This is a genomic window from Oceanospirillum multiglobuliferum, from assembly GCF_900167095.1.
GTDB classification, from domain to species: domain Bacteria; phylum Pseudomonadota; class Gammaproteobacteria; order Pseudomonadales; family Halomonadaceae; genus Oceanospirillum; species Oceanospirillum multiglobuliferum.
The window spans coordinates 115,344-230,686 of record NZ_FUXG01000002.1 but is presented as its reverse complement, the minus strand read 5'-3'; the positions used below and the strand labels follow the sequence as shown (position 1 = coordinate 230,686).

Here is a 115,343-nt window from a genome sequence, read left to right as displayed (position 1 = left end):
ACCGATGTCGTTGATGCCAACAACCACTTAATAGGAGCCTTCAGTAAAAAGTTGGGGGAGACATCCGTACCAATTACCAGTTGGTGGTACGCGGTAAACTCACCATCCGATAATAAACTAATTTGAGCATCCGTTTCAGCCGTCATCTGCCGCCAAATCGCAGCATACTGTTGATTCAAGTCCGTTTGCGCCGCCAATAAGGCCCAGCTTTTATTTTTCGCAGGCTCATATAACCAATGCCCCTCACCATCAACCAAGCGAATCTGAGCACCTGTTTCTGAGTCAGACGACAAGTGTGTCAACATACGCTCGGCTCGATAGTTCAGCACCAAAATACCCCAGCGATCACCTTTATGATTGAACAGCGGCGTGATCACTCGCATGACGGGCTTATACGGCTCTTCTATCTGATTAAACTCCACATTCAGATCAATGGGCGAGATATAGACCTGCCCCATATTCAAGGCTTGAGTCTGCTGAAAGTAATAACGATCAGCCTTATTTTGAAGTACTGCACGGTCAACCGTTTCTGGTTCACCTTGGTTAAAGTTGATGCGCACAACTTCCTGACCAGACAGGTCAATCAAACGCATCTGATCATAAATTTGGCGATAAAAGACAAAGTCCTCAAACTGCTGCTCAAGCAACATACGAGTAGGCTGAGACGGTTGATTGATAAAATCGTTGAGGAGTTTGAGGTGAGATAGGGTGGCAATATCGGATTGTAATACAGAAAAATCAGAAGCGATCAGAGCCGATATGGTTTCCAGCCGCCCTTGCTCATCAGATTGCAACTGCTGAATACGACTTTGATAGTCGTTCTCTAAAAAATAGGTAAAGGCGGCGACTAGAATCACAAATAGAACAGTAAACAGGCGCAAACCGATCAGAATAGCCAAACGCCGCGACTCTTGATCATCAAACTCTTGTATTTGAAATCCCAGCTTATGGCCTGTGTCCACAATTCAGCACCTTGATTACGGATAACTCGAAGAAATGTTCTCTCCCCAATATAGATAGCACCCTAGACTTCTGCCACTAGGGTAAACCCGAGGTTTTCTAGAAAAGGGAGACGATGAATTTAAAACGATACAATCGTTTGATTTAAAAGACTTTTTATCTGTTGTTTTTTTGTAGCAAACTGTTAAATCAAACAGTGCCAATCTAAATTCTGTTCGAGATGAACCTCTCGCCTCATCGCAGACAAGCAATAAGGCTAACCACAGTGATCGTCAAAATGATGACAAAACCGCTCAAATTCCATTGCGGAACTTCAAGCGGCTTTTAGGTAAGAAAATAGCTGAGCTGAATTTAGCGGTGAATCTGACTAACCCGATGGAAGATATGGCTGTCACAACGATGGCAGCGCTCTAACGCTTTGGTTTCAGTTAAACAGATAATTTTTCCACAATGGGTACAAGATAGAGTACCTGCGGTTGCCACTTCTCCCTCAAGATAAGTCGCCACATCACTTTCTAACTTTTGTTGTAGCTCAAGCTGATCAATGCGGGTTTTATCTGCCACCGACTGCAATGCCCGTACTAGAGACAACTCCAGAGTAGAAAGGTCAATATTCAGCCAATCGCCCAAACCACGACTACCTGTACTGACATACTCACCTAGATGCTGAAGATCACGTAATAACCAAGTACTCAACAAAGCCGCCTCATCTTTGGTGAGACGCTCTAGTTCATGTTCAAACTCAACCGCATCGCGCACTTCATTCTGAAGGGTTTCTAGGGTGTTAATTTCAATATCCGCTAAACGTTGCTCTATACGGGATAAAGCGCTGTCGTAATGGCGGGTCAGTTTATCTTGCGAGTTGCTGTCATGAGATTGATCCGACATAACCCCTCCGGTTAGCAATTGATGAATAAGGATTTATATGAGTATTCACCAATGCGTGCAGGCTGTCATCTGTTGTCTACATCTTGTGTACTGAATCATAAAAAGAAGTGTACTAAATCATCTAAGGTACAAATTAAATGCCTGCGCCATAACGCTTAGAGCACTACCTGTTAGGCGCGGTCTGAGGTAAACTTGCTGGCTTTCACTAATCCTGATGTTTTGATGGGTTTAGCGCCATTTAAGCCTAATTAACAAGCGGTATTGGCCTCCACATCTAATCATTTTTCATCTGGTCTCCCAGAATTGGCAAGGTAATCTAGCAGCGATGGACGAACAGTACTCACCCCGTAAAATTGAACAAGAAGCGCAATCTTTTTGGGATAAAAATCAGTCATTTAAAGCCGTAGAAGACAGCTCACGCGAGAAGTTCTACTGCCTATCAATGTTCCCATACCCAAGTGGCCGACTGCATATGGGTCACGTGCGTAACTACACCATCGGTGATGTGCTGTCTCGTTACCAGCGTATGCAAGGCAAAAACGTACTACAACCTATGGGTTGGGACGCTTTCGGCCTACCTGCTGAAAACGCAGCGATCAAAAATAACGTACCACCCGCCAAGTGGACTTATGAAAATATCGACTACATGCGTGACCAGCTTAAGCAGTTGGGTTTTGCTTATGACTGGAGCCGTGAGATCGCCACTTGCCACCCAGAATATTATCGTTGGGAGCAGTGGTTCTTCACCCGTTTGTTTGAAAAAGGTTTGGTTTACAAAAAGACCTCGGCGGTGAACTGGTGTCCAAATGACATGACCGTTCTAGCCAACGAGCAAGTGATTGACGGCTGCTGCTGGCGCTGTGACACGGCTGTTGAACGTCGTGAAATTCCACAGTGGTTCCTGAAAATCACCGACTATGCGGAACAGTTGATCGACGATCTGGACAAAGTAGATTGGCCTGAGCAGGTGAAAACCATGCAACGCAACTGGATTGGCAAATCCCGTGGTGTTGAGCTGCACTTTGGCCTGAAAGATCGCACCGAAACCCTAGAAGTGTTTACCACTCGTCCAGACACCTTGATGGGTGTGACTTATGTTGCCGTAGCGGCACAGCACCCACTGTCATTAGAAGCCGCACAGAGTAATCCTGAACTCGCTGCTTTTGTTGAAGAGTGCAAACACGTCAAAGTGGCAGAAGCCGATATGGCGACCATGGAGAAGAAGGGCATGGCGACGGGCTTCACCGCGCTGCACCCGCTGACTGGTCGTGAAGTGCCTGTAATGGTCGCTAACTTCGTCTTGATGGATTATGGCTCAGGTGCCGTGATGGCCGTTCCGGGTCATGACCAACGTGACTGGGAATTTGCAACCAAGTACAACCTAGCGATTGAACAAGTGATTGAAGCCGTTGACGGCACAGAGATCGACCTAAGCCAAGCCGCTTACACCGAAAAAGGCCGCTTAGTGAACTCTGGCGAGTTTAACGGCCTTGAGTTTGACGCCGCATTTGATGCCATCGCAGGCAAGTTAGAAGCTGATGGCAAAGGCAAAATCACCATCAACTATCGCTTGCGCGATTGGGGTGTATCACGTCAACGCTATTGGGGTGCGCCAATCCCAATGATCAGCTGCCCATGCTGTGGCGATGTGGCGGTGCCTGAAGATCAACTGCCTGTTGTGCTACCAGAAAACGTCGAGTTTGACGGCGTAGGCTCACCGATCAAGAAGATGCCAGAGTTCTACGAAACCACTTGCCCGAAATGTGGTGGCGCAGCAACCCGTGAAACCGATACCTTCGACACCTTTATGGAGTCTTCATGGTATTACGCCCGTTACGCTTGCCGTAACCAAAACGAGGCGATGTTAGATGGCGAAGCCAACTACTGGGCACCTGTTAACCACTACATCGGTGGTATTGAACACGCCATTCTGCACCTGCTGTACAGCCGCTTCTATCACAAGCTGTTACGTGATGAAGGCTTAGTGAACTCTGACGAACCGTTCCAACGCTTGCTGACACAAGGCATGGTGCTGAAAGACGGTTCTAAGATGTCAAAATCGAAGGGCAACACCATTGACCCACAAGAACTGATCCAGAAATACGGCGCTGATACTGTACGTCTGTTTATCATGTTCGCAGCACCGCCAGAGCAATCTCTGGAGTGGTCTGACTCGGGCGTAGAAGGGGCAAACCGCTTCCTGAAACGTCTGTGGAAAATGGTACAAAGCCATGTCGATGCAGGCCCAACCGTGGCGTTGGATGTTGCCGCACTGGATGACAAACAGAAAGAACTGCGTCGTAAAACCCATGAAACCATCGCCAAAATCAGCGATGACATGAATCGCCGCCTAACCTTCAACACCGCCATTGCTGCCGTAATGGAGCTGAGCAACGCCATCACTAAAGTCAATGACAGCAGTGAGCAGATGCGCGCCGTTCAGCACGAAGCGATTGAAGCTTGCGTATTGATGTTGTCGCCTATGGTGCCACACATCACTCACACCTTATGGCAGATGTTGGGTCATAACGATGCCGTGATTGATGCAGGTTGGCCAACCTTAGATGAAAGCGCACTTACCCGTGACACCATTCAAATGGTGGTACAGGTAAACGGCAAAGTACGTAGCAAAATCGAAGTGGCAGCCGATGCCGCTAAAGAAGCGATTGAGCAACAAGCACTAAGCGATAGCAAAGTAGCCAACTTCCTTGAAGGTGTAACCGTTCGCAAAGTGATTGTTGTACCGGGCAAACTGGTCAGCATTGTCGCTAACTAATTTACCATCTGAATAAATAAGACCCTAGGTTGCGCTAGGGTCTTGTTATTCTACCCTTCAGTTAGTCTCCGACCCTAAGGTGGTTTAAATGTTGGCCTCTCCTCTGAAGTTCTTTTCAGTTTTCCTAACCTTGGTATTAGTTGCAGGCTGCGGCTTTCAACTACGTGGTTCAGCAGGTTTTCCAGCTGAGTTAACGCCCCTGTATATCACAGAGCAAAACTCCATATTAAAACAGAGTTTAGTCACCCAGTTTACACAGGCAGAGATTGAACTGAGTCCAAGCCGAGAAGCTGCGCGTTGGCAACTGTGGCTCTCTAATGTGCGCCATAACAAACAGCAAACCACTTACAGCTCAGGTGCGATCAGTTACGAATTACAGGCTGAAGTCGACTACCAGCTCCTGACCGCTTCAGGTCAAGCCGTTAATACACAGCAAACTTTACGTGCTGTTAAAATCTATAACAGCAGCGACAACCTGTTTAGCGAAGAAAGCGATATCAACAAGTTACGTATGGAGATGGAACGGGATCTAGCCAGCCGTATCAGTCGCCAAATTGGACGAGTCACACTCCCCGCTACTCAGACCCCATAATTCAGGCACAATCATTCATGAAAATCTTTGCTGACAAACTGTCTGATCACCTGAAAGGCAAGCTAAAGCCCATCTTTTTTGTTTCGGGTGACGAACCCTTGCAGATGCGAGAAGCTTGCGACCAAATTCGAGCCGCTGTGCGTAAAATGGGCGCAGAAGAACGAGAGGTTTATCAGGTTGATAACAGCTTCAACTGGGGGGTATTGCACGATGCCAGCGCCAGCATGAGCCTGTTTGCCAGTCACAAATTGATTGAGTTACACCTACCCTCAGGCAAACCGGGGCAAGAGGGCAGCCAAGCCCTGCAAGCTTATGCCAAACAGATTTCAGACGACAAAGGCCACAGCGACAACACCCTGTTGATAATCTCTGGCAAACTGGAAAGCTCTGCGGCCAATAGCAAATGGTTTAAAGCCTTAGATGCAGTCGGCATCTACCTGCCAATCTGGCCGATTGATGCTAGCCGACTAAACGGCTGGATCAGTCATCGACTACGGCAAGCAGGCTTTCACGCCACACCAGAGGCGATCAGCTTATTGGCCTCTCGGGTTGAAGGTAACCTACTGGCCTGCGACCAAGAGATTCAAAAGTTACGACTGATTTACCCTGAACAGAATCAACTAGACGAAAACGCAATCTTAAACGCCGTACAAGACAGCGCCCGCTTTGATGTATTTGCCTTAACCGACGCCATGTTATTAGGCGATGCCGTGCGTACCAGCAAAATTCTGACCGGATTAAAAGGCGAAGGCATAGAACCACCGATTATTCTTTGGGGCATCACCCGAGAACTGCGCCAACTGATCACCCTGAAACACCGAGTCGACCAAGGCCAATCATTTGAGCGCCTATGCAAAGACCTGAGAATTTGGGACAAACGCAAACCCATCTACCAGCGCGCCATGCAGCAACATAGCCTACGAGAACTGCAACAACTGATACTACAAGCCGAACAGGTGGATCGCCGGATTAAAGGACTCGACAGCAAAGCGCTTAAAAACAGCGTATGGCCGCTGTTGAGCCAACTGTGCTTAAGTTTTAGCGGGTTAGAACCGATTAAAAAAACGCGTTGATTAGGGGTTATTCAGAGAACAAATCGTTAGAAATGTCGAAGACTTCTCTGTAGTTGTAGCCGTATGCTTAAATCGAGTCATCACCGCCTTCTGCGTTTCAAAACCCGATCAGATCATCGTTTGGGAGGTTTTTTTACAGTCTGAACGCCCCAATAAGAGGCAATAAAAGAGCTGGCGAAAATGAGCGACGAATTAGCAAAAGCCAGCTCTTTTTTGTCCTTTTAATTGGCTTGTTATGGTGTCATTACACTGTAAAGCCATATTTCATTTCCCTCTCTTTGAAAGCTGAAATACCACCTTCTAGAATTTCGCATACATGTTGTCGAATCCCTTTACTTTTAAGTGTACTTGATTGGTTACCACCTTCAAACGAACACTCTAAGCTTCCACTACAATATTCAAATTTAAATTCTTCATTTTCTATATTTGCTTGCTGTCCTGCTTGATTAGCTACGATTACACATTCTGAATCAGCCGCAACAACAAGGTTAGCATTATGAGTAACCATAATTATTTGCCTCTTAACTTTTCTGAGGCGAATAAACTCATTTAACTGGTCATAGATCGTTCGGTTATCCAGATTATCTTCTGGTTGATCTATTAGTATTGGATGCGATGAATTACTTAGGTGCAGTATTAAGTTAAGCAATACAAGCCCGCGCTTACCTGGCGACATACGAACTATGTCATCATTTTTATATTGAACAATAAAGTTAACATAAAAACAGTTGGAATAAAGCTTTTTAACAACATCAATATCTGCGACACCTTTCCTAACAGATGGTATTTCTTTTTTGGAATTAAATTTATTGTGAACGGCAATTACTTTATTTGAATGTTGTTCAATATCGAAATTAAAATCGCCACTTGAATTTACAAGATCCCCAAGAAGAGCTTGCATATTTCCTCTTCTATCAAAATAACCAACAAACTCATTGAATTTATCTACATCAAATGCAACTTCAGCAGAAATGTTAATATCTTCTTCAAATTGATAATCTGGTTTAGCAATTTCGATTATATAGTTTTTATAATGACTAATAAGGTCATCATACATTTTTTTTAGTTCAATTTTAAATTCTACACCCTGCTTTTCAATTGCAGCTTTCTTTTGCTCAATTTCTTCGATATTCCGAAGTTTTTCCTGTTCTAATTTTAAAGTTTTGCTTGCTAACGCTAAAGACTCTTTATCTGTAACCTTTTTTAATAGTGGCCTTAGAGCTTCATCAATTGTATTTATTTCTTCTTTTATATTAACTATTTTTGGTGGTATTGATTTACTTCTATTTAAAACAAAATCATTAAAATTATGTACAGCTTCTCTGAGCCTATTATCTAAAGAACCAAGCAATGAGCTTAAATATGTAGAATCATTTGGCATATCCACATCAGAAAAAATATTGTCTTTGAAGCTCGAGAATAGACTATTGCAGTGCTGCTTTGATGATAAAACAACCTGATCACTACATACAATTACTTTGTTGAATAAGTTTAATCGGTTCTCAAGAGACGATTTTCTACTCGTTAATTTTTTATAATCAGATTCTTCCGTTTCAGTAAAACCTGACTTTTCTCTGAGGACAGCAATATGTTCTTTTAGCCTAGCTATCTCTCCCTCAACTGCTGGTTTAGTACCATAAGCTTCGGAGTCTTTGCTTAATGTAGAGTATTTGCTACGCAACTCAAACAAGGTGTCAATTTTACTAACAAGTTCTTTATTAGCAGATGCAATTTTCTTTTCCTGTGATTCACCAAATTCTTTAAAGCCATCATTTTGATTAAGAATATCTTTTACAAGAGTATTTAATTGGCTTTTGCCGTCCTCTTCAGCTAAATGGTTAATATATAACTGAGGTATATATGTAATTGGTTTGGAATCATCTGGGTTGGCTAAAGTGCTAATTTCTCCATTTGACCATTCGACTTCAAAATTTACACCGTGTAAATCACTGTATGATGATGACTTTGATAATCGTACTTTTCGTTCAACCTCTACAGGATTTATAGACTTAGCGATGTGATATAGAAGAAGTGATTTACCTGATGACTTTCCGCCAATTATTGTATTTAAGTCAGGGTTTAATACCTGCCACTCTTCACTAAATAATTTTTTCTGACTTTGATCAATAAATCTAACCCTATTGATCGTTTGGTAACTACTTTTTTGCTGAGGATTTAATTCTTGAATGGCAACTCTTGAGCCAGGGTCGTAAATAACACTTTTCAACCCTTCAAAAGTAACATCAGCTTTAATCCATGTATTTCTATTTTCCGCAGGTTTAAATAGTTCATCTTTAGAATGCGCATCTGACCCCCAAAGGCAAGGTTTAATCGAACCAAACTCGGCTATAAAAGATTCTTTATTCTTTCCGCCAAGAAGAAATGCTCTAGTCTTAGAATTTGATGAAAATATAAAATGCGCTTGCTTAATTAGATTTTTCCGTAAATTGTGACCCTGAGAATTCCAGCTAACATCACTTAGGTCTTCATCACAAGGTAAACCCAGTAAATACTTATCTTTAAAATTTGAATTTCCATTTAGAATGTCAACAAGGTTATTTTCATCTACTGACGCATTTAACATTCCGACAAATAATTCGCTTCCACTACTAGAAAATGGCGGATGTTCAACAATTAATCTTCTGCCTAACTCTTTTAAATTTGATTCAGTTAGTGGTCTTTTTTCTACTGAAGAGCCTGTTGATGCATTAAAACAAACTTGGATTTGAGATATAAAATCACTTTCAATCTTTTCGATAGGTATATCGTCGGATAAGATCACGTGATAATTAACTTTCCTATTCCAAGATAAATCCTTTTCTTTCCCTAAAACCAACTTGGTAATTCTAAATTCAATATTAGGAAAAACTTTTATTTTTTTTATTGACTCTAGCTCCTCAGAATTAAAAAGGCTACTTAATTTGGATGGGTTGTCGAGATATTTCGTTCTTAAAATCTTGTAGCCTTCAGGCAAGTAATAATCGGTTACGCCAATTGCACTAATATCATTCTCGATTGCTTTCTTAAATAATGTAACAACGTAATTATCCCAGTCATCACCAAATTCATTTTTTAGTACTGAAGCAGGTGTATGGACATGTAAGTCCCATTTTCGCCACTCAGAACCCCTAGGATAAATTTGCATTATTAACTCCATTTAAAATTAAAACTTCAGACTAAAAAAAGATTCAAGTGTACGCAAATGTACGAAAACACCATAACATTTTTAATATCAGGCATGCTCATTTCGTCGATTTCAATATACCGACCTAAAAACAAAGAAGTGTTTGATTAGAAAGGAAAAATCCATTTTCTGATCTGACCGCTTCCCTGCTAAACACGCATGTGCGTTATCTCGCTCTTTATATTGAGAGCAGCCGTGCGCCTGTTACTTGCGCTACGGTTTCCGTAATTCATTGATTTTGCAGTCTATCCCAAAGTGGGTTAACCCGTAAACCGCGCATTAAATCTGACAAAGTGAGCATAATTTTCTGCACAATTGGCTGCTGTCATCAGCGTAACTTTTTACCCTCCATACTCTCTAGCACTTATTAATGGCTCAAAAAAAACGCCAAACTGATTAAGGTACTACTCAGTTTGGCGCATTTTTTAATACTGGCATTACAGAAGGCTTATTTTGCCTCGGCAATCGCTTCAGCAACTTGTACCGCTTCTAGCTCTAAACCTTCTAGGTTCACTGTCCAGTTAGGGCCGATCAATACGCCATCTTTATCTAATTCTGGCAGCCAGTCTTGTACAAAATCTTCAATGTTGACTAAGCCAACTTGATAATCTGCCCACTCGTCAATGCAGTGTGCTAGGGCGTCTTCTTTGTCTGACCAGAATGGCATCACTTCGGCGTCAGCAAACTCTTGCGAGTCAACAACCACCCAGCCTTCATCTGATTCAAGGCTCCAAAGTTCACCATTAAACTTAACTTCTTCAATAAACAGGGCGTAGTTATCTTGAACGTTATCGGTTAAGCGTGTCATGTTGAGGTCACCACAGTAAAAATTCAGCGTTAAGCCAGCTTGGCTTTGATCAATAGTTAGCGGCAAGATTAGCACGCATTGGCTGTAAACACATGAACTTGCGCGATTTTATTCTCAATCTAAAATTTAATCGCAAGCCAATCATAGTGCAAGGCTGGCTCAGTCAACTCAGCTGTGGTTTCATACGCTGCTTTCTTGATAGTTGCCACCGACCTGAGATGATTTGAGATCTTTTATGCCCCATCAAATTGCTGCCCAAAACTTGATTTGCCCACTAGACCAGCTGCCACTCTCTCAGGTGAACAATAGTCTGTGTTGCCCCAGTGGGCATACCTTTGATCTAGCCAAACAGGGCTATGTGAATTTGCTGCCTGTGCAAAAAAAGCGTTCAAAAGATCCCGGTGACAGTAAAGAGATGGTGCTGGCACGACAGCGCTATTTAGATGCGGGCATTTATCAGCCAATCTCTGAACGTTTGAACCAAATCTGTCAGCAGATCCTAGCCGATAGTATTGAGCCTTGTGTGATCGACGCAGGCTGTGGCGAGGGTTATTACCTGAACCGTTTAGCCAGTATTCCGGCCTTGGCATCAGCCAATTTAATTGGTTTAGATATTTCCAAGTGGGCGGTGCAAGCAGCCAGTAAGCGTAATAAAAAAATCACTTGGTTAGTGGGAACCAATGCGCAAATTCCTGTGCAGCCAAACTCGGTTGATCTAATTGTTTGTACGTTTGGCTTTTATGATTTTGCACGTTTTAAACCGCTGTTAAAAGCCAATGGTATGGTGTTGTTGGTTGAGTCTGGCGAGGAACATCTGATTGAGCTGCGCGAGCTGATTTACCCAGAGGTGCAGCGTTCAAATGTGCCAGACTTGGCCGCAGCCTACGCTGAAGGTTTTGAGTTAGTCGATCAACAGTCTATTCAGTTCAAACCCAATACGCTGAATCATGAACAGGTGACGGATCTGTTAGTGATGACGCCACATCTGTATCGCGCCAGCTTTGAAGGCAAGCAAAAGGCAGCCGCTTTAACGGAACTGTCTGTCACCGCTGATGTGGTTTATCGTTTGTTGAAAATAAAGCCAAAAGCTTAAATTTCTCTTTACTAACACGGCAAAGCTTTTCCATTGGAAAGGCAATGCCGTGTAATATATCTTTACAATACTGCTTTCATAGAAAATAAAACCTATACAAAACAATAGGTTAAAACAAATAAAAGAGTTGGCATTTCATTTGCAGAGTGGTCTTCAGAAGCGGAAAGCGGAGAAGATCATCATGATTGGACAAATATTAAAAAATGCCTACGGCAATTTTACTGGCACCCATCAACTGTCGGTTAAAAATGTTGATGAACATCAGTCTGAATCACCTAAGCATGAGCAGCAAAATTTATCGCAAAATTTTAGCAGCAGCGAACAGGTTAAAATATCTTCAGCAGCACAAAGCCTAAACGAAAATAATGATGCTTTGAGCTCTGACTGGAAAGGCGTTAAGACTCTAGCTACGCGTTTGCGTACAACATTAGACGCAATATTTTTAGCCTCAGGGGTTGATACTTCAACACCGATTAAGATCAGTGTTGACCCTAGCTCAGGTAAACTGCGTGTAGGAAACCACCCTGATAAAGCGCGCATTGAATCATTGCTGAATGAACGTGCCGATGTGGGCAAACAGATTTTCTCTGTCAGTTCGGTGGCTAATTACAGCTACCAAACTGACAAGTTACAGCAGGTTCAGGAAAGTACTTCGCTGAACAGCTCTCTACCTAATAATGGTATTGGTGGTGAAGTTAATACGCAGTCTATGGCGAAGGTAAGCTCTGCTCTGCGGCAGTATAAGCAAGCCGCGCAGGAAGATCGTCTCAATCTGATTTACGACAATACCAACGGTATTAGTTTTGAGATGAACAATCGTCTGCTCAAGATTATGGGTTAGGACTATTCCGAACCCTACAAGATAAAACACCTCAGTTAGATCGGTCTTGTCCCTCGCTTCTTCAGCCGATCAGATCTAATTGAGGTAATCTATAAAAGACACCTTTGAGTGTCTTTTATGCTTCTAAGCTGCCAATCTTCAGAACAAGTCAACTAACGCGGATACAGCGGTTGCAATTGAGCGCTAGACGACTGAACGCTAGGGCTTAACTGCTTTAACGCTTGTAACAGCCGATAACCTTGCCACTGCTCAGGATTAGCTTGAGCACCATACAGCTGGCTTTGTAGTTCAATCAGTGCCTGATCAAACTCCACTGAGGTTTCTATTTTCTGAACCTGCTGCCAACGTAACCAAGCTTGCCATGCCTGTTGTGCTTGATGTTGCTGGCACAGATTTAACAGTTCGTTTTGATGCTGCCGCCATAGGGTTTCATATTCTGCGCTGCTTTGGTTATCAAACGGTATTTTGGTGCGGCCATGAGCATGTGTTTTTTGGGCAGACTGAGTCGATATTAATTGCGCCAACTGTTGACGTTGTCGCCAAAACAAAACCGCTAATACAAGCACTATAATGCTCGTGCTTAAACTGAATAGCTGCCAAGGTAAAAGATTGGCACTTTCACGTACAATCTGAACCTGAGGCTTGTTTGCTGATCTGTTCGGCTTGGCCTCTGCTGGCGCTACGCTGTTAGGGTTGGCTTGAATCTCAATGGTCATCTCATCTAAACGCGCTAGCTCCATGCGCTGTGTGTTGGTATTCCACCAAGGAATCTCAATTGCAGGCAACGTTACTCGCCCCGCTTGGGTCGGTATCAGTGCAATGTTCACACTACGCTGGCTGCTAAAGCCTTGTGCACTGTTAGTATCCTGCTGCTGTGCAGGCTCTGGGTACTGTTTTAGATTTTGTAGATTACCAAGTTCAATAGGCGGCAGCTGCGCTGCGGTTAAGCCCTTAGCTTCAATCAGTAGTTGTCGGGTAATGGGTGTACCTACTTGCCATTGGCTGTAGTCACCACTCCACTTTTGTGAAAGTTTGATTGATGTTGCAGGTAGCCAATGCGGCTGTTGTGCAAACTCGTCAGGAATAGGCAAAACCTGCACGCGATGCTCGGGGCTTTGAATCCGAATCTGCTTTAATGAGCCTAATGAATAGTTACGGCTATTCTGCCGTACCCTACCACTGAAAGTTTGTGCTGGAATAATCAGCTCACCGCTGCGTTGCGGATAAATCGCAAACTGCCATTCAGCCACACTGTAAGTGCGCCCGTTTAATTGGCTCTCGTAGTCTCTACGATTCCCCAGAGGTAACAACAAATCGTCAGGTAGGGCTAAATCCGTTAAGCCATGATCAGAGATAGAGGTCGCATAATACAAACGCAAAGTGTAAATCAGCTGCTGCTGTACGTAGATTGGGCCTTGTTGATCAATTTCACTGTGTAGAAAAACATCTGCACTTTGCAGGCTGTTACGCGGCGCTTTTTGCACCTCAATTGTAATTGGCTGACTGGTTTGCTTGTCGAGTACTAGAGCCGGAATAATTAACGTACCGGTTCGTTTTGGTAGCAGGGTGATTTCCCACATTTTTTCTGAACGATTTTGTCCGTTAATAATTTGGATATTGGTGCGCGCCTGCTGGGCTAACACTTCAAAATCAGTGTGTAGAGGATCAAGATTTGGGCTGTCAAATAAACTCAATACATCCGTTTTGATCGATAGCGTTAAGGTTTCATTTTCACTTAACCGACTGCGGTCAACGCTGACCTCAAAGCTGTCTGCTTGAACAGTAGCACTCAGTAAGCCTAGGCTTAACACCAGTAATAGCAATAGGCTAGTCCACAAATAGTGCGACCTTTTAATGGGCGTTACCACGGTGATCTTCCTTCTGACAATGGGCTATCTCGTAAACTGGACTGATATTCAAATTTGCGTTTTAGCAAACCGCTTGGGTCATCCGGTACTCGGCGCAGCCATTGCTCCAAAGCACGCTGTTCTTCGCTTTTGTTTTCAGGCTCGCCTTCTGTTTGAGCTGATTCTGTAGGCTGCTGAGTGTCGGGCGCAGGCTGTTCATCTGGCGCTGTTTGCTCCGGCTGATCAGAGGCTTGTTCAGTTTGCGCTTTATTCTGCGAAGCTTGCTGCGGAGAGTCCTGCTCTGACTGAGCTTGATTTTGTTTGGACTGATCTTGTTGTCCAGCCTGATTTTTAGGCTGCATTGGGCTTTGCTGATCTTGCCCATTCTGATTTTGCTGATTCTGATCCGCATCGTTTGTGGCGTTTTGTTTGCCCTGATCTTGGTTTTGTTCTTGATTCTGGCTCTGCTGTTGATCCTGTGGATTATCTTGCGCTTGCTGCTTTTGCTGTTCTTCTAATAACTGCTGCACAATCTTCTGGTTATGCTCAGCATCTGCAAATTCTGGCTGTAAATCTAAGGCTTGCTGGTAGGCTGCCAGTGCGTCCTGATATTGCCCCGCACGCGCCAAAGCATTACCACGATTGTAATGGGCGTCTGCGCTTTGCTCCTTAGCAAAGGCTTGAGCCGCTTGCTCATATTCACCCAAACGGTAATAAGCACTGCCTTGCCAAAGCGGTTGCTGTAATTGCTCGCTGGCCTCTTGGTAGCGCTGTTCAGCAAATGCTTTTTCTCCTGCCTGCTGTTTTTCTTCAACCGGATTGCCACTAAATGGCCAACTCAAGGCATGCGCTTTTGGGCTGTAAACCAAGGGGAAGGATATAAATGTGCACAAGAATAAACTCAATAACCAGCCTCTACGAAATACCAAGGCCGCTAATGGCAACACTGGTAACAAAAACCAATGCCCCTGCTCAATCCAGAGTGGTATTTTCGCATCTTGCTCTATTAGCTCACTGCCAATGGTAGAGCCTGCCAATAGTCGTTCAATATCTCTATCCGTTAAGCTCATTTTTTGTAAGTCAGCCCCTGTGCTGTCTGCAAGTTGCTGTAATGAATTCAGGTCTAATTTACTGATAATCACGTTGCCTGAATCATCTTTAGCAAAGCTGTTATTGGGTAGTGGAATTGGCGCTCCGTCTAAACTACCTACGGCAAGGATCTTTAATGAAAACTTTTGATTCAATAACTTAGGAATCGCTTTTAACGCTTGCTGATCTATTCCGTCACTGATCAATAAAATACGACCTTTATTGATACCTGCATTACGGAATAGAGCCAATGCTTGCTGAATGCCACTCTCTGCCGCGCTACCCAGCTTAGGCATCATTAAAGGATCAAGAGCAGGCAACAAACTACTAATAGTGGCACTGTCTTGGGTTAAAGGCGTCACAGTATGAGCATCACCAGCGTAAACAACTAGGGCGGTTAAGCCTTCTTGGCGCTGCTGTAATAGATCACTAATTTTCTGTTTACTGCGAGTGATGCGGTTGGGTTGGGTGTCTGCCGCTAACATAGACAGAGAGAGGTCTTGCACAATCACCAAGGCATCTTGCTGGGCAAACACAGGGCGTGATTGCTGGCTCCAGCTTGGCCCCGCAACGGCAAATACTGTTAAGCTCAGTGCAATCATTGTCCAGAGTAAATTATTAGATTGCTGCTGAGGTGCAAGCAATAGTTGCTGCTGAAGATCAGCCCGCATTAACTGCTGCCAAGGGTTGCGTATGCGACGCACTCGAAAGTACAGCCATAGCAGAAACAGCAACACAGGTAAACACCACAGTAGTGCTGGTCGAACGAAATGAAAGCTGTTGATAATATCCATATCAGATCAGTTGAATCATGATAATAAACGCCGTATTGGCTTTTTAATTAGGCTCCAGACCAAGCTGGTCATCACTAGAAGTAATGCACTCAACAAAGGCCAATGCAATAAACTGTGCCTTGGTCGAAATACTTGGCTTTGCTGTTCGATTGGTTCAAGGCGATCAAGTTCCTGATAGATAGCACTTAGCTCCTCGGTGCTTCTGGCACGAAAATAACTACCACCTGTATTACTTGCGATGGTGCGTAAGCTGTATTCATCTAGATCTTGAGAGGGGTTCACACGTCGGGTCATACCGAACAGGCTTTCCACTTCCATAGATTCAGCACCAATACCAATGGTATAAATTTTTACTTTAGCGCCAGCTGCTAGCTGAGAAGCTTGTATTGGATCAATACTGCCGGCGGTATTGGCACCATCGGTCAGCAAGATCAAAATACGCCCCTCTTCCGGCTGGGCTTTTAAGCGCTTAATACCCAAGCCAATCGCGTCACCAATCGCTGTATTTTCACCCGCCATACGCAGTTGAATTTCGCTTAATTGTGCCGCCACTGTGTTGCGATCATGAGTTAAGGGGACGTGTAGGTAAGCTTGTGTTCCAAAAACAACTAAACCTAAGCGGTCGCCTTCTCGTTTAAGCACAAAGTTAGAAACAATCTCTTTTACTGCGGTGAGGCGATCAACTGACTGCTGTTTTAGTGTCATATCAGGAATTTGCATGCTACCAGACAGATCCACAGCTAAGAGAAGGTCGCGGCCTTTATTTGGAATAGGTACAGCATCACCAACCCACTGAGGATGGCTGGTTGCTGTCAGCAATAACAACCAAAGCAGGCAGATCAAGGCGAGTCGACCTGTTGATAAGCCTACAGACTGATCTTTGTTGGTTGTACGGTATTGTGCCAGCCACGACACTTTCAGCTGCACTTGTTGAGCCGGCACTTCAGGCAGGAAACGATAGATCAGCCAAGGCAGCGGTAATAACAAAAATACCCAAGGCCAAACAAAGTCGAGTTGGCTGATCAGAGTTGCCGCTTGATCCACTGTTCTACAGCCTCTGTCAGCTCAGGTTCATTGATATCGTCAGGCATCTCTTCATAGGCTTGAATTAAAGACTGCCCAATGCCATCACTGAAAACCGTGGTTCGACCACTACGATCTAAAAAAGTAAGCCAAGCGGAACCCGATAAGGGGGCAACCTCTTCACGATCATAGTGCACCATTGCCATACGGCGCAGTAGCATGTTCAGTTCATTTAAAAAACGTTGGCGCTGTTGATGCTCTTGAAAACGTCTGCGCATCTGCTCTAGCTCATTTAAGGCATAACGGCGATTACGTGTTCGAAGATAGTAGCGACGACCCAAAAACAGCAGCAGGAGTATCAATACAACACTGGCGCTAATAATCCAAAAAGGCGTCAACGCAGGTGTCCAGCCCGCATCAGGTGCAGGCACGTGAATGTCTTTTAATTGATCTATCAGGTTTTGCGCGGTGCTCATTAACGGGGCTCCTACTGCGCGTTATCTATCGGGCATCGAGCTAAAAGATGCAAAGCTAACATATTGTATTTCAATAAGTTTAAATTTTTCATTTATTATGCAACGTGAAAAAGCGCTTCAGTTTGTCAGCCACATGCTCAGTTGTCGAGAGCTGGATGTAATAGCCTCCAACTTGAAGCAGCATTTCTTCTAGCCCCTGTTGACGTTGGTCAAAAAGTAGCTGGTATCGCTGCCGATCACTTTTATCATGTCCATCAAAAAATACCGTCTGTGAGAGAGCTTGTCCCCCAACTAGATAACAAGGGCTATTAGGTAGCTGATATTCTAATGGATCAGAAATATGAATAGCGAGAAGCTGATGATTAGAGGCTAATCGACGCAAGAGCGCTTTACCTGCAAGATCTAAACTCCAGAAATCACTGATAATCACCAATAAGTTGCCATGCCCTTTTTGGGCAGCCACCAACTGTAGCATTTGATTCATCCTACCTGCCTCTGAACGACCTTCAGGCTGAACAAGCATTGGGGCAAACTGGCAAAGTTGTTGAAATAGTGGCAATAGACCTTGCTGACGTGCTTTAGGCCGAATGAGTTGGTGTTGCGTACCATTAAAAACCAAGCCACCGCAGCGATCACCTTGACGTACAATCGCCCAGCCTAAAGTGGCTGCTAAGTGTGCGGCTTGCTCGGCCTTACTACGCTGGCTACCAAATAACATGCTGGCAGATAGGTCAACCACTAGCTGTACGGGGCGCTCTTTTTCCTCCATAAACACTTTGGTATGTGGGCGCTGCGTTCTAGCCGTTACTTTCCAGTCCATCAAACGAATGTCATCACCCGCTTGATAGTTACGGATTTCACTCAGTTCCATACCTCTTCCCTGACGAGTGGATCGATGCTGCCCTGCCAACATGGAGCGAGAAGGCATCCTCAAATTAGCACCAATACCGCTACTCTGCTTTTGACAGGCCAATAGCTGCGCTAAGTTAAGCTCAGGTAAGAAAACCGTATCAGAGCCCACCACTGTAGGCTGCTGCATTACAGTCTTTAACTTCAGAACCTGTGCAAGTGGTCGCAGAATCTGCTTAAGTGCCAACATAGTTAACTCACAGGCACCACGTTAATCAGATGGCTAATCACTTGGTCCGCATTAAAACCCGCTGCCTCTGCTTCATAATTTAAAATTAAACGATGGCGAAACACATCTGGCGCTAAGTCTTGTACATCTTCAGGGGTCACAAAGTCGCGACCAGCCAACCAAGCTTTTGCTCTAGCGCAGCGATCTAAAGCCAAAGTGGCGCGTGGGCTTACGCCATATTCAATCCAGCGCGCAAGATCTTGGTCATAGAGATCTGGGCGGCGGGTGGCGTCAACTAAATGCACAATGTATTGTTCAATGCTCTCAGCCATATAAAGATTCAGCACTTCTTGTCTAGCACTGATAATGTCACTTTGGCTAACCGCCCGCACAATCTCATTTGAGCTTTGGCTTTGCAGTTGAAACTTTTGCTCCTCTCGGATCAAACGCAGAATTTTCAGCTCTGCCTCAGCATTCGGGTAATGAATACAAACATGTAGTAAAAAGCGATCAAGCTGGGCTTCTGGTAGAGGATAAGTTCCCTCTTGCTCAATGGGGTTTTGTGTTGCCATCACCAAAAATGTATCAGGTAATGGATAGCTGGTATTACCAACTGTGACTTGACGCTCAGCCATTGCCTCTAACAACGCCGCTTGCACTTTTGCGGGTGCGCGGTTGATCTCATCCGCCAACACGAAATGATTAAAGACAGGGCCAGCTTGAAAGCTAAAGCAGTTGTGTTCTGGCTGATAAATATCCGTACCTGTAATGTCGGCAGGCAATAGATCTGGGGTGAACTGGATGCGTTGAAAATCTCCCTCCAAACGATCAGCCAGAGTTTTAATCGCTTTGGTTTTAGCTAAGCCGGGCGGGCCTTCTACCAATAAATGCCCGTCAGCTAAAAGTGTAATTAATAAACGGTTAAGCAAACTTTCTTGGCCGATAATATGTTGCTGTAGCTGTTGATTTAACGTCTGAAAGATTTCACGAACACTCATGTCATTCCTTGGTTTTCAGTCAATGGCTAAAGCCGTCGCAATTTAAATTACAGGGCACTTTTGCGATTACAGGTAAAAACTATCTATAGGCAGCCTTGATCTAGCCGATAAAAAAAGCGTTAGTATAGTCATAACCTGAAGCGCCTGACTATATGTCATGAGCCAGCAGATCTAAGGCCAATAATATTTGTTTCACATCTGACCTTTAGAATGCGACTCAGGTTATAAGCATAATTTCGGGTGCTATGCTTTTTTGTAATAGGGTTCACACTGCCTAGTCATTTTGTACTATGTTTTCATCAAAGCTGATTGAAAAGAAAAACAAAAATAGTTTTTCACCCGATTGACGATTTCCAGCCCCCCAGAGGTGAGCGATGATGTATCCAGCCAGTGAAGGTCATAAAAAATTCCTCAGCCAGTTAGAGGAGCAGCTCGCAACAAAGTTTCCCGAAGACCAAGTTCAAACACTAACCCGTTTTGCCAATATTTATTATGCATCAGCCTCATTAGAGGAGCTTTCTGAGCGCCGTCCAGATGACCTGTATGCCGCAACGGTTTCCACTTGGCGCTTCCTACAGAAATTTGATGCTACAGCACCCAAAGTTCGAGTTTATAACCCCGATTTTGAGCAAGATGGTTGGCAGTCAACCCACACTGTCATCGAGATTCTACAACGTGACATGCCATTTTTAGTGGACTCGATACGTGTTGAGTTAAAAAACCGAGACATTACCGTACACTCTATTCATAACACCGTATTGAATTTTGTGCGTGATGAACAGCATCAAGTGCAACAATTCTCTAGCCGCAACGATCAGTTCTCAGATGAGTTAAATGCAGCGGCTGAGTCTTTGATGTATATCGAGGTCGACCGCCACACGGCAAAAGCTGAGCTTGATGCACTAAGAGATGCGATGATTGGCGTGCTACGTGAAGTCGACACAGCCGTAGCCGATTTTGATCTAATGCGAAATAAGTCTAGTGCGCTATGCGAAGCACTGGCACAAAGCCGTCCGCCTCATCTAGGTGAAGCTGATCTTACCGAAGCAGTTGATTTCTTACGCTGGTTGAATGACGAGCACTTCACTTACTTAGGCTATGACGAATACGATGTTGTAGAAGAAAATGGCAAACGTATTCTCAAGCAAGTAAAAGGCGCAGAGCTGGGTATTCTGAAACTCGACGACCCACGCTATCGCGCACAATCCCGTGATGGTATGGCGTTAGATGCGCGCCAATTGGTATTGATCCCTGAGCTTCTCAGCTTTGCCAAAGCGTCTGAGCATGCCCGAGTGCACCGCCCTGCCTATCCTGACTACATCACTATTAAACGCTTTAATGCTGAAGGCATTTTAGTGGGTGAAAGCCGTTTCTTAGGCTTATTCACAGCTTCAGTTTATAACGAAAGTCCACGTCGTATGCCTATCCTGCGTAAGAAGATTAACGCAGTGGTTGAGGCATCAGGTTTAGATCCAAATGGCCACAGCGGCAAACATCTTGTTCAGATCTTGGAAGTGTTTCCCCGCGATGAACTGATTCAAACAGATACCTACGAACTGACAGAAACCGTTTTGGGTATTCTGAATATTCGTGAGCGCCGTCGTGTACGTTTGTTTATTCGCAAAGACAGCTTCGGTAAGTTTTTCTCTTGTTTGGTTTATATGCCTCGGGATATTTACTGCACAGAGCTACGCCATAAAGTGCGCGAAGTGTTATGGGAAGAATTAAATGCCACTGGCTTAGAGTTTCATACTTATTTCTCTGAGTCGACGTTAGCACGCACACAATACTTGTTACGCTTCAAAGGTGATGACGCCCCTAAATTTGATGTTAAAGCCATCGAAAAACGGGTTATGGCCATTGCACGTTCTTGGAGTGATGACCTTTACTCAGCTCTGATTGAAGGTTACGGCGAAGAGAAAGCTAACCACTATTGGGCGCTGTACCGTGACGCCTTCCCTGGCAGCTACAGTGATGATTTCAACTCACGCATTGCAGTACTCGACATCGGTTATATTGATCAGATCAACGATCAGCAAAATGTGACCATGAGCTTTTACCGTCATCTTGAGGCTGATAGTCAGCATATCCAGTTCAAATTGTTCCATGCCGATGAGCCATTACCGCTATCCGACATTATTCCTGTACTGGAAAACCTAGGCATGCGCGTTGTGGGTGAGCACCCTTACGAAATTGATCGCAGTGATGGTCGTACTATTTGGATTCACGACTTCTCTTTGCAGCCAGCAGCACAGCAAGAAGTGAATTTGGCGCAGATCAAAGAAGCGCTACAAGATGCCTTCCGCCATATCTGGGCAGGTAATGCAGAAAACGATACCTTTAACCGCTTAGTGCTGACTACGGGTCTACCTTGGCGCCAGGTCAGTGTGTTGCGCGCTTACGCCCGTTACATGAAGCAGATCCGCTTTAACTTTGGTCAGGAATATATTGCCGCCACCTTAGGCAATCACCCTGCTATTGCACGCCAACTGGTTGCGCTATTCGAGCTGCGCTTCAACCCAGAAGTGCAATACGACAAAGAAGCGGCAAAAACACTACGTGCCGAGATTATTGAGGCGCTAGATCAAGTACAGAGCTTGAACGAAGACCTTATTCTACGTCGTTATCTAGACTTGATTCGCGCTACCCTGCGAACCAACTTCTATCAAACTGATGCCAGCGGTGAGATCAAGAGTTATATCTCTTTCAAACTGAACACCAAGAAAATTCCAGACGTACCACTGCCGCGCCCGATGTTTGAAATTTTTGTTTACTCACCTCGTGTCGAAGGCGTACACCTACGTGGTGGCAAAGTTGCACGTGGTGGCTTGCGCTGGTCTGATCGTCACGAAGACTTCCGTACAGAAGTCTTGGGCTTAGTGAAAGCACAGCAGGTGAAAAACTCTGTCATCGTGCCAGTTGGTGCGAAAGGTGGTTTTGTCTGCAAACGCTCACCTGAAGGCGGTGATCGTGACGCGATTCTGCAAGAAGGCATCGCTTGCTACAAAATCTTTATCAATGCCCTGCTTGATATCACCGACAATTTGGTAGGTGGCGAAGTTGTACCACCGAAAAATGTTGTGCGCCATGATGAGGATGACCCTTATCTGGTAGTTGCAGCAGATAAAGGCACTGCAACCTTCTCTGATATTGCCAATAGCATTTCTCTTGAACATGGTTTCTGGCTAAAAGATGCGTTTGCCTCTGGTGGCGCAAATGGCTATGACCACAAGAAAATGGGCATTACCGCCCGTGGTGCGTGGGTGTCTGTACAGCGCCACTTCCGCGAGTTGGGCCATAACGTACAAAACCAAGATTTCACCGTAGTGGGTATTGGTGATATGGCGGGTGATGTGTTTGGTAACGGTATGCTGCTATCTGAACATATTCAGTTGGTGGCCGCCTTTAACCACATGCATATCTTTATTGATCCAAATCCTGCATCTGCGGCTAGTTTTAAAGAGCGCCGTCGTTTGTTTGATCTGCCACGCTCAAGCTGGGCAGATTACAATGCAAACTTGATCTCTCCAGGAGGTGGCGTGTTTTTACGCTCAGCTAAGTTTATTGTAATTAGCCCAGAGATGAAGGCTCGCTTTGCAATCAAAGAAGACCGCATGGCACCAACCGATCTGATCACTGCAATTCTGAAAGCACCTGTTGATCTAATTTGGAACGGCGGTATCGGTACTTATGCTAAATCTAGCCTAGAAACTCATGCCGATGCGGGTGACAAAGCCAACGATGCACTGCGTATCAATGGTGTACAAGTGGGGGCTAAAGTAATTGGCGAGGGCGGAAACCTTGGTTTCACCCAACGTGCACGTATTGAGTACGGTTTGAACGGCGGCCTAGTTAATACTGACTTTATTGATAATGCTGGCGGTGTGAACTGCTCGGATCATGAAGTGAATATTAAAATTCTTTTGGATGAAATTGTCAGCCAAGGAGACATGACCGCTAAGCAACGTAATGAATTGCTAGAGGCGATGACAGAGGAAGTAGGTGCGCTGGTACTCCGTAACAACTACACCCAGTCACAAGCGTTAAGTTTAGCAAAACTGACCGCTAAAGATGGTATTGGCCAGTTCCGCCGCTTTATCAACGCATTAGAAAGCGAAGGCAAACTAAACCGTGAATTGGAATTTATTCCAAGTGACGAAGCTTTGTTAGAGCGCTTCAACCAAGGCCAAGGTTTAACAGGCTCTGAGTTATCAGTGCTGATCTCTTATGCTAAAGCCGATCTAAAGCAACGTTTACTTGCATCGAACGTACCTGACGATACCTTTATTGAAAAAGAGATGGAGCGCGCATTCCCATCAGTGCTGATGCAGAAATTTAAACCTGCAATGTACAATCACCGCCTAAAACGAGAAATCGTTTCAACCCAATTGGCTAATGACTTGGTAGATCATGGTGGCATTGCCTTTATCCACCGCTTGATCGACTCTTCTGGTGCGGAAGCAGCTGAAATTGCACGCGCTTATGTAGTGGCACGTGAAGTTTTTGGTTTGAATCAGCTGTGGCAACGCATTGAGGCTTTAGACTATCAGGTTTCAAGTGAAACCCAGTACGACATGATGCTAGATCTGATGCGTTTGATTCGTCGTGCAACCCGCTGGTTCTTACGTCCACATCTGGCCAATATGGCAGTATCTGATGTGATAGCTTTATACGAACCAAAAGTGCGTATGTTGAGTGAGACCATTGGCGAACGTTTACGTGGTGCACAGTTGGAAAGCTGGAGCAAGCGTCGCGCAACACTAGTTGAGCAAGGTGTGCCTGAAGCACTGGCCGACCAAGTGGCAGCTACATCGGGCTTGTATTCACTATTAGGCGTTGTTGAAGCAGAGCGTGTGACCGGTGAGAAACTTCAGCGTGTAGCTGAGGTCTACTTTGAACTGGGGCATCAGCTTGATTTACAATGGGTTAGCCAGCAGATTACCAAACTGCAAGTACACGACAGCTGGGAAGCGTTGGCTCGGGAAACCTTCCGTGATGACCTTGATTGGCAGAGCCGTGCTCTGGCGATTAGCGTGATCCAGATGGAGGACGGTGTCAAAGAAGTTGAAGAGCGTGTCTCTCAATGGATGGCGCGCCATCAGCATCAAGTGAAACGCTGGCAGAAAATTTTGGCCGAAATCAGCTCTGGCAGCAAAGCTGGCTTCCCAATCTTCTCAGTGGCAATGCGTGAATTGTTTGACTTAGCACAGGTACAATTGGAGGCCTAAACGTCTATGCAGGAATATGTTTTTTCAATCAGCGTCAGTGCGGAAGAATATATGTCCTATTACAGCGGTCAGGTTAGAAACGTGATCGTGCATGACACATACGGCAGGCGGGTACAATTACCCGCCAACGTGTTTCGCCCTTTCGTCACTCACAATGGTATACATGGCCGCTTTAGAGTGACCGTTGGGGATAATCACAAGCTTCAAGGGATTGAGCGAATAGTTTAAGTCTAAATACTTCAGTAATAGAGCGGTCTAAGCCAATGCGCCTAGACTGCTCACTTCAAAAACCTCTACTTCATCAAAGCCTAATTGATTTAAAGACTGATAGAGCTGAGAGCCAAGCGTAACCTCTGCGGTTAACAACGCTTTATGCTGTGCTTTATGCTTCTGAAGTGTTGCACTGGATAGCAACTCTTCCACTCGGCGAGCAATTGCAGAGCCAGAGTCGACCCAAGTGATAGGCCGTGGAGAGATCTGCTCAAGCTCTGCTTTTAATAATGGAAAGTGTGTACAGCCTAAAACGATAGTATCAATGCTGGAAACTTGGAACAGTGGCTGAACCGCTTGTAAAAGTCGGTCTAAATCGACAGCGCGACCCGCCAACTTATCTTCTGCCAATTTCACCACTTCCGTTGTACCTAATCGACTGACCTGACAATGTTCGGCATGGTTTGTAATTAACTGATCAGTATAACTGCGAGTTACTGTACCGGGAGTGGCTAGCAAACCGATATGTTTAGTTTTAGACAAATAAGCGGCAGGTTTAATTGCAGGCACAACCCCTACCACCGGAATATTAAGTGCAGCTCGCAGTGCTGGCAGCACCACTGTGCTAGCGGTATTGCAGCCTAAAACCATCAGTTGAATAGGGTAGCGATGCACCAGTGCTAATGCCAAAGCCACTACTCGCTCTACCAGCCAAGATTCACTTTTGTCACCATAAGGAAATGCCGCATTATCAGCCAAATACAACACCGAACGCTCAGGACTAAGGCGCTGAATCTCTTGCACAATAGACAGGCCGCCTACTCCAGAGTCCATCACTAAAATAGGCGTATTTAAAGGTTGGTCTGAGCTATTCATCCGCAGGGCTTATATCTGATATGACGGTTGGGGAAATAGCTCAGAGTTTAACACAGCCGCTAATAAAAACGCCTACCTGTCAGCTCAATTAAAGCGTATAGGCTAGTCGTCGTGGTCTTGCTTGTCTTCATGGTCAGTATCATGATCTTGTTCTGAATCATGGCGGCCATCTTTGTCTAGATCGTCATGATAACCATCACGGTCTTTATCGTCGTCATGATGACCATCCTTATCTAGGTCATCATCGTGATAGCCGTTGCGGTCTTTATCATCATCGAAATAGCGATTAGCCCCTATAATATTGCTTGGGTTGCTATCATTCACATCATCAATTAAACCATCTCGGTCGTCATCTTTGACACCTGCCGACACGCTATAATCTTTGTCATAATGGTTATGGATGCCATCATGATCATGATCTGCGGGGTCTTGTGTTTGCCCCGTATATTGATACCCGCCATGATCAAGGTCATTATAATCTTCAATGCCATCGCTATCAGCATCAGTATGCAGTAATGGGTTTATGGCTTCACTGTAATCATCTAATACAATAGGTGCATCGAGCACGCCATCTTGGTCTTGATCTAAGTTTGCAGATTCGGCACGGCTCATCGGTAAAGGGATATGACCAAGGCTTACTTGATTATTAACCCCCATCATCAAACGTGTACGCAAAGTACCTGTGTTATCTCGAAAGCCAATGGGTGTAACCACTTCATCTGCCGTACCCTTATTAGTTGTCATCACCAAACGGTAGCCCACGCCTGCGGGTAAATTCAAAGTAAAAGGGTGGCGACCATCTTCTGTATGAGTGGACTCTACAGCGTAATAAGAGCCGTTATCACCAAAGGCTTCAATTAAAGTGCCGGGTACTGTGCCTGTAATGCTTGCTGCTGTACTCATGGTGCTGGGTGAGTGGCTGCTTTCTGTGTTCTCGCTTGTAGAGCCACTAGAACCTCCTGAACCACAGGCCGACAGCATTAAAGCAGAGCTGAGCAGACTGAGCGCAAATAGTGTTTTATAAGCTTTGGATTGAGCTTTCATGGACATGACCTCCTGTACAATTGAGTGTTCAGAGTAACCAAGAAAACTTAACTCAAGCTTAAAGCCTTTACTTATCTAGCCTGTAATACCCTAAGCCGTGAACTGGATCACAGTTTGACTAAGGCGACTCAATCAGAGACTAAAATTAAGCCTCGCTTAAGTTTAAGCCTGCATCATGTGAGCTTATTACCACAACTTGACGCCTGCACGGAGCTGATCATGTTTACAAGCCGCACCTTATCTTTACGTTTCAAACTCTATGGTTTGGTCGCAGTATTAATGGCCTTTTTACTTTTAACCGGTGGTGTCGTGTTACAAAGTCAGAAACAGATGGCCTCAGATTTAGAACAGGTCACCTTATTCGGTCACCTGCAAAACCAGCTTGGAATTATTGATCATAAAGTGATGGATAGCCGTGTGCATATTGGCCAAGCGCGTTTAAGTGATCAGGCACAGCACTGGCAAAAAGAAGCAAAAACAGTTCACGAAAACAATCAAGCAATTGAAAAAAGCTTACAAAATATGGCCCAGTTACTGAGTCAGATTGCACTGACAGAAAGTGTTGATCATGGGGAGCTTTCAAATCAATATCAGCGTTATCAACAAGCTTTACAGCACTTCATTACCAGCACTTTTATCCCCAGTATCAACGCGTTAGAGGCAGGTAATATCATACAGGTAGACCAACTGTGGCAAGGCGGTAACAAAGGTTATGCTGCAAGCTACGTACCTGTAAAAGAACAAGCTAAAATTTTAACTCAAGAGGTACGTCAAGCCTTAGATAATAGCAGCGAGCACGCCCAACTCAGCCAAGCACAACACCAACAATTATTGATTTCTTGTTTATCATTAGCATTGATTTTAGGCCTGTTATTGGCACGGCTTATTGTACGCCAAATTACGCAACCGTTGCGCCAAGTACAACTGTGGCTATCAGCGATCACAGCGGGAGATTTATCCAGCCATTACGACACTGAACAGCCTAAAATTAGCGAGTTATTGGCGATGTTCTCCAGTATTAAACAAATGCAAACAGGCTTGGCACATCTGCTACAGGGAATGCAGCAAGCTGGGCATACTTCAGCAGCAGCTTGCCAACAATTAGAGCAACAAGCGTTAGGCTTTTCACAGCGCCAAAATAGCCAAGATCAAGAGGTGCAGCGCACACAACAGGAGATGCAACAATTGACACAGGCCGTGGATAAAAACCAAACTCAGCTTACCGCCGCCAATGATTTATTAAGCAATAGCACCGCCTTAATGGCAGAAAGCCGTATGGCACTGTTATCCAATCAAACGCAAATTCAGTTGATGGTCAGCTCGGTGCACAATGCTCGCGAAAAGCTCACGCACTTTAATAGTACGACGGCAGATATTAGCCAAGTAGTAGAGATTATCAACGCGATTTCAGAGCAGACCAATCTATTGGCTTTGAATGCAGCTATTGAAGCAGCAAGAGCAGGAGAACATGGTAGGGGCTTTGCAGTTGTGGCAGATGAGGTGCGCGCCTTAGCCTCAAGAACTCAAGACAACACCAGTAATATCAGTCGATTAATTGGTAATTTAACAGAGGCAAACCACGCAACCTCAGACTCTATCTTTCAAGCCCATGAACAAGTTGCCGCCATTGAAAGTGCTCAACAGCAGTCTGAACAGTTAATGCAACAAGTCGAACATCTTATTGGACAAGTTAAACAAGAGATCAACATCATTGCCAAAGATGCTCAAGCCCAAGCGAACTTGGCTTATCAAACCGAGCATCGTATGCAAAAGCTAAGTCTGTTGTCTGATGATAATAGCCATGAAACAGAGCGCCTAAAAAGTGCGACTTTTGATCTCAGCGCAGTATCAAAGCAGCTGTTACAAAAAGTGAGTATTTTTAAGCTTTCATCCTGACCCTTACCAGCGCTGATGCTGTTTAAAGTAGTCCACTAGGTAGTCTACAAAAGCAACAATGCGAGTTGCTAAAAACTGCCGCTGCTGATAGACCGCATACACATTAAAATCATGTCCGGGGTACTGTTGCAATATCTGTTGCAAGCGCCCCTCTTTTACAAAAGGCGCCGCTATAAAATCAGGCTGCTGGATAATACCAAGCCCTTGAGCCGCAGCCTCACACAATGCCCGACCATTATTTGCAGCCATCGACCAGTGAATACGTACACGCTGCTTACCACCATCTGGTTCATTAAATACCCAGTAATTTCGATCCTGGGCAAGATTGGTATACAACAGACAACGGTGCTGCTGTAAGTCTGCGGGTAACTGCGGACTGCCATTTTCAGCAAGATAACTGGGGGCAGCATATATGCCACCTGTGCAATGAGTCAGCTTACGCGCTACCATGCTAGAGTCGGCTAAGTGAGCAATGCGAATCGCAACATCAAACTTATCTGCAATTAAGTTGCGTTGCCGGTCGTCTAAATCAAGTTCTATACGCACCAAAGGATATTGCTGCTGAAACTGTTTGATGGGTTCAATTAAGTGCAACAAAGTAAAGTCCATAGGTGCAGTAATACGTAATACCCCTCTAGGCTCTTGACCTTGCTGTGAAACGGAGGACTCTAACTCATCTAGTTCAGCCAATAGATTGCAGCAACGGTTGTAATAGTATAAGCCTTCATCGGTAGGGTTTACTCGGCGGGTAGTACGATTGAGCAATCTAATACCCAGCTCTTTTTCTAATGCCGCAATATGCTTACTCACCATTGCCGTAGAAATGCCTAAGTCACGCCCTGTTGCGGCAAAGCTCTCTTGCTCAACAACTCGACAATAAACGCGCATTGCGGTGTATTTATCCATCTTCAACCTTTCCCATATGCCTCTAAAAATAACAAGCATCACTGCATGCAAAAGCATGGCTTTTCATTAAAGCGGATAACAAGCAAAAGATTGTTTACTAAAAAGAAATAGTGAATGCCATTTAACGCTCATTATCATAGTAATTTTTTTAGCCTACAATGCTCTCATGTAATTTGCTCAGACAGAGCATAGCGCTTAATTTAGGATTACCACTATGATGAAGTCTTTTCTAACTCCTGCTTTACTTTCAACGGCTCTACTTTCTGGCAGCGTATTCGCCGCAGACTACAAAGTGGACCCTGCACACACTGCGGTTCTTTTTAAGATCAATCACTTAGGCTTTAGTGAAACTGTTGCTCGCTTTAATACCATTGAGGGTAATTACAGCTACGATGCGGCAAATCCAACTGCCTCGAAAATCGTAGTTAAAATTGACAGCAACAGTCTAGACAGTAATCACGCCGCCCGTGATAAGCACATCAAAGGCCCTGACTTTTTAGATGTGAAGCAGTATCCAGAGATCACTTTCAAGTCAACCGGCTATAAAGGCAGTGCAACAGAAGGCACTTTAAGCGGTGAGTTTACACTCCATGGTGTAACTAAAAACATTGATCTAAACATCGTTAAAATCGGTGAAGGCAAAGACCCTTGGGGCAACTACCGTAGCGGCTTCAACGGTACTGTCACCATCAAACGCTCAGAGTTTGGTGTTGATCAGATGCTAGGTGGCATCGGTGATGATGTAACAGTTGAGTTATTTGTTGAAGGCATCCGTCAGTAATAACTGATAGGTTTTTATCTTCAAAAAGGTTTTCGTTATGTATGGTGAAGAAACTTCACCTTTAGCGATGCTGCTGCCAGTTGCGGTGTACCCGTTACTGGCAGCAATCGTTTTAGGCTTAGTGATTTATAAGTTAGACGGCGCAGGTTATAAGAAAGCCGTATTTTGGGCGGCACCAGTGCTCATTTGGTTGGCTTGGTTAACGGCTGCACAAGGAATTCACACCCGCTGGCAATTTCCGCCTCGTCAGGCGTTAGACTGGTTCCTATTAATGACGTTAGTGCCTGTACTGGCAACCCGACTGCCCAAAAACATTCGTATGAGTGGTTTTGGTATCAGCTCAATGTTGGCATTTGCGCTAGTCGCACAGCCACTAGTAGGCCGGATGAGTACGATTGATCTTTTTACTCATCTAGTAGGCTGGTTACTATTGCTAGGTGTCGCCATATTGGCCTCAGATCAACAGAAGAATAGCTTTCGCTTTCCCGCCAGTTTACTGACGATGATCATTCTGTCTGCCATTGTGATTGGTATTAGCAGCTCATTGGCTTTGGCTCAAATGACAGGAGCGGTCGCAGCAGTACTAGGCGGTCTATGGCTACTAGCCCGAGTGATTAGGCTGCCTGATGACTTAATGCTGGCCTGTACTCAGGGTGCCATGGCGCTGTGGATATTGGTGTTGGCTTATGCCCACTACTATGCGGATGTGAATATCTATGCTTTGGTGATTTTGGCATTACCGCTATTAAAAGCTTGGCCTGAACTAACTTCGACTGATGGGAAGGTCGAGTGGAAAGCACTTATACCAACGGTATTGATCAGTGCTAGTACGGGCCTTATGGCCTTGTGGATGGTGTGGCCAGCGCAATCGCTATTCTAATCAAACGGCCTAAGCTGATGTTGTTTTAAGATGCGACTTTCTGCCTCATGCGTCAACAGGCCACATTTTCAGAAAAATTATGGTGACATATAATTTAGCCTGAATTAACAGCGAGATCAGCGTGTGTCCTCTCCACTCTATTGATATAAAAAATAGAGTGGGCACGCTGATTTTTTTTACTTACGAATTGGTCGATACAAAATAAATAGTACCCAAGCATTATCCGTAACACTTTGTTATCGAAAAACAGTCCAACCTCTTCATTTGTAAACAAAAATAGAGTTCATTTTGTTTTTGTAATATCCCATATACAGCTTAGAGCATTAAGCCTAATATCAACATCAGGCCACAAGCCTACCGATGTCCTAAAGACATCCCCCCCTTTGTTCAGCCAAGGCTAAGCCACCCATATCAGGGATGGATAGTAGGTGAGATTATGAGAGCGGACTATATCAATCCAATTCTGCACTCCATTATGGATACGCTAACTAGAATTACTCATTGCGTACCCTGCCCAGGAAAAATCAAGGTCAAAAAGCATGAGCTTTCCCAAGGTATTGTTACTGGGTTGGTTAATTTGCAAATTAATGAGGAGTTTGGCTCTATCGCGCTAAGCTTCAGCCAAGATCTGATTCTAAATATTGCCTCTGAACAGCAACATCAAGTGCAGCATAAAATCGATCACAGTATGTTGAATATGGCGGGTCGTATTACTCATATGGCATGCCAAGGTGCTAGAGAGTACTTAAGTCAACATAGCGATATTTTTATGTTGTCAAATCCTAAGGTGTTTCTAGGTTTCAGACAAAAAATTCACCATTGCTGCCATCAACCTAAATTGATGGTGCAGTTTGAAACTCCGGCGGGTATTTGTTTTTCTGAGTTTAGTTTTGCACAGATGGGAGAGGTCATATTAAGCCGCCACTGAACAGCAATATTCAAGAAGCGACTTAACAAATATCAGTTAGCGATTAGTATTATCGCCACAGAAAGGGTTGCTGTTACGCTCGCGTCCAAAACTGGACTTTGGTCCATGGCCGGGAATGAAAACTACATCATCGCCTAACGGAAACAGTTTCTCTCGAATAGAGCGAATCAGCGTTGCGTGGTCACCTTTAGGAAAGTCTGTTCGGCCTATCGAACCTTGAAACAGCACATCACCCACCAACGCTAGCGCACTGTCCTTATGGTAAAAAACCACATGACCCGGTGTATGACCAGGACAATGTAAAACCTCTAGCTGATGTTCACCCACTTGAACTGTATCACCATCTTGTAACCAACGGTTTGGTGTAAATACTTCACAAGGAGGAAACCCAAACATTTGGCTTTGCTGGGCTAACCCTTCCAACCAAAAACCATCCTCTTGATGCGGCCCTTCAATCTCAACACCAGCACGCTTAGCCAGTTCTGAAGTTGCACCAGCGTGATCAATGTGCCCATGAGTCAATAAAATCTTCGTAAGTGTTAGTGCATGCTCTTCTATTTTTGCCAAGATACGATCGATATCTCCACCGGGATCAACCACCGCAGCTTGTTTGGTTTTGTCGCACCACAGCAAAGTGCAATTTTGTTGGAAGGCAGTGACTGGAATGATTTCATAACGCATTTGATTTGGCTCCCTATCAAGAGCGCAAAAGCCTAATAGCTCTAGCTTTAGCTTGCAAGCCAAGATAAAAATAATGTTTTATGTTTAATTCATCACAATAAATACATTTTTAACTGACATTTTGTTGGCAACTTTTCCAACATAGAGTAGTCTGAAAGTGAGAGAAGAATTTGATGAATAGGTTTTAAGGGGAATCCCATGGCAGTAGAACTCATGATTTCTGTATTATTGACTACAGTGGTAGCTGCCGCGATGTGGGTGGGTTTTCAGCAAATGAAGCCACAACAGCAAGCCATTCGCATTAAGGCACAATATCGTAAAAAGGATCGCTGGGACAACCCTGATCCACGTTAAGTTTCAGCTACACTCTGTTATTTTATGCTTGTTCTACCCTTAGTTTAAGCCAGACGGTTGTCTGGCTTTTTTTGTTATCGCTTAAAACAAAAAATCCCTGCCTAAATTAAGGCAGGGATCTCTCTAGCTAGCGCACTGAAAAAATATCTTAACGTGCAATACTCTGCATGATCTGCTTCACGTTATTAATCAGGTTGTCAGAGGCTTCTTTCGTTCTTATAGAAGCTTCAGAAGCCGCAGCATTCACAGAGTCCAAATTGTTACGAATCTCTTCAGATGCTGCACTCTGCTCTGTTGCAGCCGCCGCAATCATCTGACTCATATCAGTAATAGACTGCATAGTGCTACTGATCGCATCTAGTGTTTCACCCGCAACTTGTGCTTGCTCAACGCAGTCATTAGCACTGTCTTGGCTAGACTTCATGACACGAACCACTTCTTTGGTTTCTTTCTTCAAGCGCTCAAGCGTGCCATAGATCTCGCTAGTAGAGTCCTGTGTACGCTGAGCCAGTGCGCGCACTTCATCAGCAACTACTGCGAAACCTCGGCCTTGCTCACCTGCACGCGCTGCCTCAATAGCTGCATTCAGTGCAAGTAAGTTTGTTTGATCTGCGATCTCTGTAATCACACTGATAGCAGATGAAATATCGTCAGTAGCTTGGTGCAAGCTTTCAACCTGAATAGCCGCATTTTCAATAGCGGAAGCCAAAATATTAATAGCTGTTGCCGTATCACTTACTACCGTCTTGCCTTGCTGAGCTAGCTCGTTAGCTTGATGCGTAGCATCAGATGCGTTATTGGCATTATTGGCGACATCTTCAATCGCACCTGACAATTGCCCAATCACTGTACCAATTTGCTCAACCTCAGCGGCTTGACGATTAATCGCTTCAGAAGCATGGTTTGCAATCCGAGTGGTCTCATCGCCTAATGCATACAGTTCTTTAGCAGAGTGAGAGATGCGCGTGGTCATCGCATTCACATTAGCTTCACGCATGATTGCCGCTAAATAAAGCTGGCCAGCCTCAGCGGTACAGTTACCATACATCTCCATTAAAACTGGACTGTCGATATAGTTTTTCGCACGCCCTGCCGCTAGTTTTAATGGTTTTAAGAAAAAGCTTACCATCATAATGGCCAATACAGCGGTCGCAGCCGATATACCAAGGCTCACCATTGGAGATAGGCCAAGAACCCATGCGCCTAATGTCGGAGTAAATGCAGAAAGTAGTACCAGCAATGGCATACTGGTGCTCAGATTCACATCGTAAAGACTGAAGCGCTTTCCGCCTTTATTAACCCGAGCATAAATCTCTTCAGCTCGACGCACTTGATTCTTTTTAGGTGTAGACCGTACTGATTGGTAACCAATGACATGACCATTTTCAATAATTGGGGTTACAAAAGCATTTACCCAATAGTAATCGCCATTTTTACAACGGTTTTTAACAATGCCCATCCAAGGCTTACCCTGCTTTAGGGTTTTCCACATATCTTCAAAAACGGGAGGTGGTACATCAGGGTGACGTACCATATTATGTGCTTTGCCCATCAAGTCTTCACGGGTAAAACCAGATATCTCAACAAAAGCATCATTAACATAAGTGATCTGCCCTTTTAGATCGGTTGTTGAAACCAAAGGCACATCTTTAGGAAAAGTACGCTCTACCTGTGTAATGGGCAGGTTTTTTCTCATAGTCAAAACATCCTGTTGCGTATCAAAAGAGGGGTAGACTCTGTATTTGGCAATCTAAAAAGATCGTGCAGCCACAAATGGCAATCAGCGTCTTACAAGTTAAATTCTATTATTTTTTGTAATGTTTTATATGGTGTACTAGTTTATTGTCTCTGTTAACAAAAGCAATTTTTTTCCACGCAAGCCATAAAATAGTCCTTTTTGGCTAAAAAATACCGTTTGCTGTGTTATGCTGACGACCTTATTTAGCTCAAAATAGTTTATTTATACGAGGCGAGCCATGCAAATTCAAGACAATGCTGTTGTATCTATTCATTACACACTGACTAACGATGCTGGCGAAACCATCGACAGTTCATCAGGTGCAGAACCATTAGTTTACCTGCACGGTGCGGCTAACATCATACCTGGCTTAGAAGACGCTTTAGTAAGTAAGGCTGCTGGCGATAAACTAACTGTACGTATCGCCCCAGAAGATGGCTATGGCGAGCATGTACCTGATTTAGTACAAGAAGTACCAAGCGAAATGTTCCAAGGCGTTGAAGAGGTTCAAGTTGGCATGGAGTTTCATGCTGAATCTAACACTGGCCAGCCAATCGCAGTAACTGTAACTAAAGTTGAAAATGGCATGGTAACTATTGATGCAAACCACCCGTTAGCGGGTGTAACACTTAACTTTGATGTTGAAGTAGTTGATGTGCGCGAAGCAAGCGCTGAAGAGCTAGATCATGGCCATGTTCATGGTGCAGGTGGTCATCACCACTAAGCTTTGGCCTTAGCTTTAGCTACAGATTGGCGAGGCATGACTGTAGCAATAAGTGGTCAATAAGCGGATAAAAATAGCCCGGACATCTTAGATGCTCGGGCTATTTGATTTTATGCTAATGCTTTATTCACAACCTCAAATAAGTCTTTAGAAAGTTTAGCTTGTGCAATACGTTGAAGTTCAGCCTGCATCAAACCCTGACGCTTCAGATCTAACTTCTGCCAACGCGCCAATGGCGTAATCAAACGTGACGCGATTTGTGGATTCATTTTATCCAGCGCCAACACTACATCTGCTAGAAAGCGATAACTATGGCCGTCAATACTGTGGAAATTAACCCGGTTTTGGTTGCAGTATGTGCCGACTAAAGCACGTACCTTATTAGGGTTTTTTAGGCTAAAAGCGGAGTGTTCCATTAGGGCTTTTACACGCGCTAATGCATCAGGTTGTGGGCGAGAGGCTTGTACAGCAAACCACTGATCCATCACTAACGCATCTTGCTGCCAATCTGACTCAAACTTTTTCAGTGCTGCATCTGCTTTATCATCCTGCTTCGAGTGAACCAATTGTACCAGTGCAGCTTGCACATCGGTCATATTGTCAGCTTGGTTGAACTGTTGCCATGCTTGGTCAACCACTTCTGGCGCTTCTAAACTCATCAAGTAAGCTAGGCAAGTATTCTTCAAACGACGCTTACCAATATCTTCGGCTACAGGACGATAGTTGCCTTCAAGTAGATTGGCCTGTAGGCATTGCTTTAACTCGACTTGTAAGCCTTGGGCAAGAGTTTTGCGTGCGATATTACGACAAGCGTGAATGGCTTCAATAGGCACCACTTCATATTGTTCTGCCAGATAAGCTTCACTTGGCAACACAAGCATCTCGGCCAAAATTGCAGGTGATAAGGAGCTATTTAACAAACTACGGAAAGCTTCAACTAGCGCCGTATCTAGTATGGGCATCAACCCTGAATTAAACGCTGTAATCATTGACTTCAAAGCATCAATAGCCAAACGCTGACCCGCATCCCAACGATTAAAGCCATCACTGTCGTGCTGCATTAAATGTAACAGCTGCGCTTGGTTATAAGAGAAGTTCACTTTAACTGGCGCAGAGAAACCTCGCAGTAGAGAGGGCGTTGGCTGCTCAATGACATTTTCAAAGACAAAAGTTTGCGTAGCTTCCCGCAGGTGAAGCACTCGGCACTGATCACCTTGAGCACCTGACGCTTCACCCTCAGATAAGTGCAAAGCCATATCCTGCCCAGCTTGATTCAACAATCCTAACTTGACTGGAATATGTAGCGGCTGCTTATCTTTTTGCCCCTGAGTCGCTGGTGTATGTTGTTTGAACGTTAACAGATACTGCTGCTTTTCTGCGTTATATTGATCCGTAATTTGCAGCTCTGGAGTACCTGCTTGACTATACCAACGCATAAACTGAGTGAAGTCGATATCTGAAACTTCTGCCATTGCGGCCACAAAATCATCTACTGTGACAGCCTGACCGTCGTGGCGTGCAAAATAAAGGTCACAGCCTTTACGAAACAGCGCTTCACCCAGTAAGTTAGCAATCATACGCACTACTTCTGAGCCTTTCTCATAAATGGTTAAGGTGTAGAAGTTAGAAATCTCAATAAATTGCTCTGGGCGTACAGGGTGAGCAGTGGGGCCCGCATCTTCTGCAAACTGTGCTGTGCGCAGCATGGCCACATCTTCAATCCTTTTAACGGCTGCATCATTCATGTCCGCTGAGAAGCATTGATCACGATAAACCGTGAAACCCTCTTTCAGTGATAACTGAAACCAATCTCGACAGGTCACACGATTCCCTGACCAGTTGTGAAAATACTCATGAGCCACCACCCCTTCAATACGCTGAAAAGCGGCATCTGTGGCCGTATCAGAGCGGGCTAAAACACAGGATGAGTTGAAAATATTCAGCCCTTTGTTCTCCATTGCTCCCATGTTGAAATCATTCACGGCGACAATCATATAGATATCGAGATCATATTCACGGCCATAAACTTCTTCGTCCCACTTCATCGCTGCTTTTAGCGAAGCCATTGCGTGATCACACTTGGTTAAATTTTCTGGCTCGACCCAAATCTCTAAAACGACCTCTCGACCCGATGAAGTCACAAACCGATCTTCTACTACTTGTAAATCACCTGCCACCAACGCAAACAGATAGGCGGGCTTACGGAAAGGATCTTGCCAAGTCACAAAGTGGCGGTTGTTATCTAAATCACCGCGCTTTACAGAGTTACCATTAGAGAGCAGCACAGGATATTCAGATTTATCTGCAATCACCGTTGTGGTGAAAGCTGCCATTACATCTGGCCGGTCGGGGTAATAAGTGATTTTACGAAAGCCTTCAGCCTCACATTGTGTACAAAACATAGTGTTAGAACGGTACAGACCTTCTAACGAGGTGTTGTTAGCCGGATCAATTTCAACCTCAGAAGTTAATACAAACTGATCAGGCACAGTGTTTATCGTCAATAGCTCGTCGCTGACTTGATATTGAGCTGTGGTCAAAACAACGCCATCAATAGCAAGGCTGATCAGTTTTAAGTCTGAACCATGCAACTGCAAAGGTAGAGAGGCCTCACGTTCGGCATTACGCTGAAACTGAATATTGGCGAATACACGCGTTTGATTTGGGTAAAGATCAAAAGTCAGCTCCACCCCCTGAACCAAAAATGCAGGCGCAAGATAATCTTTAAGATAGATAACCGAGTTTGAAGTAGATTGAGTCATAATTCACTCTTAGTGTCTGGACGCTGGTGAAGGTAGATCTTGTTATCCGTTGCAGTAACATCTTATCGTTCAAATAGTTTCTAATCAGCCAGCTACAAATCAAAACTGCCGAGTAGGAGGCGGTTACAGGCTAACCGGATCAATAGGCTATGCATTAGACTACAAGTTACAAAAATACATCATAAAAATGTGTTCTGTAGCAAAATAAACAAATACTCTCGAATAAATGCTGGAAACAAGCTGCACTGAGCAGATTTTTTATTCTACTATGTGATTAATGTGCCAGCAGTAAGCTGAACCTAAAAAAGCTTAGCTTTTAGCCAGTTGGCGAAGGTACAGTTTAATTGGAATCTATAATTATAATCAGACGATGGTAATGGATTAGCGTCACTGAATTGCCGATAAAAAAGGCCGCCAATCGCTATGCCAAAACAAGATCAGAGCAAGCCTCATTACTCCAGCCAAAAGCTAGCGCTTAAAGTTGCGTTGACCTATACCTTGTTTTCACTGTTGTGGATCTACTTCTCTGATCGTGCTTTAGAACATCTTGTCAGCAATACCGAAACACTCTCATTACTGCAAACCTATAAGGGCTGGTTGTTCGTTTCAATTACTGGTTTGATGATATTCGTTCTGATACAGCAGGGCTTGAAAAAACAGCATCGCATTCAAGATAATCTTGACCGCCACGCTGACCACCTTCAACAAATATTACACTCCGTTAGTCACCAAATTATTCAGTATGATCCCAATGGACAGATCTTATTTGCGAACCAAGCCGCACATGAAGGTTATCATTATTTAAATAAACCATTCCCAACACAGCTATCTGAGCTATGCCCTACACCTCAAGGCTTGGAGCTGCTTCTATTAGAACCTTTCCAGTCAGTCCAACAGCAGCAACTTAATGGCTCACTGCAGCTGCAACAGTTGAATGCCCATGGAGAAATTTTTATTGCTCAAATTGACTGGACTGCCATCGTCAATGAGCATGGTTTTTTGGAAAGCGTGATTACTGCAATTGAAGATGTCAGTGAACAACAAAAACATCAAGAGCAACTAGATCAAGCCGCACTGGTATTTAATGTCGCCACTGAAGGTTACATGATTACCGATGCACAGGGGAAAATTCTCAGTGTAAATCCAGCTTTTACACAGCTCACGGGCTATAGCAGTGAGCAAGCCGTTGGACAAACGCCTAAACTGCTAAACTCAGGTTTACACGAGCCAGAGTTTTATACCGCTCTTTGGGAACAAATCAGTCGCATAGGACAGTGGCAAGGCGAGATTATTAATCGAAAACAAAATGGTGAGATTCAGCATGTTTGGCAAAAAATCTATGCCTTGCAAGATCCTAATAATAATACCAAACGCTATATTGCGACGATGTATGAAATTAATGAGCTAAAACATCAATCTTCTGCGGGGCAAGATAGCTTAACTCAACTTCCCAACTTGCCGCAGTTTAGAGATCGTTTGAACAGCCTAATTCCAGATTCAACGAAACAACATGAAAAATTCTGTCTCGCATATATCGACATTGATAACTTCCAAAATATCAACGACAGTCTTGGTCACGAAAGCGGTGATATTTTGGTGCAGCAAGTGGCGCAACGTTTAGCTACATTGATAGCACCAGACGACTTACTGGCTCGACAAGGAGGTGACGAGTTTATTTTATTAGGCCGCAAACTAGATCATCGCCGAACCAATCTAGTTTTTGCAGATAGCTTGTTAGAAATGTTCAAAGAACCTTTCGTGATTGATGGGCAGCGATTATTTATTACTGCAAGTATAGGGTTATGTTGCTTCCCTGAGGATGGTGCATGTGCCAACACTCTACTTCGCAATGCTGACACTGCACTTTATCGAGCGAAGGATACGGGTAAAAATAACTATCAATTCTATACTGCTCAGCTCACCAGCAATGCCATTCAAAAAATGGAAATTGAAACAGACCTACGCCGTGCTGTCAGCGAGTCGCTAGAAGAGTTTATAGTGTTCTACCAACCCCAAATTGAACTTGATAGCGGCAAAATTGCAGGTGCAGAAGCATTGGTACGCTGGCAGATAAGCCCAGAGCGTAGAATTCCCCCTGATCATTTTATCCCCGCAGCAGAAAACACTGGACTGATTATCCCCCTTGGAAAACAGATCCTAAGGCAGTCCTGCCTCGACTTCCTTTGTTGGCACCAAAAAGGGTTAGGTTTGTCACGTATCAGCGTGAATGTGTCCATGATACAGCTGCTACGCAGCCCATTCTTAGAGGATGTATTGCAAGTATTGGCTGAGACAAAAATGCCTGCACATTGCTTGGAGCTAGAAGTAACAGAAAGCGCACTAATGAAAGAAAATGAGCAAGTCGCTAGCGTACTAAAACAGCTTCAAGACTTAGGTATACAGATTGCCATTGATGATTTTGGAACAGGTTACTCATCCCTAGGTCGATTACAAAACCTACCTATTGATCGTCTAAAAATTGACCGCAGTTTTATGCCCAAAAATGCACAATCAATCAGTGATCAAGCACTGATTACCTCTGTAATTTCTTTAGCTAACAACCTTAACTTAGAAGTCATTGCCGAAGGCGTTGAAACAGAATATCAAGCAGAGCTGCTAACCAAAAATCATTGCCAATTAGCGCAAGGTTATCTCTACAGTCCGCCTATCCCCAGTCATGAATTTGTCAAATGGGTCGAACAGTATAACCAGGCCGTTATGCTATAAAGCTGCTACTTGCCGCCGTTACTTTCGGCGGCAGTGCAAATTAAAGCTTCTATTCAATACGCTAACTCAACTTCGTAGGCATTAAATTTACGAATGTTAAGTACACCCGTATCCAAAATTAAATACTGCCCCTTAATACCTTGCAATACCCCTGTAATTTCAGGTGTTTTGTCTAAGCTAAGCGCGCTGACTTTTGTAGGGTAATGCTCAATAGGATATTGAAATACGAAAGGTTGTGCGTCAGGCAATGGATGAATTGCATCAATGCCAAAGCGCTGTTGCAGTGCCAACAAAGGCTCAGCACAGGCTGTTAGTAAGCGGTCTCGCTCACTTAACAGATCAATTGGCTCTGCCTCTTTTCTTAACATTGTCCGCCAATCAGTACGATCCGAGACATGATTGCGCAACAGATCCTCTACCAAGCCAGATTGTAAGCGTGAACTTACTCTTAAGATTGGTAGCGCGCTACTTGCACCTTGGTCAATCCAACGCGTAGGCACTTGAGTTTCACGAGTGATTCCTACTTTCAAGCCTGAGGAGTTTGCTAGATAAACAATATGATCCTGAAAGCAAAACTGCTCGCCCCACTCAGGCTCACGACAAGTACCAGCACTATAATGGCATTTCTCAGGACTCATGATGCAGAGATCACAACAAGCTAGCTTTTTAAAACAAGGGTAACAAAAACCTTGTGAATAGCTTTTTTTAGTCTTTTTGCCACAATGTGTACAAAAAATTTTGCCATGAAAGCGTAAAGTAACTTGCTGGCCAACAAGATCGTTCAGCAATACAGTCTCATCACTCAGGCTCAAGCGATACTCGACAGGCACAGCATCTTGTACCGACATTTTATGAAGTAAACCTGTCAGCACAGTCATGCTGTCTTCTCCTAGAAATACTGTTAAGAAACGCTTTATTGATCAGTGCATGATTTTAATAATATCGGTGTGTTCTTTATCACTTTCACACTGATCTTCCATAAAGCCTACCCTGTCAGCAGCTGGTAGATTGTGTTGAATCTCAAAACGAATGACAGCTTCCATACATAATTCAACCTGCTCTTCCGTCAAACGTACACCATTTGGCCACTTTCTAAGTTCAACCGCTTGGCGCAGATTGCTATAGATATCAGGTGTCATATTTTGAATCAGATCTTGTAGTGTCATAACCACTCCGAGGACAATACTTGAGTATTAAAGTAGGTATCGCAGAAAGCTGAATTATAAAGCCTGATCAGCTTTTGCCCAGCATTAACCGATTATTTCAGAGCGATAGCCTATATTCGACGAGAGTTAGGCCGCCCTTCACCAAATATTTTCAATGCTATCCATGCCCATAAACTACCTGCTATCAACCCGCCAATATGTGCAGCATTGGCAACGTTACCTAATCCGAGTACTGCGCTACCACCTAGCCAACAAAAAACTAACCAAATCATCAACGCAATAAATACGCCTTTACGTACGAAAAACAGAGGGGTACGTGCAAACTTATCCCAAAACCAGCAATAGCCCAGCAAGCCATATACCACACCTGACAAGCCGCCAAACAGGACATCTCCCATCATATATTGAGAGAGATTAGCAACAAGCCCCGACACTAAAACGACCACCAACAGTTTTTTACTACATTGTTCTGTTTCAATTAAGCGGCCAAGCTCCCAGATCCATAAACAGTTAAAGGCAAGGTGTAGCCAACCAAAATGTAAAAACATGGGGCTGAGTAAACGCCATAGCTCACCTTGTTGTAAGACCGTGCTCAGATCACCATGAATAAGCTGAGAGCCTTGTAACACAACAGGCACAATGGTAAGCATAGAAAGCAGCTGATCGCTAGACAGCAAAAATATTGCAGCCGTGATTAACGTGCTGACCATGATCAACAGCAAGCTGAAAGGCCATTGCCTAAACCCCATCTCAATCTGCTTACCAATACTGGCTCTTGGCTTAATGTTTATCGTATGGGTAAGTTGCCCTTGCTGCCAATCACGCAGTAGTTGCAGTAGTTCAGGAAAATAAGCGGGATCAGCCAGCCAAATCTCTTGGTGGCCATTATGTTCATTAATGCGGTGACCAATACGCCTAGCCCAAAGCTCTTGGCTCAACTCAGAAAGGTCTTGCTCAAGAGGCACCTCTAGTACTTTTATCATCTACTCTATTCTCACAATAACAAGTGACTAGAAAATAAAAATCCGGCAGCACTGGGATATGCTGCCGGATCAACTCGCTGGAGTAACCATCCTGTCACTCACCTTATTTTTAGCACAGGCTTTGAGGATAACCATAGTCTTTAGTGTGCGGCCATTTATCAAAGTTCCAAGGGGCAGCGACAAAACTTTACAAAATGTAAGGCTTAGTACTCATCTCGCTCCACTGACACCCAGATAAAATTGCCCGCATCTAACTGCGTTTCACCACTGTAGCGATAACAGACTAACTTGCCGTACTTCACTGCGCTGTAATCGAGGCATGCAATATTAGGCGTCACTAACGCAGGGACACCTTCACACCAATAATGACCGATAAAGATAGGGCGTTCCTGCTTACCATAATAGTGCAGATTGGCCTTCTCTTCTGAGCTTAAAAGACGATCCTCAAGATCACCGGGTAAATTATCTGGCTGAAAAACTACATCACCATAAGTCTGTGGATTTTCTGCCCAAAAGTGTGTTCTAAAAGTGCGACGAGTGAAGCCATCACCGCTGTGAATTTCAACGCCCTCTGGCAGCCTCATATGAGAGCCACGGGTTAGTTGCTCCATCAAAGTAAAGCCAAAACTACCCTGCTGCACAGACTCAAGCAACAGCTCATCGGTTAAGCTATTTTGCCCGTACTGCTGTTGTAGCTGTCGGATAAGACCAAGATTCCAAGTAGCGTGAACAACTCGAAACTGCTCATGCTCCAAAAAGAGAGGTAAAGTTTTAAACCAATCTAAGTATTTCGCCCACTCATCTGGATAATACTCAAACTGCTCCAAAGTTTCTTTAATCAAGCGGTTATGCCGTGGTGTATGGGCACGTAAAAACTCACTTCCAAATCCCTCTGGGGCACGGGTACAGTAGGTTAATGCATTATGTTCATGATTACCCATAATCATAACTGCGTGACCAGCTTCGACCATACGATATACCAAGCGCAAAGACTCACGAATGCGCGGGCCTCGATCGACAATATCGCCTAAAAAAATCACCTTGCGTTCAGGATGCTGCCAAATACCATCAATCTCACGATAGTCTAGCAAAACCAATAAACGTTCTAATGTGTGGGCGCAGCCATGAACATCACCTATAAGATCATAACCCGCAGCAGGCGGGATATTATGAGCTAAGGCCGAATCTGGATCAGTCTCCAAAACTACTACTCCAGCCCAGTTTAGTTCGACAAATTTCGTAGAAGTTATGATCTACAGGATGGATCAAGCGTAGCTTATAAGGACGCTTTTTCACATATAACACATCACCAGGCTTGGTCACCAAATGTGTCTGCCCATCACAGCTGACATGAGGATAAGCGTCATTGTCTTCAGCGATGATAATTTTCACCTCACTGTTGCCATCTACCACAATGGGACGACTACTTAAGGTATGAGGGAACATTGGTACTAAAACAATAGCATCAAGCTTAGGATGCATAATAGGGCCACCACCAGACAAAGCATAAGCGGTGGAACCCGTAGGTGTAGACACAATCAAACCATCAGAGCGTTGATTGTAGACATACTGTCCTTCAATATAGAGATCAAACTCAATCATACGTGCAGATTTACCAGGGTGCAGCACCACATCATTCAAGCCCACCGCATTGCCTACGGGCTCTCCATTTCGATAAACCTCTGCATCTAGCATAAAGCGAGTTTCGCTGATGAACTGGCCATCCAAAACTTCACCTACACGCTTTTCAATCTCATCAGGTGATATATCGGTTAAAAAACCCAAGCGCCCACGGTTTACACCCAATACAGGCGTGTTGTACTTGGCGATCGCACGGGCAGCTCCCAATAAACTCCCATCACCACCAACCACAATCACTAAATCACTGATCTCACCTATTAACTTACTACTGGCCTCTTGCAAGCCATGACCAGGTAACACCTCCCCTATCTGCTCTTCGATGATGATATGTAGGTTGCGCTCTTGCAGGAAACGGATTAAACGCTTCATGGTATCAACCACTTTCACGCTACCCATGCGGCCAATCAGGCCAATATTTTTAAATTGTTCCATCGATTGTCTTATCATCTTTGCGAAAGTAGGGAGTAACTAAACGTCACATTTGTAACATGACGTTAGCTGATTATATTCAGAGGTTCAATACGACTATTAGGGCTGTTTTAAACACTATAGTTATAGCTAAATTTAGTTCTGTGTCATTGCTAATTTACCCGCCAGAGCAATCAGCGCCACCCCTGTTACTCGTTCTATCCAGTGGCTGATACGGCGAAAAAAACTACGCACTTGTTGGCGAGATAAAAATAACGCAAGACCTACAAACCAAAAGCCAGTCGCTAAAGTCATCCATAAACCGTAAATACCCTGCATCCATATAGGGGTTGTAGGACTGATTACAACAGAAAATAGCGAAACAAAAAACAGCGTTGCCTTAGCATTTAGGACATTGGTTAGAAAGCCTAAGCGCCATGCCTGCCAAATAGACTGCTCGTACTCTACATCTGATAGGTTTTGCTCTTCTGTGCTTGCGGGCTTTGCTTTCAAGCATTGCCAGCCCACCCATAATAGATAAACAGCACCTAATACCTTTAATACCGTAAATGCCGTGGTTGATTGTGCGATTAACAAGCCTAACCCAAGTAAAGAGTAGGTCACATGTACCAAAATACCGCTACCTATACCTATGCCTGTCCAAACACCAATACGAGGTCCTGCACAGAGACTTTGACGTAGAATGACAGCAAAATCAGGCCCAGGGCTAGCTACCGCGAGAAAATGTATAATGACAACTGTTAAAAACTCTGGCCAATATTGTAATAGCGTAGTCATAGCAAACTCCTTTATCTGCTAGCTTAATGCCCTGTATAAATATTTTGGATTTATAACGTAATCAGCCAGCATAATGCTGGCTGAAACTGGCAATCCATTAAGGAAATATATATTACCAACGAGTGCCGACACCAATGCTAATAGCATTCATATCATTACTGGCCGTTGCAATATATTTAATAAAATCAGCATTCAAATAAACATCACGCCAAACAGTAAGCTCAGCACCAACACCGTAAGAGATGCTGGATAAGCTAGAGCGTGCTTTTGTTGTTATCGTTGCACCAGTAGCATCTATCGTTGAGCTTGTTACATCAAATTGTGCAGCGGAATAACCCAAAAGACCTTTAATCTGCAAATTTCCCATCGGCATTACTGCTTTGGCAAACAAGCCTAAGTTGTACTTCATTGACGCATTGCCATCACTACCACCAAAAGCAAATTGGGCTTCTGCAGATAAGAACTCATCAAAACGTTGCCCAAAATTGAATCTTGTCGCAGTGCCTGAAGATGAGGTGCTGGAGTAATTCCAGTTCATCATATCAATACCCGCATAAGCATAAGAGTCTTGGTAGATATTCACACGGGGCATGTTATCGCGCATTTGGCGATAAGCGGGTGCGGCTTCGGATGGCATAGATGCCAATACAGTTACTGCGGCTAGAGCGCTTACAATTAGACGCTGCTTCATCAGTCAGTCAACCTCTGTTTTATTTAATACGTCCCTGACAGGCACAACCTGCCCTAAATTTTTGCTAGATTAACATATTTATCGAGCAGGTAACCCTCTGCTTAAGCGTTAAGCGTGTTTTTTATTAAGCAATAGCTGCTCATAAATACACTATTTAGAAAGAATGGTTAGACAAGAAATATTGTGAGCGGGAGATTAAGCGTTACTAGAGAAACTATTTTAGACATAAAAAAAGCCGCTTAAGTAAGCGGCTTTTTAAATATGGTGGCTACGGCGGGACTTGAACCTGCGACCCCAGCATTATGAGTGCTGTGCTCTAACCAACTGAGCTACGTAGCCTTAAACTGGCGCGTATTATGTCGATTGATACGCTAAGTGTCAAGAAAATATCTTTAAAATTAACAAGATAACTTCTGACGCATCTGTCCACCAAAGTAAGTGGCTTGAGATGAAAAAAGCAGTCATGACGACTGCTTTTTTGAATATGGTGGCTACGGCGGGACTTGAACCTGCGACCCCAGCATTATGAGTGCTGTGCTCTAACCAACTGAGCTACGTAGCCAATTTCGGATGCAAATTATACTGAAACCCACATCCGATGCAACTCTTATTTTAATGTAAACGTTGAGAGTTACACATTAAAGCGGAAGTGAACCACGTCGCCATCTTGAACAATGTAGTCTTTACCTTCTAATCGCCACTTACCAGCCTCTTTTGCACCAGCTTCGCCTTTATATTCGATAAAGTTATCATAGCTGACCACTTCTGCACGAATAAAACCACGCTGGAAGTCTGTGTGGATCACACCTGCCGCTTCTGGTGCAGTTGCACCCACTTTAACCGTCCAGGCACGTACTTCTTTCACGCCTGCGGTAAAGTAAGTCTGTAAACCCAACAAACCGTAACCTGCACGAATCACTCGATCTAGACCCGGCTCTTCCATACCCAAATCAGCGAGGAACATCTCACGCTCTTCATCATCAAGCTCAGAGATCTCAGATTCCAGTTTGTTGCACACCGGAACAACAATTGCGCCTTCTGCTGCGGCAATCGCACGCACGACATCAAGGTGTGGATTATTCTCAAAGCCATCTTCATCGACGTTGGCAATATACATGGTAGGCTTCAACGTCAGGAAGTTAAATGAACGCATCTGCTTACGATCATCGTCACTCAAACCGAAACTACGCAAAGGTTGACCCTCTGCAAGATGAGGCTGAATCTTTTCTAAGATCGCCTTTTGAGCCGCAGCTTCTTTGTCACCACCTTTGGCAATTTTGGTTAAGCGATGGATCGCTTTTTCCACAGAGTCCAAATCGGCTAACGCCAGCTCCATATTGATGATTTCGATATCGGCAGCTGGATCAACTTGGTTAGCCACGTGAATGATGTTCTCATTTTCAAAACAACGTACCACATGCGCAATCGCATCAGTTTCACGGATGTTGGCCAGAAACTTATTGCCTAAGCCCTCACCTTTTGATGCACCTGCAACCAAGCCCGCGATATCCACAAACTCCATTGTCGTCGGCAAGATACGCTCTGGATTAACAATCGCAGCCAGTTTATCCAAACGCGGGTCAGGCATTGGCACAACACCAGTGTTTGGCTCAATGGTACAGAAAGGGAAGTTCTCGGCATCGATACCGGATTTAGTTAAAGCATTGAACAGGGTCGATTTACCTACGTTAGGTAGGCCGACAATACCGCAGTTGAAACCCATGAGAGATGATCCTGATTGCGTGAGTGAACCGGCAACAGGTCAGTTATGATCAGGCCGGTTTGAAGCTGTGTAATCGATTCATAGCTGGAGCCCATTGGCCTTTAACTGCATCAGGTAAGGCTCTAATCGCCTCATCGATACAATCATTCAGCGCCTGCTGCTCAGCTTTAGGTGCACGACCTAACACATATCCGGTAACTTTATCACTACTGCCCGGATGGCCGATTCCAAGCCGTAAACGGTTGAAACCTTTTTCATTGCCAAGTTTGCTGATGATATCCCTTAGCCCGTTATGGCCGCCATGACCACCGCCATGCTTGAAACGTGCGGTTCCCGTAGGAATGTCCATCTCATCGTGAGCCACTAGAATGGCAGAGGCAGGAATCTTAAAGAAATTGCTGACAGCAACTGTTGCTTGTCCGCTCAGATTCATAAAAGTGGTGGGAATCAACAAATGAAGGTCATGACCTTCAAAGCGGGCTTTGGCATATAGCCCATGATATTTGTTATCGGGGCGCAGGGAGACACCGCAGTGCCTCGCCAACGCCTCGACAAACCAAGCACCAGCATTGTGTCGGGTCTGTTCATATTCAGCACCAGGATTACCTAGGCCAACAATGAGCTGTATACCTTCCGTCATGCCAGAACCTGAGCGGGATTACTCCGCGCTAGCCTCTTCAGCTGCAGCACCTTTTGGCGCAACAACAGAAACAACGCCAGTATCGTGATCTGCGCCTTTAGTAAGAGCAACGATCTCTGCGCCTGCTGGTAGTTTCAGATCAGACAGGTGAACTGTTTGACCTTTAGTCATCGCTGTCATATCAACAGTGATAAACGCTGGCAACTGGCTTGGCAGTGCACGTACTTCAACTTCTGACAGGTGGTGCTGGATCACGCCGCCGCCAGTTTTAACGCCTTTGCAGTTCGCTTCATTAGTGAAGTGAATTGGTACATGAACAACCACTTTGCAGCTTTCGTCAACGCGCTGGAAATCAGCGTGCATTACGATAGGCTTGTACGGGTGGCGTTGCAGAGCTTTCAGGATCACCTGCTCTTTCTCACCGCCTTCCACATTCAGCTCAAGAATATGAGTGTAGAATGCTTCATTTTCCAGTTTCACCAGTAGCTCACGCTGTTCTAGCGTGATAGAAACTGGAGCTTTGCCCAAGCCGTAAACGATAGCTGGAGTTGTACCTTCCAGACGACGTAGGCGGCGGCTCGCACCTTTCCCCAAGTCGCTGCGAACTACAGCGTTTAAAGTGAAATCTGTCATAGGACTTTCCTCGGTTTTACTATAAGAAAACGCTAACCCCCGCGACCAGAGGTTAGCGCTCGGTTTAAAACAGTTAATTTCAGCGGAACATCGCGCTGATAGATTCTTCGTTGCTGACGCGACGTACCGCTTCAGCCAACAAACCAGACAAAGTCAACTGACGGATCTTGCCACACTTCAGTGCAGCATCACTCAGTGGAACTGTATCGGTAATAATTAATTCATCAAGAACAGAATTGCGCAAGTTATCAATAGCGGCACCCGACAAAACAGGGTGTGTTGCATAGGCCACAACTCGCTTAGCGCCATGTTCTTTCAATGCGGCAGCAGCTTTACATAAAGTGCCCGCTGTATCGACCATGTCATCAACCAGCACACAGGTACGATCCTGAACATCACCAATGATATGCATTACTTGTGCTTCATTAGCCTGCGGACGACGCTTGTCAATAATAGCCAGATCAGCATCGTTAAGCTGTTTAGCGATAGCTCGCGCACGCACTACACCACCCACGTCTGGAGAGACTACGATCAAGTTTTCGTAGCACTGACGTTCGATATCATCTAGCAGAATTGGCGAGCCGTAAACGTTATCTACCGGCACATCAAAGAAGCCTTGAATCTGATCAGCATGCAAGTCAACAGTCAACACACGGTCAACGCCTACAGCAACGATCATGTCAGCGATCACTTTTGCACTGATAGGAACACGGGCAGAACGTACGCGACGATCTTGACGGGCATAACCAAAGTAAGGAATTACTGCGGTAATACGCTGTGCAGAAGCACGACGCAACGCATCCACCATCAGGATCAGTTCCATCAAGTTGTCATTGGTTGGCACACAAGTCGACTGAATCACGAAAACGTCTTTACCGCGCACGTTTTCATTGATTTCTACGGCAATCTCGCCGTCGCTGAATTGTCCAACAGTGGCATCACCCAGACGAATGTCCAGACAATCAACAACTTTTCGGGCTAACTGGGGGTTTGCATTCCCCGTAAACACCATTAACTTTGACACGAGCAACTACCTTTGGATTCAGTCTGACGGGAGTAAGCGGACGTTCTGTAGAAATATGGCTGGGGTACTAGGATTCGAACCTAGGAATGCCGATACCAAAAACCGGTGCCTTACCACTTGGCGATACCCCAACAGTCAAAAGATCAGTTTTAATTACGGCGCGCTGAAAAGCGTGATTTCAGCAAGCGTCTTATGTAATGGGGAGGTATTTTTCCCTTGAGCCACAAAGCCGTGCCAGTGATTCGGCAACTGATGATAGACGGCGTTAGCCTGATCAACATCATCAAATCCTGCGAATACGCAAGCGCCTGTTCCTGTCATCTGTGCCGGTGCAAACCGACTCAGCCAGATAATTGCCTCATCAACCTCTTTATAGAGACTTCGAGCAATTGCCTCGCAATCGTTGTGGCCACCCTGATCAAGTGCGCGCGTAATTGTCATGATTTCGGTATCTCTTGTCAATTCTGGGTGACAAAAAATTTCCTGTGTTGAGATATGGCACGTAGGAGTGATGACCAAAAACCAACGTTCTTTTAGCTCAATTGGTGTTAACCGCTCGCCCACACCTTCAGCCCAAGCTGCAAAACCATGTACAAAAACAGGTACATCCGCGCCAAGACTCAAGCCAATATCAGCCAGTTGATCGATAGATAAACCAAGAGACCACAAATGATTTAGTGCCAATAAAGTGGTTGCAGCATTAGAGCTACCACCACCTAAACCGCCACCCATTGGGATTTTCTTATCTAAGCGGATATCTACACCTGAAGGTAACTCAATGTTTTTAAAGGCTAAAAGTTTACGTATAGCTTTAACAACGAGATTGTCTTCAGTCGGCAAATCAGCAATTGAGCTAACCAGCTTAATCTGCTGACTGTCATTGAGCTGAAAATGTAGGCTGTCGCAGTAATCTAAAAACTGAAACTGAGATTGCAGCAAGTGATAACCATCTGTACGGCGACCTACGATATGAAGCATCAAATTTAATTTAGCTGGCGCAGGCAGCATGAGCGATATTTGGCCGTCAGAAAACTGTCGATTGAAAGAAGCGGTTGTCATGTTAAAGAAAAATCTTAATTGAAAGGTTTATCTGAATGAACTGAGCTGTGCAAAATCAGGCTCTAGCTGCCACTGGTTGATTACTAATGTAAGCTGTAAATCACCTTTGCTAATTTTCATCCGGCCGGGCAACATTGGCTTAAGCGCCTCATGGTAACGGTCATAGCGAATCTCCCAGCCATCTTGTATCAATTGTGCCAGTTGCTGCTGCTCATTTAGGTTCGATTGATAAGGCAACAACGGTGCAGGCAAAGTACGTACCCAATAAAAAAGATGGCTCAGCGGTAGATTCCAACCAAAATAATCATGCAACAGCTGCTCTGGTGTACTAGCTTGATAGGCTCCCTTTTCTGGCAGCAGTAATTGAACTTGATAAGGATCGCCTTGAATTGTAGCCCCAGATTGACCAAAAGGGCCGCTTAGAATGATACGATACTGTTGTCCATTTTGCTGCCATAGTAGATTGGCACTATCGGAGCTATCTGCTGTTTTAACACGAATTTTACCATTCATTTGCCAATGGGTTAATTTGGTACGCTCGTCATTATGGCGCTGCATATAGCTCTCACCTGTTGGCTTTAGCACCTCTGTTGATGCACAGCCCCCCAGTAATAACAGCATCAATATCAGCAAAAAAACCAAGGATCTGAGTAAAAATACACTAGAGATCATGCTCATTAGGGGATTACCTTTAGTACTTTATCTTGAGGGATAGAGTTCTCTGGTACAGCACTTTTATTGGTATTATTTAACGCTGGAAAGCGGTTCAGTAAGTCAATCACCAAGTCATGATCAGGAAATAGCTGTAAAGCTTCCTGCAACAAAAGTTGCGCTTTCTCCTTTTGCTCCATCACCCAATACACTTCAATTAGATGGGTCGCAATCTCTGCATCTTGCATCTGCCCATAAGCTTGGCTTAAATAATCAACAGCCAGCTCATACTCTTTTAAACGATAGTGCGCCCAACCCAGACTATCCATAATTGCAGGGTCCCCTGGCTTTAAAGCAAAAGCCTTTTTAATTAACTCTAAGGCTTCAGAATAGCGTTCACTGTAGTCAGTTAAGGTATAACCTAGGGTGTTCAATACGGTTGCGTTGTTTGGGTCTTGCTCCAGAACTTTACGCAGGTCTTGTTCCATTAAAGCAATCCGCCCTTGTCGAAACGCAATCATAGCGCGCTGATAAAGCAGTTCATCGCTCTGCGTACTCATTTCAAGCGCCTCTGACAACAATTCATAAGCCTCTTGGTTTCGATCAAGACTCTGCAAAACTTCGCTTTCTAACAGGTAGAGTTGATCTGCCAGCTCAGGTTGTGCAAGACGGATCTGCGCCAAATGCACCCGTGCATCTTCAATCCTACCTGCTTCAATTTGCAAACGAGTCGCGCGAGCATGTGCTTGTAAAAACTCTTCGCCACCTTTCACCTCTTGATAATGAAATATAGCGCCATCAACATCATTATCTTGTTCGTGAATTCGCCCTAAATAGAAATGAGCCTGATCTACTTGCTGTTGATTGGCAATGAGCTTTTCGAACTCTTTTTCTGCTTGAGCATTTAGGCCGTTTTCCATCATCACCAAGGCTAGTGAAAGCATCATTTGCCCATCTTGCGGGTGTTTTTCTGATAGATTGGCAAAAATATTTTGCGCTTCATCTAAGCGCTCTACCTTCACATAACTACGTGCTAGTGCCAGCTGGATACGCAAACTATTTGGCAGCGCTTTATCTGCAGCCTGCAAAACCAATATGCCTGCATCAATACCTTTTGTTTGAGTTTGCAGGCCTGCTTTTAAGATTAGAGTTTGTTCTTGCTTCGGGTTTATCTTTAAAGCCGCATCAATTTCTACCTCAGCTTCAACAAGACGTTTTGCAAAAATATGTAGCTGAGCAATGGCCGTTAAAATATCAACATTTTCTTTTGCTTGTGTTTTTAACTCATTAAGATTTAGCAACAGCTCCTCATGCACAGCACTATCACTGTGTTGGCTCTGTGCAACCAAATAAGCAAAGTGCGTTTGCTCATTCAGGGCAAATAGTGCCGACTGATGCTCAAAAGCTTCTAGTGACTCACCCTGTTGAATCAATAGTGTTGAACTAAGCCGATGCGCTTCAACGCTGCTAGGGTCCATATCGCTCCAAAGCTCTGCCGCATCTAGCGCGGCTTGAGTGTCTCGCAGATATTGAGCAATATAAGTGGCACGCTGTGCCAACGCTGGATGTTCTAAACGACTGGCCTGTTCTAGGTATAACTGAAGAGCAAGGTCAACTCGATTGCGCTGCCCCGCTATCTCTGCCGCGATTAACTCGCTGACCCCTTCAGCATCAAGACCTGATAATGGCTGCGCATTTTCATGTTCATCCGATTGCTGATGTACAACCTGCGTGCTCAAGACAGAGGGTGAAGAGGCTTTCTGCTGAGTCAAAGTCTGACATCCCGTCAGAAGTAACAAACAACCCGCGAGAGGGTATAAAAAAACACGCATGAATATTTCCTGAAAACAAACCATCGATTGTAAGATCGACTTTATCACGACCATTAAGTTTCAATATACACTACTGGTTACTAGGTTTGTTAACACATGCCTGTGTATTATTTATATCTTTCAAGTAAAAGGCCGAAGTTAGTTTAGATAGCTTACAACCTGCTCTTGGTCAAATGGCCAGCCTAAGTCTTCAATAGCCCCTTCTTTTAACAGTACAGGGATACGGATGCCGTATTGCTCCACCAGCGAGGCTTCCTCACTAATTTCAACTAAGGTTAATTGCCACTTAGTATCTGACAATAACGGCTGCACAATTGCCAACGCCATTTCGCATAAATGGCAACCATCTGTGGTGAATAGATAAAGTTTCTTTGTCATTTTGAGGTCTTAAACTTTAGAAGTTAATGAGACATTCCATTTTATAGGTAGATTGGATGCCACCGTCCTTGGCGGCACATCTCAGTCAATTTTTAGTCAAAATAACGAATTTCAAAGCAGTGATGGATGCGCTGATTACGCGCAAAATCCGTTGGAATGGACTCTTTCGAAATATCATCCACGTCATACTGCTCTAAAATGCCTTCGTCCATTTTGAAGCTGCGCAAATTGTTCGAGAAAATCAGTACTCCGCCCGGACTCAACACCCGCATGGCATGACGAATCATCCGCGCATGGTCTCGCTGCACATCAAAAACACCTTCCATGCGTTTTGAGTTTGAGAAGGTCGGCGGGTCCATAAAGATCAGGTCAAACAGGCGATCATTGTCTGCCAACCACTGCGTACAATCGGCCTGAATAAACTCATGCTGTGGCCCGGCACAACCGTTCAGCTTCATATTTTGCTGTGCCCAGTTCAGATAGGTCTTCGACATATCCACACTGACTGTACTGCGCGCGCCGCCAACTGCGGCATGAACCGAGGCTGTTCCGGTATAGCAGAACAAATTCAGCACCCGTTTGTCTTTAGACTGCTCGCCGATATAACTGCGAATCGGGCGGTGATCTAAGAACAGGCCTGTGTCTAAATAATCATCAAGATTGACCAAAATCTTACAAGGCCCCTCTTGTACCGTTAGCATCTGCTCTTTACGGTTCAGCTTTTCATATTGCGATGTACCCGCCTGACGCTTACGCTGCTTCAAGTGAATATTGCTGGGCTTCATGTCAAAAACCGCAGGCAGTACTTGAATCACGTCCATTAGACGACGCTCTGCCTTGCTGCTGTCAATGGTTTTAGGCGGCGCATATTCTTGTACATGCAAATGATCACCGTAGACATCAACAGCAACAGAGTATTCAGGAATATCTGCATCATATGCACGGTAGCACTGCACGCCACTTTTCTTCAGCCACTTTTTCAGCTGTTTCAAATTCTTGCGCAAGCGATTGGCGAACATCACCGCACCTTCGCTCCAGTCAGACTCATCGTAAATTAAGTCTTCTGTGCTTTGCAGCGGCTTAGCCACTTTTTCGGGGCTATCATCACCCGTCTCACGCACCACCTGAGGCAGTACTTTGAAGAGTAATAGCTTACAAGGTAACGCACCGTTGAACATGGCGTATTGCTTATGGCTACGCATCCCCATTTTGTGGCACAGGTCTGGGTTGCCTGTGAACACTGAAACTTGCCAATCAGGAAATGCTTCTTTCAAACGTTCACCCAAATGACGATACAGGTGAATTAACGAAGGCATATCACTGATACGCTCACCATAGGGAGGGTTAGTAGCCACCAATCCTGCCTCTAAGACACCGGCATGGGTAGGCTGAGCAAAATAAGCCAACTCTTTCTTGGTCACGTGAATCGTTTTATCCAGACCTGCTCGGCGGATATTTTTGCGAGCAGCATCTAGTGCTTTATTGCTGACATCATAGCCATAGATCAGGCCCTGCCAACGTTTTCGGCCTAAGCCTGCTCGAATATCCGCTTCTTTTTCCACCTCTTGCCAGAGGTCGAAATCATGTTGTTTCCATGTAAAAAAGCCAAAGTGACTACGGTTGAGCCCCGGAGCTTGGTCCATAGCAATCAGCGCGGCTTCAATCAATAAGGTGCCAGAACCACACATTGGGTCCAATAAAGGCGCACCTTTTTTAGCCAACTCAGGCCAACCACTGCGAATCAAAATAGCGGCGGCCAAGTTCTCTTTCAGTGGCGCTAAACCGCCATCTAAACGATATCCCCGCTGATGTAAGCTGTTACCAGAAAGATCCAGACAGATGACCACCTCGCCATGGTGTAAGCGCACATTCACCCGCATGGATGGACGCTCTTTATCCACAGAATGACGGAACCCAGTACGATCCTTCAGTTGATCCACAATCGCATCTTTTACGCGTTGGGCCGCAAAGTGCGTGTTACGGATTTCGCGATTCGTACCAGAGAAATCAACCGTCAGGGTTCCACCGGATTGCATATGCTCATCCCAGTTCACCTGTTGAATGGTGTCATATAATTCATCAGCGGTTTCTGCAGCACCTTGATGCAGACGTAACAGCACACGGTTTGCCAAACGTGACCACAAACAAAGTTTGTAAGCGGTCTCTAAAGTGGCATGACAAGAAACGCCTGCCACACTTTCTTTTACCGATTCTGCACCTAATTGTTCACATTCTTGTGCTAGCAGCCCTTCCAAACTCTTTGGACAGGTTAAAAACAATTCTAGTAATGCCATGATTTCTCAACCAAAATAATCAAAATGCTGCTCATGAGCACTTTGTTTTATTCCTTAACCATCTAACAGGCTGCGGAATTATGAAAAAAAGGTTATCGACAAAGTGTAACAATTCATCTACAACTTAACTGTTGCCTTTTGATTCTGCAAATGGCTAACTCAAACAATGATGAATTCATCCAGATTAAACCGAACCATTTCTTAAACCTTAACCGACTAAGCAAAAATTGACGCAATTTAATCCGTTTTAGTGAAAGCCACACATCAGACCGGAGATAAAATAAACCTGATGTCTAGGTTTTCTGCCATAGGAAATAACTCAACTAAAGGATGGTTGAACTGATCAAGCCATGTTAACAGGCACCCAGTTTGGCCCCAGAAATAGCTACGAGGCGTTACTCTATGAGAAAACAAAAACGTGACCCAGCCCAAAAAGCTTTCGTACGTGGTTATCAAGCAGGCGTGAGTGGTAAGTCCCGCGACCTGTGCCCCAATCAAGATGTCGACACCCGTCAGTACTGGATGAGCGGGTGGCGAGAAGGTCGGTCTGATTCATGGTCAGGCATGACGGGTGTGGCCGGCATTCACAAGAATCCTACTGTGATGACGTAGCGTCTCAACACTCCGTTGATGAGCCGATAAAACAATACAGCGTTTTACTGGCTCTGCGCTCCAAATACTTAAGGCTCACATGTTGTGAGCCTTTCTATTTTCTGAGCCTTGCCTTACTGACGACGCGCTTGCAAGGCTGCAATTGCCTCTGCCGCATCTTTAATTAAAGCAGGCCCTTCATAAATAAAGCCTGTATAAACCTGCACGAGACTGGCACCCGCTTCAATTTTTTCACAAGCAGCTTGTGCGCTATCAATGCCACCCACACCAATAATGGGCAGATCGCCCTCAAGGCTGTCAGCCAATAACCGAATCACGTGGGTCGACTTCTCACGAACAGGCTTACCACTTAAACCACCAGCTTCATCTGCATGTGCCAAACCCTGTACCGCAGCACGTTCCAGTGTGGTGTTGGTTGCAATCACGGCATCCATTTTCTGATTGCGAATATTACCCGCAACCAAACGCACTTCATCATCACTCATATCTGGTGCAATTTTAATCGCAATTGGCACATAACGCTGATGAAGATCCGATAAGCGGGTCTGCTCGGTCTTTAACGCACGCAGCAAAGACTCAAGGGTTTCACCAAATTGAAGGTTTCGCAAACCGGGCGTATTCGGCGATGAGATATTCACGGTGATGTAATCGGCATGTTCATAGACAGCCTTTAGACAGTACAGATAATCTTGCTCAGCATCTTCAACAGAGGTGCTCAGATTTTTACCGACATTGATCCCCAAAACACCTGAGTAACGACGCTGCTTCACCTGCTCAACAAGGTGATGCACCCCTTTGTTGTTAAAGCCCATGCGGTTAATAATCGCGCCTTTCTCCGGAATTCGAAAAATGCGAGGCTTAGGGTTACCCGGCTGCGCTTTAGGGGTTACGGTACCCACCTCAACAAAGCCAAAACCCAACGCACCCATTGCGTCTAAGTGATCCGCATTTTTATCTAAACCTGCTGCCAAACCTACGGCATTAGGAAAGCGAATCCCCATCACTTCAACGGGAGCCTGCACCATTTTATTGGTCAAAAGAGGCAATACCCCCAAACGCTCTGCCGCGCTGAGACCATCTAAGGCCAGCTCATGAGCGGTTTCGCCGGAGAAGCGAAAAAGAAGATTTCGGGCAAGACTGTACATAGGTGCGCGCTCCCTGATGCCGAAGAGGCCAAAACTGCTGTTCTTTGAGAATTAAACGACGCAGCAGTATACCCGATTAAGGCGTTTCATACACGCTATTGACTATTGTTGGCCGGATAACAATTGCTCAAATTCTGCGGCAGTTATTGGTTTACTGCAGAGGTAGCCCTGATACTGGTCACAATGCTTCAGCGCTAAAAATGCCAGCTGCGCGTCAGTCTCTACGCCCTCTGCCAAAACCTCAAACCCCAATGTGTGCCCCATACCAATAATGGCGGAAACAATCTCCATGCCTTCATGGTTATACGGAATATCATCAATGAAGCTTTTATCAATCTTCAACACGTCGATTGGGAAACGTTTGAGATAGGCAAAAGAGGAGTAACCTGTGCCAAAATCATCAATAGCCAAGCGAATACCCAGCCCCTTAATTTTTTCTAACAGTAGCACCACCTCATGCTCATGCATCATCAACGCACTTTCTGTCAGCTCCAACTCTAAATATTCAGCGGGATACTGTGTCGCGGTGAGAATATCGACCAAGTCTTGATACAAATGTGGCTCTTTCAGCTGACGCGCAGATAAATTGACAGCCAAACTAATCGGCGCAAACCCCTGATCAAGCCAAGCTTTACCTTGCTGACAGGTCATCTCTAGAATTTGCCGCCCTAGCGCAATAATCTGACCATTTTGCTCACATTGATCGATAAAGTGCACAGGAGACAATAAGCCCTGCTCTGGATCAAGCCAGCGTACAAGGGCTTCAGCCCCTGTCAGCTTAGCGCTTTTAATATCGATTTGAGGCTGAAAATAAACCTGTAGTTCATGCCGTCTCAGCGCCCTGTGCATCCGAGTTTCCAGCTCAGCCCGATAACGGGCTTCCTGTGTCAAGGTTTCAGAGAAATAGCAGAACCGAGAGCGACCATCCGCTTTGGCTTGATAGAGCGCTGCATCAGTATGTTGCAGCAGTTGATTAGCGGAGTGACCATTTTGTGGTGACAAACTGATACCAATACTGGCACCAATGGTCACCGTGACATTATTGGAAAGAGACCAAGGCTTATTGAGCAGACGGATAATTTGCGATGCCAAACTCGACAAATACTCCACACTATCGACCTCATCGACCAGCAAAGCAAACTCATCGCCACCCAGTCGAGCCAAAGTATCGATATCGCTCAATTCGGTATCCAAGACACGTGCGACTCGATTGAGCAGCTCATCCCCAACCACATGCCCATAGCTGTCGTTCACATCTTTAAAACGATCCAAATCGATCAACAACAGCGCCACTTGCTTTTTGTTTTTCTGCGCATTTCTGATCGCATGATCCAGACGCAACATCAAGGTCTTTCGATTTGCCAATCCCGTGAGCGGGTCGTGATAGTCTAAAAAAGCTAACTTATCTTCAGACGCCTTTTGCTTCGATAGATCCGCAAAAATACCCACATAATGACTGATTTCGCCCTCAGAGTTTTTCACCACACTGATATTCAGAAGCTCAGGATAGGTCGTACCATCCACACGCTTATTAATAACTTCACCCTGCCAGTGACCGTCACAGATGATTCGACGCCACATCTCTTCATAAAAACTTTTAGGGTGTAATCCCGACTGTAATAAAGACGCCGACTGTCCAATCACCTCTTCAGCGTTATATCCTGTCATAACACTGAAGGCATGATTAACCCGTTGAATTTTATAGTCAGCCCCGACAATCATTACCGCTTCGTTGGTATTTTCAAATACAGTCGCCGAAAGTTTCAAATACGCTTCTGCGGCCAGTTTATCGGTAATATTGCGGCAGAAAACGAAAAAACGCCCCCCCTGCTCAGGCCAGTAAGTGACATTCACTTCAACATCAAAAGGCACGCCCGATTTTGTATGATGACGTGATATAAAGTTAGCCTGACCGACTTTTTTGATACTAGCGATACGCGTCAGAGTGTCGGTCTCAGTTTCTAAATTGTCGATGTCAAAAATGCGCATACTCAGCAGTTCTTCACGACTGAAACCCGACATATCACAATAGGCTTGATTCACATCTAAAATGTTGCCGTTAGTGTCCGTCATCCAAAAACCATCTAACGCTGTACTGATAACACCTTGGTAAATAGCCGCGTTATTTCGTAGGGCCCGCTCTGCTGCAAGGCGCTCACTCTGATCTCGCGCAATTGCAATATTGATCACTCGATCACTCAAGTGCAGTTGACTGACCTTGACCTCAACAGGAATCAACGCTCCACTCTTATGTCGATGCTGACTTTGAACCAAGGCAAAGCCTTGCTTTCGAATTTGCTGATTGATAACGCTGAAAATATTGGATGTCAGCGCCGCCGTAGAAAGTTCAGGCAGCTTCATCTTCAGCAACTCTTCTCGGCTGTACCCTAACTGCGCACAACTTTGCTGGTTCACATCCAAAATATCGCCTGTCTCAGCATCAATGACATAGATGCTGTCACTGATCTGAAACATCAAACTGCGCAACAGCTTTTGCTCATCAAACTGTCGAATGTGGTTTGAAATCTCTTCGATTTGCCGCTCTTTGAATGCAAGCTCTGCTTCTAAATACTCCACATAAGCACGCTGCATTGAACGTAAAATATCGTGATGCGTGATAATCCCTTTAATCTGCGATTGCTCCTCAACCACAAAGCGACGCACCTTTTTCTGCTCCATCAAAAAAGCAGCATCACGTACAGACAGATCGCCGACCACAGACAATACTGGGCTGTGCATCACTTCTCGCAGTAGCAGTTGTTGTGGTTGCGCTTGCTGGGCAGCCAGATAAACAATGTCTCGTTCGGTTAAAATCCCGATCGCACGCTGCGCTTCTGTCACCACCACACAGCTGATACGTTGCTGACGCATCAAACATAACGCATCTTGTAGATTACAATTTGGCCCCAATTGCTGCACACAGGTGCTCATCACCTCTTTCACCAATGGAGCAATCTGCATCGGGACAGATGTCATATGGTGGATCAACTCGTCCTCACTGATCACACCCAAAAAATTCTTCTGCTCATCTAGCAGCACCAAATGACGCAGTTGGCGCTCAGTCATCAGCCGCAACGCTTGCTGACAAGACTCATGAGCCAGTACCGTCACAAGCGCGTTACTACATACCGATTGCACTTTGGCTTGCAATAAACTTGCATCCTGTGCAAATAGCGCGACCACATCTTGTTCCGTTAAAATACCGACAGGATGATGATTCTGATCCAGAATAACGACACTGCTGCTGCCTAATTGATACATTTTGGCAATGACATCAACAACAGTCTCATCTGAGAGGGCGGTTAGGCTCGTTGATGGAACTAATGTACTCAAGGGTAAGTGGTGCATATCAGGTCGTCTGCCAGAGCTCAATAAATTATGCATTGTAAATACATATATGAAAAATGTAACCTCAAACTATAGCGCCAGATCATGATTATGGTTTTTCACCCTATAATTTTAGTCCGATCTGGTATAGTCAAAACGTTGCGTTTATGTTGATCCAAGATAATCCTCTCATTTCAGCCACAGGTTCTCTATGCCAGCATTTAAGAAGCTCTTGCGTCGCCTGATACGTCCGCTTGGTGGGCTCGCCATCATGACACTTTTTATTTTTCATGCCTCTGGCTATTGGTCGATCAGCTTCATTAACCGTTTAGAACAGATCGCATATGATTTGAGAATCAATTTAACCTTACCCAAAACAGGCGACCCTCAGGTCTTAATCATTGATATCGATGAAGCCAGCTTGCGTGAAATTGGGCAATACCCTTGGCCAAGAGAATACGTGGCAGAGTTGCTCTATATCTTATTTGCAGAGTATGAAATCAGTACGTTGGGATTCGATATTGTATTTGCAGAGCCTGATCGACGAGGGGCAACAGAAGCGCTGGAGAAAATGCTAGAACAGCGTCCAGAGTTAGCACCCACTTTAAGACCTTTGATGGCAGAGATGGATGGCGATAAACAGCTGGCGGAAATACTGGCACAAACCTCCGCTATCACTGGTTTTTACTTAGATAGAGAGTCTGAAGAAAAAGTACCTTCTGTTGGTAACTTGCCTAAACCACTAGAATTAATTAGCCGTATACCACCTAGCTATTTTCCTATCCCTCAAGCCAAGCGTTTTTCTGGCAATCAACCCATTTTACAAAACAATGCCATAAGCGGTGGTTTTTTTGACAACCCATTGGTTGATGCTGACGGTGTGTTCCGCAGAGTGCCAATGATGCAAGAGTATAAAGGTCAGTACTATCAATCCTTATCATTAGGTGTCATTAGAAGTGTATTGGGTATGCCTCCAGTTGAGCTGATCATTAGCGGTGATGAGAGCAACCCAATTCTAGAGGGGTTAAATGTAGGTGGCTTTAAAATACCAGTGGATAACCAATCTGGAGTATTAGTGCCTTATTATGGTGGCAGAGGTACTTTTGAATATGTCTCCGTTATCGACGTATTCCGACAAACCGTACCTAAAGAGAAACTACAAGGTGCTATTGTGTTGCTTGGCGCAAGTGCTCCAGGCCTGCTAGACCTTAGAACAACTCCTGTACAAAGTGTTTATCCAGGAGTAGAGGTTCACGCCAATCTAATCGCAGGTATTCTGCATCAATCCTTTAAGCAGCAACCAACCTATACTGTCGGGGCAGAACTGCTTTTACTTTTATTTTTAGGTCTATTGCTAACCTTTAGTCTATCCCGTTTATCACCAATGCTTATTTTGGTCGTATCAACTATTGTTGTGGCCGGAGTTTGGTATGGAAACATGTTACTTTGGATCGACTATCAGTGGGTATTCCCTTTAGCCTCTCCATTATTAATGGTGATACTGATTGTAGGCTATCAACTGGCTTACGGTTACTTGGTTGAATCAAAGGGCAAGCGAGAATTGTCCAAATTATTTGGCCAATATATTCCACCTGAGTTAGTGGACGAAATGAATATAGACCCTAGCAGCATCACATTGGAGGGTGAAAGTCGTGACATGACCGTTCTGTTCTCAGATGTACGTGGCTTTACCACCATTTCAGAAGGGTTAAATCCAGAGGAACTCACCCGCTTAATGAATGCGTTTCTCACCCCTATGACTGGTGTTATTCATGATTATCGCGGCACCATCGACAAATACATGGGGGATGCGATCATGGCCTTCTGGGGTGCCCCTCTGAAAGATGAACAGCATGCCAGTCACGCCGTTAAAGCGGCGTTAAAGATGGTACAAGTGATGCACGAATTAGGGCCTGAGTTTAAAAAGCGAGGTTGGCCAGAGCTGAAAATAGGGGTCGGACTCAACACCGGCATGATGAATGTTGGCAACATGGGATCTGAGTTCCGTATGGCCTATACCGTACTGGGTGACGCCGTTAACCTTGGCTCACGTCTTGAGGGACTAACTAAACAGTATGGCGTTGATCTTATGGTCAGTGAAACCACCGCTGATGCAGCGCCAGAATACCTGTACCGTCAGCTTGATCTGGTACGGGTAAAAGGTAAGCATGAACCCGTCGCAATCTTTGAGCCGATAGGGCTGAAAACAGAAATTGACGAGAAACTAGAAGATAAAGTCTCCCTATTTCATACCGCGCTGGAGCATTTTAGAAAACAAGAGTGGGGCCACGCCGAGCGCCTGCTTGACGCTTTGAAATCAGATGAAGACCATCTGCTATACAGTGTTTACCTTGAGCGAATTCAGCTATATCGAGACACACCGCCCGGTGATAATTGGGACGGTGTGTTTACGCATACTAGTAAATAACATTAAGGTGGAGACGTCTGTGATAGAGAATGGGTAATTTGTTGTAGCAGTGCTGCACCATTGATGGAGCCGCTAGGTACATACAAGTTGTATTGACTAATAATGCCTTCAGCATCTGAGCCAACAAACAGACCATTTAAACTCCCCCCTCCAACAACGGAGCTTTCTTGCTCCACTGACAAAGCAATACCAGAACTTTCTAAGAATTCAGATATACCACCACCTCCAATTGCAGTATAGGTATTGCCATTTAAAGTCAAATCAAGCATTGCAGCTAAAGATTGCCCACTAAAGTCAACTTCAATACCAAATTTGTTCAGCGTTCCAACATATGAGCCATTATTATTCAATAACGTCGGAGCTGTACCACCTGCAAAAAGATAGTTGCTGACACCTACTTTATTAATGACAGTATCGAGTGAAGTTGGATTAGATGCATAGATATAATGCAACGCCTGAACATCATTATAAGGTGAGATATTTGTATCAAAGCTATTATTGCCACTAGAAGCCCAACGCCCCCAGTTTACTTCAGCAACATTATTCCCTGTCATACTTTTAACTGTATTCTGCCCATCATCTGTAGTGAAGTCTCCTATGTTAGCTGCAACTTGAGTTGATTGCGTAACAGCTATTCCACTAGTAGATAATGTATACGATGAGCTATTTTTGACGTGAGTTGCTAGCTCTTCTCGTACAGTTATCCAGTTATTATCTTCCCTAAAGCTCATAAGAGTTGAGTCTGTTGCAGATTTCAAGTGAAAGTCATTGTTACTATTGCCTGACTTTAGCGCGTGGGCTGAAACACTTACTCCTTGACCATCTGTTATTTGCACTGAAGCTAGACCAACCAAGTCCATACCTTTGACATCTTTAGCGCTGGGGTAGCTTAATACATCCCCTGCGAATGCTACGACACCTTCTGCGGCTATCTTTGAGTTTTGTTCAGAAGAAAGAGAGATATCACCAATAAAGAACTGCCCTGAACTTCCTCCCCATAATGCATGCCATGTACCGTTAACAATATCATAGTTCATTGGGCTACTATCATTGCCTGCAATATCTTGAGCTGAATATTCAACAGTACCGTATAAGTTAATATCAATAGGCTCATGCATAGATAGACCTGACAAATTACCCTCAGCACCAAGCGTCCACTGTTCTAGGCCATCACTAGAGTTCATGCTGAGCGACATTCCTAGCACACCTGACGCAAAGTCTAAGCCTAAGTGAGTCAAGCTATTATCGAGTAAAAGCTCCCCGCCTGATTTACTAAAGATCAATCCTCCCACAAGCGTATAGTCTACGCGCTGACTAACTAGTAATTTTGAGTCGATACTAGGCGTGTTAAGGTTCTCAATCATGCTATAGAAAAGGGGGCTATCTGTATCAACACCATCATGACGGCTGTAAGTAGACCAAAAACCCCAGCGCATGATGTCATAGCTATCAGAGTATGAGAAAGACTGAGCCGTGCTAGGTGATAAATTTTTATAAGTTAAAGAGTTATTATTTGCAGCAGTCGGGAGGCTAACAGCATACAAGCCTCCATCGTAGTTGAAAGCTGTAACCACATCTGAACCCGCTTCCAATAAGCGACTACCGTTAGAGCTTAGCTGAATAATAAAGTCCTCTTCTTTTAAAGAAGGGGTTATGACAGTATCTACAGCAGAGTCAGAAAACACATACAAGCCACTCAATTTATCTGATTGGGATTGATTATTAAGAGAGAATTGCCCCCATAACATATCAGCTTGTCCACCTGAAAACTGTCCTAAAGCAAGGCCTGTAGCAGTTTCCGAAGTATTTTTTTGTATATTGGAGAATGTGCCACTGAGTGCAAAATTACCCGACTGAAGTTCATTTATTCCACCCGCACCATAGGCAGCCCAACTACTTTGGCTAAACTGGCTAGAAAGATTTAGCCCTACTTTCTGATTGCCAAAATCAATATTCAGACTCCCTGATAGACCGCCTAGCTCTCCAGCTTTATTACTTGCAGACCCATTAACTTGTCTAAAGTTATATATACCTTGGCGATTAGAAACAACAGAACTGTCAGTTAGACTGTCGGTGTAAATAAACTGAATAGGAGTTGTCTGTGAGCTAAGTGCTTGGTCATTAACTCGGTTCCAGCCTTGCTGCCAGCTACCCCAAGTGACAAGTGCACTTCCTCCAGAAATACTTTGTTGCGTCGTGTTTTCCGCTATCCATTGCTCTTGCGTTGTACCATTGACCAAGCCTAAAAGTAAGCCGTCTTTTTGCCACCTTTGAAAAGCACTCAAATTACTACTACTGTGGTTATCTAGCACATGCCCATATGCGGTATCAGATACTTGACTAAGGTCTGCAAGGTAGTTATGTAGCTTTGCATCACTAAAAGCATAAACTCCGTTTAATTGATCACTATTACTTGAAAGGTAGAAGCGCCCCCATACACTGTCTGCACTGTTACCTGAGAACTGCCCAATAGCGCTACCTGTAACCGATTCAGTAGAGGTTATTTGAGCGGTGTTCGTGCGTTTCCCCTCCAACGCAACCCCCCCTGACTGCAGGCTATTTAAACTCCCCTTGCCTGATGCACTCCAAGTTATCCCATTCATTTGGCTTGAAAGACTTAAGTCTGCTTGCTGATTACTAAAGTCAATGCTCAGACTACCTTGTACATTACCAAAGGTTCCTGCATTATCAGAGCTAGTCCCATCAACCTGATTAAAGTTGTAAAGACCTCCTCGAGCAGTCACTAATGACGCATCAGTCAAGCTATCCGCATATATATAATGAAGGGGAGTTTGCTTTGGTATGAGCTCTTTTGTGTCGAAAATAGACCAACCTTCTTTCCAACTACCCCAAGTAATTGTTGAGCTATTAACAGCTAAACTTTGCTGGGTTGCTTTGTTGGTAACCCATTGGGCTCCAGATGAATTTTCGACTATACCTAGTAGTAGATTATCAGCGCTCCATATTTGATAGTTACTGAAGCTACCTAGATGCTTTCCTTCTAACAAATATCCAGTAATCGTTCGGTCATCTTTTTTAAGGCCAGATAAATATCCATCTAAGTTGAAGTCACTAAATGCATATACGCCATTAAGTTGATCTGTATTGCTGGTTAATCGGAAGTGCCCCCAAAGAGTATCTAAGTTTGCACCAGAGAAATGTCCAAGTATTAGTCCAGAGGCATCCTCTGAAGAGTCATTTTGGTTATTTTTACGTTGCCCTATTAGCCCAAACTGACCAGCCTGCAAGCTACTAATTGGCCCCTTTCCAGATGCAGTCCAAGTATCATTGCCAATGTTGCTTAAAATATCTAAATCTGCGCTATGTGCACTAAAGTCAATATTAACATTGCCAGAAAGATCTCCAAGCTCTGCGATACTATTAGAAGCAATACCGTCAATATGACTGGAACTATAAGTACCTAAACGATTCGTAATAATTGAGTTATCACTTAAGCTATCGGCGTATATATATTGTATAGGAGTGAGGTGCTGAGTCAGTACTTGGTCGTTAATACGATTCCAACCTTGCAGCCAACTTCCCCAAACGACCCTACTTTCTCCCGAGGGCACTATTTTCTGAGTTGTAACTTTGGTGACTTTCTGCTCTTGAGATGTTCTGTTAACAGCGCCCAAAAGCATGTTATCACTCTGCCACAAATCATAGTCATCTAGGCTACTTACCGACGGTCCTTCTAGCAAGTAGCCTAGTTTTGAACCAGCTAGAGTTAGATCAGCTAGATAGTCAATTAGCTTTGGATTACTGAAGGCATATACACCACTTAGATAGTCGGTCGGACTTGTTAAGCTAAAATGCCCCCATAGACTATTTAAATTTTCACCTGAGAATTGGCCAAGGACTTTGCCTGATGCAGCCTCAGTAGTGCTGTCCTGTATGCTAGTACGTAGCCCAGATATTGAGAACTCCCCCAACTGTAAGCTGGCAATACTGCCCCTTCCGGCCGCACTCCAGCTACTCTGGCTAAATTTGCTCACAAACTCTAAATGCGCTTCCTTAGTGCTAAAATCTACTGTTAAGTCACCGGATAAGGTACTGATCTCACTGAGGCTATTACTAACGGAGCTGTCTATATTATTAAAGAGATAGGTACCTTGCCTATCTTTAAGTACAGCACTATCGCTTAAGTTGTCAGCATATATATAGTGAAGAGGCGTGGCTTGCGGCAATAAGTCTTGGCCATCAAATGTACTCCAGCCTGTTTGCCAGTGCCCCCACGTTACGGTTGCACCACCTGCTAAAAGGCCTTTTTCAACAGCACTATCAGCAAGAAGCTGTCCTTGATTAGCTTTATGAACTAAAGCCACAAGTTGTCCATTTTCCTGCCAGAGTTGATAGTTACTTAATACGTCACTGTTTTTATCGCTTTGTATATAGCCAACAATATTGTTACTGTTCTCGCTGAAACCACTGAGAAAGTTAATAGTGCTCTGATCACGATTAGTCGATGTACTAGTACCAGAAAATGATAGACTGTTATCCAGCGTAAAGAGATCAAGAGAGCCTGTGAAGCTCTCAGCATTGTCACCTGTGAACATTCCTTTCCATACACCACCAGCGCTATACTTTTTCTGGTCGGTATAGTCGAGGTAATAACCACTTAATACTAAGCCGCTGGTATTTAGATCTGATATATTGCCTGTTCCTTTAAATGACCATTCCCCCCCATTCTCTGAAGAAGCTTTTGCCACTTGTCGACCTGCTTCAGGCTTAAAGAATAAAGACAGGCTGTAGTTCACAATACCGCTATCAAAATCAATAGCCAGTGCGGCTTCACTACTATCACTTAGGTTCTGACCAGAAAAGCTAGGCTTAGTTGAGTAGTTATATCTTCCTTTAGGTTTGCTGACTTCAATTGGATCCTTAGGTGCTTCTCCATCAATCACACCTGGATCTTGACCGTTTGTGGTATCAGGCGTTTTATTTTCAATATCTTTAACGGTATTGTCGACAACAGAAAATGTTGGCTCGTGATAGCTGACCTCAACAGGTTCCTCTATATCATTAATACGCCAGCTTTCTTGCATGTCCGGCGGTAAACTATAATTTACAACACTAGGTTCAGAGCGCTCTTTAGCTTTCGGCTTTGCATTTAAACTAGTTGAGTCTGGCGTGGTATTTCCACTACGAACATCCTCAGGTGGTACTTGACGGGGATTGGCCTCACCTTCATCACTTATTGAGCCTTCACCTCCAGTATCAGCGAGAGGGTCCTCATTTGGGTCATTGAAAAACTTTGGTGGATTATTAATCAGTGTAGGTAGCTGTTGGCTATTCGTTGCAAAAGCAACCTGATTTGAGCTGACAAACTGCACTCCTGCTTGGGTTTGAATATAACCTCGACCAGAGTTAATTCTTAAATACGCACCATTGACTGAACCCGCACGGCTTTTCTGTGGTAAGTAGTAAAGTTCTAAGTCAGTTCCTCTGATACCTATAGTTGCGACAGGCGTTCTAAGCTTGAAGCTCTCTTTTTTTGTTTTACCTATTACACCTGTAATTGAGCGAATACCACCCTTCAAAAGTGATGCTTGCGCAGTATCGTTTTCCTTCTGCTCAAAACGATATTCATCAAGCCTTATAACGCTTGATGGACGAATTGCTAAGTAGCCGCTATCGATCATTTTCAACTGCATGCTACTGGCTGCTTCAGAAACTATTTTATCACCCTCAAAGACGGAAGCGCCTCTCTCCGCCAGCCTACTTTCACCCGATGCGCTAATGATATTTACTTTACCGTGAACAAATAAAATTTTGCCTGCTTCACCGGCCCACGCAAAACCACTAAAAACGATGAGTAACAATGGAATTTGGTATATTTTTCTGGCATCTATAGCGATTTTAGAAATCATAGTAGTCACTAATAGTTCAATGTTAAACATTTCTGTTATTGATAAACGTAATCTGCTCGCAGAAAAATCTCACTCTTTTCACTATCATAAAGCGCAATATTCGAGTCAGTATCACTTCGACTGATTCTTGTACTTAGAGAAAATGACTTGTTGACGCTCCAAGTATAGCCTAATGCATAACTTAACTGCTGTTCTGTGCGCGTTTTCTCAAAAATACTATTTTCTTTCGCATATCGGCTATCTGACCAGGAGACGCTCGTACTAAAAGAGTGTTGCTGATTGTAAATAAACTGCAATCCAACTCTGCTGCCGAAAAGAGACTTATCACCTTCTGGGCGCGAGCTAACAGCTTTATCTTGGCCTGCATAAAAATTACCCTGCAGTACAACAGGACGATACTGCCCCCAAATATAGCTACCACTAACCCCTACTGTACTTAACACTCCGTTATTGCTACTAGACTCTAAGTATTGTTGGTCCGCTAAGAATAGATAGCCACCCACTAGGGTTCTTGGATTGAGAGAGTAACTATAGCTGCTCTGTAAGCTAAGTATCTTATTGTTTAGAGTTGAGCCTCGCCATACATAACTCAGCCCCAGCTCACTATTGATACTATGGCTATCTTTTACCCAAAGAGAGCCTATTGCCAACTCAATGTTTCTGGATGAGAACTCATTATACCTTTGCAATTCTTTGTTTTTAGCCTTGACTTGCCCCCAAAAAGACCAAGTTTCAGGCTTTTTATAAGTCGCCTTATTGGACGTACCAACCTCTAAATATGCGCTGCTTTTCTCTTGGTCTATTGCAATCGTACCATCAGGACTACCTAAAACAGTTAGAAACAACTGCATCCAAGGTGCAGGCAGAATTTTCTCAGAGGTGGGGGCACCATTAACATTTGAGTCGTGACCTACAGCAGAGTAGACCAGACCATTAAATAGCCAAGTGGATTTTTTCTCTGTGATACGATCTATCTCGGCTAAATATTTTTCAATAGCTTGAGACGCGGATTCAGGAGGTGACATCGTTTTTAGCAACAAGAACTCTTTTCTAGCATTTTCATAATCTTTAAGCTGAAAAAAAGCGCGAGCCATACCCATTCTAGCTCCAGCATGATGAGGCATTACCGCCACTACTCGCTCAAAAATCCAAGATGCATCACCAGGGTGTCCTGCATCAATTGCAGATATACCTAACAAGTAGTTGAACTGAGCATCTCCAGAGTAGGCCAGCTCTGCAGGTTTTAGAGTTTGATATGCTTTTTCAGCTTGACCCTGCGCAAGATAAAATAGAGCTTTATCTTTTAATGCATTTAACGCCTCTGTTTTCTCTGATGCATAGAGGTAGGATGGAATGCTAAGACACAACATTACATATATTAACAATACTTTTAGAGTACTCATGATGTACCACATCTGAAAAATTATGCTGATAAATTAATAGTACCATTAATTTTGGATATTTTGAGTCCTGCCAAGGCGATAATCTTTAAAAAATAATCAAAACAACAAAATTTGGTGTTGACTCATATTTTTTGATCTGTATAATTCGCTCTCGAAGGTTAAGCACAGTTCCCTGATAGCTCAGTCGGTAGAGCAGTAGACTGTTAATCTATTGGTCGCAGGTTCAAGTCCTGCTCGGGGAGCCAACCTTCTAATCAGCCGGTTAACACCGGTTTTTTTTCGTCTAGAATTGGTGCACCAGTACTTCAGGCTGATCGGTTTCATATCAAGTACAAACCTCATCAACCTCTCTCAACCCTCCTTGGCTGAGAGATTTTCACTTTAGATACGTTCAATTTGCAGGAAGTACACCAGAGCCTTCATCAAATGATAAGCGTCTTTCGTACCTGCTAACTCTCGAATTGAATGCATTGCAAACTGCGGCACACCCACATCAACCGTTCTTACGCCTAGCTCAGCAGAAGTAATAGGGCCAATGGTACTACCACAAGCCAAATCACTGCGCATGATAAAGCTTTGCACTGGAACACTAGCTTGCTGGCAAACCCATTTAAACCAAGCAGAGGTTTCGCTATTCGAAGCATAGCGCTGGTTAGCGTTTAGCTTAATCACTGGCCCCGCATTGAGTAGCGGCGCATGATTATCATCATGTAAAGCAGCATGATTAGGGTGAATACCATGAGCATTATCGCAAGAGATCATCATAGAGGCGGCGATCATCTGCTGATAGCGCTCCTCTGTTTGAGCCACTCGTTTCAGAATAGACTTCAACAACGGCCCTTGCGCACCAGAAGCACTTAAACTGCCTACTTCTTCATGATCATTACAAACCAATACTGACGCTACTGCATCACCACCAGACAACATCGACTGCATACCAATAAAACAGCTCAGCAAATTATCCAAGCGCGCCGACGTTATAAAATCATTCTGCAAACCCACAACGGCTGCTTTTTGAGTATCAAACAGAATACAGTCATGCTCTAAAATTTGCTCAGCATCTGACACACCTTCCGTTTGCAACTGCTGCAAAAGAATCTCATTAAAAGAACCCTTTTCGCCTTCACCTAGCTGCATCACCATCACAGGCAACTGGGTTTGCGCATTAATCGCAACACCATTATTTACCTCTCGATTTAAGTGAATCGCCAGATTTGGAATTACACCTACCGGACGCTTAAAGTTAATCAACTGATGTTTGATTTCACCTGCTGTCGACTGATAAGAAACGCGACCTGCAATCGACAAGTCACGGTCAAACCAAGTACTCAGCAAAACACCACCATAGGTTTCAACACCTAAGCGTAAATAACCTTTTGTGACTTGTTCTGGCTGTGTTTTTATTTTTAAGCAAGGGCTATCGGTATGCGCGCCCATCAAACGAAAACCTGTTACAACAGGGTCTGAAGGCAAAGTAAAGGCCACCAAAGAAGAAGCGTTGCGTGTAACCACATAGCGACCACCTGACTGTAATGACCAAGTATCACGCTCATCTAAAGACTGATAGCCTGCAGCTAAAAACTGCTCAAGCATTTTTTGGGTCGCATGAAATGGTGTTGGCGAAGCATCTAAAAAAGCCAACAATTGCTGATTAAAATCGTGCTCAGTCATCAATACACCTAGGGATAGAGAAAAACAATATTTAAACAAGCGAGCCGTTGATAAATTATGCAGGGCTTGTAAATGGACGAAGCATGAAATAAATCCTGCATCATGGTGTACTATATCAAAATCTGTCGAAGCTGAGCTTATTCTGTTTGTAACTTGTTTTTGAGCACATTAGTCAATATATACAGATAGAAACTCTCGATTTGAGCATGCTGTAACACAGTCTACGACCTAAACTCTAAAAAATAACAGAATAAAGCCTTGCTGTTGTCTTCGAGGTTTTGCTACTGGAGAAGTGAATGTTATCCAAGGTTATCCCATTAGGTTTGCCCCGCGCTTTAATACTGACTTTTCTGTCTATATTCAGCGTCTACAGTTTTGCAGAAAATGCCGCTGTAGGTCAGCTCAGTGCAAGCCAAGAACAACGGCAAGCTGCTAAAGATGTAGTAGAGCGCCTTGGTTATGGTCATTATCGAGAGATCAAATTAGATGATGCACTTTCAGCACAAATTCTTGACCATTATTTGAAACTACTTGATGGCTCTAAAGCTTATTTTACTCAAGCTGAAATCGACAACTATGAACAGTATCGTAATCAGCTAGACGACGACCTGCAAAAAGGTGATTTACAAGCAGCCTTCGAAATTTATAACACTTACCAGAAGAAGCTGGTTAAGCGTATTGAACAACAGTTGGTTGACCTAGAATCATTCCCAGATGACTTTGTATTTGACGGCAAAGAAACACTGCTATTGGACCGCACAGACTCACCTTGGGCAGCGACAGAAGCTGAATTAAACAAGCTGTGGAAGAAGCGCCTCACAAACAGCCTTCTTAGCTTAAAACTATCAGGTAAAACCGTTGCAGAGGCACGCAAAACCTTAACACGACGCCTACAAAGCCAACTGACGAGAGTTCAACAAACACGTGATGAAGATGTCTTTCAAGTGTTCATGAACGCCTACACCCAGCTTTACGACCCACATACGCAATACCTATCACCACGCAGTTCAGAGACTTTTAATATCCGCATGAAACTCTCATTAGATGGCATTGGTGCATTATTGCAATCTGAAGATGAGTTCACAAAAGTGGTCAGTCTTGTACCCGGTGGCCCAGCAGACCTAGCAGGAGAGCTGAAACCTGCCGACCGCATCATTGGTGTAGGTCAAGAAAATGGAGAGATAGTTGATGTGATAGGTTGGCGTTTAGACGAAGTTGTCGACTTAATCCGCGATCCTAGAGCCAGCACCGTACGCCTGCAAGTTATTCCAGCCAATGCGGCTGATAATAGCCAAAGCAAAGAGATTGCGATTGTTCGTAATACTGTGAAGCTAGAAGATCAAGCTGCGAAAAAATCCATTGTCACCTTAGATCAAAACGGCCAAAACCGCCGTATTGGAGTTATTGATATTCCAGCCTTCTATGTTGACTTTGAGGCGTGGCGTCAAGGTGCTGAAAACTACCGCAGCACCACTCGAGATGTAGCCCGTTTAATTACAGAGCTAGAAGCCGAAGGTATTGACGGTTTAATTATTGATCTACGCAACAATGGCGGCGGTGCATTGCAAGAAGCCAACTCATTGGTTGGTTTATTTATTGATAGAGGCCCAACCGTACAAGTGCGCAGTGCAGAGGGTCGTATTGATATATTAGGCGACTCAGACAACAGCATTGTTTACAACGGCCCACTGGCAGTATTGGTCAACCGCTTAAGCGCCTCTGCGTCCGAAATTTTTGCGGGCGCCATTCAAGATTATCAGAGAGGCGTCGTAATCGGTGGTCAAACCTTTGGTAAAGGCACAGTGCAATCTGTGACACCTTTAGATCATGGGCAACTGAAACTGACACGCGCCAAGTTCTACCGTATCTCAGGCGAAAGCACGCAGCATAAAGGCGTTGTACCCGACATTATGTTCCCCAACCTATTCGACCATAAAGAAGTGGGCGAAAGTGCGTTAGAGTTTGCTCTACCTTGGGATCAAGTCAAACAAGTACCGCACAAGTTTTATGTTCAACTTCCTACATGGCTACCAGCGTTACGTGAAAATCACCAAAAGCGTAGCCTACAAGACCCAGACTTAATCTTTCTGGCTGAGCAAACTAAGCTAATTGAACAAACACGCAGCATTAAAAGTATCAGCCTAAATGAGCAAACTCGACAAGCTGAAACCAAACGGATTGAGGCGCAGCAATTAGCGCTAGAAAACCAACGTCGTAAAGCAAAAGGTTTGGAGCTGATTAAGGAGTTAAATGAGCACGAAGATAAAAAAGACGATCCAAATCAAGATGCTGAACTTGTCGAGTCCGGTCGGATTATCTTGGATATGATAAAGCTAAATCAAACCGCTGTTACAGCTCAGCAGTAGATAGCATTTAAGACTAGGGTGAATGCGACAGGCATTCACCCTATTTTTTATCGCGAAGCCTGCCAAGTTTACTCAGACTTTATTTTACGCATCACTTCTTTTAGATTTTGCTTACCTTTACGCACCAACTGATAGACGACATCAACCACCTGACGCTCATCTTCTGGCAAATGCGCCAAAATTTTGACTTCAAAGTTAGCCCCAAACAACCAAGTCAACTCCTCCAGCTCAACCGAAAAGGGAGGGCCTGATGGATTATCGTGTTCTAAGCTAACCAGCAACATGCGAACACCAGGGGATAGCATTTGCGCCAGATGAAAAGCATAACGCTGACGCATCGCCTCCGGTAGCGCCACCAATGCGGCTCGGTCATACACAGCACAAACCTGAGCCAACTGCTTTCGATGCAAATGAAAGATGTCGCCACAATAGATTCGGTAGGCACCTGCTTCATAACAGCTGAGATGATCAGCCACCTCCGTGCGAACTGGCGTTAAGTGTTGCGCTTCAAAAAAAGCCTCTATCGCTTTCGCACTCAACTCCACACCAATCACCTGCCATCCCTGCTGGGCAAGCCAAACCATATCATTTGATTTGCCACACAACGGCACAAAGACCACGCCAGAATCCCCATGCGGAGGATAAGACCAGTACGCAGGCAACGCCGGATGTACTTCATCACGGTGAAAGCCAATACGCTCCTCTTGCCACCGCTGATGCCAAAATGCCTTATCCATAACTCCCCCTTCAAACTGAACTCAATACAGGTAACAGCACCATACAGCGCTTAATCTTGTCCTTTCGGTGGCGTCGGCACAGGTCGACCAGGAAAATGCGCCACATTACTCCCCGACTTCCACTCACTCACCTTAGCGACGCCTTCACGCTCAACCTCGTCAATGCGCACAATGGCATTGTAAGGGATGTAACTTCGCTTCACGTCGGCAAACTCTTGTTTAAGTTTGTCTTCCGCAGGATCAATCAATATTTGGCTGCGCTCACCAAACACAAACGCTTCAATTTCCAGAAAGCCAAACAGATCGCTTTGAAATATTTGGCGAGCGTACAACTCGTACACTTCATTTTTATTCAGAAAAATTACTCGGTAGATAGATTCAGCCTCAGCCATAGTGGCTCCATTCAATCATGCATCTGAAAAAAAGAGCCTGAGCATACCATAAATCAAAATTGCGACTGTAGCTTGATCGTAATACCCAAGTGGCTAACTTGGATATTTTCTCAAGATCAGACTAGGCGCTGTGCAACAGGACTCGTATAATCCTCTGTTTTTGAACTGTCGCACACGAATAAACGTCCAATCAGCGTCGTTTTTTTGGGGCAGTCCGTATTAATCGCATTAAACAAGCAGGTGTTATTCATGGCTAAGAAATTATTCATCAAAACCCACGGGTGCCAGATGAATGAATATGACTCCTCTCGTATGGCTGATCTATTGGGTGAAAGTCACGAACTCGAACTCACAGACAACGAGCTTGAGGCTGACGTTCTTTTGCTGAACACCTGCTCCATTCGTGAGAAGGCGCAAGATAAGGTTTTCCACCAACTGGGACGTTGGAAGAAGATCAAAGATAAAAATCCTGATCTGATCATTGGCGTAGGTGGCTGTGTTGCCAGCCAAGAGGGTGACAATATCCGCAAACGTGCCAATTTTGTGGATGTGATCTTTGGTCCTCAAACCCTGCACCGCGTACCTGAAATGATCGACGCCTCTAAGAAAAACCATATCGCAATTGTCGATGTCACTTTTCCAGAGATCGAAAAATTTGATCGTTTGCCAGCGCCAACCGTTGAAGGTGCCAGTGCATTTGTATCGGTGATGGAAGGTTGCAGTAAATACTGTACCTTCTGCGTAGTGCCTTACACTCGCGGTGAAGAGGTATCTCGCCCATTCGAGGATGTGATCGCCGAAATCGTACACCTTGCTGAACAAGGCGTACGAGAGATCAATCTGTTAGGTCAAAACGTTAACGCTTATCGCGGCCATAATGACGACGGCGAAGAGATTGATCTGGCAGAGCTGATTACAGTTGCCGCAGCGATTGAGGGCATTGACCGTATTCGCTTCACCACATCGCACCCTGTTGAGTTCACCGACAGTTTGATTGATGCCTTTGCCGAAGTACCTGAATTGGTCAGCCATTTGCACTTACCCGTGCAAAGTGGCTCAGACCGTATTTTAGCTGCAATGAAACGCGGTCATACTCGTGCTGAATACATCGACAAAATGCGTCGCATTAAAGAGAAGCGCCCGAATATTTGCTTCTCATCTGACTTTATTGTCGGCTTCCCAAATGAAACCGATGAAGACTTTGAAGACACCATGAACCTGATCGCAGAGATTGGTTTTGACATCTCTTACAGCTTTGTCTACAGCGCTCGCCCCGGCACCCCTGCGGCCAGCATGGAAGACAACACACCGGAAGAGGTGAAAAAGCAGCGTTTGAAGATCCTGCAAGATCGCATTATTCAACAGTCTATGCAGATTTCGCGTCGTATGGTGGGCAATGTCGAACGTATTTTGGTCAGCGGCTTCTCTCACAAAGATCCGAGTTTGCTGCAAGGCCGTACAGAGAATAACCGCTCAGTAAACTTCCGAGCTGAGAACCCGATGGATCTGATCGGTTATTTTGTAGATGTCCGAATCACTGAAGCATTGCCGAACTCCTTGCGGGGCGAATTGGTCGACGGCCAGCGTTATTAATCTCACAGCGCGTGATTGACTATACTGAATTAAAAGGCTGAAACAGGAATTTCTTTTGAACAGTCAAACCAATACGATCAAACTTGACTTAGAGCCTAATGACGCACAACGTCTGGCGAACTTATGCGGCTTGCACGATGAGCACCTGCGCCTAATCGAACGACGTTTAGGTATCTCGATCCGTAACCGTAGCAATCAATTCCAGCTTTCAGGTGAACCGATACGTATCAAAGCGGCTGCACATGTTTTAGAAGCGCTCTATCAAGATGCGGCTAAAGCAGAGCTTGGCCCTGAAAACGTGCACCTGTATTTACAAGCCTCAGGAGTTGAAGCGATCGAGCAGCAGATGCAACGCCCTGAAGGAGCCGCAGATCAAGAGATCATTCTGCGTACCCCGAAAGGCAGCATTAAGCCGCGAGGCCCCAATCAGCAGCTTTATGTACGTTCGGTTATTACCAACGACATTAACTTTGGCGTAGGCCCTGCAGGCACGGGTAAAACCTATTTAGCGGTTGCCTGTGCGGTAGAAGCCCTGAGCAACGATGAAGTACGTCGCATATTACTGGTACGCCCAGCCGTAGAGGCAGGGGAAAAACTTGGCTTTTTACCCGGCGATCTTTCGCAAAAAGTTGACCCTTATTTGCGGCCATTGTACGACGCGCTGTATGAAATGTTAGGCTTTGAGCAAGTCGCCAAGTTGATTGAACGCAATGTGATTGAGGTGGCACCGCTGGCTTATATGCGAGGCCGCACCCTCAACAACGCCTTTATCATCTTGGATGAAAGCCAAAACACCACCCGTGAACAGATGAAAATGTTCCTGACCCGTATTGGTTTTGGCTCAACTGCGGTGATTACAGGTGACGTGACCCAGATCGACCTACCCAAAGGCCAAAAATCTGGCCTAGTACATGTGCTAGATGTGCTCGACGGCGTTGAAGGGATCAGCGTGACCCGCTTTGACTCAAAAGATGTGGTGCGCCACCCAATGGTACAACGCATTGTTGAGGCTTATGACAAACACGAAGCTGAAGTTGCCGTCAAAGAACAGGCAGAGCGTAAAGCCCGTGAAGCCCAGCGCCTAAAAATGGAACAAGAAAGTCTAAACTTAGCCGCACTGTCAAACGTGCAGGATAAACGATAATGTCTACACAAGCCGTAATTGACTTACAACTGGCTTGCGATGCCGATAATCTGCCTTCAGAGGCAGATTTCACACTATGGCTACAGAAAGTGATTGATGCCCATGAAGACACGGGGCACGAGATCACCATTCGTATTGTCAGCCCTGAAGAGAGCCAGTCTCTAAATCATCAATACCGTGGGAAAGAGAAGCCAACTAATGTGCTCTCATTTCCCTTTGAGTCTCCACCAGAAGTGCAACTCCCATTACTGGGAGATCTGATTGTGTGTGCACAAGTGGTTGCCGAGGAAGCACAGGAACAGGGTAAAGCCCTGAAAGACCACTGGGCACATATGATTATTCATGGCAGCTTGCATTTACTCGGCTATGACCATATTGAAGATGAGGAAGCAGAAGAGATGGAAGCCCTAGAGATTGAATTGTTAGTCAGCCTGAATATCCAAGATCCCTACAACATCGACTAAGAGCCATTGTGAAACACTGCTTTTAAAGGCTATATTAAGCAGACAAAAATATGTCGATTAAAGTTACTTGGGAAAACCACTTAGATCGACCTGATTTCAAAATGGCAAGCAATAGGAATGTAACACTCATGAGCGAAGACCGATCGAGCAACAGTCAGGGTCAATCATCCTGGCTTAAAAACATCATGACCTCACTCACGGGCGAGCCCAAAACCCGACGTGAGCTGCTCGAATTTATCCGTGATGCAGAACAGCGCTTACAGCTTGATGCTGAAGCGATGAACATCATCGAAGGTGCCTTGCAGATCAACGAGATGCAAGTTCGAGACATCATGATTCCTCGTTCGCAAATGGTGGCAGTGAAAGACGGACAATCACCAGAGCAATTTTTGCCCGTTATTATCGAGTCTGCACATTCTCGCTTCCCAGTAATCGGGGAAAATGCTGATGAAGTACTAGGCGTACTATTAGCAAAAGACCTTCTGCCTTTGATACTGAAAAAAGACCGCAGTGACTTCCAGCTAAAAGACTTTATTCGACCAGCCTCATTCATTCCAGAATCCAAACGCCTGAACAGTCTACTGAGCGAGTTCCGTGTCAAGCGCAACCACATGGCAATAGTGGTAGATGAATATGGCGGCATTGCTGGTTTAGTGACCATCGAGGACGTCTTGGAGCAGATTGTCGGTGAAATTGAAGATGAACATGATGTTGATGAAGACGACATGGACATTCGTGCCATTGATGAGCAAAAGTTTATCGTGAAGGCACTGACCCCGATTGAAGACTTTAATGAGCACTTTCACACCGATTTCAGTGAAGAAGAGTTCGATACCATAGGCGGCATCGTAATGCAGCGCTTTGGACATCTGCCCAACCGCAATGAAACAACTGTGCTTAATGGTTTAGAGTTCAAAGTAGTTAACGCTGATAATCGCCGTATCCGTTTACTGCAAGTGCAAAAGGCTGGCTAAACTTAGGCACTTCACTCCCGTGAAATGATCAGTTGACTCAATAAGTGAGTAAGCAAAGGCTTAAGCTCGACTTGAATCAGCTGATCATTATCAAACTGTCTTGCGGACATATTTTCATCTTGGCATGCTTTTGCTAGTCTGCCCTGATATTTATTTCAGGATTTACTTGGCATGGCTATCTCCCGCGCCCTACAGCAATTTTCTACCCGTAAAGGGTTGCCAATCTATCTATTAGCAGCAGTATCAGGCGGATTACTCCCCCTCTCTTTTGCCCCTTATTCGCTATGGATGATGACACCGGTTTCGGTTTTGCTGCTACTGAGCTGCATTAATGCATTACAGCGTGCTAACAACAGCTTTTCACAACCTAAAGAAAAAGCCTCTGCATTTACTCTGGGCTGGTTCTTTGGCTTGGGTTTATTTGGGACAGGAGTTTCTTGGGTTTACGTCAGCATTCATGATTACGGCTATACGGGTATACCTCTTGCTTTACTGTTAACGCTAGCCTTTATCATGGGCTTGGCACTGTTACCCGCATTACAAATCAGCTTGTATCAACGTTTTTTTGCTAAAAAACAATCGCCATTACTCTCTATTACTAGTTTCGCAGCACTATGGGTACTATTTGAGTGGTTACGAACCTGGCTGTTAACTGGTTTCCCGTGGCTTTTTGCAGGTAATGCATTAGTCGACTCACCACTCGTTGGTTGGTTACCCCTAGGTGGCGTATTTACCGCCAGCTTTTTACTGGTGCTGACAGGCGGCGTTTTCTATTTAGCCTTACAACGTAAAATTAAACTACGTAGTCTACTAGCATTAATGGTCACGCTACTGGTCGCATCAGCGGGCTTAAACCACATTCAATGGACAGAACCCAGCCAACCCAAACTACAAGTGGCACTGGTTCAAGGCAATATTGATCAAAACCTAAAGTGGAAGCCCCAGTATCGTCAGCAATTTTTACAGCTTTATCGCAACCTGACACAAGATATTCAAGATGCAGACCTGGTCATCTGGCCTGAAACAGCAGTGCCGCTGCTGCTAGAACAATCAAAACCTTATCTTGCACAAATCATCTCTGAACTACCTGAAAAGACGGCATTAATCACAGGTTTGCCACAGCGCGCTGTCAGCACTGATGGTAATCAAGCTTTTTATAACTCAGTGATCGCAACAGGAGATGCCGATGGGATTTATCACAAACAAAAGCTCGTACCTTTTGGTGAATATGTACCATTGGAGTCTCTGTTTAGGGGCATGATTAGTTTTTTCAATCTACCCATGTCGAGCTTTATTGCAGGAGATTCAGCACAACCTCTATTAGTAGCCAAAGGCCAAAGCATTGCACCGTTTATCTGCTACGAAGTGGTTTACCCTGACTTTGTGCGCCAACAAGCACAAAGTAGCGATCTATTAGTTACAATATCGAACGACAGCTGGTTTGGACATTCCGTTGGGCCATTGCAACACCTACAAATGGCACAGGTACGTGCAGCAGAAAATGGCCGTTATATGCTAAGAGGCACCAATAATGGCGTCACCGCTATTATTGACCCTCAAGGGAGAATTACCGCTAGCGCACCACAATTTGAGCCTGCAATTGTGCGCGGAGAAGCACAAAGTATGAGTGGGCACACCGCCTTTAGCCGCTATGGTTCTACACCAATATTGCTGCTCTGCGCTGTTATTTTACTCTTGTGTTTTAATCTAAAAAAAGGTCGATCTATTTAACCCTATTTTCGATAGAAACTGCGCACCTTGTCTAGAGTGCCACCTTTCTAAGGATATGCTATTATCCCCAGCCCTGAACTCGGCTCTTAAACCAGACCGAAGGGGCGACCGACGAAAATACACTGTATTAGCCGTGTAAAATCAATAAAAAATTAGGTGGTATGCCTTATCATTCAAAAGGTTATATAACACCTATCCAAAGCGGTCATTAAATCTGGCGCGTCTATTTTGCCCGCCGTAATCTTTTGCTGGAACCATTAGATACTCAACCTGCTATGAGCTTGATTGCATTCGGAATTAACCACAAAACAGCCCCAGTTGAGATTCGTGAACGCGTTGCGTTTACGCCTGAGCAACTAGAGGGTGCGTTTGCACAGCTGAAACAACACCCGTTGATCACTGAAGCGACTGTGGTTTCAACTTGCAATCGAACTGAACTCTACTGCGTATTAGACGATCAAGCTCAAAGTGCCACCAGCCCTGTTTTGGATTGGATTGGCCAGTTCCATCAACTTGATTTGCAAGACCTAGCCCGCTACAGCTATCAATATGCCGATGCTGATGCCGCCCGTCATTTGATGCGAGTGTCCTGTGGCTTAGACTCTATGGTCTTAGGTGAGCCACAAATTCTGGGGCAGATTAAAGATGCCTATGTAAACGCCCGCGACAATGGTCTTGTTGGCCGTGAACTTAACCAACTGTTTCAACAGTCTTTCTCTGTTGCCAAGCAAGTACGTACCCAAACTTCGATTGGTGAGAATCCTGTTTCTGTCGCCTATGCTGCAGTTAACCTGGCACAACGTATTTTCTCCGATCTAGCCAAAAGCCGAGCCTTGCTGATAGGTGCAGGGGAAACCATTGAACTGGTCGCACGCCATTTGCGTAATGCAGGTGTCAGCAACATGGTGGTCGCTAACCGTACCTTGGCACGGGCGCAAGCACTGGCAGAAGAGTTTAACGGCGAAGCGGTATTATTAGGCGATATTCCCCGCCAGCTAGAACGTGCGGATATTGTCATCGCCTCCACCGCCAGCCAACTGCCGATTTTGGGTAAAGGTGCGGTAGAGCGCGCGCTAAAAGTCCGTAAACACCGACCGATTTTTATGGTGGATATCGCCGTACCTCGAGACATTGAACCTCAAGTGGGCGATTTAGATGATGTTTACCTGTATAGCGTAGATGATCTACGTGAAGTCATCGAAGAGAATATGCGCAGCCGACAAGAGGCTGCGGCACAAGCAGAAGAATTAATCTTAACGGGCGTTGAAAGCTTTTTAGAGTCACAACGTGCCCGTGGAGCGGGACAACTGATTGGCGACTTACGCCAGCAAACCGAACACCTGCGCCAACAAGAACTAGAAAAAGCCTTGCAGCAATTGAAAAACGGCCAAGACCCTGAGCAAGTATTGACCCGTTTCGCACAAGGCTTAACCAACAAGTTTCTGCATGAACCTATGGTGCAGCTAAGACAAGCGTCCGCCGATAATCGTCATGACTTGTTGAATGCTGCTCGCACACTGTTTGCTCTGGATTAGCGTCGCTCCACTTAACCGCAAGCGTTGAGGCGAGTCCTGCGTTTAGCATCCCCACTGGGGTGATACTGACACTTATCCGCTTTACTCCTCTTCGATGCAACTCGGTCTAAACTTTGACCCATTCCAGACAAGTAACGCTTTAATTAATTAGCAACCGCGAAGCGGATGAGCCAACATGAAACCATCAATTCTTGCCAAACTAGATCTTTTAAAAGATCGTTTTGAAGAACTTCAGGCACACTTAAGTGATGCAGAAGTGATCACCAACCAAGATAAATTCCGCGCCTACTCACAAGAGTATTCAGAGCTTGAGGATGTGGTTGCCGCGTACAATCGCTACCTGCAAATTCAAGAAAACATGGCAGAAGCTGAGATCATGCTACAAGACAGTGATCCAGATCTGCGCGAAATGGCCCGTGATGAAATTGAAGCAGGCAAAGATGATCTTGAAGCCCTAGACGTTGAGCTACAAAAACTACTGCTGCCTAAAGACCCGAACGATGAACGCAACGTGTTCTTAGAGGTTCGTGCTGGTACAGGTGGTGACGAAGCCGCTATCTTCGCAGGCGACCTGTTCCGCATGTACGCCCGTTTCGCTGAAAAGAAAAAGTGGAAGCTGGAGATCATCAGCCAAAACGAAGGCGAGCATGGTGGCTATAAAGAGATCATCACCCGTATCGTCGGCGACCGTGTTTACTCACAATTGAAGTTTGAGTCTGGCGCTCACCGTGTACAACGTGTACCAGCAACAGAATCTCAAGGCCGTATCCACACTTCCGCTTGCACAGTTGCAGTCATGGCTGAAGCCGATGCAGTGGGTGAAGTGAACATTAACCCAGCTGATCTACGTATTGATACCTTCCGCTCCTCTGGTGCTGGTGGTCAGCACGTTAACACCACTGACTCCGCAATTCGTATCACACACATTCCAACAGGTACAGTGGTAGAGTGTCAGGACGAACGCTCACAGCACAAAAACAAAGCTAAAGCGATGTCATTGTTGGTGTCTCGTATTCAGCAGGCTGCAGATGACAAAGCGGCACAAGAGATGTCAGACACACGCCGTAACTTAGTGGGCAGTGGCGACCGTTCTGAGCGTATCCGTACTTATAACTATCCACAAGGTCGAGTGACCGACCACCGCATCAACTTAACCTTGTACAAGCTGAATGAGATTATGGAAGGTGATCTCAGTGAAGTGATCAACCCACTAGTAGCCGAATACCAAGCCGACTTACTAGCGGCACTCAGCGACTCTTAATCGACGCTATCTACCAACAAAATCAGGATAAGATCAAGGAAAAGGTAAACACCATGAACTTAGAGATTCAGCAGGTTTTAACTTGGGCGACAGAGCAGTTGAGCCAATCGGAGCAACCCTCAGCAACGCCTAGGTTAGATGCTGAAATTCTGTTGAGCGAACTGCTTCAGCAAAGCAGAACATGGTTATACACTTGGCCTGATAAACAGCTGCAGCCAGAACAGTGGCAGCAGTATCAGCACTGGATTGCGAAACGCCAACAAGGGCAACCCGTCGCGTATTTGATCGGCTGCCGAGAGTTTTGGGGCTTAACCCTAAAGGTTAGCCCTGACACTTTAATTCCACGCCCAGATACCGAGCGACTGGTTGAATTAGCACTGCAACAACTGGCAAGCCAACCACAAGCTTATGTGGCTGACTTAGGCACAGGTACGGGGGCTATTGCACTGGCACTAGCAAGTGAGCAACCACAATGGCAGATTACCGCCGCAGATTTCAAACCTGAAGTAGTGACACTAGCAGAACAAAACAGGCAGCAACTGGGATTCAATAACGTCACCATAATTCAGTCAGACTGGTGCCAAGCACTGCCCGACCAACACTTTGATCTTATCGTCAGCAATCCGCCTTATATCGAGGCTGATGACCCACACTTACAGCAAGGGGATGTACGCTTTGAGCCTCTATCCGCTTTAACCTCTGGCGCAGATGGCCTTGACGACATTCGAAAATTAGCCATAGATTGCCAACGTTGCTTGAAACCTTCTGGCTGGTTGATGCTAGAACATGGTTACAATCAGGCTGAAGCTGTTCAGCAGATTTTGCTGAATGCAGGCTATCAGCAGGTACATTCAGCTCAAGATCTTGCCGGTCAAGATCGTGTTACTCTTGGTTGTTATCATATTGATTAAGTAGTTGAATGCACTGTAACGCTCTGTTTAAAACTCGAAAAACAGCCTCGTAAGTTACAATGCTATGTGTTTATGCTGCGCTCAAGCAGTTAACAGTAAAGTATTAGCTATAATTCCCTATAGACCTCTTGAAATTGCCCCTCGCTTAGCGATAAGCTCTAATCAGCAATTCTTACTGTAAGATTTACAATAATTAGTAAAACATTCTGATTGATGAGCTATTGTGACCCGATATGAAACCATCAAAACCACGTGCACTCGACCGTATTGACTTAAAAATTCTCGCTTGTTTACAAGATAATGCCCGTATCTCTTACGTGGATCTTGCTAACCAAGTAGGTTTAAGTACCACACCTTGTTTAGAACGTGTTAAGCGTCTAGAACGCAACGGTGTTATTAAGGGTTATAAAGCCCTATTAAATCCAAAGTATCTGCGAGCTAACCTGCTGGTATTTGTGGAGATCAGTTTAGAAACCCAATCTTCCGCAGTGTTTGATGAGTTCCGACGTGCAGTTGCTAAACAGCCTCAAATTCAAGAATGCCATCTAGTTTCAGGTCAATTTGACTACATCCTAAAATGTCGCATTCCTGAGATGTCTGCTTATCGCCAGCTGCTAGAAGATGTCGTACTGACTCTTCCTGGAGTTAAAGAATCTAAAAGCTACGTAGTAATGGAAGAAGTAAAAGAAGACGCTTCAATCTATGTACCCGATATGTCTGAGTTTGACGATAACCATTTGACCTAGACAACCCTCTATGCCAAATCTTTTCAGCACACCGTTGATAGATCATCGGATGTGCTGAGCTGGTTCTTGCCCGCTATAAAGCCATTCTAAAAAAAGAGCACTTAACCATGAACGACCAACAACTGCTGCGTTACAGCCGTCAAATTATGCTGCCTGAAGTTGAAATCGACGGACAGCAAAAGTTATTGGCCGCAAAAGTGTTGATCATCGGCATGGGCGGGTTAGGATCACCTGCAGCACTATATTTGGCTGCCGCTGGCGTTGGCACTTTAGTTATTACTGACTTTGATTCGGTTGATCTGTCTAACCTGCAACGACAAATTATTCACAGCCAAGCCGATATTGGCCGTTTAAAAGTTGAATCAGCCAGAGACAAGATTCACGCCTTAAATCCTGATTGTATCGTACGCGCCCTACCAGAAAAGTTAACAGAAGAGGCACTGTCCCAAGAGATTGCACAAGCCGACTTAGTACTGGATTGCAGCGACCGTTTCTCCACTCGTTTTGCTGTTAATCAATACGCTGTGCAACATAAGGTTCCTTTAGTATCAGGGGCAGCAATCCAGTTCTCTGGCCAACTGGCTGTATTTGATAACCGCCTTGATAGCAGCCCTTGCTATCGTTGTTTATATGAAGAAAGTGATGATGAGGCACTACGCTGTGCCGAAAATGGCGTAATTTCCCCCTTAGTTGGTATCATCGGCACTATGCAAGCTCTAGAGGCAGTCAAGTTGCTCTCTGGTGCTGGTCAGCCTGCCACAGGCCGCTTAATGCTGTTTGATGCGCTTACCAGCCAATGGCGCAGCATGAAGCTAAACCAAGACCCAGAGTGCCCCGTCTGTAAAAAGCACCAGCCTAATGATTAGCTCAAAAAACGGTTAAAGTGGGTTTTGGCTCCTCTCGTAATAAGGCGGCCAAAACTTTTAAGCCTTTTTCTAAGTGGCCAATTGACCATGCACTACTGGCAGATAATCGAATGGCTTGAGGTGCAGAGTACTGAGCCACCACAAAGCTATCTTCACCAATCACCTTAACCCCCTGTTGGTCTGCCGCTTGAATAAACTCGCTACTGCGCCAAGGCGAAGGCAATTCTAGCCAAGCGTGTAAACTGTTGGGGTTTGCACGTAAAGCAAAAGGGGCTAAATATTGGTTAACCAGACGATTACGTAAAACCAGCTCTTGGCGTTGTTCATTTAACAATTGTTGTGCTAAACCGCTGGCAATCCAACTACTGGCAATTTCACCCAATAGCGGACTGGCCATCCAGCAGCTTGCTCTTAGGGCATTTGCAACCTGCTGCTGTATTGCGGTAGGAGATACCAGCCAGCCCACACGCAAGCCTGCTGCCAAAGTTTTAGATGCACTATTGATGTGCAATACTAAATCAGGTGCCATTGCAGCCAAAGGCATTGGGGGTTGTTCCAATAAATTGCTATTCACAGAGTCTTCAATAATCCAAACTTGATAACGGCGCGCTACTTCTATTAAAGCCTCTCGCCGACGCCCTGACATAATGGCTGTGGTTGGGTTCTGTAATGTCGGCGTACAATAGAACACCTTAGGGCTAAACTGCTTACAAGCCTCTTCAAAGGCGGCAGGTATAACCCCCTCTTCATCCATTGCCACAGGTTGTGGACGTAGATGTAATTGATGGGTAATCGCCATAAAACCGGGATAAGTCATCGCCTCAGATAAAATACTATCCCCAGGACGAGTCAAGGCTAAGAGCGCCAACATAATGGCGTGCTGGCCACCATTAGTCAGTGCGATACAGTCGGCATCTGTTGTTAAACCCGTTTGCTTTAACCAATTTGCCGCCTGTATACGATGCTCAAGTAAACCTATATCTGGTTGATAACCCAATAAACGGTTCATTTGCACAGAGTCTTTGGCCAATGTATTCATTGATTGGCTTAAAGCCTCTGCACGATCTTTGGCAACAGGCAAATTCAAACGAAAATCAACACAATCAGGCTCATTGTCACTTGGAATAATTAACCGCTGGCTGTGTTGTGTGGCAATGAAACTACCGCGCCCAACGCGAGCATTCACAAATCCTCGGCGCTCAGCCTCGGCGTAAGCCCTCGTTATTGTACCAACAGTGACCGACAGCTGATCTGCTAAAGCACGATGCGTGGGTAAACGATCTCCATCTTTTAATTCACCAGACTCAATCGCACTCGCCATAGCATCAGCAATAGCGATATAGCGTGCGCCTTTATAAAGCGTTAAATCAGGAAGCCACATCACTTTTACCTTATCTCTTATCTGTTAATTGTCTCTATCAAACCATCCAACTTGTAAGCTGACAATAGGCACTATAGTTGCACTCTCTCGAAACAGTCTAATCTCAGCTATGCTAGTCATAAGGACGCAACACTGAAGCAACCTCATTCAGTATAGGACTAATTTTTAATATGCCGTTTAAGTTGACATGCACTCTTCTCTTGATGCCATTGCTGCTGGTGCACCTGTGCTATTCAGTTGCCAATGCAGCTTCAACAAAACCAACGGAGATACAGATGTGGAGCTATTACCAATTTCCTCCATTTCTAACAGCGCCTAATAAGGGCTTACTTTATGATTTTACTGATCTACTCAATCAGAAATCGCAAGGACATTACCACTTTACCTTGTCCATGTACCCTCGTAAGCGTTTAGACCTTAAGCTGGCAACGGGCGAGCAAGGGGTAGTGCTTTTTGTGAATGGGCTATGGATGTCAGATCCCGAGTTCACACGCTATCTATGGACTCCCGCTTTGTTGACTGATCGTAATGAGATTATTTCTCGCATGGACAAACCTATTCGTTACAACGGTGATGTCAGTGCTTTCAAGGGGCTAACTTTTGGAGGGATATTAGGACGAGAATATATGGCTTTAACCGCAGCAATTGCACGAGGGGAGATCACGCGGGAAGACTCTGGCGGAGAGGATCAAAACCTTAAAAAGCTCCAGTATGGTCGAATCGACTTTACTACTATGCCTGATAGCACCTTCAGCTACTTTGAGCAAGATACCGCTATGAAAGGCTTATTCTATAGGGCAGAAACAGCACTAAGCACTTATAACCGTCATCTATTGGTCACGCCACAACTCACCGAGGTGCATCTATTTTTAACTGACTTTGTACAAAGTTTGGGCTATCAAAATGAGTGGCATTTAATCTTAAAGCACTACGGTTTACTTGAGTCAGATGCTCAGTTTAAACCACATTGTCCCCCATGCTCATAGCAATTGTACGGCTAATGACCGAAAAAGTTCGGCCTGATTGTTGCTGCCACTGATTAAAAGCCGCTTGAGCTTCCGTCAAAGCTCTGACACTTGTAGCGCTGGTTGCGGTGACAATGTTGTGCGCTTTCAGATACGCCCACACATCATTGGTCAGTAAAAAGGTGTCAAAACCTAGATAGCGCAAAGCATAAGGCCCTGTATTACCGCCTAGACGTTTACCGCGCTTTTTCAGAAACTGCCACAAACCCACCACATCTTCATTGGGCCATTGCGCGACAAACTGTGCAAAGCTGCCCTGCTCATATTGCAGATCATAGATCATCTGAGCATTGTGCTTAATGGTCATCACCTTGCTTAAATTGCGGATAATCTTGGGGTCTTGGGCTTTTTTCTCCCACTGCTCATCACTGAGCAACAAAAGCGTTTCTGGCTCAAAATTAAAAAATTGTGCTTCAAAATCAGGCCACTTTTGTTCGACCACTCGCCAAACAAAACCAGACTGAAAAATCGACTTGGTAAACTGTGCCAAATAGCGACTGTCATCTAATTGAGCAAGCTCTGCTCGGCTTAAGGTAACAGGCATCAAACTTTCTAGCGCCTGTTCACCGCCTTTACGAGCCGCCGCACGTTGATAGATCTGCTCAAAAGTTTCCATCGTGATAGTCCTAATCAGGCAAAGGGATTGATTCAATTAGCGCTTGTTATACGAGGGTGCTTTTGAAATAGATCAAGCCTCACGTTTTAGTTTCGCCATATAAAAGCCATCACTGTTATGCTCGGCGGGGCTGATGATCATCTCAGCCATCAAAGAAAATGCCCCATCGGCTTGTTCTAAAAAGCGCGCCACTTGTTGTTCATTTTCTTGCGGTAAAATACTGCAAGTGGCATACACCACTTCACCGCCAACTTTTGCCATTTTGCTATAACGCTGCAAAATATCCTGCTGAGTTTGGCAAAGTGAGTTCAAATCATTGAACTGTGGAAACCACTTCGCTTCTGGATTACGACGCAACACGCCCAAACCCGAACAAGGCACATCTAATAACACGCGATCGGCACTGTTTTTGAGTCGCTTAATTTGCGTGGAAGATTCAATCAGGCGCGTTTCAAGGTTGTTTACCCCCGCTTTACGCGCCCGTTGGCGTAACTGCTCTAGCTTGTGCTGCTCAATATCCATTGAGATTAAGCGCCCTTTGTTCGCCATCATAGCAGCCAAGTGCAAACTTTTGCCCCCCGTGCCTGCACAAGCATCAATGGTAAACATACCTGAACTAGGCGCTAGAAAACGGGCGATCTGTTGTGAACCTAAATCCTGCTGCTCAAACCAGCCTTCACGATAACAGGCACTGCGAAACAGATGTGCATCGCCTTTAACCACCAAGGCATCAGGGTACTGGCGTAACAATTCGCTTTGAATACGCTCAGCTTGTAAGCGCTTTTGCAGTTGCTCTGGCGTACCTTTTAATCGGTTTACGCGAATATAACGCAGTGGGGCTTGGCTCAAAGCGGCACGCTCTTGCGGCCAACGCTTACCCAGCTGGTTTTGCCCTAACTGCTCTAGCCAATCAGGGCAACCATCTTTAACTTGAGCATTGTTTTTCAGGCTATTGATACGACTTTGATAGTCAGCTGCTTTGGCAGGTGGCTGATTATTCACCCTAGGTACAGGCCAACTTTGAGCGGCAAACCACGCTTGTAATAGCGCAGCAGGTGCCTGTCGAGTGCCAACGTCAGTTAAGCCTGCAAGCTGTTGGTAATAGTTCAGACGACGTAATATCTCCCCCGTAATCGAAACCAATAAACCTTGGTCTTGCGCACTGAGCTTTTGTCGTGAGAAGTGTTGATGGTAGCTGCGGTCTAGCGGCCAATGTTGATGCAAAACATCATTTAAAATGGCACAAATCGTGGCGTAAAAATGGGGAGGCACTCGGTTATTTTGACGCATAGCTAGAACCGCTCATACAAAGAACAAAAAAACACCCTAAACAGGGGGCAGGGCATCATACGGATTTGTTTTTTAGCCTGCAATCTGTGGCTACTCCTAACCGGCCTGATTTATGACCGGAAGGTGGATTAGATCCCAGAGGATGGAAATGGTGAAGAATAAAGCCGTAGATGAGATTAATGTTGTATTTGGTGAGGTGTTAATGGTTAAAAATCGAAGCCAAAAAATCCCAAATCCATGACGTAAACCATAGTGTAAACACACCGCAAAGGAAAAGCACTGTCTTGTTTTTTAAGAAATAGAAAAATGACTTAATAGATGACTGTTGACAGTAAACTATGAAAGAAGGTAAATAATACTAAATGCCTTACATGTAGCGCACCTGCCTATTGAAGGCCTTTCTAAAGCAAGGAACCTTGAAATTGGCTAAGAAAAGCACTTGGAAGAAAGAAAAAGCGTGTAACCACCTACTTCAAGAGCTATTTTCTTCTGCATCTAAGGCAGGAGATAGGGCTATAAAGTACCCATTAGAACATGATCTTTACATAACATCTGTATATCACTCTATTGAGCATGCTTACCCCTCTATTTCAGATGAGAAAAAATATAAATTTCTTAAAGAAACTTTTAAAGATATTATTCTAGAGGAAAAAGAATGGAGCGAAGATTTACTCATAGATCACTATAACAAGAAATGCCATTCACTATATAAAAGTGGATGTATGGAATATCATGTTATTATTATGTTATCCATTTGCCCTGAAGTCAGTATTTCTAATAAAAAAATTGGCTCTGTAAACCTTTCTTTTTACCCTAAAATACCTGAAAAGTATCAAAGTAGTCGACAAAATTTGTTTAGCAAAATCAAATGCCTAGGGGTTTCGGAAGATTCAGATTTTACATGCTGCATCGCCAAGTGTCATGCACTTGATGAAAGTTATGCTGTATCCCAGTCATTGGAAGCCATAGACTTTATTAGAGGAGCTATGATGCTAACAATCAGTAATCCTTTAAGCATGGGTAGTATGGGGGAGATTAGAAGCAAAATACAAAATCCATTTTTTGTTGGTAATATACATACTGCTCACTTCCCAGATGGGAATATGGTTAATGAGAATTTATATTGGTATGAGCAAGAGTATAGAAAAAGAAAATTGTCAACATTAAAGTTGGAGGGTTTTGAGGATTTTTTTGAATCGGTTATGTCTCTAAACAAGAAAAACAAAGGAATATTTCTAGCTATATCAAAAATCATGAAAGGTTTATCACTAGCTTTTGACAATCAGTCCGACAGTTTAAAAATTATTAAAATATGGGCAATATTAGATGAAGTGTTTAATATAAAACAATTTGAAATGAGAAAAATCCTATCTTATTTCATAGATGGAAGCAAAAAAAACTTAGCCGGAGATATATTGTCTTCTATAAGAAATTCAAGAAATTCTATTGCTCATGATATAAAAAGCTCTCAAATTAGTTTGGATCATCAGTTACGGTTCTTATTCGAACAATTAAAACAACTAATCGTTGGTTTAATTAAAAACGAATCAAGATTTAAATCTATTTCTGAGTATAAAAAATTAGCATTAATGATAGAAAAAACAACCCATTAGAAAAAAATGAAACCTTAGCGAATCTTAATTTCTTGTCTAGATACGGGCAAAGCACGGGGGAGTTTTTTTATTTTCTGTCTCAAAATCAATATGCTGCATTGTGATATTTAGGGAATCTCTGATTAACTTCATACTTTCTGGATAATTTCCTCTACAGCCCTTTGATATCAAGGGGCTGGGGATTCAAAAAGAGACTAAACCAACTTCACCATAATATCGTGCAACACATTAGCAGCAGCATGTAAGCGCCTAGAACCATCCATTAGGTGATGGTAAATCTCTCGTTTGCGTAACATCTCTGTGGTGACTTCTCCCTGAAACAGATCCGCTAAGCTGTGGCGATATAAGCGTTCAATACGACGGTGTGAGTGTCGTGCCGTTTGCGCTTCTTTTTCTGCGCCAGCGGGATAAGTCGCCAGTGCTTGAAAGCCTCTCTCTAGTGCTTCACTGCCTTGCAACAGCTCTTGCACAATATTTTGCATATGCTGATCAGGTGCAACATCTAGATCAAGTAATTCATTAATCGTGCTTTTGCAGTGCGTAATCATCCAGTCCAGCGCTTCAATCGCACGGTAGATGTCTTCACGGTCTATCGGGGTTGAAAACGCACGGTTCAGTTGGTGCAAATTACGAATTTTAATAGTGTCCGCAGCATGTTCATCATCAGATAAAATATTGGCGGTTTGCACATCCGCATGGCGCATATACAAATCTAAATTGCGTATGGTCACCGTCACCATTGCACTTTGCTCAGCCAATAGCGCAAAAAAATCGGCTGGAACAGGTACCAGTCGCGCCAACAGCTTTTGTAACCAATTTCTTTTTTGTGTTGTTGTCATTTTTGCACCTTTGCGTGATTCATTAATACGCTATACCAAGCCAAACAGAGATAGCAAACCATAAGCCAACATTGCCACCAGCGCCGATCCAGGAATTGTTAGAACCCAAGTAATGGCAATCTCTCGGGCTTTTTTCCAACGTACTGCTCTTGGTCGCTCTGAGGCGCCAATGCCCATAATCGAAGAAGATACGACATGAGTCGTCGATACTGGCGCCCCGATCATTGAGGCTAAAAAGATCACCGCACCAGAGGTCAATTGAGAGTTAAAGCCATGCAAAGGCCGAATTTTGTAGATGGCAAAGGCCAAGGTGCGCACAATTTTCCAACCACCTGAAATAGTACCTAAGGTGATAGCTGTGGCACATAGCATAATCACCCACATGGGCACTACAAAACTCTCAATTTGCCCGCCCAAAAGCAGACACAATGTCAGAATCCCCATACTTTTTTGTGCATCATTGGCACCATGCGCAAAAGCCAGAGCGGCGGTTGAAATCCACTGCGCACCTCTTAACTCTCGGTTAACCAACGGACTGGCTGAGCGCAGAAAAAACAAGCTTAAGCGATGTAAAATAAAGCCTACCCAGAAACCTAATAATGGCGAAACCAGAAGTGCTAACAGTACTTTAGTTACGCCCGTAACACGCCCCTGTAACAGCTCACTGAAGCCCCACAACACATGATCAAAACCTGCGGCCACCACAACGACACCTGCAAGACCACCCACTAAGGCATGTGAAGAAGACGAGGGAATACCGCGCCACCAGGTCAGAAAATTCCACGCGGTTGCTGCAAACAAACCACAGACCACCACCGAGAGAGACAAGGTTTCGGGCAGGTCATCCAGCAGCACAAACTTGCCAATAGTATTGGCTACGGCAGTGCCCCCTAAAACAGGGCCTAAAAAGGTAAAAAAGCCTACGATAAAGACAGATTGAGCAGGCGTCATCGCCCTTGAGGCAATAACCGAGGCCACCATATTGGAGGCGTCATGAAAGCCATTAGTGAAATCAAATAATGTCACCATGACAATTGCTAAGAGAATAAGAATCCAAACTGTATCCATTGTGCCAGTACCTAATAATCTGCGTAATAGAATTACTTATCCAGAGAAAGTCGCACCATTGACTCTATACTTTACTTCAGGGTTTATTATAGATCTGAATCAAGGAGAAACCTTATGCAACCTTATCTTCGTATTGGTGAACTGGCCAAGTTAATTGGTGTTTCGGTTGAAACTTTACGTTTTTATGAAAAGCAAGGCTTACTGAATAGTCCTGCACGGAGTGCGTCCGGTTACCGTTTATATGATAGCCAAACGACCAAACGAGTTGCTTTTATTTTACGCGCCAAAGCGGTGGGCTTTTCCCTAAAAGACATTGCAGGGCTTTTAGCGCTAGAAGTGAATCGAGAACAAGAAACCTGTGAGTCTGTAAAGTCTTTCGCTGAATCCAAATTAGATGAAATCGACAATAAGCTCGCAGAACTGACCAAAATGCGTGCGGCACTCAGCCAGATTACAGAGGCCTGTTGTGGTGGTGAGAAGTCAGCCAGTCACTGCACGATTTTAACAGCATTAGCTGACGGTGAAGCTAAACCAGAGCATCACTAATTACTGTTATTGATATTGGCGTAATACAACCATAGGACAACCGCTGCCATGTTATTTCTCAATAGTTTTTATCACTTATTATTAGATGCAGCACCTTGGTTACTGGCTGGCCTAATGATAGCGGGCTTGATTCAAAGTTTTGTACCCAGTCAGGCTTTAGCAAAGCACTTGGGACAAGATAGCCTAGGTGCCAATATCAAAGCCGCACTATTTGGTGCGCCATTGCCGCTTTGCTCGTGCAGTGTTATTCCTGCGGCCATCAGCTTGCGCCGCAGTGGAGCGTCTCGCAGCGCAACAGTTTCATTTTTGGTTTCAACCCCTGAAACGGGTGCAGACTCCATCGCTGTATCCTACGCACTATTAGGGCCGTTCATGGCGATCATCCGCCCCATTGCTGCTATTGTCAGCGCTATTACGGCAGGATTACTCACCATTGCCCTGCCAGAAAAACTCAAAACAGCCACCACCCCTGAGCTGGTTAAAAGCCATTGCCAAAGCCAGTGCGGGTGTAGCCATCAGGCTTCATCGGTGCCTCAGAATCAAACAACTGATCATCAAGCCCACGCCCATCACCACCATCACGCAGAACAACCGCCCACAGCCGATACGCTCTTCAACCGTTTTTGGCAGGGACAACGTTATGCCTTTGTGGATATTTTTAATGATATGGCTGGCTGGTTGATGGTGGGCTTGTTACTGGCAGCAGCTACTTTAGCTTGGCTACCTCACAACTTTTTAACTCAGTGGGGCGGCGGTTTTATCGCTATGCTGGTGATGGCATTGGTGGGTGTACCTATGTATATCTGCGCCACAGCGTCTACCCCTATTGCGGCCAGCTTATTAATTGCAGGGATTTCACCTGGTGCAGTTTTGGTATTTCTACTGGCAGGCCCTGCTACCAATATGGCCACCATTGGCGTAGTCAAACGCGAACTAGGCCAACGTGCTGTGATTGCTTATCTGATAGGGGTATTAAGCGTCGCCTTTATTTTTGGTGGATTAACCAATCTATTGGTCGATTTTTGGCATATAGACATTCAAGCACAACTTGCGGCCAGCCAAGACTTATTGCCTGAATGGCTAATGCTAGGCTCTGCATTTGTTTTGGTGCTGCTATTTTTGAACTATGCACGACAAACCTTACGGCCAAAGGCTTTAATCTAAAGCCTTATTCAGCATTTAACAAAAAGGCTCTGGCCCATTGAAAGTTATTCAGCATGGTCATCCCTGCATCATTCAGATTGCCACCAAAGCTGACCACACCATCTTCATGCCCTGCCATCACAAAGATATGTGCAGGGCTTAATACGCCCTTTTGCCACAGATCGGCAACGGACTGCGCCATTTCAGGCGTGCCATAAGGCACTTCAGCGGGGGTTTTGGGAAGCAAAATTGTATCGGCTTGCTGCCAAATTTCGGGGCTGTGGGTGTGGATAACCGCTTGAATGTTATCGTCTAAGGCATAAATTGCGCCGTGGGTTAAAGCCTCTGACGAAGGTTTAATTGGCCCAGAAGCCACAATTAGATTCTCGAAAGGATCACAGTGGCTCACATAACAGTAATCAGCAGGGCTGAGCTGCGCTAAACCTCCCGTTTGCGTACCACTGATAATAAACCCCTTACCAGAAGGATGACGCAGGCTGATATTGCCATAACCCAAGCCACCGTAACGCTCAGGATCTTGTCCAATTAAACCTAATTGAAACAGAGTCAAACGCCACTGTTGTAAAGATTGCAGCCAGATTTCTGGTAATGGCGCTGCTTCAGTGAAATCTAACCGGTACTTAATCACGCCTTCCTGTTCAGCCATATTGATCCTGATCTCTAAAGTTGTGTGGCGGTGTCAGAGGATAAGTGCTCCACAAGCCCCTGTGGACTGATATTAACCGCTTCAATTTGCCAGACCTCTGAATCTCTCACAGGAGTGGCCGCTATTGTTTCAGCCAACCAACTGCGCTTTAGCAGCACCCCATGTTGATAATCTACTTTTAAACGCAACTGTGCTGAAAATGGCGCGGACAATAACTCGGCTAAAATCATTCTGATTACGCCCAAGTGACTGACTAATACCATTGAGGTTTGCCTGTTTTGCAATAACTGCTGCCATGCTAACAACACCCGTGCTTGCATCTGTCGTGCACTTTCACCAGACGGGAGTACAAAATCAGCCAGATTCTGTTGCCATGCGCTGATAGCCTGAGGCTCAATATCTAACCAGTTTTGTCCTTCCCAGTCGCCAAAGTTTAACTCTTGCCACGCAGGATCAAGCTGCACTGCTTTATGTGTGCCAGCCAAAAACTTTGCCAACACAGCACAACGCTGTAGCGGGCTACTCTGTATTGCGAATGGCTGTAACAGATCTGCTAGCTGTTGTAGTATCGGCTCATTTTGTGAATGCAGTGCGGTGTTAAGCGGTAGATCAAGCTGACCATAACAGATACCCGCCTCAACCAGAGGTTTTGGGTGACGCAACAATACAATTTGCTGTTGATAGTACTGCGGCTCAGGCTTATTCATAACGGTAAACCCATCACAGCCATAATGCTGATAAAATCAGGTAGATCAAAACCTCAGCCAACTGTTGCACTGCACCTAAACAATCTCCGGTGTACCCGCCGATACGTTTCTGTAAATAAGCTGAAAATAGCTTTTTCAAGCCCCATAACGGCAACAAAACCCACAACGCTTGCGCGCCAACAACCCAGAGCAAACACAACAAACCAGTCAGCCAAACCAGCGTTAACTCGCCTAATTGCATTGGCTCGCTATGACCTGAAAATTTGCGATCCACTTCATCACGCACATAATCCATGCTGTGCATAAAACTGGCGGAAATGCTGCGACTTAAACAGTGTCCCAAGATTAATGCGGCGGGTATTTGCTCTGCCGACAACAAGCTTAACGCGCTGAGTTTGGTGGTCATCAGCAAACCTAAGCCAATAACGCCATAGGTGCCTAAACGCGAGTCTTTCATGATTAAGAGCACTTGCTCTTTTGTCCAGCCGCCGCCAAAACCATCACAAAAATCAGCAAAGCCATCTTCGTGAAAAGCCCCTGTAAGCAGCACTGATACTACGGTTGTAAGCACCAGCGCCAGCCAAACCTGCGGCCAGATACTAAACGCGAGACTGAAAACAACAGCATTGACCACCCCCAAGCCCAAACCCACTAACGGCAAAAATCGGGCGCTGCGGTTCAACTGCAACGCCCAATCAGGAATAGGCTTCGTAACGGGAATACGGGTAAAAAACACCACTGCGGCAAGCAATAAGTAATATTGTCTCCGCCAGAATGAAACAGAGGTTATCGTAGTGGAATCAGTCATTAGCTCGGTTCATTAGTATTGTGACACCCAGAATCGGCATCACTCTGACTGACACCTGCCGCTTGAAAGGAGGCCATCTCATGCATAAAAGCTAAGGCCGACTGCAATAATGGGTAAGCCAATGCTGCACCACTACCCTCACCTAACCGTAAGTCCATCTGCAACAGCGGTTTGACCTTTAGATAGTCCAACATTTTACGATGACCGCTTTCATTCGACTGATGTGAAAACACACAATACTCTAACACTTCAGGATAAAGCGCATGAGCGATCAGCAAAGCACTGCTGACGATAAACCCATCCACCAAGATGGTCATTTTTAGCTCTGCGGCTTGTAAAAAGGCACCGCAGATCATGGCGATTTCAAAGCCGCCAAAAGTGGCTAAGATTTGTAGTGGATTGTGATTCTGGGCGTGATAGTTCGCCGCTTGTTGCAAAAGACTCAGTTTATTCAACAGCCCTTTATCATCTAAGCCTGTACCTCGTCCCACACATTCAGTTAAGGAAATCCCTGTGATACGGTGCATAATCAGCGCAGCAGATGAGGTGTTCGCAATGCCCATTTCACCAAATCCCACCACATTGCAGCCTTGCTCCGCCAGTTGCCGCACTTGTGCAGCACCACGGCGTATTGCCTCCTGCGCTTGTTCAAGCGTCATGGCATGATTGTTCAGATAGTTTTCGGTCCCCATACCCATAGATTGTTTGATCAGCTGCGGATGGTCTGGCAACTCTGCATTTACCCCTGCATCAATTACCGACAGTGACAAACCATGTTGACGACAGAACACATTGATTGCTGCGCCACCCTGCAAAAAATTCAACACCATTTGCTGTGTTACAGCCTGTGGATAAGGGCTTACACCTGCATTGGCAATACCGTGGTCTGCTGCAAATACCAGCATGGCGGGCTTGTGCAAAACAGGCTTTAAACTTTGTTGAATTAAGCCTATTTTCAGTGCCAATGACTCTAGCTGCCCCAACGCACCTAAGGGTTTGGTTTTGTTATCAATAAGCTGCTGTAGTTCAGCGGTTAGTTTTTTATCTGTAGCATCAATTTTGAACATAGCATCACTTATCAATCATGGGGGTAGCGTGCAGCTTTAAACGGCACTGTTGTGGTCAATGGTTCGGCAATCACTGAGGGTCTTTCTTTTGTTTTCCTGCATCGGTCAGCGACCAAGGCAGAGCATTGAGCGGCTTCTTAGGCTCTGCTGGCTGTTCAGGTTTGGTTTCAGCTTCCGCATCTTCAATCATCGCTTGGTAGAAGCCCGCAGAGTAACGCTTAGCAGGTGGCTTAGCTTGCTCTAATGGTGTTGGTAAAACCTGAGCGGCATTCGACTCTGTAGATTGAGGCTCTGCAGGCTCAGGGATATCTATCTCTGGCTCTAAGAGCTCATCACTCAACGGAGTGTAAGCCAGTTCTGCGCGAGTGGAGTTTTGTTCTGCTAGCTCTGCTGCTAAACGAGCAGCCTCTGCGGCCTCATGTTCAATTCTCAACTGTTCTGCCTTTGCGGCAAAACCAACATAACGCGTAAGAAAGCTACGCGCTGGCGCAAATAATGCCGCACCTGTTACCGCCTGAGTAAAGCCCATCAAGTGGTCATGATGACCTTCTGCATTTTGATAGATCATGCTGGCTAACATACGGGTGAAGTTATCTGCAAAACGGCAATAAGATACAAAATAAAGCCCCTGCTCATTTAGATCACCATAAGGCATACTTTGGCGCAAAATCTCCACCGCCTTACCCTCTTCATCCTTAATACCTGCCCGTTTTATGTGAGAGGTGGGCAGTTTTTTATCACCTTTAAACTCAATATTATCAGTTTTAGTTCGACCAATGATTTGCTCTTGTTGCTCAACTGATTGTTGATTCCAAGAGGGTAGATCATGGATATAGCGTTGAATATGGACGTAACTGCCACCTGCAAAATCTGCATCCTCTGGGCCAACTATCGCTACTTTATGGCGATGTTCACCCTCAGGATTTTCTGTGCCGTCTACAAAGCCAGTTAAATCACGAGACTCTAAATAGCGGAAGGTAGGCACTGCTTCTTGCAGCTGGGCAATCTCACCTAAAATTGCCTGAATACGACGCGCAACGTTAAAGTTGATGTCATGTCGATCTGATCGGATCTGAAAAAACAGATCACAAGGTGTGGCTGGCGCAACACGATCAGCTTGCTTCATCTCAGGAAAAGCTTTCAGAGCGGCTGGCTTAGCTTCGCCATACAATTTGTCCCAAGCTTCTGAACCAACCGCCACAACTGCGGTTAATGACGGCACATTAAATGTGCGTGCACACTCATCAATCATATTATGAAAACGCGCTAACATTTCCACTATCAGAGGGTAAATTAGCTCATCGTCACTGAGGCAATAGGTCAAGTAATAACCAAAAGCGGTACTGTCTGCCAAAATGCCATTTTGCAGTACCACTGGTTCAGGCTGAGTAGGAGGTGGCGTTGCAGAGCCTTCTGCTGGATTATTAGTCGTTGTTTCTGTTGAGTTCACCGCTTCTGCATTTACGATGGGGGTTTCACCTGATGCTCCAGCACCGGCCTCTTTTGATGATTCTACAGGGGCTTCAGGTTGACTATTTTCTAACTCATCATGCATGGCTCACCTCAAATTCCTACCTAGAGTATTCAGCAGCAACACCCTAAAACCATTAAAATCAAACTCTGAAATACCATCGCCTAGTTTCAGAGCTATTGTCCAAGGTGCAAGTGTATCAAAGACTTAGCCGTAAAGTAGAGCGCCCCCAATGTTCGGCCAAGATAAATCATAGCCCCTACGCCCTTGCAAGCCACCAGTATGTAGCAATACGACTTGGCTACCCTGTACCACACTGCCTTGTTCTAGTGCTTGAAAAAAGCGATAACAAAGTTTACCCGTATAAATAGGGTCTAAAGGTACGCCTGTTTGCTGCGTAAAATGCTCCATCCAAGCCAAATACTGTTTATCGGCTTTACCATAGCCACCTCGATGACCATCTAACAATAAGTTGAAGCTGGCATTAAAAGCAGGGCTTTTAACCACTGACTGTTGAAGTTTCTTCTGCACAGTCTCAGCCAAAAAATGACCGCCTTTTAAAACAGGTACACCAATTAACTCATAGGCTAGAGTACGGCCCGACAATAAACCTGCAAAAGTGCCACCTGTACCTAATGCACACCAAATTTGATTGGGTTGAAGTGCCAGTGTTTTAATTTCTACCTCAAGCGCATAAGCAAGCTCTAACAAACCTTGCTCCGCATAGGCACTGCTCCCCCCTTCTGGCACTAGGAAATAGTTTGGGTATTGCTGCTGTAACTTGGCCAGCCATGAAGGATTCTCACGCTCACGGTATTCACTTCGACTGACAAAGTGCAGTTGCCCGCCCATCTGCTGAAACTCTTGCAGCATCAGACTCTTGCCAATAAGCTCAGGTTCACCGCGAATAATAGCGGTGACAGGCAAAGCCAATTTTTCACAGGCCGCAGCTAAAGCATGCAGATGATTTGACCAAGCACCACCAAAAGACAACACACCAGCAGCCTTTTGCTGTAATGCTTGCACCAAGTTGTACTTCAGTTTGAACCATTTATTGCCTGAGATAATAGGGTCAACCAAATCGGTACGAAAAAACCAAAGCTGTACCTGATGCTCAGTGAGCAGTGGATGCTGCACCGCTTGTAAGACAGGTGGTTGTAACTGCTGCTCTAAAGCTTGTACCGAAGCAACTGTCATCATGGCTGATAGTGTTTCGCTAAAAACCGATCCAGTGCATTAGCAAACACTTGGCGATCTTTCTGAGTTAAAGCCGCAGGCCCTCCTGTATGTACGCCACTACCACGCAGGTCAGACATGAAATCACGCATCATCAGACGCTCTTTGATATTGTCTTTGGTATACAGCTCGCCTCTAGGATTTAAAGCGTGGCCGCCTGCATCAATCACTTCGTCCGCCAGAGGAATATCGGCCGTGATCACAAGATCACCTTTTTTTAGATTCTGCACAATGTAGTTATCTGCCACATCAAAACCAGAGGCGACTTGCACCGATTTAATATGGGCAACGGCAGGCACCGCAATCGGCTGATTGGCAACCAAAAACATGGGTAAAGACAGGCGCTGAGAGGCTCGAAATAGAATCTCTTTAATCACCTTGGGGCAGGCATCGGCATCAACCCAGATTTGCATAATTTTTCCCTATGAGAGTTATCAAATGACATCATATCCGCTTCTCCTGATACTGAAAAATAAAAGGGAGCCGAAGCTCCCTTAGCACGTAAAATTTTCGATTATGATCAAAGTGTTACAGCAAGCCTTAACCCCTGATCAATCGCACGCTTGGCGTCTAACTCTGCGGCCACATCAGCACCACCAATTAAGTGCGGCTTTTGGCCTTGTGCAATCAAGCCAGCCTCCAATGTACGATTTGGCGTTTGGCCTGCACACAAAATGACGGTATCAACGGCTAATAATTGTGCCTCTCCGTTGAGACTGAGATGCAAGCCTTGATCATCCACTTTTTGATACTCACAGCCTGATAGCATGGTTACGTTACGCTTTTGCAAGGCTGCTCGGTGTATCCAGCCGGTTGTCTTGCCAAGTCCTGCGCCCGGTTTGCTGGTTTTGCGTTGTAGCAACCAAACCTGACGTGCAGGCTCTGGATTGTGCATCGCAACCCCTTCTACGCCGCCTCGATGTTGTACGGTTAAGTCCACGCCCCACTCTTGCATAAACTCGTCAATGTTCAGGCTGGCAGAAGGGCCTTTCTGGGTGATCAGTTCTGAAACATCGAAACCAATCCCTCCCGCACCAATCACCGCGACTTTTTGACCAATCGGCTTGGCTTTGGTAATGGCTTCGATATAGGAGATCACTTTTGGATGATCTATACCCTCTATTTCAGGCGTGCGTGGCGTAATACCTGTTGCCAGAATCACTTCATCAAACGCTATTAAGTCTTCCGCTTGAACATAGGTGTTAAGCTGTAAGCTCACCCCTGTGACTTCGATACGGCGCTTGAAGTAGCGTAGTGTTTCATAAAACTCTTCTTTCCCCGGAATCTGTTTGGCGTAGTTGAATTGACCGCCAATTTCACTGGCCGCATCAAATAAGGTCACTTGGTGACCACGCTCTGCTGCCACGGTGGCCGCAGATAACCCTGCAGGACCTGCGCCCACTACCGCAATTTTCTTGGACTGTTGTGCAGGTTGAATCTCAATCTCTGTTTCATGACAAGCACGAGGGTTCACCAAGCAAGAGGTGAGTTTCATCTGAAAGGTGTGATCCAAACAGGCTTGGTTGCAACCAATGCAAGTGTTGATCTCGTCTGCACGATTTTGAGCCGCTTTACTGACAAAGGCAGGGTCGGCCAAAAATGGGCGCGCCATCGACACCATATCCGCATGACCATCAGCCAAAACTTGCTCGGCTATTTCAGGGGTATTGATGCGGTTGGTGGTGATCAGTGGGATTGAAAGCTGTTGTTTCATCTGCTGGGTGACACGAGTAAAGGCTGCTCGCGGTACGCTGGTGGCAATAGTCGGCACGCGTGCTTCATGCCAACCAATACCAGTGTTGATCAAAGTCGCGCCAGCCGCTTCAATGCGTTTTCCCAGTTCGACCACTTCTTCCCAGTCACTACCGCCCTCTACTAAATCCAACATGGATAGCCGGAAAATAATAATAAACTCCGCACCAACCTTTTCTCGCACTTGGCGTACAATTTCAGTGGCAAATCGGGTTCGATTATCAAAGCTTCCCCCCCAGCTATCAGTACGTTTGTTCGTACGCGCCGCAATAAATTGGTTAATCAAGTAACCTTCAGAGCCCATGATTTCGACTCCATCATATCCCGCGCACTGTGCTAAAGCTGCGCAGTTAACGTAGTCTGCAATCTGCTGCTCAACCTCTTCTGCCGTCAGCTCATGAGGCGGAAACGGGTTGATAGGCGCTTGTATCGCTGAAGGGGCAACTGAGCGTTGTGAATAGGCATAACGCCCTGCATGCAAAATTTGCATACAGATACGCCCACCAGCCTCATGTACAGCCTGAGTCATCACTTTGTGATGCTCCGCCTCTTCTGGTGTACTCATTTTGGCCGAGCCTTCAAATACCGCGCCCTCTTTATTCGGTGCGATACCACCCGTCACAATTAAAGCCACGCCATTTTTGGCGCGCTCTGCATAAAAGGCTGCCAGGCGCGCGAAACCGTTTGGGCTCTCTTCTAAATTCGTATGCATTGATCCCATCAGTGTACGATTAGGTAAAGTGACAAAACCCAAATCCAGCGGCTGAAAAAGATGCGGGTAGGCAGAATGTTGTGCGGCATTATTGATATGTTGTGTCACGGTGAGATCCTCATCAGAAGTCATTCAAACAGTTGTTTGCGTATTGAATTTACTTTAGCCTAGCGGCATACAAATACAATAACCCTAGAAGACAGATTGATAACTTTGAGAAACAGGGATAACCATGCAATTAGGCGATGTGCAAGTTAACTTTTTGCAAACACTGGCCAGTGCAATAGAGCATTGCCAGAAAAATCCTTGGCCTCTGTTTGCACAGTATGGATTGGCAGAGCTAAAAGCCAGCCACCCAGAGCACAGAATCAGCATCGCTCGTTATATGCGCCTAGGGCATGAGGCGATTGAACTGACTCAACGACCCGATATTGGATTGTTGATGGCTGAACAGACCAAGCCGCATCATTTTTCAATCGTAGGCCTCACGGCAAGCTGTGCACATCGGGTCGATCAAGCTCTTTCGACTCTGATTGAATATGAAGCACTTTTCAGTCAGAACAGTCGAGGACATAGCTCAATAGAAAGAACAGATACAGGGGCTTTTTTTTGTTTCTACTCCATCTCGCCCTACAATCAATACAACCGTTTTGTTGTCGATGCCGTTCTGGCAAGTTGGCTCATATTGGTCGAACAGATCAGCGGGATAAGCAGAGTTGCACTCAAAAAAGAAGGGGCTTATATCAGCATCGAGTGTACTCAGCCGCATTATGCCAAAGCTTATAATAGGCTGGCGATCCCTATTCATTTTTCCGCAGAAAAAAATGCACTTTGGTTACCAAATAAAGTCATTGAGCAGGTCTGCATTCAGCATAATCCCATCAGTTTTAAGCAGCTGAAAAATATTTGTGAACAAAAAAAAGTGCAGCAACTGAAAGGACGTAGCATCAGTCAACAGGTACAAGAAGCGATTGCGATGCAACTGACAGGTAAAACACCCACGTTGCAAGAGGTGGCGCAACAACTCAATCAAGAGAGCTGGACATTAAGAAGACGATTAAATACCGAAGGCACTCAATTTAAAAAGCTGCTTGACGAAACTCGCAGCGCATTGGCCACACGCTATGTTCGAGACACCCAACTCAGCTTTGGCGAGATTAGTTATTTACTCGGGTTCTCTGCCCCAGCGGCTTTTCATAGAGCATTCCAAAGATGGCACAATAAACCAGCAGGACAATATCGATCGGAGTCAATTTAAACTAAGTGGGATGAAAGCGTATAAAGAATAGAAAGGAGATAAAACAGAAAAGTATTCGTTAAGCAAATTGGCGGACCGGACGGGGCTCGAACCCGCGACCCCCGGCGTGACAGGCCGGTATTCTAACCAACTGAACTTGGAAGAACCTGCTAACTACTAAATGGTGGGTGGTACAGGGATCGAACCTGTGACCCTCAGCTTGTAAGGCTGATGCTCTCCCGGCTGAGCTAACCACCCACATCTGCAAAGCAGCATCAAAACAAGCACTAACTAAATTGGCGGACCGGACGGGGCTCGAACCCGCGACCCCCGGCGTGACAGGCCGGTATTCTAACCAACTGAACTACCGGTCCGCATATTTTTGGAAACCGGCTTGGTCATACGAAATATACACTAACCACTTAGAATGTGTCACCATATTAAGTGGTGGGTGGTACAGGGATCGAACCTGTGACCCTCAGCTTGTAAGGCTGATGCTCTCCCGGCTGAGCTAACCACCCCCTGACCTTGTGAGCGCAAATTATAGAGAAGTTTTTTTGTGTGTCAAACACTTTTATAAAAAAAATTGAATTATTTTTCAGTGAGTTATCTGTATTAATGAAGATAGAGCAAACTGAGCAATAAGGAAAAGATGTACTCAAAGATAATAACCCTCTACTTATTTTAGATATATGAGAAGCTCGTCACCGCATTTTTGATACAAATATGACCAATCAGACCGCAATAACCAAGCAAAAAACTCAACCATAAAATATGAACCTAGATCAACAAACCCCTATCAGTATTAGATTTTTGCGACTTTCGACTATGCCATATAAAGCTTTTTACTGTTAAAATTGCTGCGCCTGTTGCACCGGCTAATGAGGAAGCTTGTGCAACTGGGTATGACTCTACAGCTCTCGGTAAATGTTTTGCATCCATAGCCCACGGTACGGTGCGACGGATTGTCACTTATACCTTGATATGCGTCATTGCCAAGAGAGTCGAGGTTGAACAGACTTCGGCTGGATTCTTCACTTTTAACTCGCTGTTAATGGGAACCTGACATGAGCACAGCAACTGAACAACCGACCTACAATTATAAGGTGGTCCGGCAGTTCGCCATCATGACAGTCGTTTGGGGTATCGTCGGCATGGCCGTCGGTGTCTTGATCGCTGCTCAGCTGGTGTGGCCGGCACTTAACTTTGACACTTCATGGTTAAGCTTTGGTCGTTTACGTCCTTTGCATACAAACGCCGTGATCTTTGCCTTTGGTGGTAGCGCTCTGTTCGCAACCTCCTATTACGTAGTACAGCGTACCTGTCAGGTTCGTCTGTTCTCCGATGCACTCGCTTCCTTCACCTTCTGGGGTTGGCAGCTGATCATCGTTCTGGCTGCAATTACTCTACCTTTGGGTTTAACCTCTGGTAAAGAATACGCAGAACTGGAATGGCCTATCGACATTTTAATCGCTGTTGTTTGGGTTGCTTATGCAATCAACTTCTTGGGCACGGTTAAAATTCGTAAAACATCGCACATTTATGTGGCCAACTGGTTCTACGCAGCCTTTATTATCACAGTTGCTATTTTGCACATCGTTAACAGTGCTGCACTGCCTGTAAGTATGACTAAGTCATACTCTGCTTATGCAGGTGCTATCGATGCAATGGCGCAGTGGTGGTACGGTCACAACGCAGTAGGTTTCTTCCTGACCGCTGGTTTCTTGGGCATGATGTACTACTTCGTTCCTAAGCAAGCAGATCGTCCGGTTTATTCTTACCGTCTATCTATCGTGCACTTCTGGGCGCTGATTTGTACTTACATGTGGGCGGGTCCACACCACCTACACTACACTGCTCTACCTGACTGGACTCAGTCTCTAGGTATGGTGATGTCTCTGATTCTACTTGCTCCATCTTGGGGTGGTATGATTAACGGCATGATGACCCTATCTGGTGCATGGCATAAACTGCGTAACGATCCAATCCTACGTTTCTTGGTTGTTTCTCTGTCTTTCTACGGTATGTCTACCTTCGAAGGCCCGATGATGGCAATCAAAACTGTAAACGCTCTGTCGCACTACACTGACTGGACTATCGGTCACGTACATGCGGGTGCGTTAGGTTGGGTTGCTATGATTTCTATCGGTGCAACGTATCACCTGATTCCTAAAGTGTTTGACAAAGAGCAGATGCACAGCGTTGCTCTGATCAATGTTCACTTCTGGTTAGCGACTATCGGTACTGTACTGTACATCGCTTCTATGTGGGTTAACGGTATTCTACAAGGTCTAATGTGGCGTGCGGTTAACGCTGACGGTACTTTGACTTATAGCTTTGTTGAAGCACTGGAAGCTAGTCACCCAGGTTTCTTTGTCCGCTGGTTAGGCGGTGCGTTCTGGGTAATTGGTATGTTGCTGATGGCTTACAACGTCTGGATGACCGTTCGTAGCGCTGAAGCCAAACCTGTTGCACAGACTGCCTGATGCTAAGGTAAGGATCGATAGATATGAAACACGAAAATATTGAAAAGAACATTGGCTTAATGATCGTCCTGATCCTTGTAGTGGTCAGCTTCGGTGGTCTAGCCGAAATCGTGCCTCTGTTCTTCCAAAAGCAAACTACACAACCTGTTGAAGGCCTAAAACCTTTAAACGCACTACAGGTTGAAGGTCGTGATATTTACATTCGCGAAGGTTGCTATGTATGTCACTCTCAAATGATTCGTCCATTCCGTTCAGAAACTGAGCGTTATGGTCACTACTCAGTGGCAGGCGAGTTTGTTTATGACCATCCATTCCAGTGGGGTTCTAAGCGTACGGGTCCTGATCTAGCACGTGTTGGCGGCCGCTACTCTGATGATTGGCACCGTGCACATATGTACAACCCACGTGACGTAGTACCTGAATCAAAAATGCCATCTTATCCATGGCTGTTCAGCAACACTCTTGATGGTCGTTTGACTGCGAAGAAGCTGGAAACATTGCGTACTCTAGGTGTGCCATACACTGATGAAGATATCGCAAATGCTAAAGCTGAAGTTGAAGGCAAGAAAGAGATCGATGCAGTTGTATCTTACTTGCAGCAGCTTGGTACTGTGCTGAAAGACAAACGGTAAGGATCTATGGACATCAACACCTATCGCGGCATCCTAACCATCTTAGTAATGGTGGGGTTTATAAGTCTAATTCTTTGGGCTTATAGCAAGAAGCAGAAAAAAAGCTTCGATGAAGCAGCCAATCTGCCCTTTGCCGACGAAGATGCCCGTAGTCTAGGCAAATCTGAATTGGAGAAAAAAGACCATGACTAGCTTTTGGAGCGCATGGATCAGCGTCATCACTTTGGCCGTGATCTTCGGTTGCTGGTGGGCACTATTTGCCAACCGCACCGCTGCCCCTAAGGGCGAAGCGAAAACGATGGGACACAGCTTCGATGGTATCGAAGAGTACGATAACCCAATGCCACGCTGGTGGTTCATTATGTTTATCGTCACCATTATTTTCAGCCTTGTTTATCTGGCTCTGTATCCAGGCTTAGGAACCTTTAAAGGCTTCTTAGGCTGGACTTCAGATAACCAGTGGGAAGCAGAAATCAAATACGCAGATGAACACTACGCACCAATCTTTGAGCAATACGCAAAGATTCCTGCGGAGAAGTTAGCAGCAGACCCTGAAGCTATGAAAGTAGGTCAGCGTTTGTTCGCCAACAACTGTGCTCTATGCCACGGCTCTGATGGTCGCGGTGCGTATGGTTTCCCTAACTTAACCGACACTGATTGGTTGTATGGCGGTTCTACCGACATGATCAAGCACACCATCATCAATGGCCGTAACGGTCAGATGCCTGCATGGGGTGAAGTGTTAGGTGATGAAGGTGTCAAACAGATGGTTCAGTATGTACTTAGCCTAAGTGGTCAGGAAACTGATGCCGCTGCTGCTAAGACAGGTTCTGCAACTTTTGCCGCAATGTGTTCTGCTTGCCACGGTGCGGATGGTAAAGGTAACCCAATGCTGGGTGCACCAAATCTGGCTGACAACACTTGGTTATACCTAAACCCTGAGTGGGGTGTAGCTAAGTCTGTTGAGCAATCAATCCGTGCGGGTCGTAACGGTAATATGCCAGCTCAAGAGCGCTACATCGGTGAAGATAAAGTTCACCTAGTAGCCGCTTACGTTTACAGCCTGTCTCAAGGTAAGTAAACCCTTAAAGGAATGCGACACAATGTCGCATTCCTTTTCCTGCCCCCCTTTCTCAAAATCCCGTAAAATCATCACAACCTGAACCTCTTTTGACTTGGTTCAACCAGTTCTTATTTTTAAAGGTTGGTTATTAGCGATGAAGGATAGAATTCCTACTCAGGACATTACTGATGCGGCTAAGAAGAAAGCGTCAGTTGTGAAGGCGGCGAATGGCCGAAAAGAAGAAAAAAAAGCTGAAAGTGAATCGCTTTACCAAAAGCGTAAACATATCTATGTTCGTAAAGCTGTAGGTATCTTTACGACGCTTCGTACCAGCTTAAACTGGGTGCTACTGGTGGCCTACTTTTCTATGTCTTGGCTGACATGGGATGGTAAACAAGCTATTTTCTTTGACTTGCCTAATCGCCAGTTTAATATTTTTGGCTTCACCTTCTTTCCACATGACTTCATGCTGTTGTCGTGGATACTGATCATCTGTGCCTTTGGTTTGTTTTTCATTACTGTATTTGCCGGCCGAGTGTGGTGTGGCTATGCCTGTCCACAAAGCGTTTGGACTTTTTTATACATTTGGGCTGAGCGTATTACAGAAGGGTCACGTAACAAGCGCATGTCCCTTGATAATGGCAAAATGACCACTGAAAAATTCATGCGCAAGCTTGCTAAGCATAGCTTGTGGATGTTTTTTGCCTTAGCAACTGCTTTTGCCTTTGTCGGCTACTTCTCTCCTGTTAGAGAGCTAGGTGGTAAAATACTTGAATGGGATTTAGGTCCATGGGAAATGTGGTGGTTATTCTTCTTCACCGCTGCAACTTATATCAATGCAGGCTGGCTGCGCGAGCAGGTCTGTATGTATATGTGCCCATACGCACGCTTCCAAAGTGTGATGTTTGACCGAGACACTCTAGTGGTATCTTACGACGCTGCACGCGGTGAGGGCCGTGGTCCACGTAAAAAGGGTAGTACGGATTATAAAGAAAAAGGACTGGGTGACTGTATTGACTGTGGTGTCTGTGTACAAGTTTGCCCTGTTGGGATTGATATCCGAGACGGCCTACAGTACGAGTGTATTACTTGCGCCGCCTGTATTGATGGCTGTAACGAAATGATGGACAAAATGGGCTATCCACGTGGCCTTGTCCGTTACACCACTGAAAATGAGCTGGAAGGCAAGAAGTCACATATTCTTCGCCCTCGCCTAATCGGCTATTTTGTCGCGCTGATGGCAATGATTATTGCGGTTGGTTTCGCGGTTTCTGACCGTATACCTCTTGAGTTAGAAGTGCTTCGTGATCGAAACCAACTTTATCGCATAGACGATCAAGGACGTATCGAAAACAGCTTTATTATTAAAATAGCCAATATGGATCAAAAGCCTCACAGCTACACCTTAAGTGTAAGTGGTCTGCAAGGTCTTGAACTTGTCGGCGAAAATCAGGTCACAGTGAACGCAAGCGAGGTGATCAATATACCTATGCGCATGCGTATTGATGCTAAATCTATGACAACGCCTAGTGTTGATGTCACTGTTACAGTCAAATCATCAGATGGTTCTAGCTTTGAACTGTCTAAAGAATCGCGTTTTATCGGTTCAGTACAGCGGTAATTTTGAATGCAAAACACAAAACCTGTAGTTTGGTATAAACAGTTTTGGCCTTGGTTCCTGTTAGCACCTTTGGTGCTAACAGTAATTGTTGGTATCACAATGCTTACATTTTCTATCAAAGAGTTTGATGGCACTGTTAATGACAACTATTACAAAGAGGGCTTAGCAATTAATCAAATGCTGCAACGAGATAAAGCCGCCTCAGACATGCAAATGTCAGCACAGCTGAACATCGACTCTTTAACAGGAGAGGTGTTATTAGAGCTGTCAGGTCAATTAGGCGCATGGCCTAAGGCATTGGTCGTACAGTTTGTTAACCCAACACGTGCGACTCAAGATTATCAAATTCAGCTAAATCAGGTTCGAGATAACTACTATCGAGGACAACTAGATAAGATTCCAAGTAACTTCTGGTACTTGGATATATCATCGCCTAATGATGAGCACTGGCGCATTAAAGGTGGCGTTCAGTTTCCGATAGACAAACCGATTGAGCTGAAAGCTGGCGCTCATTAATTCATACGGTGCACTATGAGCCTTTCTTGTTATCACTGTGGAGAGCCAGTTCCTGCTGGCTCTAGCTTCTCAGTTGTCATTAAAAACCAAACGGAGCCGATGTGTTGCGTCGGCTGCGAAGCGGTTGCCCATGCTATCGTTAATGGCGGGTTAGAAAGTTACTATAATTTTCGTGATGGCCCTGCCGCTCGTCCGGATGAGTTGTCAGACGAACAGCAAGCCGCTTTTGCTTTATATGATCGCAGTGACGTACAAGAAAGCTTTGTTCGAGTCCAAGCTAATGGACTGTCAGAGGCCTCATTAGCAATTGAGGGAATTACTTGTGCCGCTTGTGTATGGCTAATTGAGCACCAAATGGCAAAAATTGAGGGCGTTGAAGTCATCCGAATCAATTTAAGTAACCATCGTGCAACACTGCGCTGGCATACGGAGCAGGTGGCTCTAAGTAAACTTATGGCAATGTTTTCAGCTATAGGTTTTCAAGCATTTCCATATCAAGCTGATGCTCAACAAGAGCGCCTCGTAAAAGAAGAGAAAAAAACCATTCGCCGCCTGATTATTGCAGGTGTGGGTATGATGCAGGCGATGATGTTTGCCATCATGCTCTACGCTGGGGCTTTTGAAGAGATGGAGGAGCAATATGTTTTACTCTTCCGTTGGCTCTCTCTTTTAGTCTCTACCCCTGTAATTTTGTACTCAGCACAACCCTTTTTTAAAGCGGCATGGCGTGATATTAAAGCGCGTCATTTTACGATGGATGTACCCGTTTCTTTAGCTATTGGAGTGGCATTTATCGCCAGTGCGTGGGCAACTATTACCCGAAGTGGAGAAGTCTATTTTGACTCGGTTAGTATGTTCACCTTCTTTCTGCTCTTTGGCCGCTATCTGGAAATGCGCGCACGGCATCGTATAGGGCGAAGCGGCAATGCATTGAATACTCTTATTCCAACCAGCGCCACACGCCTAGTCAATGGTCATGAAGAGGTTATATTAACTCGAGAGTTACAAGCTGGTGATCTTATCCAAGTTAAGCCTGGCCATACTATGCCTGCAGATGGTGTCATAATTGAAGGGCGTAGTAGCTTAAATGAGTCTGCTTTGACGGGAGAGTATATGCCCGTGTCTAAGCAAGCAGGCGACAAAGTGCTTGCTGGCACCATAAATATTGAAAGTCCGTTAACTGTTCAAGTTGAACAAACAGGACAAAACGCTCGTGTTGCTAATATTGTTCATTTGCTAGATAGAGCATTTTCTGAGCGCCCTAAAACGGCTGAAATCACCAATAGGGTTGCTCATTGGTTTGTGATTGCCGTGTTGGTTTCCACCTGCGCTGTTGGCTTATATTGGTTACAGCATAAGCCTGAAGATGCGTTCTGGATTGTACTGTCAGTGTTAGTGGTCACTTGCCCTTGCGCCCTGTCATTGGCGACACCTACCGCACTGACTACGGCAACTAATGCTCTGCGTGAAAAAGGCTTACTGGTAACACGTGGTC

General features: G+C 44.9%; 91 protein-coding genes and 8 tRNA genes (2 of these 99 cut by a window edge). 40 read left to right on the top strand and 59 right to left on the bottom strand.

Annotation, left to right across the window (positions count from 1 at the left end; translation table 11 throughout):
- Window positions 1–962, bottom strand: the 5' end (the start) of a protein-coding gene (locus tag B5D26_RS02380; protein WP_078744085.1) for a sensor domain-containing diguanylate cyclase. The gene continues 1,006 nt to the left of window position 1, outside the view; only the first 962 of its 1,968 coding nucleotides appear in the window; its start codon is at window positions 960–962; its stop codon lies beyond the left edge, outside the window.
- Window positions 963–1,311: 349 nt separating this feature from the next.
- Entirely contained in the window at window positions 1,312–1,848 is a 537-nt protein-coding gene (locus B5D26_RS02375) for a zinc ribbon-containing protein (RefSeq protein WP_078744084.1), read from the bottom strand.
- 325 nt (window positions 1,849–2,173) lie between these two features.
- Here B5D26_RS02375 and leuS point away from each other — a divergent pair, with 325 nt between their 5' ends.
- From leuS to holA, 3 genes are all read left to right on the top strand, one after another.
- The gene (leuS, locus tag B5D26_RS02370) at window positions 2,174–4,624 is read left to right on the top strand and encodes a leucine--tRNA ligase (protein WP_078744083.1); all 2,451 of its coding nucleotides are present in this window, start codon (window positions 2,174–2,176) and stop codon (window positions 4,622–4,624) included.
- Window positions 4,625–4,712: 88 nt separating this feature from the next.
- Window positions 4,713–5,216 carry an LPS-assembly lipoprotein LptE gene (locus tag B5D26_RS02365; protein WP_078744082.1) on the top strand — a complete coding sequence of 168 codons (504 nt, stop codon included), beginning with the start codon at window positions 4,713–4,715 and terminating at the stop codon, window positions 5,214–5,216.
- A 17-nt stretch (window positions 5,217–5,233) separates the two neighbouring features.
- Window positions 5,234–6,289 (top strand): DNA polymerase III subunit delta, encoded by a 1,056-nt coding sequence (gene holA, locus B5D26_RS02360; protein ID WP_078744081.1) that lies wholly within the window; start codon window positions 5,234–5,236, stop codon window positions 6,287–6,289.
- Window positions 6,290–6,533: 244 nt separating this feature from the next.
- Here holA and B5D26_RS02355 read toward each other — a convergent pair whose 3' ends face one another.
- Both B5D26_RS02355 and B5D26_RS02350 read right to left on the bottom strand, forming a co-directional pair.
- Window positions 6,534–9,434 (bottom strand): TrlF family AAA-like ATPase, encoded by a 2,901-nt coding sequence (locus B5D26_RS02355; protein ID WP_078744080.1) that lies wholly within the window; start codon window positions 9,432–9,434, stop codon window positions 6,534–6,536.
- A 487-nt stretch (window positions 9,435–9,921) separates the two neighbouring features.
- Window positions 9,922–10,281, bottom strand: a complete 360-nt coding sequence (locus tag B5D26_RS02350; RefSeq protein WP_078744136.1) for a DUF2750 domain-containing protein — start codon at window positions 10,279–10,281, stop codon at window positions 9,922–9,924.
- Between the two features lie 235 nt (window positions 10,282–10,516).
- On the opposite strand from B5D26_RS02350, the gene B5D26_RS02345 reads away from it, so the two are divergent.
- Both B5D26_RS02345 and B5D26_RS02340 read left to right on the top strand, forming a co-directional pair.
- On the top strand, window positions 10,517–11,374 hold the full coding sequence (locus B5D26_RS02345) for a putative RNA methyltransferase (RefSeq protein WP_078744079.1): 858 nt from the start codon (window positions 10,517–10,519) through the stop codon (window positions 11,372–11,374).
- Window positions 11,375–11,555: 181 nt separating this feature from the next.
- Complete coding sequence (locus tag B5D26_RS02340) at window positions 11,556–12,215, top strand: hypothetical protein (protein ID WP_078744078.1); 660 nt, start codon at window positions 11,556–11,558, stop codon at window positions 12,213–12,215.
- A gap of 152 nt (window positions 12,216–12,367) precedes the next feature.
- Here B5D26_RS02340 and B5D26_RS02335 read toward each other — a convergent pair whose 3' ends face one another.
- From B5D26_RS02335 to B5D26_RS02310, 6 genes are all read right to left on the bottom strand, one after another.
- A complete protein-coding gene (locus B5D26_RS02335; protein WP_159445566.1) occupies window positions 12,368–14,083 on the bottom strand; it encodes a BatD family protein in 1,716 nt (571 codons plus the stop codon).
- Window positions 14,077–15,945, bottom strand: coding sequence for a VWA domain-containing protein (locus B5D26_RS02330; protein ID WP_078744076.1), 1,869 nt, complete (start codon window positions 15,943–15,945; stop codon window positions 14,077–14,079). The genes B5D26_RS02335 and B5D26_RS02330 overlap by 7 nt, the downstream gene beginning before the upstream one ends.
- Window positions 15,946–15,960: 15 nt before the next feature.
- Window positions 15,961–16,989, bottom strand: a complete 1,029-nt coding sequence (locus B5D26_RS02325; RefSeq protein ID WP_234985155.1) for a vWA domain-containing protein — start codon at window positions 16,987–16,989, stop codon at window positions 15,961–15,963.
- Window positions 16,968–17,444: a DUF4381 domain-containing protein gene (locus B5D26_RS02320; RefSeq protein ID WP_078744075.1), complete on the bottom strand. Its 477-nt coding sequence runs from the start codon at window positions 17,442–17,444 to the stop codon at window positions 16,968–16,970. Before B5D26_RS02320 ends, B5D26_RS02325 begins: the two co-directional genes overlap by 22 nt.
- Window positions 17,445–17,532: 88 nt before the next feature.
- A complete protein-coding gene (locus B5D26_RS02315; RefSeq protein WP_078744074.1) occupies window positions 17,533–18,543 on the bottom strand; it encodes a DUF58 domain-containing protein in 1,011 nt (336 codons plus the stop codon).
- Between the two features lie 2 nt (window positions 18,544–18,545).
- Window positions 18,546–19,520, bottom strand: coding sequence for an AAA family ATPase (locus B5D26_RS02310; protein ID WP_078744073.1), 975 nt, complete (start codon window positions 19,518–19,520; stop codon window positions 18,546–18,548).
- A 374-nt stretch (window positions 19,521–19,894) separates the two neighbouring features.
- On the opposite strand from B5D26_RS02310, the gene B5D26_RS02305 reads away from it, so the two are divergent.
- Window positions 19,895–24,748, top strand: a complete 4,854-nt coding sequence (locus B5D26_RS02305) for an NAD-glutamate dehydrogenase (RefSeq protein ID WP_078744072.1) — start codon at window positions 19,895–19,897, stop codon at window positions 24,746–24,748.
- Between the two features lie 6 nt (window positions 24,749–24,754).
- On the top strand, window positions 24,755–24,976 hold the full coding sequence (locus tag B5D26_RS16655; protein ID WP_078744071.1) for a DUF2835 domain-containing protein: 222 nt from the start codon (window positions 24,755–24,757) through the stop codon (window positions 24,974–24,976).
- A gap of 27 nt (window positions 24,977–25,003) precedes the next feature.
- Here the strand turns inward: B5D26_RS16655 and murI are convergent, their stop codons facing one another.
- Both murI and B5D26_RS02290 read right to left on the bottom strand, forming a co-directional pair.
- Entirely contained in the window at window positions 25,004–25,834 is an 831-nt protein-coding gene (murI, locus tag B5D26_RS02295; protein ID WP_078744070.1) for a glutamate racemase, read from the bottom strand.
- Window positions 25,835–25,936: 102 nt separating this feature from the next.
- The gene (locus tag B5D26_RS02290) at window positions 25,937–26,878 is read right to left on the bottom strand and encodes a hypothetical protein (RefSeq protein ID WP_078744069.1); all 942 of its coding nucleotides are present in this window, start codon (window positions 26,876–26,878) and stop codon (window positions 25,937–25,939) included.
- A gap of 219 nt (window positions 26,879–27,097) precedes the next feature.
- On the opposite strand from B5D26_RS02290, the gene B5D26_RS02285 reads away from it, so the two are divergent.
- Window positions 27,098–28,774 (top strand): methyl-accepting chemotaxis protein, encoded by a 1,677-nt coding sequence (locus B5D26_RS02285; protein WP_139776574.1) that lies wholly within the window; start codon window positions 27,098–27,100, stop codon window positions 28,772–28,774.
- 3 nt (window positions 28,775–28,777) lie between these two features.
- Here the strand turns inward: B5D26_RS02285 and B5D26_RS02280 are convergent, their stop codons facing one another.
- Window positions 28,778–29,680, bottom strand: a complete 903-nt coding sequence (locus B5D26_RS02280) for a LysR family transcriptional regulator (RefSeq protein WP_159445565.1) — start codon at window positions 29,678–29,680, stop codon at window positions 28,778–28,780.
- 214 nt (window positions 29,681–29,894) lie between these two features.
- Between B5D26_RS02280 and B5D26_RS02275 the strand changes: the two genes are divergently transcribed.
- The 3 genes from B5D26_RS02275 to B5D26_RS02265 all read left to right on the top strand — a co-directional run bounded on the left by B5D26_RS02275 (window position 29,895) and on the right by B5D26_RS02265 (window position 32,269).
- Entirely contained in the window at window positions 29,895–30,461 is a 567-nt protein-coding gene (locus tag B5D26_RS02275; protein ID WP_234985154.1) for a YceI family protein, read from the top strand.
- Window positions 30,462–30,498: 37 nt separating this feature from the next.
- On the top strand, window positions 30,499–31,341 hold the full coding sequence (locus tag B5D26_RS02270) for a hypothetical protein (protein ID WP_078744066.1): 843 nt from the start codon (window positions 30,499–30,501) through the stop codon (window positions 31,339–31,341).
- Between the two features lie 436 nt (window positions 31,342–31,777).
- Window positions 31,778–32,269, top strand: a complete 492-nt coding sequence (locus B5D26_RS02265; RefSeq protein ID WP_078744065.1) for a chemotaxis protein CheX — start codon at window positions 31,778–31,780, stop codon at window positions 32,267–32,269.
- Between the two features lie 36 nt (window positions 32,270–32,305).
- Here the strand turns inward: B5D26_RS02265 and B5D26_RS02260 are convergent, their stop codons facing one another.
- On the bottom strand, window positions 32,306–32,950 hold the full coding sequence (locus tag B5D26_RS02260) for an MBL fold metallo-hydrolase (RefSeq protein WP_078744064.1): 645 nt from the start codon (window positions 32,948–32,950) through the stop codon (window positions 32,306–32,308).
- A gap of 198 nt (window positions 32,951–33,148) precedes the next feature.
- On the opposite strand from B5D26_RS02260, the gene B5D26_RS16135 reads away from it, so the two are divergent.
- Entirely contained in the window at window positions 33,149–33,304 is a 156-nt protein-coding gene (locus B5D26_RS16135) for a hypothetical protein (RefSeq protein ID WP_159445564.1), read from the top strand.
- 148 nt (window positions 33,305–33,452) lie between these two features.
- On the opposite strand, the gene B5D26_RS02255 is transcribed toward B5D26_RS16135, so the two are convergent.
- Entirely contained in the window at window positions 33,453–35,000 is a 1,548-nt protein-coding gene (locus B5D26_RS02255) for a methyl-accepting chemotaxis protein (protein WP_078744063.1), read from the bottom strand.
- A gap of 280 nt (window positions 35,001–35,280) precedes the next feature.
- Here B5D26_RS02255 and B5D26_RS02250 point away from each other — a divergent pair, with 280 nt between their 5' ends.
- A complete protein-coding gene (locus tag B5D26_RS02250) occupies window positions 35,281–35,766 on the top strand; it encodes an FKBP-type peptidyl-prolyl cis-trans isomerase (protein WP_078744062.1) in 486 nt (161 codons plus the stop codon).
- Between the two features lie 110 nt (window positions 35,767–35,876).
- Here B5D26_RS02250 and pepN read toward each other — a convergent pair whose 3' ends face one another.
- Window positions 35,877–38,528: an aminopeptidase N gene (gene pepN / locus B5D26_RS02245; RefSeq protein WP_078744061.1), complete on the bottom strand. Its 2,652-nt coding sequence runs from the start codon at window positions 38,526–38,528 to the stop codon at window positions 35,877–35,879.
- A gap of 423 nt (window positions 38,529–38,951) precedes the next feature.
- On the opposite strand from pepN, the gene B5D26_RS02240 reads away from it, so the two are divergent.
- Window positions 38,952–41,255 (top strand): sensor domain-containing protein, encoded by a 2,304-nt coding sequence (locus B5D26_RS02240; protein ID WP_078744060.1) that lies wholly within the window; start codon window positions 38,952–38,954, stop codon window positions 41,253–41,255.
- Window positions 41,256–41,308: 53 nt separating this feature from the next.
- Here B5D26_RS02240 and B5D26_RS02235 read toward each other — a convergent pair whose 3' ends face one another.
- The 19 genes from B5D26_RS02235 to rlmKL form a co-directional block, all read right to left on the bottom strand.
- Window positions 41,309–42,133: a DUF2797 domain-containing protein gene (locus B5D26_RS02235; RefSeq protein WP_078744059.1), complete on the bottom strand. Its 825-nt coding sequence runs from the start codon at window positions 42,131–42,133 to the stop codon at window positions 41,309–41,311.
- A 42-nt stretch (window positions 42,134–42,175) separates the two neighbouring features.
- On the bottom strand, window positions 42,176–42,421 hold the full coding sequence (locus tag B5D26_RS02230; protein WP_078744058.1) for a YeaC family protein: 246 nt from the start codon (window positions 42,419–42,421) through the stop codon (window positions 42,176–42,178).
- Between the two features lie 110 nt (window positions 42,422–42,531).
- Window positions 42,532–43,404, bottom strand: a complete 873-nt coding sequence (locus B5D26_RS02225; protein WP_078744057.1) for a rhomboid family intramembrane serine protease — start codon at window positions 43,402–43,404, stop codon at window positions 42,532–42,534.
- Window positions 43,405–43,607: 203 nt separating this feature from the next.
- Window positions 43,608–44,606, bottom strand: coding sequence for a metallophosphoesterase (locus B5D26_RS02220; protein WP_234985153.1), 999 nt, complete (start codon window positions 44,604–44,606; stop codon window positions 43,608–43,610).
- Window positions 44,596–45,477, bottom strand: a complete 882-nt coding sequence (locus B5D26_RS02215; RefSeq protein WP_078744056.1) for an NAD(+) kinase — start codon at window positions 45,475–45,477, stop codon at window positions 44,596–44,598. The genes B5D26_RS02220 and B5D26_RS02215 overlap by 11 nt, the downstream gene beginning before the upstream one ends.
- Window positions 45,478–45,609: 132 nt before the next feature.
- Window positions 45,610–46,251, bottom strand: coding sequence for a LysE family translocator (locus B5D26_RS02210; RefSeq protein ID WP_078744055.1), 642 nt, complete (start codon window positions 46,249–46,251; stop codon window positions 45,610–45,612).
- Between the two features lie 112 nt (window positions 46,252–46,363).
- On the bottom strand, window positions 46,364–46,942 hold the full coding sequence (locus B5D26_RS02205) for an outer membrane beta-barrel protein (protein WP_078744054.1): 579 nt from the start codon (window positions 46,940–46,942) through the stop codon (window positions 46,364–46,366).
- Window positions 46,943–47,204: 262 nt separating this feature from the next.
- Window positions 47,205–47,281: transfer RNA gene (locus B5D26_RS02200), tRNA-Met, on the bottom strand.
- A gap of 146 nt (window positions 47,282–47,427) precedes the next feature.
- Window positions 47,428–47,504 (bottom strand) — tRNA-Met (locus B5D26_RS02195).
- A gap of 69 nt (window positions 47,505–47,573) precedes the next feature.
- Entirely contained in the window at window positions 47,574–48,665 is a 1,092-nt protein-coding gene (gene ychF, locus B5D26_RS02190) for a redox-regulated ATPase YchF (RefSeq protein ID WP_078744053.1), read from the bottom strand.
- A 49-nt stretch (window positions 48,666–48,714) separates the two neighbouring features.
- Window positions 48,715–49,305 carry an aminoacyl-tRNA hydrolase gene (pth, locus tag B5D26_RS02185; protein ID WP_078744052.1) on the bottom strand — a complete coding sequence of 197 codons (591 nt, stop codon included), beginning with the start codon at window positions 49,303–49,305 and terminating at the stop codon, window positions 48,715–48,717.
- 18 nt (window positions 49,306–49,323) lie between these two features.
- Complete coding sequence (locus tag B5D26_RS02180) at window positions 49,324–49,938, bottom strand: 50S ribosomal protein L25/general stress protein Ctc (RefSeq protein ID WP_078744051.1); 615 nt, start codon at window positions 49,936–49,938, stop codon at window positions 49,324–49,326.
- Window positions 49,939–50,017: 79 nt separating this feature from the next.
- The gene (locus B5D26_RS02175; protein ID WP_200810606.1) at window positions 50,018–50,962 is read right to left on the bottom strand and encodes a ribose-phosphate pyrophosphokinase; all 945 of its coding nucleotides are present in this window, start codon (window positions 50,960–50,962) and stop codon (window positions 50,018–50,020) included.
- A 56-nt stretch (window positions 50,963–51,018) separates the two neighbouring features.
- Window positions 51,019–51,093 (bottom strand) — tRNA-Gln (locus B5D26_RS02170).
- A 22-nt stretch (window positions 51,094–51,115) separates the two neighbouring features.
- Window positions 51,116–52,021: a 4-(cytidine 5'-diphospho)-2-C-methyl-D-erythritol kinase gene (gene ispE / locus B5D26_RS02165; protein WP_078744050.1), complete on the bottom strand. Its 906-nt coding sequence runs from the start codon at window positions 52,019–52,021 to the stop codon at window positions 51,116–51,118.
- Between the two features lie 27 nt (window positions 52,022–52,048).
- A complete protein-coding gene (gene lolB, locus B5D26_RS02160) occupies window positions 52,049–52,699 on the bottom strand; it encodes a lipoprotein insertase outer membrane protein LolB (protein WP_078744049.1) in 651 nt (216 codons plus the stop codon).
- Window positions 52,699–54,504, bottom strand: a complete 1,806-nt coding sequence (locus B5D26_RS02155) for a tetratricopeptide repeat protein (RefSeq protein ID WP_159445563.1) — start codon at window positions 54,502–54,504, stop codon at window positions 52,699–52,701. Before B5D26_RS02155 ends, lolB begins: the two co-directional genes overlap by 1 nt.
- Window positions 54,505–54,642: 138 nt before the next feature.
- A complete protein-coding gene (locus B5D26_RS02150; RefSeq protein ID WP_078744047.1) occupies window positions 54,643–54,882 on the bottom strand; it encodes a glutaredoxin family protein in 240 nt (79 codons plus the stop codon).
- A gap of 92 nt (window positions 54,883–54,974) precedes the next feature.
- Window positions 54,975–57,176 carry a bifunctional 23S rRNA (guanine(2069)-N(7))-methyltransferase RlmK/23S rRNA (guanine(2445)-N(2))-methyltransferase RlmL gene (gene rlmKL, locus B5D26_RS02145; RefSeq protein WP_078744046.1) on the bottom strand — a complete coding sequence of 734 codons (2,202 nt, stop codon included), beginning with the start codon at window positions 57,174–57,176 and terminating at the stop codon, window positions 54,975–54,977.
- 402 nt (window positions 57,177–57,578) lie between these two features.
- Between rlmKL and rmf the strand changes: the two genes are divergently transcribed.
- Window positions 57,579–57,788 (top strand): ribosome modulation factor, encoded by a 210-nt coding sequence (gene rmf / locus B5D26_RS02140; RefSeq protein WP_078744045.1) that lies wholly within the window; start codon window positions 57,579–57,581, stop codon window positions 57,786–57,788.
- Between the two features lie 113 nt (window positions 57,789–57,901).
- Here the strand turns inward: rmf and B5D26_RS02135 are convergent, their stop codons facing one another.
- Both B5D26_RS02135 and B5D26_RS02130 read right to left on the bottom strand, forming a co-directional pair.
- Complete coding sequence (locus tag B5D26_RS02135; protein ID WP_078744044.1) at window positions 57,902–58,933, bottom strand: quinone-dependent dihydroorotate dehydrogenase; 1,032 nt, start codon at window positions 58,931–58,933, stop codon at window positions 57,902–57,904.
- 102 nt (window positions 58,934–59,035) lie between these two features.
- Window positions 59,036–62,281 carry an EAL domain-containing protein gene (locus B5D26_RS02130; RefSeq protein ID WP_159445562.1) on the bottom strand — a complete coding sequence of 1,082 codons (3,246 nt, stop codon included), beginning with the start codon at window positions 62,279–62,281 and terminating at the stop codon, window positions 59,036–59,038.
- 250 nt (window positions 62,282–62,531) lie between these two features.
- Between B5D26_RS02130 and B5D26_RS02125 the strand changes: the two genes are divergently transcribed.
- Window positions 62,532–64,688, top strand: a complete 2,157-nt coding sequence (locus tag B5D26_RS02125) for a CHASE2 domain-containing protein (protein ID WP_200810605.1) — start codon at window positions 62,532–62,534, stop codon at window positions 64,686–64,688.
- Between the two features lie 2 nt (window positions 64,689–64,690).
- Here B5D26_RS02125 and B5D26_RS02120 read toward each other — a convergent pair whose 3' ends face one another.
- Complete coding sequence (locus B5D26_RS02120) at window positions 64,691–70,558, bottom strand: FecR family protein (protein WP_159445561.1); 5,868 nt, start codon at window positions 70,556–70,558, stop codon at window positions 64,691–64,693.
- Window positions 70,559–70,593: 35 nt separating this feature from the next.
- The gene (locus B5D26_RS02115) at window positions 70,594–71,961 is read right to left on the bottom strand and encodes a tetratricopeptide repeat protein (protein ID WP_159445560.1); all 1,368 of its coding nucleotides are present in this window, start codon (window positions 71,959–71,961) and stop codon (window positions 70,594–70,596) included.
- A 169-nt stretch (window positions 71,962–72,130) separates the two neighbouring features.
- Here B5D26_RS02115 and B5D26_RS02110 point away from each other — a divergent pair.
- A tRNA-Asn gene (locus B5D26_RS02110) sits at window positions 72,131–72,206 on the top strand.
- Window positions 72,207–72,342: 136 nt separating this feature from the next.
- On the opposite strand, the gene B5D26_RS02105 is transcribed toward B5D26_RS02110, so the two are convergent.
- Window positions 72,343–73,632 carry a M18 family aminopeptidase gene (locus B5D26_RS02105; RefSeq protein WP_078744039.1) on the bottom strand — a complete coding sequence of 430 codons (1,290 nt, stop codon included), beginning with the start codon at window positions 73,630–73,632 and terminating at the stop codon, window positions 72,343–72,345.
- Window positions 73,633–73,928: 296 nt separating this feature from the next.
- Here B5D26_RS02105 and B5D26_RS02100 point away from each other — a divergent pair, with 296 nt between their 5' ends.
- The gene (locus B5D26_RS02100) at window positions 73,929–75,998 is read left to right on the top strand and encodes a carboxy terminal-processing peptidase (RefSeq protein WP_078744038.1); all 2,070 of its coding nucleotides are present in this window, start codon (window positions 73,929–73,931) and stop codon (window positions 75,996–75,998) included.
- A 68-nt stretch (window positions 75,999–76,066) separates the two neighbouring features.
- Here the strand turns inward: B5D26_RS02100 and B5D26_RS02095 are convergent, their stop codons facing one another.
- Together B5D26_RS02095 and B5D26_RS02090 are read right to left on the bottom strand one after the other, a co-directional pair.
- A complete protein-coding gene (locus tag B5D26_RS02095) occupies window positions 76,067–76,735 on the bottom strand; it encodes a thiopurine S-methyltransferase (protein ID WP_078744037.1) in 669 nt (222 codons plus the stop codon).
- A gap of 50 nt (window positions 76,736–76,785) precedes the next feature.
- Window positions 76,786–77,127 carry a DUF1820 family protein gene (locus B5D26_RS02090; protein WP_078744036.1) on the bottom strand — a complete coding sequence of 114 codons (342 nt, stop codon included), beginning with the start codon at window positions 77,125–77,127 and terminating at the stop codon, window positions 76,786–76,788.
- Window positions 77,128–77,376: 249 nt separating this feature from the next.
- Here B5D26_RS02090 and miaB point away from each other — a divergent pair, with 249 nt between their 5' ends.
- The 10 genes from miaB to B5D26_RS02040 all read left to right on the top strand — a co-directional run bounded on the left by miaB (window position 77,377) and on the right by B5D26_RS02040 (window position 88,352).
- The gene (miaB, locus tag B5D26_RS02085) at window positions 77,377–78,720 is read left to right on the top strand and encodes a tRNA (N6-isopentenyl adenosine(37)-C2)-methylthiotransferase MiaB (RefSeq protein ID WP_078744035.1); all 1,344 of its coding nucleotides are present in this window, start codon (window positions 77,377–77,379) and stop codon (window positions 78,718–78,720) included.
- A gap of 55 nt (window positions 78,721–78,775) precedes the next feature.
- A complete protein-coding gene (locus B5D26_RS02080) occupies window positions 78,776–79,864 on the top strand; it encodes a PhoH family protein (RefSeq protein WP_078744034.1) in 1,089 nt (362 codons plus the stop codon).
- The gene (ybeY, locus tag B5D26_RS02075) at window positions 79,864–80,328 is read left to right on the top strand and encodes an rRNA maturation RNase YbeY (protein WP_078744033.1); all 465 of its coding nucleotides are present in this window, start codon (window positions 79,864–79,866) and stop codon (window positions 80,326–80,328) included. Before B5D26_RS02080 ends, ybeY begins: the two co-directional genes overlap by 1 nt.
- Window positions 80,329–80,456: 128 nt before the next feature.
- Complete coding sequence (locus B5D26_RS02070) at window positions 80,457–81,302, top strand: HlyC/CorC family transporter (RefSeq protein WP_078744032.1); 846 nt, start codon at window positions 80,457–80,459, stop codon at window positions 81,300–81,302.
- A 171-nt stretch (window positions 81,303–81,473) separates the two neighbouring features.
- Entirely contained in the window at window positions 81,474–83,033 is a 1,560-nt protein-coding gene (lnt, locus tag B5D26_RS02065; RefSeq protein WP_078744031.1) for an apolipoprotein N-acyltransferase, read from the top strand.
- A gap of 275 nt (window positions 83,034–83,308) precedes the next feature.
- Window positions 83,309–84,568 carry a glutamyl-tRNA reductase gene (gene hemA, locus B5D26_RS02060; RefSeq protein ID WP_078744030.1) on the top strand — a complete coding sequence of 420 codons (1,260 nt, stop codon included), beginning with the start codon at window positions 83,309–83,311 and terminating at the stop codon, window positions 84,566–84,568.
- A 175-nt stretch (window positions 84,569–84,743) separates the two neighbouring features.
- The gene (gene prfA, locus B5D26_RS02055) at window positions 84,744–85,829 is read left to right on the top strand and encodes a peptide chain release factor 1 (RefSeq protein ID WP_078744029.1); all 1,086 of its coding nucleotides are present in this window, start codon (window positions 84,744–84,746) and stop codon (window positions 85,827–85,829) included.
- Between the two features lie 53 nt (window positions 85,830–85,882).
- Window positions 85,883–86,740 carry a peptide chain release factor N(5)-glutamine methyltransferase gene (prmC, locus tag B5D26_RS02050; RefSeq protein ID WP_078744028.1) on the top strand — a complete coding sequence of 286 codons (858 nt, stop codon included), beginning with the start codon at window positions 85,883–85,885 and terminating at the stop codon, window positions 86,738–86,740.
- Between the two features lie 233 nt (window positions 86,741–86,973).
- Window positions 86,974–87,486 carry an Lrp/AsnC ligand binding domain-containing protein gene (locus B5D26_RS02045; RefSeq protein ID WP_078744027.1) on the top strand — a complete coding sequence of 171 codons (513 nt, stop codon included), beginning with the start codon at window positions 86,974–86,976 and terminating at the stop codon, window positions 87,484–87,486.
- A gap of 107 nt (window positions 87,487–87,593) precedes the next feature.
- Window positions 87,594–88,352 (top strand): HesA/MoeB/ThiF family protein, encoded by a 759-nt coding sequence (locus B5D26_RS02040; RefSeq protein WP_078744026.1) that lies wholly within the window; start codon window positions 87,594–87,596, stop codon window positions 88,350–88,352.
- 1 nt (window position 88,353) lies between these two features.
- Here the strand turns inward: B5D26_RS02040 and ehuR are convergent, their stop codons facing one another.
- On the bottom strand, window positions 88,354–89,733 hold the full coding sequence (gene ehuR / locus B5D26_RS02035; RefSeq protein WP_078744025.1) for a MocR-like ectoine utilization transcription factor EhuR: 1,380 nt from the start codon (window positions 89,731–89,733) through the stop codon (window positions 88,354–88,356).
- A 275-nt stretch (window positions 89,734–90,008) separates the two neighbouring features.
- Here ehuR and B5D26_RS02030 point away from each other — a divergent pair, with 275 nt between their 5' ends.
- On the top strand, window positions 90,009–90,719 hold the full coding sequence (locus B5D26_RS02030; RefSeq protein ID WP_078744024.1) for a hypothetical protein: 711 nt from the start codon (window positions 90,009–90,011) through the stop codon (window positions 90,717–90,719).
- Here the strand turns inward: B5D26_RS02030 and B5D26_RS02025 are convergent.
- Both B5D26_RS02025 and B5D26_RS02020 read right to left on the bottom strand, forming a co-directional pair.
- Entirely contained in the window at window positions 90,691–91,374 is a 684-nt protein-coding gene (locus tag B5D26_RS02025; RefSeq protein WP_078744023.1) for a DNA-3-methyladenine glycosylase I, read from the bottom strand. The two genes, B5D26_RS02030 and B5D26_RS02025, sit on opposite strands and share 29 nt — an antisense overlap.
- A gap of 72 nt (window positions 91,375–91,446) precedes the next feature.
- On the bottom strand, window positions 91,447–92,664 hold the full coding sequence (locus B5D26_RS02020) for an RsmB/NOP family class I SAM-dependent RNA methyltransferase (protein WP_078744022.1): 1,218 nt from the start codon (window positions 92,662–92,664) through the stop codon (window positions 91,447–91,449).
- Between the two features lie 422 nt (window positions 92,665–93,086).
- Between B5D26_RS02020 and B5D26_RS02015 the strand changes: the two genes are divergently transcribed.
- The gene (locus tag B5D26_RS02015; protein ID WP_078744021.1) at window positions 93,087–94,277 is read left to right on the top strand and encodes a hypothetical protein; all 1,191 of its coding nucleotides are present in this window, start codon (window positions 93,087–93,089) and stop codon (window positions 94,275–94,277) included.
- A gap of 194 nt (window positions 94,278–94,471) precedes the next feature.
- On the opposite strand, the gene B5D26_RS02010 is transcribed toward B5D26_RS02015, so the two are convergent.
- Window positions 94,472–95,116, bottom strand: a complete 645-nt coding sequence (locus B5D26_RS02010) for a DUF47 domain-containing protein (protein ID WP_078744020.1) — start codon at window positions 95,114–95,116, stop codon at window positions 94,472–94,474.
- Window positions 95,117–95,146: 30 nt separating this feature from the next.
- On the bottom strand, window positions 95,147–96,184 hold the full coding sequence (locus B5D26_RS02005) for an inorganic phosphate transporter (RefSeq protein WP_078744019.1): 1,038 nt from the start codon (window positions 96,182–96,184) through the stop codon (window positions 95,147–95,149).
- A 114-nt stretch (window positions 96,185–96,298) separates the two neighbouring features.
- Between B5D26_RS02005 and zntR the strand changes: the two genes are divergently transcribed.
- Both zntR and B5D26_RS01995 read left to right on the top strand, forming a co-directional pair.
- Complete coding sequence (gene zntR, locus B5D26_RS02000; RefSeq protein ID WP_078744018.1) at window positions 96,299–96,730, top strand: Zn(2+)-responsive transcriptional regulator; 432 nt, start codon at window positions 96,299–96,301, stop codon at window positions 96,728–96,730.
- 48 nt (window positions 96,731–96,778) lie between these two features.
- Complete coding sequence (locus B5D26_RS01995; RefSeq protein ID WP_078744017.1) at window positions 96,779–97,894, top strand: SO_0444 family Cu/Zn efflux transporter; 1,116 nt, start codon at window positions 96,779–96,781, stop codon at window positions 97,892–97,894.
- 4 nt (window positions 97,895–97,898) lie between these two features.
- Here B5D26_RS01995 and B5D26_RS01990 read toward each other — a convergent pair whose 3' ends face one another.
- The 8 genes from B5D26_RS01990 to B5D26_RS01955 all read right to left on the bottom strand — a co-directional run bounded on the left by B5D26_RS01990 (window position 97,899) and on the right by B5D26_RS01955 (window position 106,401).
- On the bottom strand, window positions 97,899–98,540 hold the full coding sequence (locus B5D26_RS01990; protein ID WP_078744016.1) for a class II aldolase/adducin family protein: 642 nt from the start codon (window positions 98,538–98,540) through the stop codon (window positions 97,899–97,901).
- A gap of 14 nt (window positions 98,541–98,554) precedes the next feature.
- The gene (locus B5D26_RS01985; RefSeq protein ID WP_078744015.1) at window positions 98,555–99,247 is read right to left on the bottom strand and encodes a histidine phosphatase family protein; all 693 of its coding nucleotides are present in this window, start codon (window positions 99,245–99,247) and stop codon (window positions 98,555–98,557) included.
- 13 nt (window positions 99,248–99,260) lie between these two features.
- The gene (locus B5D26_RS01980) at window positions 99,261–100,055 is read right to left on the bottom strand and encodes an adenosylcobinamide-GDP ribazoletransferase (RefSeq protein WP_078744014.1); all 795 of its coding nucleotides are present in this window, start codon (window positions 100,053–100,055) and stop codon (window positions 99,261–99,263) included.
- A complete protein-coding gene (cobT, locus tag B5D26_RS01975; protein WP_078744013.1) occupies window positions 100,055–101,122 on the bottom strand; it encodes a nicotinate-nucleotide--dimethylbenzimidazole phosphoribosyltransferase in 1,068 nt (355 codons plus the stop codon). The genes B5D26_RS01980 and cobT overlap by 1 nt, the downstream gene beginning before the upstream one ends.
- A 70-nt stretch (window positions 101,123–101,192) precedes the next feature.
- A complete protein-coding gene (locus B5D26_RS01970) occupies window positions 101,193–102,677 on the bottom strand; it encodes a Dyp-type peroxidase (protein ID WP_078744012.1) in 1,485 nt (494 codons plus the stop codon).
- Window positions 102,678–102,800: 123 nt separating this feature from the next.
- Window positions 102,801–103,793 (bottom strand): 1-aminocyclopropane-1-carboxylate deaminase/D-cysteine desulfhydrase, encoded by a 993-nt coding sequence (locus tag B5D26_RS01965; protein ID WP_078744011.1) that lies wholly within the window; start codon window positions 103,791–103,793, stop codon window positions 102,801–102,803.
- Complete coding sequence (locus B5D26_RS01960) at window positions 103,790–104,242, bottom strand: YaiI/YqxD family protein (protein WP_078744010.1); 453 nt, start codon at window positions 104,240–104,242, stop codon at window positions 103,790–103,792. The genes B5D26_RS01965 and B5D26_RS01960 overlap by 4 nt, the downstream gene beginning before the upstream one ends.
- A 107-nt stretch (window positions 104,243–104,349) precedes the next feature.
- Window positions 104,350–106,401 (bottom strand): NADPH-dependent 2,4-dienoyl-CoA reductase, encoded by a 2,052-nt coding sequence (locus B5D26_RS01955; protein ID WP_282956117.1) that lies wholly within the window; start codon window positions 106,399–106,401, stop codon window positions 104,350–104,352.
- A gap of 124 nt (window positions 106,402–106,525) precedes the next feature.
- On the opposite strand from B5D26_RS01955, the gene B5D26_RS01950 reads away from it, so the two are divergent.
- Window positions 106,526–107,551: an AraC family transcriptional regulator gene (locus B5D26_RS01950; protein ID WP_078744008.1), complete on the top strand. Its 1,026-nt coding sequence runs from the start codon at window positions 106,526–106,528 to the stop codon at window positions 107,549–107,551.
- 68 nt (window positions 107,552–107,619) lie between these two features.
- Here the strand turns inward: B5D26_RS01950 and B5D26_RS01945 are convergent.
- The 4 genes from B5D26_RS01945 to B5D26_RS01930 form a co-directional block, all read right to left on the bottom strand.
- Window positions 107,620–107,688 (bottom strand) — tRNA-Asp (locus B5D26_RS01945).
- Between the two features lie 24 nt (window positions 107,689–107,712).
- Window positions 107,713–107,788, bottom strand: a tRNA-Val gene (locus tag B5D26_RS01940).
- Window positions 107,789–107,827: 39 nt separating this feature from the next.
- Window positions 107,828–107,904, bottom strand: a tRNA-Asp gene (locus B5D26_RS01935).
- A 71-nt stretch (window positions 107,905–107,975) separates the two neighbouring features.
- A tRNA-Val gene (locus B5D26_RS01930) sits at window positions 107,976–108,051 on the bottom strand.
- A 546-nt stretch (window positions 108,052–108,597) separates the two neighbouring features.
- Here B5D26_RS01930 and ccoN point away from each other — a divergent pair.
- The 7 genes from ccoN to B5D26_RS01895 form a co-directional block, all read left to right on the top strand.
- A complete protein-coding gene (gene ccoN / locus B5D26_RS01925; RefSeq protein WP_078744007.1) occupies window positions 108,598–110,016 on the top strand; it encodes a cytochrome-c oxidase, cbb3-type subunit I in 1,419 nt (472 codons plus the stop codon).
- A gap of 23 nt (window positions 110,017–110,039) precedes the next feature.
- Window positions 110,040–110,648 carry a cytochrome-c oxidase, cbb3-type subunit II gene (gene ccoO, locus B5D26_RS01920; protein WP_078744006.1) on the top strand — a complete coding sequence of 203 codons (609 nt, stop codon included), beginning with the start codon at window positions 110,040–110,042 and terminating at the stop codon, window positions 110,646–110,648.
- Window positions 110,649–110,654: 6 nt separating this feature from the next.
- The gene (locus B5D26_RS01915) at window positions 110,655–110,840 is read left to right on the top strand and encodes a cbb3-type cytochrome oxidase subunit 3 (protein ID WP_078744005.1); all 186 of its coding nucleotides are present in this window, start codon (window positions 110,655–110,657) and stop codon (window positions 110,838–110,840) included.
- Entirely contained in the window at window positions 110,833–111,729 is an 897-nt protein-coding gene (ccoP, locus tag B5D26_RS01910; protein ID WP_078744004.1) for a cytochrome-c oxidase, cbb3-type subunit III, read from the top strand. The genes B5D26_RS01915 and ccoP overlap by 8 nt, the downstream gene beginning before the upstream one ends.
- A gap of 136 nt (window positions 111,730–111,865) precedes the next feature.
- The gene (ccoG, locus tag B5D26_RS01905; RefSeq protein WP_078744003.1) at window positions 111,866–113,332 is read left to right on the top strand and encodes a cytochrome c oxidase accessory protein CcoG; all 1,467 of its coding nucleotides are present in this window, start codon (window positions 111,866–111,868) and stop codon (window positions 113,330–113,332) included.
- 6 nt (window positions 113,333–113,338) lie between these two features.
- Window positions 113,339–113,848 carry a FixH family protein gene (locus B5D26_RS01900; protein ID WP_078744002.1) on the top strand — a complete coding sequence of 170 codons (510 nt, stop codon included), beginning with the start codon at window positions 113,339–113,341 and terminating at the stop codon, window positions 113,846–113,848.
- Window positions 113,849–113,863: 15 nt separating this feature from the next.
- On the top strand, window positions 113,864–115,343 hold the 5' portion of the coding sequence (locus B5D26_RS01895; RefSeq protein ID WP_078744001.1) for a heavy metal translocating P-type ATPase. It continues 959 nt past the right edge of the window; only the first 1,480 of its 2,439 coding nucleotides appear in the window; it begins with the start codon at window positions 113,864–113,866; the stop codon falls past the right edge of the window.

What these genes read in the sequence shown, in the direction of transcription:
- B5D26_RS02375 (WP_078744084.1), bottom strand. Translation starts at nt 1,848, where the DNA reads ATGTCGGATCAATCTCATGACAGCAACTCGCAAGATAAACTGACCCGC.
- leuS (WP_078744083.1), top strand. Translation starts at nt 2,174, where the DNA reads ATGGACGAACAGTACTCACCCCGTAAAATTGAACAAGAAGCGCAATCT.
- B5D26_RS02365 (WP_078744082.1), top strand. Translation starts at nt 4,713, where the DNA reads ATGTTGGCCTCTCCTCTGAAGTTCTTTTCAGTTTTCCTAACCTTGGTA.
- holA (WP_078744081.1), top strand. Translation starts at nt 5,234, where the DNA reads ATGAAAATCTTTGCTGACAAACTGTCTGATCACCTGAAAGGCAAGCTA.
- B5D26_RS02355 (WP_078744080.1), bottom strand. Translation starts at nt 9,434, where the DNA reads ATGCAAATTTATCCTAGGGGTTCTGAGTGGCGAAAATGGGACTTACAT.
- B5D26_RS02350 (WP_078744136.1), bottom strand. Translation starts at nt 10,281, where the DNA reads ATGACACGCTTAACCGATAACGTTCAAGATAACTACGCCCTGTTTATT.
- B5D26_RS02345 (WP_078744079.1), top strand. Translation starts at nt 10,517, where the DNA reads ATGCCCCATCAAATTGCTGCCCAAAACTTGATTTGCCCACTAGACCAG.
- B5D26_RS02340 (WP_078744078.1), top strand. Translation starts at nt 11,556, where the DNA reads ATGATTGGACAAATATTAAAAAATGCCTACGGCAATTTTACTGGCACC.
- B5D26_RS02330 (WP_078744076.1), bottom strand. Translation starts at nt 15,945, where the DNA reads ATGGATATTATCAACAGCTTTCATTTCGTTCGACCAGCACTACTGTGG.
- B5D26_RS02320 (WP_078744075.1), bottom strand. Translation starts at nt 17,444, where the DNA reads ATGAGCACCGCGCAAAACCTGATAGATCAATTAAAAGACATTCACGTG.
- B5D26_RS02315 (WP_078744074.1), bottom strand. Translation starts at nt 18,543, where the DNA reads ATGTTGGCACTTAAGCAGATTCTGCGACCACTTGCACAGGTTCTGAAG.
- B5D26_RS02310 (WP_078744073.1), bottom strand. Translation starts at nt 19,520, where the DNA reads ATGAGTGTTCGTGAAATCTTTCAGACGTTAAATCAACAGCTACAGCAA.
- B5D26_RS02305 (WP_078744072.1), top strand. Translation starts at nt 19,895, where the DNA reads ATGATGTATCCAGCCAGTGAAGGTCATAAAAAATTCCTCAGCCAGTTA.
- B5D26_RS16655 (WP_078744071.1), top strand. Translation starts at nt 24,755, where the DNA reads ATGCAGGAATATGTTTTTTCAATCAGCGTCAGTGCGGAAGAATATATG.
- murI (WP_078744070.1), bottom strand. Translation starts at nt 25,834, where the DNA reads ATGAATAGCTCAGACCAACCTTTAAATACGCCTATTTTAGTGATGGAC.
- B5D26_RS02290 (WP_078744069.1), bottom strand. Translation starts at nt 26,878, where the DNA reads ATGAAAGCTCAATCCAAAGCTTATAAAACACTATTTGCGCTCAGTCTG.
- B5D26_RS02285 (WP_139776574.1), top strand. Translation starts at nt 27,098, where the DNA reads ATGTTTACAAGCCGCACCTTATCTTTACGTTTCAAACTCTATGGTTTG.
- B5D26_RS02280 (WP_159445565.1), bottom strand. Translation starts at nt 29,680, where the DNA reads ATGGATAAATACACCGCAATGCGCGTTTATTGTCGAGTTGTTGAGCAA.
- B5D26_RS02275 (WP_234985154.1), top strand. Translation starts at nt 29,895, where the DNA reads ATGATGAAGTCTTTTCTAACTCCTGCTTTACTTTCAACGGCTCTACTT.
- B5D26_RS02270 (WP_078744066.1), top strand. Translation starts at nt 30,499, where the DNA reads ATGTATGGTGAAGAAACTTCACCTTTAGCGATGCTGCTGCCAGTTGCG.
- B5D26_RS02265 (WP_078744065.1), top strand. Translation starts at nt 31,778, where the DNA reads ATGAGAGCGGACTATATCAATCCAATTCTGCACTCCATTATGGATACG.
- B5D26_RS02260 (WP_078744064.1), bottom strand. Translation starts at nt 32,950, where the DNA reads ATGCGTTATGAAATCATTCCAGTCACTGCCTTCCAACAAAATTGCACT.
- B5D26_RS16135 (WP_159445564.1), top strand. Translation starts at nt 33,149, where the DNA reads ATGGCAGTAGAACTCATGATTTCTGTATTATTGACTACAGTGGTAGCT.
- B5D26_RS02255 (WP_078744063.1), bottom strand. Translation starts at nt 35,000, where the DNA reads ATGAGAAAAAACCTGCCCATTACACAGGTAGAGCGTACTTTTCCTAAA.
- B5D26_RS02250 (WP_078744062.1), top strand. Translation starts at nt 35,281, where the DNA reads ATGCAAATTCAAGACAATGCTGTTGTATCTATTCATTACACACTGACT.
- pepN (WP_078744061.1), bottom strand. Translation starts at nt 38,528, where the DNA reads ATGACTCAATCTACTTCAAACTCGGTTATCTATCTTAAAGATTATCTT.
- B5D26_RS02240 (WP_078744060.1), top strand. Translation starts at nt 38,952, where the DNA reads ATGCCAAAACAAGATCAGAGCAAGCCTCATTACTCCAGCCAAAAGCTA.
- B5D26_RS02235 (WP_078744059.1), bottom strand. Translation starts at nt 42,133, where the DNA reads ATGACTGTGCTGACAGGTTTACTTCATAAAATGTCGGTACAAGATGCT.
- B5D26_RS02230 (WP_078744058.1), bottom strand. Translation starts at nt 42,421, where the DNA reads ATGACACTACAAGATCTGATTCAAAATATGACACCTGATATCTATAGC.
- B5D26_RS02225 (WP_078744057.1), bottom strand. Translation starts at nt 43,404, where the DNA reads ATGATAAAAGTACTAGAGGTGCCTCTTGAGCAAGACCTTTCTGAGTTG.
- B5D26_RS02215 (WP_078744056.1), bottom strand. Translation starts at nt 45,477, where the DNA reads ATGGAACAATTTAAAAATATTGGCCTGATTGGCCGCATGGGTAGCGTG.
- B5D26_RS02210 (WP_078744055.1), bottom strand. Translation starts at nt 46,251, where the DNA reads ATGACTACGCTATTACAATATTGGCCAGAGTTTTTAACAGTTGTCATT.
- B5D26_RS02205 (WP_078744054.1), bottom strand. Translation starts at nt 46,942, where the DNA reads ATGAAGCAGCGTCTAATTGTAAGCGCTCTAGCCGCAGTAACTGTATTG.
- ychF (WP_078744053.1), bottom strand. Translation starts at nt 48,665, where the DNA reads ATGGGTTTCAACTGCGGTATTGTCGGCCTACCTAACGTAGGTAAATCG.
- pth (WP_078744052.1), bottom strand. Translation starts at nt 49,305, where the DNA reads ATGACGGAAGGTATACAGCTCATTGTTGGCCTAGGTAATCCTGGTGCT.
- B5D26_RS02180 (WP_078744051.1), bottom strand. Translation starts at nt 49,938, where the DNA reads ATGACAGATTTCACTTTAAACGCTGTAGTTCGCAGCGACTTGGGGAAA.
- ispE (WP_078744050.1), bottom strand. Translation starts at nt 52,021, where the DNA reads ATGACAACCGCTTCTTTCAATCGACAGTTTTCTGACGGCCAAATATCG.
- lolB (WP_078744049.1), bottom strand. Translation starts at nt 52,699, where the DNA reads ATGAGCATGATCTCTAGTGTATTTTTACTCAGATCCTTGGTTTTTTTG.
- B5D26_RS02155 (WP_159445563.1), bottom strand. Translation starts at nt 54,504, where the DNA reads ATGCGTGTTTTTTTATACCCTCTCGCGGGTTGTTTGTTACTTCTGACG.
- B5D26_RS02150 (WP_078744047.1), bottom strand. Translation starts at nt 54,882, where the DNA reads ATGACAAAGAAACTTTATCTATTCACCACAGATGGTTGCCATTTATGC.
- rlmKL (WP_078744046.1), bottom strand. Translation starts at nt 57,176, where the DNA reads ATGGCATTACTAGAATTGTTTTTAACCTGTCCAAAGAGTTTGGAAGGG.
- rmf (WP_078744045.1), top strand. Translation starts at nt 57,579, where the DNA reads ATGAGAAAACAAAAACGTGACCCAGCCCAAAAAGCTTTCGTACGTGGT.
- B5D26_RS02135 (WP_078744044.1), bottom strand. Translation starts at nt 58,933, where the DNA reads ATGTACAGTCTTGCCCGAAATCTTCTTTTTCGCTTCTCCGGCGAAACC.
- B5D26_RS02130 (WP_159445562.1), bottom strand. Translation starts at nt 62,281, where the DNA reads ATGCACCACTTACCCTTGAGTACATTAGTTCCATCAACGAGCCTAACC.
- B5D26_RS02125 (WP_200810605.1), top strand. Translation starts at nt 62,532, where the DNA reads ATGACACTTTTTATTTTTCATGCCTCTGGCTATTGGTCGATCAGCTTC.
- B5D26_RS02120 (WP_159445561.1), bottom strand. Translation starts at nt 70,558, where the DNA reads ATGATTTCTAAAATCGCTATAGATGCCAGAAAAATATACCAAATTCCA.
- B5D26_RS02115 (WP_159445560.1), bottom strand. Translation starts at nt 71,961, where the DNA reads ATGAGTACTCTAAAAGTATTGTTAATATATGTAATGTTGTGTCTTAGC.
- B5D26_RS02105 (WP_078744039.1), bottom strand. Translation starts at nt 73,632, where the DNA reads ATGACTGAGCACGATTTTAATCAGCAATTGTTGGCTTTTTTAGATGCT.
- B5D26_RS02100 (WP_078744038.1), top strand. Translation starts at nt 73,929, where the DNA reads ATGTTATCCAAGGTTATCCCATTAGGTTTGCCCCGCGCTTTAATACTG.
- B5D26_RS02095 (WP_078744037.1), bottom strand. Translation starts at nt 76,735, where the DNA reads ATGGATAAGGCATTTTGGCATCAGCGGTGGCAAGAGGAGCGTATTGGC.
- B5D26_RS02090 (WP_078744036.1), bottom strand. Translation starts at nt 77,127, where the DNA reads ATGGCTGAGGCTGAATCTATCTACCGAGTAATTTTTCTGAATAAAAAT.
- miaB (WP_078744035.1), top strand. Translation starts at nt 77,377, where the DNA reads ATGGCTAAGAAATTATTCATCAAAACCCACGGGTGCCAGATGAATGAA.
- ybeY (WP_078744033.1), top strand. Translation starts at nt 79,864, where the DNA reads ATGTCTACACAAGCCGTAATTGACTTACAACTGGCTTGCGATGCCGAT.
- B5D26_RS02070 (WP_078744032.1), top strand. Translation starts at nt 80,457, where the DNA reads ATGAGCGAAGACCGATCGAGCAACAGTCAGGGTCAATCATCCTGGCTT.
- lnt (WP_078744031.1), top strand. Translation starts at nt 81,474, where the DNA reads ATGGCTATCTCCCGCGCCCTACAGCAATTTTCTACCCGTAAAGGGTTG.
- hemA (WP_078744030.1), top strand. Translation starts at nt 83,309, where the DNA reads ATGAGCTTGATTGCATTCGGAATTAACCACAAAACAGCCCCAGTTGAG.
- prfA (WP_078744029.1), top strand. Translation starts at nt 84,744, where the DNA reads ATGAAACCATCAATTCTTGCCAAACTAGATCTTTTAAAAGATCGTTTT.
- prmC (WP_078744028.1), top strand. Translation starts at nt 85,883, where the DNA reads ATGAACTTAGAGATTCAGCAGGTTTTAACTTGGGCGACAGAGCAGTTG.
- B5D26_RS02045 (WP_078744027.1), top strand. Translation starts at nt 86,974, where the DNA reads ATGAAACCATCAAAACCACGTGCACTCGACCGTATTGACTTAAAAATT.
- B5D26_RS02040 (WP_078744026.1), top strand. Translation starts at nt 87,594, where the DNA reads ATGAACGACCAACAACTGCTGCGTTACAGCCGTCAAATTATGCTGCCT.
- ehuR (WP_078744025.1), bottom strand. Translation starts at nt 89,733, where the DNA reads ATGTGGCTTCCTGATTTAACGCTTTATAAAGGCGCACGCTATATCGCT.
- B5D26_RS02030 (WP_078744024.1), top strand. Translation starts at nt 90,009, where the DNA reads ATGTGGAGCTATTACCAATTTCCTCCATTTCTAACAGCGCCTAATAAG.
- B5D26_RS02025 (WP_078744023.1), bottom strand. Translation starts at nt 91,374, where the DNA reads ATGGAAACTTTTGAGCAGATCTATCAACGTGCGGCGGCTCGTAAAGGC.
- B5D26_RS02020 (WP_078744022.1), bottom strand. Translation starts at nt 92,664, where the DNA reads ATGCGTCAAAATAACCGAGTGCCTCCCCATTTTTACGCCACGATTTGT.
- B5D26_RS02010 (WP_078744020.1), bottom strand. Translation starts at nt 95,116, where the DNA reads ATGACAACAACACAAAAAAGAAATTGGTTACAAAAGCTGTTGGCGCGA.
- B5D26_RS02005 (WP_078744019.1), bottom strand. Translation starts at nt 96,184, where the DNA reads ATGGATACAGTTTGGATTCTTATTCTCTTAGCAATTGTCATGGTGACA.
- zntR (WP_078744018.1), top strand. Translation starts at nt 96,299, where the DNA reads ATGCAACCTTATCTTCGTATTGGTGAACTGGCCAAGTTAATTGGTGTT.
- B5D26_RS01995 (WP_078744017.1), top strand. Translation starts at nt 96,779, where the DNA reads ATGTTATTTCTCAATAGTTTTTATCACTTATTATTAGATGCAGCACCT.
- B5D26_RS01990 (WP_078744016.1), bottom strand. Translation starts at nt 98,540, where the DNA reads ATGGCTGAACAGGAAGGCGTGATTAAGTACCGGTTAGATTTCACTGAA.
- B5D26_RS01985 (WP_078744015.1), bottom strand. Translation starts at nt 99,247, where the DNA reads ATGAATAAGCCTGAGCCGCAGTACTATCAACAGCAAATTGTATTGTTG.
- B5D26_RS01980 (WP_078744014.1), bottom strand. Translation starts at nt 100,055, where the DNA reads ATGACTGATTCCACTACGATAACCTCTGTTTCATTCTGGCGGAGACAA.
- cobT (WP_078744013.1), bottom strand. Translation starts at nt 101,122, where the DNA reads ATGTTCAAAATTGATGCTACAGATAAAAAACTAACCGCTGAACTACAG.
- B5D26_RS01970 (WP_078744012.1), bottom strand. Translation starts at nt 102,677, where the DNA reads ATGCATGATGAGTTAGAAAATAGTCAACCTGAAGCCCCTGTAGAATCA.
- B5D26_RS01965 (WP_078744011.1), bottom strand. Translation starts at nt 103,793, where the DNA reads ATGATGACAGTTGCTTCGGTACAAGCTTTAGAGCAGCAGTTACAACCA.
- B5D26_RS01960 (WP_078744010.1), bottom strand. Translation starts at nt 104,242, where the DNA reads ATGCAAATCTGGGTTGATGCCGATGCCTGCCCCAAGGTGATTAAAGAG.
- B5D26_RS01950 (WP_078744008.1), top strand. Translation starts at nt 106,526, where the DNA reads ATGCAATTAGGCGATGTGCAAGTTAACTTTTTGCAAACACTGGCCAGT.
- ccoN (WP_078744007.1), top strand. Translation starts at nt 108,598, where the DNA reads ATGAGCACAGCAACTGAACAACCGACCTACAATTATAAGGTGGTCCGG.
- ccoO (WP_078744006.1), top strand. Translation starts at nt 110,040, where the DNA reads ATGAAACACGAAAATATTGAAAAGAACATTGGCTTAATGATCGTCCTG.
- B5D26_RS01915 (WP_078744005.1), top strand. Translation starts at nt 110,655, where the DNA reads ATGGACATCAACACCTATCGCGGCATCCTAACCATCTTAGTAATGGTG.
- ccoP (WP_078744004.1), top strand. Translation starts at nt 110,833, where the DNA reads ATGACTAGCTTTTGGAGCGCATGGATCAGCGTCATCACTTTGGCCGTG.
- ccoG (WP_078744003.1), top strand. Translation starts at nt 111,866, where the DNA reads ATGAAGGATAGAATTCCTACTCAGGACATTACTGATGCGGCTAAGAAG.
- B5D26_RS01900 (WP_078744002.1), top strand. Translation starts at nt 113,339, where the DNA reads ATGCAAAACACAAAACCTGTAGTTTGGTATAAACAGTTTTGGCCTTGG.